Raw genomic sequence first — 115,343 nt, 5'->3', positions numbered from 1 at the left:
CGTTTCTCCGGCTGGCAACCAAAGCGAGGTCGGGCTGTTTGGCCGCGAAGGCATGTCACCGGCCTCTGCCCTGCTGGACAGTGATCGTAATCCCTGCCGGGTGATCATGCAGGTCGCAGGCACTGGGTTGCGCGTGGAAACAAGCCGATTGGTTGGCCTGATGGATAGAAGGCCGCCTCTGCGCCGCATGCTGCTTCGATGGGCCTATGTGGTCAATATGCAAATGGCTTTCACTGCCCAGTCAAACGCCATTCACTCTATCGATAAGCGGTTGGCACGCTGGATCCTGATGTGTCACGACCGCCTGGATGAGGATGAATTATCGCTGACCCATGAATTTTTATCGATCATGCTGTCGGTACGGCGCTCGAGCGTCACCGCTTCCCTGCATGTGTTGGAAGGCGAAAGATTGATTTATGCGGAACGCAAGGCAATCCGTATTCGCGACAGAGCAGGTCTCGAAGCCTTTGCTGACGATGCCTATGGCTCCGTCGAACGAGAATATCAACGGCTACTGGGGCCAATGGGAGATCCGCCACCTGAGGTTTGATGGAGACAACATCGGCAAGATTGCGAACGCATGTATGTGTTAGCTGGAGACTGAAGCAGGCGAGATCCGCGCAAAGGGTCCGGCAGCGCTGCAAACCAGACCGTCTTCGGCGAACTGGATATCGGGCGTCGCTGCAAGCAGCGATGCGAGGGCTGATGTAACATAGCGCGTCCCATAGCCTTGGCGCGCTGGCGCACGAACGGGCGGCCCATTGCTCTCTTGCCAATGGAACTGGAAAGTCGGTTTCTCACCACTATCAACGGCCCAGCGAAGAGCGACACGTCCCTCCGGGACCGACAGGGCGCCATATTTGATTGCATTGGTGATCAATTCATGCAGGCAAAGCGCCAGCGTCGTTCCGGCTTCGCGTCTGACAAGCAGATCACTGCCATCGACGGCAATCCGCTCGGTGCCATAGGGCGAGACGATCAGATCAACCACAGCCGACAACGACACATCCTCACCCCCGGCCTCGAAAACTGCGGTATGGACATTGGACAGCGCAAGCAGCCGTCCATTGAAATCCTTCACCAGATCGTCAAGGCTTTCGGCACCACGCCGTGTCATGCGAAAGATCGATGTTACCGTGGCCAGGATATTCTTGACCCGGTGATTGAGCTCCGCCCGCAGTTCCCGCTCCCGTTCAATCGAATCGCGCACCTGCCGCTGGCGCAAGCGCACCAGCAGGTTGGACTGGATACCGCTGACCAGTTCGAGTGGTGCCACCGGCCGTGTGTAGAACAAAAGCCGCGCGCCCGGCCAGGCGGAAAGCAATTGGCTGCGGATGCGTATCAGGGGCGCGCCCCGCTCCAGCAGAACGATGATCGGCACTTCAGACCAATTCGGCTGCCGGCTGAGATGCTCGGTGGTCAGGGCGACAATCTGCGGCGTCAGAGCCTCATGCGAAACAATCACAATCCCCGGTGAAGCGTCCAGCAATTGGGCGAAGCCCTTGGCCTCCGTTACGGCCCGTACCTCGATCAGATGTTCGCGCAAAAGCGCGCCGACATAATCGGCATCCTTGCGAAAGGGTGCGCAGACCAGCACCCAATCCAGTTCCTCTTGAGCCAGTTCCTGTTGGGCAAGTTCCTCCTGGGGCAATGGTACTGTCATTTCTGATCAGGAAGCGGGTTATAGGAAACGACACTGACACTACCGCTTTCGATCAGCAGTTCCCGGACATCCAGATCATGCGGACCATGGCGCTTTTTGACCACGGTGATGCTGCGCCGCAGCCGCCCCTCATGCTCCATGATTCTTAAGAGAAGCACCGTATCGCCGAGGAAACTGACATCGACGTCAATGCCGACATTCTGGCCCAAAAGCCCGTGCTGCGCGACGATCAGCATGGTCAGAACACCGGATCTCGCTAGGTATTTCAGCAGGGACTGGATATCCCGCACCGCCTTTTCCCGATGCGGCAGTGAATTCAGATAGCCCGTCAGGCTGTCGATGACCACGACACGCACCTTGTTCTGCACGACGGCATCCTGAACGATCTGGCCGAACTCGCCAGGCGAAACTTCATTCGGGTTGAAATCGCGCAGGATCAGTTTGCCATCCTTGTGGAACTGCCGCAATTGCATGCCAAGGCCTTCAGATCGGCGGAAAAACGTTTCCAACCGCTCCTCGAACAGGAAGAGAGCGACGCTTTCGCCGCGCTCCAGGGCTGCCGTTGCATAGAGCGACGACATGGTGGATTTGCCCGTACCGGCCTGGCCGATGACAAGTGTGGTGGTTCCCGCTTCCTGGCCACCGCCAAACATGTCATCCAACTCGCTCACGCCGGATTTGATTAATTGCGGCTTGGTGGTTTCTGTCGCCGTGCTGGGCATGATGCGCGGAAACACGACAACGCCTGCGCCTTCGCGGATCGCCATGTCATGATAACCATCGGCAATCGGCACGCCGCGCATTTTCGACACCTCGACCCGGCGCCGCACACCGCCATATTCCTCCAGTGACTTGTCAAACCGGATGACACCATGGGCCAGACCTTCGACCTCCTCGCCGCTGCGGTCGAGACCGGGTGACTGAGTATCGAGAAGCAGCGCCACGACTTTTCGTTTCGACAGAAAAGACTTGAAGCCGATCAATTCCCGGCGGAAACGCGGGGAGTCGCCGGTGATCAACCGAATTTCCAGCAGCGAATCATAAACCAGACGCTGCGGCTTATGCTCATCGATAGCAGCCTCTATCGCCTTGCGGGTTTCATCGAGCCGCAGGTCGGCGGTCATGAAAATGCTCTGCTCGTCGGCCTCGTCGATACTGCCTGTGGTCGACAGTTCCTCCACATGAATACCATCCAGCGTCCAGCCATGGGAAACCGCAATAGAGCGCAATTCGGCAGCACTTTGGGACAGCGTCACATAAAGACAGCTCTCGCCCGCGTCCACACCGGCCCGCAGGAACTGTATGGCTGCGGTGGTTTTACCCGATCCGGGAGCGCCTTGAAGCATGAACAGGTTCGGTAAGGGCAATCCGCCGCGAAGAATTTCGTCCAGTCCTGCGATGCCGGTACTGGCAATCGCAGCGTTTTTGCGTGGTGGCATATCTGTCTTCCATGACCATGCAGGCAAATGCATCGTTCAAAAGAGGGGGAATAATATCTCGATGCCGCATAGTTCCATTAACCCGGGACGATTGCGGGAATTCTACGGCAGATTTTTTAGCTTTAAGTCAATGTCCACCCTGATCCAAACCCGCCCTCAATGAGCGATGCGGGAACTTTATATTTGTCTTGTGCAAAATTTCAATAAAATCCGCAAAATCGGCCAATGAGGGGAATCATATCCAGGCGGCCGCCTTCCCCGCTTGGGCGATCATTCAGGACGAACCACTTCTCAGGCGACCGCGGGCCGCAGTTCAAGCCTGCAAACCGGCGAGTGTCTGCGACTTACCCAGAGCATCGGATTGCGTTGTCTGTGACCTCAACGGCATCGAACCTGACTGGACCACGGCGAAGGAAAGATGGAAGCGAAGACCATCGGGCCGGAAATCGCTGCTGATCCTGGGAGACAGGCTGCGAGGGAAAGCACTGCGGATCAGCCGCGACCCAAATCCCTCGACACTGGCCCCTTTGTGACCAGAGGCTTGGAGATCAGACCCTTGAAGAGTGGGATCAACAACCGGCGGGCCGTCTTCTTCCTGCCATTGCAGCTCGATCCGATCCTGCTCTTGCCGCCATTCTACCTTGACACGTCCATCCCGTTCGCGAAGAGACCCGTATTTCACGGCATTTGTGGCAAGTTCGTGGGCGATCAGCGATAGCGCGACAGCAGCCTCCGGCGGCAAGGTGCAGGGTGACCCCTGGAGAGTAATCCGCCTGTCGCCCTCGCTATCGAAAGGCTGAAGCGCCCGCTCGAGCACATCGCGCAAGCCGGCACTTTTCCAGTCTTCCGACAAAAGAATATCGTAGGCTCCCGCAAGGGCTGCGACGCGCCGGGCAAAAACGCCATTTTCCTGCGAGCGATCCTTGAATGTCTGCCGTGCGATGGCCTGGATCATCGCCATCGTGTTCTTGACACGGTGCGCCAACTCTCTTGCCACAAGCTTGCGGTTTTCCTCGGCACGCGCTGCCTCACATCGGCGCGCCTCCAATTCGTCCAGCAGGCTATCGACCGTAGCGCCCACCTGTCCCAGTTCACTGGAGGGCCCTGTCATCCCGGTTCTGGCCGCGAGATCGCCTTGGCGCCATCGCTGAAGAACGGCAACGATGTGATTGATCGGGCCGAGGATAAACCGATTTCCGATAAAAAAGGCGGCAAGGAGAGCCAGACCAGCACCCACCGCGATCATCGCCAGTCCCAAGAGAGAAGCCCGATCAATCGGCGCGAAAGCCTGGTCCGCCGAAAAACCGGCGCTGACATAGAATGGATTGTCGGGTGAAACGGGAACATAACCCATAATCCGACGTATGCCATCCTGCCCCACCCGTTCCGTCGTGCCGGGCTGTTGGGCTTGAACCAGTGTGTTATATGGCGGCGGAATCGGGGTACCAAGGAATTTTTCAGGCCCCGGGTTGCGGGCAAGCACGGTTCCGTTGCGGTCGGCAATCGTGATCCACCCGCCGGGCGGAAGGCCGCGCTGAACGATACGCTGCTCCAACCATTCCAGATGCACCGCCGTGGCGATCACGCCAACTGTCTCCGATCCCTGCTTGATGGCCAGCGCCATTGGCACGATTGGTGCGTTCGAGATCCGGCTGACCGTATAATCGCCAACCGATAAAGCATCGGAATGAAGGGCTTGCCGAACATAGTCGCGATCACTGAAGTCGCTGCCGACCTCCCAGTCCATATTGTCGCAAACCAGCTTTCCGTTTCGATCCAGAACCATGATATTGCGGACCTGGGTCACCCTGGCGGCGACCGATTTCAGGACGTCGGTACAGGCTTGTTTATCCTGTCCGGCCACAGCAGGAACAACTGCGGTGGCAATCAGCAGCGCCTTGACACCCTCCACGACGCTGTTCACCTCGGACGCCGCCTGTCGGGCGGTTTCGAATACCTGACGATGAACTTCGGCATAGCGTTCGGCACGCGCACTCACTTCGTTGTAAACCAGCATTCCCAATGCCGGTGACAACGCCGTCAAGACCACAGCGACCAGTCTCTTTTTCACGCCACCCCTCCCCACCCGTAAGAGATCAAGACGCTTTTCAGCCCCTGTTTCGCACCAAGACCCATATGCACAAAGGCCTGGCGAAACTGCACAACCGTCGCCCTCCAAGACACGACCGCGCCAAGCATCCCATGGAATGCACAGAACCCGCCGCCCCGAGTCTATACTTGCTGCATGGCTTTCTCCTTGAGCCTTTCAGCCCAAGGAATCATGCAGCAGTTTATCGGGTATTCCTGCAGCGACAATAGAGGGTCAATGCATTTCCGTCACACTGCCAAGAGAGCGCGGTCCATATCATCGCCACTACCGCAAAACGACAGTCGGTCAGGTTCAATCTGAACCTGACCGACGAAAGCTTTTCTTGGTTTTGCTTGTCTTTTCGGGGAACCCGGACTTCAATTCACCCGACAACAGTTAGAGAATAGGCTTGCCACCTGTGACTGCGATGGTGGCGCCGGAAACATAGCTCGAAAGGGGGTCTGCCAGCATCACATAGGCCGTTGCAAGTTCAGCCGGTTGGCCCGGTCGTTTCATCGGCACTTGTTCACCAAAGCTTGAGACCCGTTCCGGCGGCATGGTCGAAGGGATAAGAGGTGTCCAAATCGGGCCGGGCGCGACGGTATTGGCGCGGATGCCTTTTTCCGCCAGAAGCTGGGCGAGGCCCGCCGTGAAATTCTGGATGGCACCCTTGGTCGTCGCATAGGCCAGCAACGTGGGACTGGGTGTGTCGGCGTTGATCGAGGCGGTATTGATAATCGAAGCACCGGGCTTCATATGCTTGACGGCTGCTTTGGTCAGATAGAACATCGCGTGGATATTGACCCGGAACGTTAATTCCCATTCCTCATCGCTGATATCCTCGATCCTCTCAAAGGTCTTTTGGTGGGCGGCGTTGTTGACGAGGATATCAATCCCACCAAGCTCGGCAACCGCCTTATCTATGATGAGGCGGCAATGGTCGGCTTTTTGCAAATCGCCCGCCACCAGCACGGCCTTTCGACCTGCCTCCTCCACAAGACGCTTGGTTTCCTCGGCATCCTCGTGTTCGCTGAGATAAGAGATCAGCACATCAGCACCCTCTCGGGCATAGGCCAGGGCCACAGCCCGCCCGATGCCGCTATCCGCGCCTGTTATCACCGCCTTCTTGCCAGCAAGCCGCCCCGAACCCTTATAGGTGGTTTCGCCGTGATCTGGCACGGGATCCATGTCGCGGGTCAGCCCCGGAATAGACTGCTGTTGCTTGGGAAACGGTGGCGTCGGTTTATCGGTCATCAGCTTACCTCTCATTTCAAAACATCATTGCTGGATAGTTGAGTGCGCGGATCAAAACCGCGCTCTCAAAAGCTCACACCTTGCAAACAAAGCGCACGCACCAGCGTTCCGAATTTTAATATTTCGTGACCTGAATAAACGAGATGGGTATTGGCTGCGGAGGATAGCCGGCGCCAAATTTCCGAAGGCGACCACCATCGCTTACTCATGCATTTGACGCATGGGTGGCGTGAGACCTTGTCTCTGTTAGGACAGTGAGAGAACGCCTATATTCCAAACATCGAAACGACGCCGGAACCGAACCAAGGTTGCTGACGTCAGACAGTCCTCAGAAAGGGCATTATCATGAACGTAGCACGCTCCCTGAACAACTGGCGCAAGTATCGTCAGACCGTTTCCGAACTTGGCCGCATGACCAGCCGCGAGTTGCAGGACCTCGGCATTAAACGCAGCGACATCCGTCGCGTTGCCAGGGCTTCCGTTGCCGGTTGATCGATATCCACATTGCTGCCTGAACGACGCCCGCCGATGACGCGGGCGTTTTTGCGTCTGGGGAAATGATATACGCAGATCCGACCAATCTGGATCTCAAGTCATTGCAAAATACCCATGCATTTAGCGCATATCTGCACTGCAACAAAATGACTATGAATTGGGCATTTATCGGGTATTATCTATCTCAACGAAGCGATGCATCCTCCTCCCGCAAAGCTTCGTATCTCGGACGACCCACTCCTCCTCCCTAGGGGCGTCCGATGGAACGGTGGCACTCCTCCTCCCAGCCGCTGTTCACTCTTTTAAAAAGCCTGCCGCACCTCCTCCCGCGGCAGGCTTTTTTGCTTGTTTACTTCCATTCAATTTTGTTAGTTCGATTGACTGAGAGCGCCAATTGCTCAATTGGCATGTCGCTTCGTCTCAGCCCTCTGATGATCTCACCCGTTGACCGCCATCCACAACAGATGGCGCGCTCCGCCGCGTTTACCGTTGGCGCGCACCTGGACTTCTTCGGTGACGAACCCCGCCTCCCGCAACCTGCGGGTAAAGGCGGCATCCGGGGCAGAAGACCAGACAGCCAGCACGCCTTTTGGCCGCAAGGCAGCTTTTGCGGCGCGCAGTCCAGCTGCATTGTAGAGACTGTCATTGGAGGCCCGGGTCAATCCGTCCGGACCGTTGTCGACATCAAGCAGAATGGCGTCATAGGCGGCGTGCTTTGAGCGGATCAGCACGCCGACATCGCCGATATGAATATCGACTCGCGGATCATCGAGACTGCCCTTGTGAACCTCCGCCATCGGCCCACGCGCCCAGGCAACCACAGCCGGCACCAGTTCTGCCACGGTAACGCGGGCATCAACTTGCAACACGCCAAGGGCGGCACGCAGGGTAAACCCCATGCCAAGCCCGCCGATCAGCAGGCTAGGCTTATCGCAGGCCCCTATTTTCTCGCAGGCAAGCGTTGCCAGCGCCTCTTCCGAACCACTCAATCGGCTGTTCATCAGCTCGTTGGCGCCCAACATGATCGAAAATTCCTGGCCTCGCTGTTTCAGGCGCAGATCTCCGCCGCCATCCGGAATGGCTGCACTGTCAAGCTGTATCCAGGGAAGCATAAGGCGTCTCTTTATCCGTAAAAGCCGCGCCATAGCATAGACACGCCCGCCAACCAAGGCGCAAAGCCGTTGCTTCCTATCCTGCCTATCGGTTCACACCACCGTTTACCCGGTTTCCCGCCTCGTCGAACAGATAGCAGCGTTTCGAGTCGATATGGATCGTCACCTTCTCGCCCTTGCGGATCGCCTGCTGGTCTTCCATCACCATGGCAATCGACTGGCCGTCCTGCATGGACAGATAAAGAATGGTCTGCCCGCCCAGATGCTCGACCAGATCGACATGCGCCTCACCAAGCGTAATCTCAGCCGGACGTAAGCTGAGATGTTCGGGCCGGACCCCGACGCTGACCTTTTGCCCGACCTTTGCGCCGGGGCTTGTCCGAGCCAGATCGACCGGCTTGCCATTCAGCTCAACAGCGGTTCTGTCTCCGGCTTCCATCAGCCGGGTCTCGATAAAATTCATCCTCGGCGAACCGATGAAGCCCGCGACGAATTTGTTTTTCGGATTGTTATAGAGATCAAGCGGCGCGCCAACCTGTTCGATATAGCCGCCCTTCAGCACCACGATCGTATCGGCCATGGTCATGGCTTCGACCTGGTCATGGGTCACATAGATCATGGTATTGCCCAGGCTCTGGTGGAGCTTGGCGATCTCGACACGCATCTGCACCCGCAATTCGGCATCGAGGTTGGACAAGGGCTCGTCGAACAGGAAGATATTCGGCTCGCGCACAATGGCACGCCCGATGGCGACGCGTTGGCGCTGTCCACCGGACAAAGCCTTGGGCTTTCGCCCCAGCAGCGGCTGGATCTGCAAGATATCGGCGGCCCGCTGGACGCGCGGCTCAATATCCTTCTTCTTCATGCCCGACGTTTCCAAACCAAAGGCCAGGTTTTTATAAACCGTCATATGCGGATAGAGCGCATAGGACTGAAAGACCATGGCAATGCCACGCTTGGCCGCTGGTACTTCGTTCATCCTTTGCCCGTCCAGCAGCAGAGTGCCACCGGAAATCGGCTCAAGCCCAGCGATCATCCGCAACAGTGTGGATTTTCCGCAGCCGGACGGACCGACAAACACCACGAATTCTCCCGGCGTGATCTCAAGATCCACACCGTGGATGACTTCAAGCGCACCATACCGCTTGAAAACCTTTTGCAGGGTGACGCTTGTCGCCATCAGTTCTGCCTCCAGCTGTCGTAATAGGCATTGTCGCTACCAACAGGAAAATGCACCTCCTGCTTATGTTTGGCGCTCCAATAGCAAGCGGTGAGGAATTCCAGCGAACGGCGGGCATCTTCTGTGGTGACCGGCGTCGGCGTGTCATTGATAAGGCAGGCATGGAAAGCCTGCATCTGGCCGGAAAACAGCTGAGCCATTGGAACCCACCCCTCAAGCAGTGCGTCGATCTTCTGCCCGACGTCAGGATTTGCCGGAATGATCCGCCAGGGATCGCCACCGGGATGGTAAGGCTCATGGCTGCTCTCGAAGGTCACATGTTCAAAGCACAGCTTCAGCCGCGAGGTTTCTTCAGCCGAACCCAGCGTGGCCGACACGGTTGCCAAAGCACCGCTGGTCATTTCCAGGCTGAGGCTGACGCAATCCTCCACTTCAATCGGATTGACGCGGGTGGCGACGCGGGCATAGAGCGAGGCGACCGGTCCTAGCAGATAGCTCAGCATGTCGTTGATATGGATAGCATGGGTCATCAGCACGCCACCCAGTTCCGTCGCCCATTTGCCCCGCCACGGCACGGCATAATAGTCCGACAGCCGTGTCCAGTGGGTTTCGGACGTGGCAATATAGGCTTTACCCGCCAGACCCGCCTCGATGATCCGGCGCGCCTTGTGGACGCCGTCACCATAACGGTACTGGAAAATCGGCATCAACCGACCTTTGGCGGTCTTCTCATGGGTCATCAACCGGTCAATCTCCGCAAGCGAACCGACAAGCGGCTTTTCGCAGATCACATGCTTGCCCGCATCGAGCGCCTTAAAGATCAGGTCGTAGTGGGTGGAGGGCGGCGTGCAGATATCGACAATGTCGATGGACGGATCGTTCAGCACGGCGTCGAAATCGTCGGTTCGGCCTGCAATGGAAAATTCCTCGCCAAATTGGGCCAGACGGGCAGGATCGAGATCGCAGATCGTCGCGACCCGGAACAGATCCGTGTTCGGCATATAGCCCTCGCGGATATGACGAGCGCCGATGCCAAGGCCAATGACGGCAACGTTGAAGATCTTAGACATTGCCAGCGCCCTTCTGCTTTGCCGCATCCGCGAAAGCCTGGGCTTTCAGCGCCAGTTCCATGGCCTTGAAGCAATGCTCCTGCCCCATGGCGGTTTCGGTGCGATCCCGGATATCGGCCAGCAATTGCCGGCCATAGGGCCGTTCGGTTTTGCTGCAATCGATATAGCGCGTGCCGGTTTTGTCGGTCAGGAACAGATGGTCGGCACCGGGGCGGCCCTCGATATCGAGATATTTCCGAAGCTCGATCGTCCCTTCCGTGCCAACGATGAACAACCGCCCGTCCCCCCAGGTCGGCAAGCCATCAGGGGTGAACCAATCCACCCTGATATAGCCGGTGGCCTTGCCGGTGGTCAGGTGAATATCGCCGTAATCCTCAAGGCCGGGGGTGTCGGGATTGGCGCGGTTGGCGGTGCTGGCCGACAGGATCTGCGCATCCTTGGCACCAGTGAAAAACAGGAATTGTTCGCATTGATGCGAGGCGATGTCGATGAGCACGCCTCCATAATGCGCCCGGTCAAAAAACCAGCCGGGCCGGTGTGGTTTGCGCAACCGATGCGGACCAAGGCCGGTCGTGTGGATGACCTCGCCGATCATTCCGGCCTTGACCAGATTGCCTGCCTCCACTGTGCACGCCGTCTCGAAATGTTCGGAATAGAGGATGGAAACGATCTGCTTCGTTTCCGCCTGGACCTTTCGCACCGCCTCCAATTGCTCAAACGTGGTCATGCCCGGCTTATCCAGCATAACATCCTTGCCGTGACGCATGGCAGCAATCGCAATCTCGGCGCGGTTGGCCGGAATGGCCGCCGACAGGATCAAGGCAATCGATGGATCTTCGAGGATCTGTCTGCGGTCGGCAACGCGCCGCGCCTGTGGGTAGCGGGCGGCGAAGGCCTGGGCCAACACGTCTTCTTCTGCAAAAAACGACGAAAACTCCGCTCCGGCGTCCAGCATGAAAGCGATCTGGCCGAAAATATGATCGTGATTGATGCCGATAACGGCAAAATGCAAGGCACTCATGCGATAGGCTCCTATAAGGACAAATATTTCAACGCTTCAGTCCGGCGGTGGCGATGCCGTCGATCAGCAGGCGTTGGCAAAACAGAAAAATCAGGAAAATCGGCACCAGCGAGAGGCTGGACATCGCAAACAGCCCGCTCCAGTCGGAACTGCCGGTCGAGTCCACGAAAGACCGCAACCCAAGCTGCACCGTGTAGGTATTGATGTCGCTCAGGTAGATCAGCGGACCGAAGAAATCGTCCCAACTCCAGATGAAGGAGAAGATCGCCGCCGTTGCCAGTACCGGCAGAGAGAGCGGCATCATGATCCGCCAATAGATCCGCCAGGGGCTGCACCCGTCCATCATCGCCGCCTCGTCCAGTTCGCGCGGAATGCCACGGAAGAACTGCACCATCAGGAAGATGAAAAACGCATCGACCGCCAGAAACTTCGGCACGACGAGCGGCAGAATGGTCTTCACCCATCCCAGTTCGAGAAACAGGATATATTGAGGGATGAGCGTGACGTGATAGGGCAGCATCAGCGTCCCCAGCATCAGCGCAAACCAGATATTGCGGCCCCGAAACTCCAGACGGGCAAAGGCATAGGCAGCCAGCGAGCATGAAAACAGATTGCCCACCACCGTCAGCACGGCAATGACCAGAGAATTCCAGAAATAGGTGCCGAAACTGACCTGGGTGCTGAGCCAGCCCCGCATATAGGCACTGAAATCCACTTTCGAAGGAATCAGTGAGGCCTGACCGAAGATCTCGCTCTGGTCCTTGATCGAGCCGGACAGCATCCACAGCAGCGGATAGAGCATCACCAGCGAGGCTGCCGCCAGAACGATATGCAGAATAAGGGACACCGGCCAGCGCCGTTTTTCCTGCGCATGGATGTCCGGGGAGGAAGCAAGTGCTGCATCAGTCATCGTAATGCACCCAATAGCGCGAGGACAGGAAGGAAAAGGCCGTGAACAGCGCGATGATGATCACCAGAATCCAGGCCAGCGCCGCCGCATAGCCCATCCGGAAATAGCCGAAGGCTTCCTGATAAAGGTAGAGCGTATAAAACAGCGTCGAATCGATTGGACCGCCCGTACCAGAGGAGATCACATAGGCTGGCGTAAAGGCCTTGAACGCATCGATGGTCTGCACCACCGCGTTGAAGAAAATCACCGGCGTCAGCAAAGGCAGGGTGATCTTGAAGAACATCCGCACTTTGGAAGCCCCATCCAGGCTGGCCGCCTCATACATATCGACCGGGATCTGCCGAAGGCCTGCCAGAAAGATGATCATCGGCGAGCCGAATTGCCAGACCGCCAGAATAACCAGCGTATAAAGGGAGTAATCGGGATTGGAGATCCAGCTTGGCCCTTCGATGCCGAAGGTATTCCAAAGCAGCACGTTGATCGCCCCGTCGCCATCGAACAATTGCCGCCAGACCACTGCGATGGCAACGCTGGAGCCCAGAAGCGATGGCAGGTAGAAGACCGCCCGATAAAGCGGCAGGCCGCGAATGCCCTTGTTGAGCAGCAGCGCGACCAGCAGGGCGAAGGTCAGCTTCAACGGCACCGACAAAATCACATAAACCAGCGTCACGCGCATGGAAGACATGAATTTTTCATCAGCCGTGGCGATGCGGATGTAATTGTCCAGGCCGACGACATTGGGCGATTGCAGCAGATTATAATCGGTCAGCGACAGCCAGAAGGAAAACAGCGCCGGGCCGAGCGTGAGCACGAAAAAGCCGATGAACCAGGGCAGAAGAAACAGATAGCCTGGCGCGTTGCGCGCCAGACTGGCCCTGAACGGTGACGGTGTCGAGATAGGCTGCATCACTGGCGCGGCACCAGAGGTGCCGGCCATTCCATCGCGAGTGGTGTTCACGGTTTCAACCCCGTTTCAGATTGGCAGCCGCCTGATCGACGAATTTCGCCGCGCCGTCTTCCGGCGAAAGACGCCCAAAGCCGACTTCTTCGCCGATCTTCTTGATCAGCATCTGGTTTTCGCCCGCACCGTTCGGCGGTGGTGGCGGAAGCGGACCGACATGCGGCGTCAGCCGGGCGATATAGTCAAGAATTTCCTTGGACTGGTCGTTCAGCGTCGGTTCCAGCGCCTCGCGCATGGTCGTCGATGCCGGAATACCGCGCTCGATCCCGAGCGCCAGCGCCGCATCCTTGTCCTCGACCAGGAAATTGACGAAATCGACAGCAGCGTCCTTGTTGGCGGATGCGGCGGAGACCGAAATCAGCATAGAAGGCTTCAGATAATGCCCAGGCTTGCCACCCTTGGTTTCGGGATAACTCATCAGCGTCAATGGATCCTTGTTGACGGCCTGGAAGGCGATGAACTGATTTGAATTGACGAAGCCAACGGCCGCCTTGTTCAATGTCACCATATTGTTTTCGACATTGAGTTGGTCGAGTGCCTGGATATCGGCGGGCACGCAGGCCTTGATCTTACGCATCCAGGCCCAGAATTTGAACCATTCCGTTATATCGGCCTGGTCGAAACTGATGGTACCATCCGCCGTATAAAGCGCTTTGCCGCGCTGACGCAGCCAGCATTCCAGATTGCTTTCGCCGACGCTGCCGTCCTGCGTTCCATAAAAGCCCCGGCGCTTTTTGGCAGAAGACACCTTGGCGCAGGCCTCACCGAATTCTTCCCAGCTCATGCCTTCATGAGGCATGTCAACGCCGGTTTCCTGCCAAGCCGCCTTATTGACGAGTGCGGTGACAGAATTAACGCCGAGATTGACACCATAGAGCTTGCCGCCAACCTTGCCGGCATCGATATTGGCGGCACCGAAATCATCGATTTTCAGCGATTTTCCCATATAGGGCGTCAGATCAAGCAGCGTACCGCGCCGCGCATATTCGAAAATATAGCGGTAATCCATCTGGATCAGGTCGGGCGCATTGCCGCCTGCCGTCTGGGTGGCCAGACGTGTCCAGTAATTGTCCCAGCCGAAAGACTCGCCATCGATGGCTGTGCCGCTGTTCTTAGCCTTATAGGCCTCAATGACCTTGAAGGTCCGGTCGTTGCGCTCCTTGGAGCCCCACCACAAAAATCGTAGGTTGGTGGCCGCCCTTGCGCCAACCGCACCCATGCAAATCAGCGGCATTGCCAGACCCATGCTGGCGAGCACGGTTCGTCTGCTGAATTTCGTCATCATTCTGGTCTCCTCCCCAGTATCCAGATGAATTCAAATCACTTGCGTCACAGCCCAAACCTCCCTCCCGAGGTCATTTGGCAGTTCCGACAAGGAAATGAAAAAATTTTCACAACCTCTACTTATAGACGTTCTCTAAGCTGCCGATATCTCCCGAAACACCGGCATTTGCTCTTCAAATTGTCGATGTTTCCACCGCCTGTCAAGCCGTGAAAATTTCATACTGACAAACAATCTCAGCATGACAATGGCAAATGATATGCTAGCATAGCAGTTAAGTCGGGCCGAAGGAAATGATTTTGCATCATCACCAAAAGAGCAGAGGCCAACAGAGACGCGGGAGCCCGTGGAGGGGTTTTTACGAGCCATGGTCCACGGCACTTCCATGCAAAAACCAACTCCGGACCAAGCCCGGCACCCTGATTGAATCTGGAACAACCACATAGCCCATGGAGGAGGTTTGTGGGCGTCCTGTCCGCCGGATACGGCGTGATAGCGCCTGCAGGACACCACGGCTGTAGCCAAGGAGGATGGCATGCAAGTCATACGCAAGAGACGCTTTGCCCTGGTCGGCGCCGGCCACCGGGGAACGACCATGTGGGGGCGCGATATTGTCGAGCGATGGGGCGATCAGGTCGAACTGGTGGCAATCTGCGACCTGAACGGACTGCGCGCCGAACAGTCGCAAGCCCATATCGGCTCCTCAGTGCCGATCTACCTGGATTTCGACCAGATGCTGGCCATTGAAAAGCCGGATCTAGTGATAGTCTGTACCCGTGACAGCACCCATGACGAGTTGATCGTCAAGGCCATGGAAGCTGGCGCCGACGTGATCAGCGAAAAGCCGATGACCACGACCGCCGCCAAGATCAAGCGCATTCTGCACGCCGAAAAGCGCACGGGGCGGCGGCTGGATGTCTCCTTCAACTATCGTTTCGCGCCGACCGCTGCGCGTATCAAGGAATTGCTGAATTCGGGCGTCATCGGCGATGTCACCTCTGTCGATTTCCATTGGTATCTCAACACCAGCCACGGCGCCGACTATTTCCGCCGCTGGCATGCCTATACGGAGAATTCCGGCAGCCTGTTCGTCCACAAGGCCACCCACCATTTCGATCTCCTGAACTGGTATCTCGATTCGGACCCGGATCTGGTATCCGCCTTTGCCGATCTGAAGCATTACGGACGCAACGGGCCGTTTCGCGGCGAGCGCTGTCGCACCTGTCCCCATGCACAGCAATGTGACCATTATTTCGATATGCGGAAGGAACCCTTGCTCGAAGCGCTTTACGAAGCGCCCTCCAAGGAAGACGGCTATGTGCGCGATGCCTGCGTCTACCGGGAGGATATCGACATTCCCGACACCATGGTCACCAATATCCGCTACCAGAACGGTGTCCATGTCTCCTATTCGCTGAATACCTATATGCCGATTGAGGGGCACCATATTGCCTTCAATGGCCACAAGGGGCGTATCGAGCTTCGCCAGTATGAAAAACAGCCCTGGACAGAGCCGCCAGCCGATGAAATCGTGCTGATGCGCAATTTCGGCGAGGTCGAGCGCATCTGGGTGCCGCACTCCTCCGGCGGCCATTACGGCGGCGACGACCGGCTGCGCAATATGTTGCTGAAGCCCGGCATGAACGACGAATTGCGCCAGCGGGCCGGAGCAAGAGCGGGCGCCATGTCGGTTCTCTGCGGGATTGCCGCGCTGGAAAGCAGCCGAAGTGGTAAGCCCGTCACTGTTGCCGATGTCTGGGGTGAGGATGAAGGGATCGGCCTTCTGGAGCAACTGGCTTAAAATCGATAGGACAAAGGCACCGCAAACGTCGGGCCAGCAGAACAACATCGGATACAGACGCCGCCATGAAAACCATACGAAAGCTCGATAGCCTGCTCGCCCGGTTGGCAGACCTTATCTTCCAGCCACTCGGCGTTTCGGTGCCACTAAGGTTTCGGGCGGCGCACTATGACGAGCGTGCAAGTGCGCTGAGCGAAAGCCGCGAACATTGGGTGGCGGTGACGCCGGACCATATCTGGGGTGAGCCGGATGGCTACTACTGGTTCGGCGGCGAAGCCACCCTGCCACAAGGCATGGACGGGCAGCGGATCGTTGGGCGCATCGAGGCCGCCTTTGGCAATGTCATGGGCCGCAGCGATCCACAATGCCTGGTACGGATTGATGGAACGATCACCCAAGGCGGGGATGCCAACCACCGCGAATTCCTGCTGACACCCTCTGCCCATGCTGGCCAGAGCTTCGACATCCTGATCGAAGCGGGGACCATTGAGGATCGACGGCAACTCGGCTTTGCCGTCAGCCTGCATCGCCATGATCTGGAGGTGGAAGACGCTTATTACGACATGCGCGTGCCGCTGGACGTGGCCCGCCTGCTGGCAGAAGACGATCCGCGCCGCCATTTCATATTGCGCACCCTGGACAGCGCCATCAACGCCGTTGATTTTCGAAAGGGCAATGAGAACAGGTTCAAGGCCTCGCTTGCCGAGGCACGAGCCATCACGGCGGCCATCTACAATGCCGCTGATTTCGAGGAAAAGCCGGTGGTGGTGGCAACCGGCCATACCCATATCGATGTGGCCTGGCTCTGGCGGGTGCGGGAAACCCGGCAGAAGATGGCGCGATCCATGGCGACTGCGCTTGCCCTGATGGAGGAATTTCCCGATTACCGCTTCATGTATAATCAATGCGTGCTGCTGGATTATCTGGCTGATGACTATCCGCAACTGTTCGAGCGCATCCGCACCCATGTGACGACCGGGCGATTTGAAATTGAAGGCGCGCTGTGGCTGGAGCCGGATGTCAACATTGCCGGTGGCGAGGCGCTAGTGCGCCATATCCTCTATGGCGTCGCCTATCATCGCAAAACCTTTGGCGTCGAGCCGCGCATGGTCTGGTTGCCGGACACATTCGGCTATTCGGCGGCGCTACCGCAATTGATGCGCAAATCCGGCCTCGACAGTTTCGTCACCCATAAACTGTCGTGGAACGACACCAACCGAATGCCTGACGACAAGCTGTTCTGGCAGGGCATCGACGGCAGCAAGGTGGTCGCCTATTTCCTGACGACGCAGCCCTATGATTCCAAGCTGATCAACACCACCTATTGCCCCAATCTGAAGCCGACCCATGTGATGGGTACCTGGAAACGCCACGGCCAGCAGCGGCTGGGCAAGGAACTGTTCCTGGTCTATGGCCATGGCGATGGCGGCGGCGGCCCAACCCGGGAAATGCTTCATAATATCCGCCGGATGGAACGCGGCATACCCGGTTGCCCGAAGGTGGAACACGGGCAGATGCGGCCCTTCTTTGAACGGCTGATCGCGGAGATGCAGGCCCATCCCGAAGACTATCCGACCTGGGTTGGCGAGCTTTACCTGGAGTTTCATCGCGGCACGCTGACCTCCGTCGCCAAGAACAAGCGCTTTAACCGCAAAGCCGAAATTGCGCTTCGGGAATTGGAGACGCTGGCGGTGATGGCGGAGCGGCAGGCTGGTCATGCCTATCCCACACAGCGATTGCGCGACCTGTGGGACATTATCATGCTCAACCAGTTCCACGATATCCTGCCGGGATCATCCATTGGCGCGGTCTATGAAGACAGTGATCAGGATTACGCCCGGCTATTTACCGAGGCTGAAAGCCTGCGCGCCGAACTCCTGGCGCTGTTGCCAACCCATGGCGGCGATGCCGTGTTGAATGTGACCGGTCGCCATCGCGCCGGTCTGGCGCAGACCCATGAACTTCATGCCTCGGGCCAGACCCTGGTTTTGGCGGATGGATCGAAAACCCACGCCGTCCGGCTGGAAAACGTGCCGCCGCTGTCCTTGTCCGCCGCCCTGCCCTGCGGCCCGACACCGCCCTGTGCTGTGGACGTAGAACCATTTCGGCTTACCAACCGCTTTCTGGATGTAGTTTTCGACCCCAAAGGTCGCATCCTGTCACTGCATGACAAGGTGCGAGACCGCCATGTCTTCAAGCCCGGCCAAACGGCCAATCGCCTCCAGGCCTTCCGGGACATGCCTGCGGAATATGACGCCTGGGATATCGATAGCGATTTCGAAGACCAGAGTTTCGAGATCGATGATCTCGTTAGCGCCGAGATTGTTGAAACCGGGCCTTTGCGCGCCGCAATCCGGTTCGAATGGCGCTACGAGACCTCGCGGATCGTTCAGGTCGTTTCGCTGGAAGCCGACAGCAGGAAGCTGGAATTCGATACAGTCATCGACTGGCACGAGCACAATACGCTGGTCAAAACCGGCTTCCCGATGGCGCTGAACACCGCGTCAATTGATGCGGAAATCCAGTTCGGTCATGTCCGCCGTGCCACGCACCGCAACACCTCCTGGGACCGCGCCCGGTTCGAATGCTCCATGCAACGCTGGATCGATATCAGCGAACCGGATTTCGGCATCGCCTTCCTCAACGATTGCAAATATGGCTATGACGCAAAGGGCAGCGATATTCGCCTGACCCTGTTGCGCTCACCGACCTATCCCTGGCCGGATGCCGATCAGGGCGAGCATCGCCTGCGCTACGCCTTGCTGCTGCATGATGGCGACAAGGCCGTGGTGCATGATGCCGCCGAGGATTTCAACATGCCGTTGCAGATCGTCGTGACTGGAAAAGCTAATGTTGTCTCAGGAGATCAAGCGCCGCCACTGCTGTCGATAGGAACAGATGGCATTACGCTGGAAGCGGTGAAGCAGGCAGAGGCAGGGGATGGCTATATCGTCCGCCTCTGGGAAACCACCGGAAGCCAGCGTCACGCGCGGATTAAACTCGGCAACGGGATCACCCATGCCGCCCTTGTCGATCTGCTTGAAGAAAATCCGGTGGCGGTAGACATCAACGAAGAAGGGCTGGATCTTGCCTTCCAGCCCTTCGAAATTCTGACGCTGAAGCTCTACAGATAGGTTGCTACTTCAAACTCTAAAACAAGCCCTCAACGCTGGCTGGGGTAGCGGGCTTCGTACCAGGACTTGAACAGCGCATACTGATTTTCCAGATGGGCGCGCTGCGAGGCACTCAAAGCGTCGGTCTCGTTGAAATGCAGCGTATATTCGGTCTCGCCGTTCAGGACCATCAGATATTTATAGTGCAGCACCAGGTCCGGGCCTTCGTCATAGGTCGAAAGCACCATCAGCGCCTCTTCCAATTCCTTGGCTTCGCGGCGGGCTCGCGGGTCGCCCGTGGCCGCCTCTTTGCAGAGGGCCATCAGGTGCAAAACCTCTTTTGGCAGCGCATTACCGATCCCAGTAATCGCACCAGCCGCGCCGCAATTGACAAAGCCATGATAGACGCCGGTATCGACGCCGACCATCAGGATCAGGCCGTCATCGCCGGAGGTGATGTTTTCGGCCGCATAGGTCATATCGCCCTTGCCACCGAATTCCTTGAAACCAATCAGATTGGAAAAGCGGGCACGCAGCTGGAAGAACAGGTCGGCGCGCGTCGCAAAGCCGTAATAGGGGCTGTTATAGATCACCGAGGGCAAATCCTTGCCCGCTTCCAAAACAGCGGAAAAATGGTCACGCTGGGCGGCAATCGAGGAGCCGCGCGACAGAACCCGCGGGATCACCATCAAGCCGCTGGCTCCAACTTTGGCCGCATGGGCCGCGTGGCTCACGGCTGAGCGGGTGTTGATCGCACCGGTTCCGACCACGGTCGGTACACCGGCTTCAACCAGCCGGCGCACACCTTCCTGGCGCTCTTCATCGGTGAGCAACGGCCAATCACCCATTGATCCACAATAGACCACGCCCGACATGCCGAGACCAACAAGCTCTTTGCCCTTGCGCACCAGCCCATCGAAATCAGGTGTCCGGTCCGCTTTGCAAGGCGTCATCAAAGCGGGAATGCATCCCTTGAAAACCAGTGGGCTCATCGAATTCTCCAAGATTGACCGCAGGCAAAAGGCGCGGTTCACAGTCGATGAAAGCCATCTACCACCTCTACAATCTCTTGTCGACAAATAAAATACAAGACGCTGAACCCGCAAAAACTCTCGACCTTAATAGGCACTCCCTAATAGGCACTTGGGCTCAAAGCTTGATATTTATGCTCTGGCGTCCGTCTGCGGTGATATAGGAGCGGATCTGGCGCACGATCTGGTCGGCATGGGCGGTGGCCAGTGCATCGGAGCGCTCTGCATCGCGCTCGATGATCGCCTGGATCATATCTTCATGCTCGGTGACATACTGCCTCGGCAGCACATCGTTGAAGGACGAATAATAGAGCCGGAGAATCCGGCGACCCTCATCCAGCAACCGCGTGAACAGATCCTCGTAGTAGCGATTTTTGCCCGCCTTCGCGATAGCGACGTGAAAATCCCGATTGCTGGCGATCATCGCAAGCACATCGCGCCTTTCGACCGCCTGCGCGAAAACCTCCTGGAACCGGCGGATCTGCTCGATATGGTCTGGCGTATGATTAAGCGCGGCAAGCCGTGTCGTCACCCGGTACATCAACGTCAGTGCATCGAAAAATTCCGAAAGGCCCAGAAAGTCGATGGAAGAGACGATTGTGGCACGATTGGTCAGCGTGGTGATCAGGCCTTCAGCGGCAAGCCGCACCAAGGCCTCGCGGATCGGCGTGCGCGACAGGGAAAAGCGGTCGGACAGTTGTTGCTCATCGACAGGGCTGCCGGGCGCCAGCGTCAGCTCAATGATCTCATTGCGCAAGGTCTCATAGACTGTCGAGACTCCATAGCCACGCCTGTGGGTTGGTTTTTCCGTTTCGACCGTTTTATTGTCCAAGAGCCTGTTCCCGATTGCTGATTCATTCCAATCTATCATTTTCGCCGAAAAAAGCCCGAATTGCATTTGTCCCACTTGATTAGACGACCTGGCATCCAACTTTCTGGAAGAATGGAACGTTTCATCGTCTCGAAATTGCCAAGCTTGGCACTAAGATGCGTCAATATATTCGGTGCCTTAACATCGATGAGTTGGGCATTGGACGAGGTGTCACAGGGGGAGACGGCATCAAGGGAAGCCGGTGACGGATAAACGGGGGCTTGCAGCCATCAGGCTGCGGATTTTTCACGGATGGAAATGTCAACCGATAGGAGAAGCGCGTGACGATCAAGACGGTTGTCTGGGGTGAGAATATTCATGAGCACCTCAATGAAGTGGTGGGAAATCTTTATCCGGAAGGCATGCATACAGCCATCGCCAAGGCTTTGAACCGGAACAGCGACATCGAGGCCACGACCGCAACCTTGCAGGAGCCCGAGCATGGCCTGAGCGCCGAGCGCCTGGAGCAGACCGATGTGTTGATCTGGTGGGGCCACAAGGATCACGGCAGCGTCCGCGACGAGATCGTCGAGCGGGTTGTCGCCCGCGTCCATGAAGGCATGGGCCTGATCGTCCTGCATTCCGGCCATTTTGCCAAGCCGTTCAAACGGCTGATGGGCACGCCTTGCGCCTTGAAATGGCGTGAGGCCGGCGAGCGCGAACGCGTCTGGACCGTCAATCCGGGCCATCCGATCGCGGCTGGCATACCCGAACAGTTCGTGCTGGAAAACGAGGAAATGTACGGCGAGTTCTTTTCCGTGCCGGAGCCACTGGAAACCGTGTTCATCTCCTGGTTTTCCGGCGGAGAGATTTTTCGCTCCGGTCTGACCTGGCGGCGCGGCGCTGGCAACATTTTCTACTTCCGTCCCGGCCACGAAACCTACCCGACCTACCATAACGAAACGATACAACAGGTGATCTGCAACGCTGTGAAATGGGCGTATAATCCACGCCCGGCGCTGAAATCCATTCATGATGCCCCGAATGTGCCGGTCGATCAGGCGCTCGAGCCGATAGAGGAACGGGGTCCGAAATTGCATAAGGCCGGGGAGGCCGGATATCGATGAACAAACCCGTCCGTATTCTCATTCTCGGCACCGGCGGCATGGCGAACCGTCATGCCATCGAGTTCGCCACCAATAGCGATGCGCAACTGGTCGGCGCTGTCGATGTCGATATCGCCAAGGTGCGTGGCTTTGCGCTGCGCCATGATATTGCCAATACATTCACTTCGCTGGACGACGCGCTTGCGTGGGGTGAGTTCGATGCCGTCGCCAATGTCACACCTGACCGGGTGCATTATCCGACAACACTTCAATTGATCGCGGCGGGCAAGCATGTGTTCTGCGAAAAGCCGCTGGCGGAAAGCTTTGAAAAAGCCGACGAGATGGCCCGCAAGGCCAATGCCGCCGGGTTGGTCAACATGGTCAACCTGACCTATCGCAATGTCGCGCCAGTGCAAAAGGCCCGGCAGATCGTCCAGGCCGGAGAAATCGGCAAGGTCCGCCACATCGAGGCCTCCTATCTGCAAAGTTGGCTGGTGTCCAAAGCCTGGGGTGACTGGGCGACCGAGGACCAATGGCTCTGGCGGCTATCCACCAAGCATGGCTCCAACGGCGTATTGGGCGATGTCGGCATTCATATTCTCGATTTTGCCGGCTACGGCGCGGCAACCGATGTCGAGCATATTTTCGCCCGGTTGAAGACATTCGAGAAAGCGCCAGGCAACCGGATTGGCGATTACGATCTCGATGCCAATGACAGTTTCACCATGACGGCGGAATTCAGCAATGGCGCCATCGGCGTCGTGCATGCCTCGCGCTGGGCGACCGGCCACCTCAACGAATTGCGCCTGCGCATGCATGGCGACAAGGGCGCATTGGAGGTGACACACACGCCGACCGGCAATACATTGCGGGCCTGCATGGGCGACGATGTGGAAAAGGGCATCTGGACGGAACTGGATGCAGGCACCGTTGCCACCAATTACCAACGCTTCGTCACTGCGGTTCAGGAGGGAAAGACCCGGGAACCCGACTTCCGCCACGCCGCGGACCTGCAAAAAGTGCTGGATCTGGCCATGGTGACCGAGTTGGAGCGGCGCGAGCATTCCGTTCGCCGTCCCGATGCTGCACCGTCGCTGGCTGCGGTATCATCGGGTTGAACAGCGTGACGGCCTTGCTTTTGTGACGACGTCACACCTGTCATCACGTCCAGCCTGCTGAGTAAGGCTGGACGGAATTAAAATTGGCTCTTATACGAAAGATCATTGAATGATCTTTCGTATTCCGTTTGCGAATATCTGAAGGCAAGGATCTGGTCCCCATCTTCAATGCCTTCGTGTTACAAACTGCCATGTTAACGAGAGATGCCCGTAAATAAATGAATTTCTGCGTTTACCAAGATACTGGAGCGGAGATACAGGGCTATATTGTCCCTGACGGCTTTTCCACGAAACCCAGCATTCGCGTCCGGCTGAACGGCGAGGACAGGGAAACCGAGATCTTGCCGTGCGTTTACGTGGATGGCGCTCGCGCTCAAGGCGCTCGATTCTCTGTCGCAGTTTACTGTTTTCGATCCCGGACAGGACGACACCAGTTACCCCAAGCTGATTGCGGCAACGCTGGGCGTGCCGGAGAATGTGGTGCAGATGAAGCCGCCCGTGGATACCATCCATCAACTGGCAGACGTGCTGAGAAAAATCAGCCGCGTTCAGCATCTTCTGGAAGTCGATCAACTGCTTTACCACTTCATCCAGAGAGCGTGTAACGATGCAACAGCCGCTTGAGCAGATGAACCCTGACTATCGCTCCCATAAAATCTTCGCTGTCGCCCCGATGATTGACTGGACGGATACCTTCTGCCGGCGGTTTCACCGTTTGCTGACCCGCCATGCGCTGCTCTATACGGAAATGATCGTCGCCGATGCCATTCTGCATGGCAAGCGGGATCGTCTGCTGGCTTTTGACGCCAGTGAGCACCCGCTGGCACTGCAACTTGGTGGCTCCGATCCGCATAAGCTGGCGGAAGCCGTGCGGATAGCCAATGACTGGGGCTATGACGAAATCAACCTGAATGTTGGCTGTCCATCGGACAGGGTCCAGGCCGGAACCTTCGGTGCCTGTCTGATGCGTGAACCGCAAACCGTCGAGGCCTGCATCCAGGCGATGAAAGCGGTTTCCACTGTTCCCGTCACCGTCAAATGCCGGATCGGCGTCGACGACCAGGAACCGGGTGACATTCTGCCGGATTTCATCAAACGGATGATCGGCGCTGGTGCGGATGCCCTATGGATTCATGCACGCAAGGCCTGGCTACAGGGCCTCAGCCCCAAGGAAAACCGTGACATTCCGCCGCTGGATTATTCGCTGGTTCACCTGATGAAACAGGAGAACCCGGATCTATTTCTTGGGATTAATGGCGGTATTACCGATCTGGATCAGGCCAGCGCGCATTTGCAGGTGATGGATGGCGTTATGGTTGGCCGGGCCGCCTATAACAATGCCACGATGCTGACCGAAGTCGACGCACGCATTTATGGCGCACCCGTTCAGGCTCAAAACATGGACGCCGTTCGCGATACGATGATGGACTATGCCGCCCGTCACATCGCCGAAGGCGGACGTCTTGTGCATCTAACACGCCATATGGTCGGGCTGTTTCAGGGTTATGCCGGGGCTCGGCGCTTTCGCCAGATCCTTTCGGCAGACGCCCCCAAACCGGGGGCTGGCCCTGATGTCATCGCGGCAGCCTTTGCTGCGGTGGATATCGATGCCGGTCCTGTGCGGGCCGCCTGAAGTCTCATCTCAGATTTTTTGCGCGCTCATTCATTGAAGGAATGAAAACCAGACGCAGTAAACGCAAAACGGCGCTCCTTACGGAACGCCGTTCAAAATCATCCGCCGTGAAGGACGGAGGCGAAACAATCACGCAGCGCGGATGTTTACAGCCTTCGGGCCCTTGCCCATGCGGTCAGCTTCGGTGTCGAAGGTGACTTCCTGGCCATCACGAAGCGTCTGGATGCCAGCAGCCTGGAGAGCGGAAATATGAACGAAAACGTCCTTCGCGCCGCCTTCCGGGGTGATGAAGCCGAAGCCCTTGTCCTGATTGAAGAATTTTACGGTGCCCTTGATGGCCATGGGAGAAGTCCTTATCCCTTGAGTTTTTAGTTTCGCCACGCCCGGCGGCGGCCGGACGAAGCATGCATCGTCCCTTCGCGAAGAGACAGGTCGGTAAGTCGCGATAACGGGGAAAAGACGTCTACCAGCGGAGGTTAAGCCCCCAGAGCCGCACAACCCAGAAGATTAGGCGCGGAGATACAATCAGTCCAGTCTCCGGGATCATAAATACCCGAACGCGGAATTATCTACAGGAAAGCGGCCAAAGCGGCAAGCATTTATGCGTTTTTTCTGCTTAAATACGCTCGGGAATAGCGGTTTCCATCGGGTCATAATTGGGCTCGATAGCTCAGCCCCTCAATATCTAGGGGCATTCATTCACAATCAGATCCAGGCTCATTCCTCCATGTTTCCGAAGGCAGTCGGTGTCGTTGGTTGAGTCTGCCTTTTCGAGAAAAACGGCGACCCGTTTTGCCTTACCCACCTCTAGCTCCCCTCCCTCGTTTTGGGTCTTTCCTCCCGGACGGCGTCGACGATCCGATTGAAAAGGGCGCACCTGGTGAGATCCTCGCAGGCGACCGAGAGTTTCGGTTGCCAGTTCGGATAGCTGCTGCTGGTTCCCGGAATATTGGTCGGGTTTTCCTCGTCAGTGAGATCGGCAAGCCGGATAGAGACCAGCATGGAGGTTGTTTTCGCCATAAACCGATGGGCGGCCACCGCACGCTCATGGATATCCGGCTGTTCGACGCCATGTTCTTGCAATGCGATTCCGGCCGATTTGAAGGCCAGCAGCAGGTCAGCACGTTCCTTAATGCGGTCGGCCTGCTCTTGGCGTCTTGATGCTTCCGGTACCATTCCATGTGCCGCGCGGGCTTCGATATCGGCACCGCGCCACCATCCGGCCAGCGTCTGGTGGTCGTGGGTCGAGACGCAGGCAAGCGCCATGGCCGGATATTTATCCGGCGCGATAAAGCCGCGATTGTCTCTTTCATAAGACAGGATGCGATAGGACAGGAGATTGGCATCCGCCATCTGCTGGCGTAACCCTGACGGCACCAGACCGAGATCTTCACCAATGACCAGGCATCGATTGCGCACGGAGGCTTCGGCAATCACGCCCTGGATCTCGCGGGCGGGATAATCGACATAGGCCCCCTCCTCCGGCCCCCTATCGGCTGGCACCAGGAACAGCCTTTGAATGGCGGCGGCATGATCGATACGCACTGCACCCGCATAGCGCATCGCCACATCAATCATCTGACGATAGGGCGACCGGCGAGAAAAGGCGATCAAGGCCGGCTGCAAGGCGGCAAGCCGCCAATCCTGGCCATTCACCGCCCAGGGATCGGGCGGGCTGCCAATGCTGGCGCCGCGCAGATAGATCTCCGGTTCGCTCCAGGTCGCCGAGCCATCCAACGCTTCGCCAACCGCGAGATCGAGGTAAAGGCCGATCCTCAGTCCTGCTTTGTACGCTTGGGCCGCAACCGTCTCAAGCTGTCGGTGCGCGACCCATTGAAGCCACACATGAAAGGCGATCTCCTCGGCATTCTCTATACGGAAGGCACGAACGGTGGGATGATCGATATCCTGATACTCCGCAGGCCAGGACATCCAGCCCGCTCCATGACCACTTTCGCTCATGAACCGGGATAAAGCCTCAAACAGAGCATGATTTTGCAGACCATCACCGCTTTCATCGCAGAAACGTCTGAAATCGGCTCTGTCCTGATCGTCATTTCGCTCCAACTGTCTTGAACCGTCCCAGATCCGCCGCAGAACCTCAAGCTTCACACCAGCGACCGCTTTGTAATCGACGAGTTTAGATCGCCGTAACGCATCGAGCGTCTCTCTACCGCTCATGCCTGGGTGATAACCCGGCACCAGATCGACAGCGATATAAAGCGGGTTGAGAAAGCGGCGGTTGGATGGCTCATAAGGACTGCACCGGGCAGGGTCCGCCAGAAAAGGCGCGTGTAGCGGGTTAAGCCCGATAAAATCGGCCCCGTGATCGGCGGCAAGCATCACCATGCTCTGCAAATCGGCAAAATCGCCGATCCCCCAATTGCGCACTGATCGCAGTTCATACAGTTGCAGACTGATGCCCCAGACGCGATCCTGTACAAGATAGTCGGGCAGATAGCAGCAACCAGGCTCACCCGCTTCCACATTGAGAGCAGCCAATAGCCGGTGTTTTGTCGCGTCTGAGATCGGAACTTCCGCCTGTTCTATTCCCGGTCTGGCGAGGTTGATCCCATGTCTCTTGGCAAGTCTGTTGATCATTGACGTCATGATTGGGTCCATCCTGAGCGATCGACGCCATCTGCGGCAGAAGCCGTGCCGCAGATGGCGTTGCGATGTGTGCAGCCTCACCACCAACCCATCCTCAGGGTAACGGTTCCATCCACCAGCAACGATTGTCAGTGCCGGAGCAGCAAAACGTTTCAACCAACGCCTGCAAAGGACTCCCCCCCGCCCTTCGCCTGCATTCTCAACGGCATATGTTTTATTGAATGGAACCACCTGCCGCGTGAGGTGTTTGGCCTTGGTAAACAAATTATGCGGGTGGACGATGACGCAATCACATTCTGCCGAACAACAAGACACCGCCCGGGGAGACACTGTCCGGCAATCGTTTTTATCCAGCGCACCGAAGATTTATTATGTGCATCCGCTACTGCTGAAAGGCATAGCGGATTGGAACACTCTGTTTGAGCATGTCCGAGGACTCGGCTTCGATACAATACTCAGTGCGCCGCCATTTTCGCGTGCATCGGGTGCGAGCCTATTCATATCCAAATCCTTCGACACTTTCGATCCCGCCTTGGACCTCCCAGGCAGCGGCGATGACCGCCTGCGGGAGTTGACCGAGGCCGCCAGGGCGCATGGCCTGGACTTTATGCTGGATCTGGTGATTGACCGGATTGCGACGGAAACGCCGCCTGGACAGATTGCCGATCCAAGGATTTCTCCCTTTCATTCCGGTAGCCGCCCTGTCGATTTTACCAATAACGATGAAGCAACTCATCTGCTGGGTGAATGGCGCGCGCGCATTGCGCGGTTTACTGCTGCTGGCGTGGCCGGTTTCCGCTGTATCGGCATTGATTCCGCGCCTTCGTCCTTCTGGCGAGACCTGATCTCCGTCGGCCCATCGGCCCGCTTCTTCGCCTGGACACCCGGCACGAGTTTCGAGGCGCGGCGCGCCTTGCAAGGCACAGGTTTTACGGGCTGTTTCTCATCCTTTGCCTGGTGGAATCTGGACGAGCCATGGTTTGCTGAGGAATACGCGCTGCAACGCGCCCTCGGCATCCAGATCGCTTTTCCCGAAGCCCCTTTTGCCCGGCGGATTGCCCATGGCACGGAAAGCCGTGAGATCATCGAGCGAAAGGCGATCCGCGCCTTGCATCTTGCCGCCGCCTTCGGTCCTTTGATGGTGCCGATGGGGTTCGAATTCGGGGTTAGCACACCGCTCGACCCCATGCATGGCGATGGCCAGGGTATCAGGGGCCTGAAAGACCAGGGCAGTTTCGATCTGTCCGCCAGCATTCGCGCCCTCAATGATCAAGCCGGACAACGGCTGGTTTTTCTCGGAAAACCCTTGCGGATCGTCGCCAAAGCGGGTTCTCCAGCCTGCGCTCTGGTCCAATCCGACCGGGAAGACCTTCGGTCGTCGCAGCGCATTCGGATCGTCACCTTCAATCGGGATCTGCGCACATCAGCGACCCTGCCGCTCCATGCGCTGCACGAGCTCGCCTCCGGCTTTCTGCCACTGACGCTCGACCAGGGACAAGCGCCGTCCGCGATCTTGGAGACAGGAAAAATCGGCCCGGGCGGGCTCTGCCTGCTCTCTGGCCAGCGGGCCGATGCCATCGTGTTCGAGCCTGAAACGACGGCAGGCGATGCCGCCGCCGCACCGCGTCTGGCGATTGAAAATATCCAGCCTTCCGTGGATGAAGGACGTTTCCCCATCAAGCGCATTGTCGGCGACCGGATCACGGTCGAGGCCGATATTTTTGGGGATGGTCATGATCCGCTGTCTGCCGCCGTGCTCTGGCGGCCCTGCGATAGGGATGACTGGACCGAAGTCCGCATGGAACTGATCGAAAACGACCGGTGGCGGGGTGAATTTTCGTTGTCACGGCTCGGACGGCATGAATTTGTCGTCGAGGCTTGGCGCAATCCATTTGCTATTTTTCACTACGAGCTTTCCAAGAAGCATGAGGCAAGGCTAGATCTGAAGCTGGAATTGCAGGAGGGCATCGCCCTTGTGCGAAAGGCTTTGGCAAGGGCCGATGGCCAACTGGCTTCAGAACTCGAACAACTAATCGCTCGCCTTGAACAGAACCCGGAACCGCAACGGGCCGATCTGTTGCTGCATGCCGATACGTTTGCACTGATGGACCGCGCCGATGCCAGACCTTTCCGGTTGCGCTCGCAGCCGCTTCCTGTCGATGCTGAACGGCTGGAGGCGGGTTTTGCCAGCTGGTACCAGCTTTTCCCCCGCTCACAAAGCGGCGACCCGGATCGTCACGGCACATTCGCCGATGTCATCAAGCGCTTGCCGGCCATTCGTGCCATGGGTTTCGACGTGGTCTATTTCCCGCCGATCCATCCCATCGGCACGACCAACCGCAAGGGCCGCAACAATAGCCTGAAGGCAGGGCCGAACGATCCCGGCAGCCCCTATGCCATCGGCTCCCCCGATGGCGGCCATGACGCCATTCATCCACAGCTCGGCACATTCGAGGATTTCAGAACTCTAGTCGCTGCGGCCCGCGATGAGGGGTTGGAGATCGCGCTTGATCTCGCCATCCAGGCCTCACCCGATCACCCATGGCTGACCCAGCATCCCGGCTGGTTCGACTGGCGCCCTGATGGCACGATCCGTTATGCGGAAAATCCACCGAAGAAATACGAGGATATCGTCAACGTCGATTTCTACGCCAATGACGCTGTTCCCGCGCTTTGGCAGGCCTTGCGCGACATTGTCGATATGTGGGTCGGCGAAGGCGTCAAACTGTTTCGCGTCGATAATCCGCACACCAAGCCGTTTCCGTTCTGGGAGTGGCTGATCGGCGATATCCGCGCCCGCCACCCGGAAGTGGTCTTCCTCTCGGAAGCCTTTACCAAGCCAAAGGTAATGTACAGGCTGGCCAAGATCGGCTTTTCGCAATCCTATACCTATTTTACCTGGCGCAATCTGCGCTGGGAGCTTGAGCAATATATGCTCGAACTCACGACGCAAGCGCCGAAGGAATTCTTCAGGCCGCATTTCTTCGTCAACACCCATGATATCAACCCGGATTTTCTGCAAAACGCGCCGCGCTCGGCCTATCTGATCCGGGCTGGTCTGGCTGCGACGCTTTCCGGGCTTTGGGGCGTCTATAACGGCTTTGAACTGTGCGAAGGCCGCCCGGATGCCAAGCGCAAGGAATATGCCGACAGCGAAAAATACGAGATTACCGCCTGGGACTGGGACCGGCCCGGCAATATCATTGCCGAGATTACCATGCTGAACCGCATTCGTAGCGAAAACGCGGCGCTTCATTCCCATCTCGGCCTGACGCTGCTGCCCTCTTCCAACGACCAGGTGATGTTTTTCGAAAAGGCCAGTCCGGGCCGCGAAAACGTTCTGCTCGTGGCAGTCAGCCTCGACACGCACAATGACCAGACCAGCACAGTCGAGCTGCCTTTGTGGCGCTGGGGCCTGCCTGATAGCGGCAGTCTCGCGCTTGAGGATCTGGTGACACTGAGAAAATTCACGTGGACAGGCAAATGGCAGACGGCCGGTTTTAACCCGCATGTCCTGCCGTTCAGCATTTACCGCGTCAGGTGAGGAGATTTCCGATGGAACAGCAACAGCAGCAGGCCGAGACGGATCCGCTTTGGTATAAGGATGCAATTATCTATCAATTGCACATCAAGTCCTTTTACGATGGCAATGGCGATGGGATCGGCGACTTCAAGGGCTTGACGGAAAAGCTCGACCATATCGCCTCGCTTGGCATTACCGCCATCTGGATACTGCCGTTCTTTCCCTCGCCGCGGCGCGATGACGGCTACGACATCGCCGATTACGGCAATGTCAGCCCGGACTATGGCACGATGGACGATTTCCGCGCCTTTGTGGACGCCGCCCATGCCCGCGACATGCGCGTCATCATCGAATTGGTGATCAACCATACGTCCGACCAGCATCCGTGGTTTGAGCGAGCCCGGAATGCGCCCGCCGGTTCGCCGGAACGGGATTTCTATGTCTGGTCGGAGACCGACCAGAAGTTTCCGGAAACCCGGATCATCTTTCTCGACACCGAAAAATCCAACTGGACCTGGGACCCGGTGGCTGGCGCCTATTACTGGCACCGTTTCTATTCCCACCAGCCGGATCTGAATTTCGACAATCCGGCTGTGCTGGACGAGTTGATCACGGTCATGCGGTTCTGGCTCGATACCGGCATTGATGCCTTCCGGCTCGACGCCATTCCCTATCTGGTTGAGCGCGAAGGCACCAACAACGAAAACCTGCCGGAAACCCATGCGATCCTGAAGAAGATCCGGGCGGCAATGGACGAAGGCCATCCGGGGAAGATGCTGCTGGCCGAGGCCAATCAATGGCCTGAAGATACCCAGGAATATTTCGGCGAGGGCGACGAATGCCATATGGCCTTCCACTTCCCGCTGATGCCGCGCATGTATATGGCGATTGCCAAGGAAGATCGCTTTCCGATCACCGATATCATGCGCCAGACACCTGAGATCCCCGATAATTGCCAATGGGCGATTTTCTTGCGCAATCACGACGAACTGACACTGGAAATGGTCACCGACGCCGAGCGGGATTATCTGTGGAACACCTATGCCGCTGACCGCCGGGCGCGAATCAACCTCGGCATTCGCCGCCGGTTGGCGCCGCTGATGGAACGCGACCGCCGCCGCATCGAGCTGATGAACGCGCTGCTTCTGTCGATGCGCGGCACGCCGGTGATCTATTACGGCGACGAGATCGGCATGGGCGACAATATCTATCTCGGCGACCGCGACGGGGTGCGCACGCCGATGCAATGGTCGCCTGATCGCAATGGTGGCTTTTCCCGTGCCGACCCGGCCCGTCTGGTGCTGCCACCGCTGATGGACCCTCTCTATGGCTATGAGGCGGTCAATGTCGAGGCCCAGTCGGCTGACGCCCATTCGCTGCTGAACTGGAGCCGCCATATGCTGGCGCTTCGGCGCAAATTTACCGCGTTCGGACGCGGTACCTTGCGGTTCCTGTCGCCAGCCAACCGCAAGATCATCGCCTATCTGCGCGAATATGAGGGCGAAGTGCTGCTGTGCGTCGCCAATCTGTCGCGCCTGCCGCAGGCGGTCGAGCTGGATCTGGCCGAATTCGAAAAGCGCATTCCCATCGAACTGACCGGCATGTCTGCCTTTCCCCCCATCGGCCAGCTGACTTATCTGCTGACCCTGCCACCCTATGGTTTCTTCTGGTTCAAGCTGTCAGGCGAGACGGACGCGGATGGGCCAACCTGGCGCACCGAGCCGCCGGAGCAATTGCCGGATTTCGTCACCATCGTCATGCGGCGCGAGCTTGCCCAATTGCTGGACGAGCCTAATATCCAAGACACGATTTCGCGAGAAATCCTGCCTTCCTATCTTGCCAAGCGCCGTTGGTTTGCCTCCAAGGGCGAAAGGGTGAAACGCGCCTCGCTGATTTCGACCATTCCGATGCCCTTCGGTAATGACCTGCTGCTGGGCGAGTTGGAAACCGAACTGGAAGATCGTGTTGAACGGTATTTTCTACCGTTCGCCATCGCCTGGGACGATGAAAATCCCCATGCGCTTGCCCAGCAACTGGCCTTTGCAAGAGTGCGCAAAGGACGGCGGGTTGGCTTCCTGACGGATGGCTTTGCCATGCAAAGCATGGCACGGGGCGTCATTAAGGCGTTGTGCGAACGCTCCAGCATTTCCAGCAAGAGCAGTGGCTCCATCGATTTCATCGGCACCGAGCAACTCGACAGCATGGATCTGTCCGAGGACATGCAGGTCAAGTGGCTCTCGGCTGAACAATCCAACAGCTCGTTGATCATTGGCGACATGGCGATGATCAAGCTCATCCGTCACATCCATCAGGGCATCCACCCGGAAGTGGAAATGACCCGCCACCTGACGCGGCTTGCCTATGCCAACACGGCTCCGCTGCTGGGAGAGGTCGTCAGGGTTTCACCTGATGACGAGCGCTCAACATTGATCATCATTCAGGGCGCCATCCGCAATCAAGGCGATGCCTGGACCTGGATGCTCGACACCCTCAGGCAGACGCTCGAACAAAGCATGGTTGCCGGTCAGGATGACGATGTCGAGCAAGAGCGGTTCAACCCGCTGTTCAATCAAGCAGCCGTCATTGGCAAACGGCTTGGCGAATTGCATGTGGCGCTGGCCAGGCCGACAGACGACCCGGCTTTTGCGCCGGTCGCAATGAATGATGAGGATGCGTCCGTTTGGGCGCGCTCAGTGATGGCTCGTGTTGCCGACTGCCTGGACAGAGTGTCTGAGATCGATCATGGCAGCGACAGTGATGGTCTCGACAGTGAATCCATCCGGGTTAGCACCATGCTGGCGGACCGCCGGGAGCAGATCTTGAGCGCGGTTAGTACGCTGGCCAGTGGTGCCAAGGACACGCTGATGATCCGCAACCACGGCGATTTCCATCTGGGCCAGATCCTGGTTGCCGAAGACGATGTCTATATCATCGATTTCGAAGGTGAACCGGCCCGCCCGCTCGCCGAACGGCGGGCAAAGACCAATCCGCTACGCGACGTGGCCGGACTGATCCGGTCGCTGAGCTATCTCTCTGCTTCCGCCGATACGGGCCGCGAGATCGTCGTCCAGGGCGACAGTGCAGCACGAGCCGTGCTGATCGAGGCGTTTCGCAGGAAGGCCGAGACGCGTTTCCTCGACAGCTATTTCACGGCAGTGGACGGAGAACCATCACTGGCCATGGCCCCCGAACAACGCCGTGGAATCCTCGACCTGTTCCTGCTGGAAAAGGCCGCTTATGAAATCGGCTATGAAGCCAGCAACCGGCCAAGCTGGATCGCCATTCCACTTGCTGGTTTTGCCGATATTGCTGAACGGCTGACGGAGACTTCCCTATGACGATTGCCACGAGCGACTTGCTATCCGGCGTCGATGCCCAGGCGGTTCAAGCCCTGATCGACGGCAGGCACGGCGATCCCTTTTCCATTCTGGGACCGCATCGGGCAGATGGGGAAACAGTGGTCCGGGCGATTTTTCCGGGTGCACTCGGCGTGGAATTGCTCGATAGAAACAGCAACGCCCCGGTGGGTCGGCTGAACCTGGTGCATCCGGGTGGCTTGTTTGCGGGAGAGCTTCGCTCCTCTTCGCGATACCGGTTTCAGATTGAATGGCCTGATGCGGTGCAAATTGCCGAAGATCCCTATGCCTTCGGCCTGCTGCTGGGCGATATGGACCTGCATCTGATCGCCGAGGCCACTCATTACGATCTCGCCCGCACGCTGGGGGCCAACCCGAGAGAGATGGATGGGGTGGCAGGGGTGGGCTTCGCCGTCTGGGCGCCAACCGCACAGCGCGTCTCGGTGGTTGGCGATTTCAATTCCTGGGATGGGCGACGCAACCCGATGCGCCTGCGCCAAGCCGGTGGAATCTGGGAATTGTTCATTCCGGGCCTCAGCCCCGGCGAGCGCTACAAATATGAATTGATCGATGCGCAAGGCAATGTGCTGCCGCAAAAGGCCGATCCTGTCGCCAAGGCCAGTGAAGCAGCACCGGGAACGGCCTCCATCGTCGCGTCAAACACGCCTTTTGCCTGGACGGACCAGGCCTGGATGACACGGCAGAACGCCGATGCCGCCGCTCGTGAGCCGATCTCGATCTATGAAGTGCATCTCGGCTCGTGGCTGAGGATCGCCGAAGATGGCAATCGCTGGCTCGACTGGGTGGAGCTGAGCCAGAGGCTGGTACCCTACGTCAAATCGATGAATTTCACCCATATTGAACTATTGCCGATCACCGAACATCCATTTGGCGGCTCCTGGGGTTATCAGCCGCTCGGCCTGTTTTCGCCCACCGGGCGCTATGGCACGCCTGAGGATTTGGCCTATTTCATCGACCGCTGCCACGCCAGCGGTGTCGGCGTCCTTCTCGATTGGGTGCCAGCCCATTTTCCAACTGATGTCTGGGGCCTGGCGCGCTTCGATGGTAGCGCGCTGTATGAACACGAAGATCCGCGCGAGGGCTTTCATCGGGATTGGAACACGCTGATCTACAATCTCGGCCGCAAGGAGGTGAAGGGCTTTCTGATCGCCAGCGCTTTTGAGTGGCTGGAGCATTTCCATATCGACGGGCTGCGGGTCGATGCCGTCGCCTCGATGCTCTACCGCGACTATAGCCGCAATGACGGCGAATGGATTCCCAACCAATTCGGCGGACGGGAGAACCTCGAATCCGTCGAATTCTTCAAGCATTTGAACAGCGTCGTTCACAGCCGCTGCCCGCATGCGCTGATGATTGCCGAGGAATCAACCGCCTGGCCGGGCGTGACCAAATCCCCGGAAGACGGCGGCCTGGGCTTCGATTTCAAATGGAACATGGGCTGGATGCATGACAGCCTATCCTACATCGAAGAAGATCCGGTCTATCGCAAATATCATCACGGCACGATGACCTTCAGCATGGTCTATCAATATTCCGAGCGGTTCGTGCTGCCGCTTTCCCATGATGAAGTCGTGCATGGCAAAGGCTCGTTGCTGGGTAAAATGCCCGGTGACCACTGGCAGAAACTTGCCAATCTCAGGGCATACTATGGTTTCATGTGGGCGCATCCTGGCAAAAAACTGGTATTCATGGGCTGCGAGATCGGCCAGGACATCGAGTGGAATCACGATCAATCGATCTCCTGGGATTTGATGGACCGACCGGGTCATGCTGGTATCCAGACTCTGGTCGCCAAGCTGAACGGACTGTATCAGCAGGAAAAGGCCCTGCAATTCAGCGATCTCGACCCTGCCGGTTTTGAATGGGCGATTGCCGACGATGCCGAAAACTCCGTCATCGCCATGCTGCGCTATGATGAAAACCATGAGAGCTGCATTCTGGCGATCTCGAATTTCACCCCGATGTTGCGTCATGATTATCGCGTCGGCGTACCAAGGCAGGGGCACTGGTTGGAAATCCTCAACAGCGATGCCAGTGAATTTGGAGGATCGGGGCAAGGCAAGGGTGACGTTTCAGCCGAGCAGATCCCGGCGCATGGCAGGGAGTTTTCGATAAACCTCGCCTTGCCACCTCTCGCCACACTCTATCTGAAATGGGTGGCCTAGAGCATCGGACCGAAAAGTGGGAACCGGTTTTCGGATAAATCCGATGCGCAAACAAAAACTGAGAGCATCGGACCGGTGCTCTCATGATATCAATGCTGGTCGTGGCGGCATTGGTCGTGATCGGCAAGAACCTCAATCACTCGGCATTCGGCAATCGTGCCATGCGAACAGCCGGTAATCATCCGCTCAAGCTCGGTTTTCAACGCCTTGAGCCGGTCGATCCGCTCCTCGACATCGGCAAGCCGTCGCCGTGCAATCGAATCAGCCGGTGAGCAGGACTGACCGGGCTTATCCTGAAGATCGAGCAGGGTGCGAATGGCATCGACCTCGAAGCCAAGCTCACGCGCATGGCGGATAAAGGTCAGCCGCTGCAAATGGGCAGCGCTGTAAAGCCTGCGGTTTCCATCGGTACGCGGCGGCTGCGGCACAAGGCCGACCTGTTCGTAATACCGGATCGTCGCGACCTTGACGCCACTGATCCGCGCCGCCTCGCCAATTGCAATATTCATCGATTTAGCCCTTGCTCCTCTAGTCACTAGAGAATGTAGGATCGGTTCGACACAATGACAAGGACGAACCGATGGCAACCGAACAGACCACCCGCTTCCGCGTCGAGGGCATGGATTGCGCCTCCTGCGCGGCAAAGATCGACACCGCAGCACGCCGTGTGGCCGGTATTACCGATGTCCGGGTGTCGGTGACAGCACAGACCATGGCGGTTGTCCACGACGGCAATGCAGATCTGGTCACGCTTGCCGATAAGGTGACCGGTCTTGGCTACAAGACCACCCGCCTCGCCGCGTCCGTTCCACAACACGATCAGCAGCACGACCATGCACATGGCCCGACCTGCACGGGCCATCATGATGGCGAGGCGCATCATCATCACGATGAGCATAATCATGAGACGCATAACCATGAGGGGCACGACCACGCCGCTCATAGCGACGGTCTGCACAGCCATCAGCATGATGACGGACCCACGACAGGCCCTTGGTGGCGCACGCAAAAAGCCCGGCTGGTCGCAACGAGCGGCGCTGCACTCGTTCTTGCCATGCTCATCGGCCATGTCGTCCCCTCCCTCTCCTTCTGGGCGTTTCTGGCGGCAATCGCCATCGGTATTGTGCCGATTGCCCGCCGTGCGGTGATGGCCGCGCTGGCCGGGACGCCGTTCTCCATCGAAATGCTGATGACCATCGCCTCCATCGGCGCCATCATCATCGGCGCGACCGAGGAAGCAGCCACGGTCGTCTTCCTGTTTCTGGTCGGTGAACTGCTCGAAGGCTTTGCGGCTGGGCGGGCGCGGGCCAGTATTCAAGGCCTGACCAAGCTGGTTCCCGATACGGCGCGGATCGAGCGGAATGGCCGCATTGAAGACGTGGCTGCCGCCAGCCTGACACTCGGCACCATCGTCATCGTGCGGCCCGGCGACCGGGTTCCTGCCGATGGCGAGATTATCGATGGTACCAGCGCGATCAATGAAGCCCCTGTCACCGGAGAGAGCCTGCCGAAAACCAAGGGTGCCGGGGAAGGCGTTTTTGCCGGAACGGTGAATGGCGAAGGAACACTCCGGGTCAAGGTGACGGCCACCGCTGCCGACAACACCATTGCTCGCGTTGTCCGTCTGGTCGAGGAAGCCCAGGAAAGCAAAGCACCGACCGAGCGCTTTATCGACCGCTTTTCGCGCTATTATACACCCGCTGTAACGCTATTGGCCGCGCTGGTGGCAATCCTGCCGCCGCTGTTGTGGGATGGGGACTGGAGCCTGTGGCTCTACAAAGGCCTGGCAATCCTACTGATCGGCTGCCCTTGCGCGCTGGTGATCTCGACACCCGCCGCCATTGCCGCCGGTCTTTCCGCCGGTGCGCGTCGCGGCCTGCTGATGAAGGGCGGCGCGGTTCTCGAAAATGTCGGGCGGATCACCGCCATCGCGCTCGACAAGACGGGAACGCTGACAGAGGGTAAGCCGAAAGTGACTGATATCATCGCGTTTGGCGGCGCAGTCGAAGAGACGGTGCTGGCCGATGCTGCTGCCCTTGAAATGGGGTCGAGCCATCCGCTGGCCCGGGCGATTATCGAGGCCGCCACCGACCGCACCATTTCCGTACCAACGGCAACCGAGACCGGCGCTATGGCTGGCAAGGGCGTGCGCGGCACGGTGGGCGGCATCAGCCTCTTCCTCGGATCGGCCAGTGCCGCCGCCGAACTGGCCCCGGTTTCCGCCGAGATCGTCACCCGGATCGAAAAACTGAGTGCGGAAGGGAAATCCGTCTCCCTGCTGGTGAAGAACGGGTCAGTCACGGGGCTGATCGCACTGCGCGACGAACCGCGCCCGGATGCCCGCCAGGGGTTGGACGCGCTGAAGGCTGCCGGTATTCGCCCTGTCATGCTGACCGGCGACAATGCCGCCACGGCCCGGGCCATCGCCACGCTGCTCGACATCGAGCCGCGTGCCGATCTGCTGCCGCAGGACAAACAGGCCATCGTGCGCGACATGCAGGCGAAAGGCGAACGGGTCGCCAAGGTCGGAGATGGCATCAACGACGCCCCGGCTCTCGCCGCCGCCGATATCGGCATCGCCATGGGCGGCGGAACGGATGTGGCATTGGAAACCGCCGATGCGGCTATTCTGCATGGAAGGGTCATGGACCTAGCCGACATGGTCATGCTGTCGCGGCAGGTGATGGGAAACATCCGCCAGAACATCACCATTGCCATCGGGCTGAAAGCCGTGTTCCTGGTGACAACGATCATCGGCATTACCGGTCTCTGGCCGGCAATCCTCGCAGACACTGGTGCCACCGTTCTCGTCACCGCAAACGCCATGCGCCTGTTGCGCTGGCGCGGTAGCGCGAAGGCCGCCTGACTGAAAACAACAAATATCGGTCTGCTAGATCAATGCCCCAACAGGTCAATAATCTGTCGGGGCATTGATGTAATCAACTGGTGATATCAGGCAGATCATTTTCTCTTGGTGCGCCAGCTTTCGGCATAGGTCTCGCGGGCCTGGCGCGCGTAAGGTGTCGGAGAGATCCGCACGCGTATTTTCGCCTGCTTGTGGGGGCGCTCGGTGGAGGTCTTGCCGCTGCCGCCATCCGGCTCACCCCAGATCAGCGTCAGCACGTCGCCTTCCTTGACATTGGCATCGACAATGCCGAGCGACAGGATGCAGCGCTCATTGTAGGAATAACCGCCAAACATTGACAGGCCCACCGTCTTGCCCTCGTCGTTGACGATCATGTCGGCGCTGGTTGAGGCGTAGTTCAGCACGGGGAAATCGATCCACTTGTAGCTGTCTTCACCCGGACGGAAAGCAGAGGCGATCACCTCGACCACATCCTCGGCATTCCATTCAAAGGTAACTTTCTTACGATTGGTCTGGCCCTTGAATTTTTCAAGCGCTGCCTTGCCGATGAAATCGTCCTTCTTCCAGCCGATGTAGAAATCATAGCCAAGCTCGAACGGATTGACGTAATAATCCTCGATATTGCTGGAAACGAAGCTACCGCCAATCGGACCATTGGCTTCATAGCTGTCGGCACCCAGCCACTGGCGATAGTCAGCGAGCATGCCATCGCCGGTATAGATGCCGGGAAGCGGCGAGGGAATCCATCCGCTCTCCAGCGTGTTCGTGGAATAGGCGCGGCTGCCGCAGCGCACCAGATCGACATTGGCATCCTTTGCCGCTTCGAGAATGCAGGACAGGATGTAATTCTTGTCCTCGTAAGGCCCCCAGATTTCCAGACCCGGCGCGCCGGACATCCCATGGCGAAGCGCTTGCACCTTTTTGGAGCCGACATTAATCCAATCGACATGGAAAAACTTGATCTCCGGAACTGGCCCGCCATTGATCTTCTCGAAGATCTTCGGAGCTTCCGGCCCCTGGATCTGGTAGCGATAATGGGTGCGCAACACGCGCTCGCCTTCCGGGCGAGACGGTGAACGCGGATCGTGCTTGAGGCGGACGTTCCATTTGCCATAGGCGGCGCAGAACATCAGCCAGTTCGATGTCGGGGCGCGGCCCACAAGAATGAACTTGTCCTGCCGTTCGCGGAAGATGATGTGATCGCCGATCACATGGCCGTTCGGCGTCACCGGAACGAAGTGCTTGGCGCGGTTGAGATCGAAATTCGCAAACGAGTTGATGCCGTGATGGCTGAGAAATTTCTCCGCATCCGGTCCTTCGACGATCAATTCGTCCATGTGGTGGGATTGATCGAACAGCACGGCGGAATTGCGCCAAGCCACTTGTTCGGAGCGCCAATTGCTGAATTCAGGCGTCACAACCGGGTATACATACATTCCGACCGGCGAATTGCGCAGCCGTCCGACAATGTCGGGATTATCCTGCAAAATATCGTGGAGACTGCTCGCTGCCATCGTTTCCTCCCAAGGCGGTGTTCAGTGTGTATACATTGATGCCAGCCCTTGAGCAGAATGCAAGCCCGTTTCTGAAGCTTTTTTGTGGCCATGAACAAGGCCACAGAAATCATGGAGAAAATTCAACGATGGATCAGCCCCATGCCGGGAATCTTGTTGATCAGCTCCGGGTCCTCCTTGAAAATATAGTCGAGGTTTCGCCGCGCCGTTCTGGCATGTTCACGCGCCATGGCTTCAGCGCGGGCCCCTTCGCGTGCAGCAATTGCCTCCACTAGGGCGCGATGCTGCTCCTGCGCTGAGCGCAGGGATCGGCGAAACGCCGCAATATCCAACCTGTTGGGCAGGAAGGCGGAAGGCGAGGCAAAAGGCAAAGCACTTGCCCGTTCGACCTCGCGGCGCATCACTTCGCTTCCGCAAAGGGCTGCCAGTTGGCGATGGAATATCTCATTGAGATCCGCATAGGCATCAAATTCCACGTCATCGACATAGGGACCAAAGCATTGATCCAGTTTGTATATTGTCCCCCATATCTCAGAAAGTGCCTCCGCGTTGGCCCCACGCTCTGCGGCCAGCCTTGCCGCTGTCCCCTCGAGAACACCGCGCAATTCAATTGCATCGATAACATCATCATAGCCAAACCGGCGCACTGTGAACCCGCCACTCGGCAAGCGATCAAGCAGACCTTCCTCAGCCAGCCGTGACAAGGCCTCGCGCACCGGCGTGCGGGAAATGTCGAGTTCCGCCGCCAGCGACACCTCGAACAACCGCGTTCCGCCAGCGAGATGTCCGCTGATGATTTTCTCGCGCAATTCGATCACAGCGCGGCGGCCATGGGTGGCGGCGTCCCCCTGCTTTGCCGAGGCCTTATTGTCCTTCTGCATGCCGATAAAGCCCCTCCCCAATCGCATCACCTGCCCTGTCCCAGCATGCCCCAACGGCAAGCAGCAGGCGCAATTTTCCTAATATAATGTATACATGGCAACGCCGCAATCATCCTGTCAGGATCACTCTGCGCTGAGCAGACCTAAACAGCCGGACGGTGTTCCACATTGGCGCCTGACTTGGTGCGCGCGCCCCAGCGCGCCGCCAGGCGGGCAAAGATCAGGTAGATGATCGGCGTGGTGTAAAGGGTCAGCGCCTGCGAGACGATAAGGCCACCGATGATCGTCACGCCGAGCGGTCGATGAAGATCGGCACCGGGTCCGGTCGCCAGCACCAGCGGCAGTGCGCCCATGAAGGCGGCAAGCGTCGTCATCATGATCGGGCGAAACCGCCGCAGGCAGGCTTCGTGAATGGCATCCTCGGGCGACATCCCATGCTGGCGTTCGGCTTCGAGCGCGAAATCCACCAGCATGATCCCGTTTTTCTTGACGATGCCGATCAACAGAATAATGCCGATAAAGGCGACGATAGTCAGTTCCGTGCCGCTGATCCAAAGCGCCAGCAACGCGCCCAACCCGGCAGAAGGCAGCGTGGAAATGATCGTCAGGGGATGAATGAGGCTCTCATAGAGAATGCCGAGCACGATGTAGACAGCCAGCAGAGCGGCGAGAATGAGCAGCGGTTGGCCACCGGAGGAACTGGACGCATTGGCAGCATCACCGGCAAATTCGGCATGCAGAGTATCCGGCAGATGCATGCCGGCCACGGCGGCCTTGACCGCATCATTGGCCTCGGACAGCGTGGTATCCGGCCCGATATTATAGGAAATCGTTACCGCCGGAAATTGTCCCTGATGATTGACCCCGATGGGTGCCAATGTCCGCTCGATCCTAGCAAAAGCGCTGAGCGGCACCTGCGTATCGCCACTCCCAGGCACATAAATCTTCAACACATGTTCCGGGTCCTTGGCGAAATCCAGATAGGTTTCAAGGATGACACGGTATTGGTTGCGGTCTCCATAGACGATAGTCACCTGACGCTGGGCAAAGGCATTGTTGAGCGCCGCATCGACCGCCGTCATCTTGACGCCGAGACGCGACGCGGCAGTCCGGTCAACAACGACATTGGCCTGGAGTCCGCTGGGCTGACGGTCGCTGTTGACATCGGTCAGCAAGGGTTCCTGTCGCAGCCGGGCGAGAATGCGCGGCGCCCAGGCCACAAGTTCATCGTAATCGGCATCCCAAAGCGTGAATTGAAATTCCGAATCCGATGTCCGCGCGCCGACCCGGATATCGCTTGGCGAAAAGAACGAGGTATCGAGGCCAGGAATGACGGCAACCGCACGGCGCAGCCGCTCGATCACCACGTCCGTTGCCTCTCTTTCTTCAGGCGCTTTCAACGCGATCAACATCTGGCCGCGATTGGCTGTTCCGAGAAATCCGCCGCCAACGGAGGCACCGATGCTCTGCACCGCCGGATCGCGCTCGACGATAGCCAAGGCGCGCTTTTGCAGCGCCAGCATGGCCGGATAGGATATGTCGCTGGCAGCCTGGCTATTGCCCATCACGAAGCCGGTATCGTCGCGCGGCATAAAGCCCTTTGGCACCTTGGCGTAGAGAAAACCGGTCAGCACGATGCAGGCGATGGTGATGACCACCGCAAGGACACGGTGATGCAGGACGCCCTTCAGCGTGCGGTCGTAAAAGGCAACGGTCCGCTCTAGGCTGTGTTCTATGGCTCGGTCGAAACGACCCTGCCGAGCGTCGAGATCCCGCGCCTTGATCCGGTGGCCGCAGATCATCGGCGTCAGGGTCAGGGAAACCACGGTGGAAACGGCGATGGTGAAGGCAAGCGTCAGGGAAAAGGTCAGGAAGAACTTGCCGACAATGCCGCCCATGAAAAACAAGGGAATGAAGGCGGCCATCAGTGAAATGCTGATAGCAATCACCGTAAAACCGATCTGCCGGGCGCCCGCGTGAGCTGCCTCAAGTGGCTTCATGCCTTTTTCAATATTGGCGTAAATCGTCTCAATCATCACAATCGCATCGTCCACCACGAAGCCGCTGGCCACCGCCAGCGCCATCAGCGACAGATTGTCGATGGACAGTCCCGTCAGCCACATCGCGGCAAACGCGCCAGCAAACGATAGTGGCACGGTCAAACCTGCGGCCAGCGTCGGCACCAACCGGCGCAGGAAGACGAAGACCACAGCCATGACCAGCGCCACCGTCGCCAGCAGGGTAAACTGCATATCCTCAACGCTGGCATGAATGGTCTTGGTGCGGTCGTTGAGAATATCGACTTCGATACCAGCAGGAATGAGCTGCTTCACTTCAGGAATGAGCGCCTTCACCGCATCGACCGTAGACATCACATTGGCATCTGCTGCCTTGGTAATGTTGAGGAGAACGGCGGGCTTGCCATTGAACCAGGCATCGGAACGCCGGTTGCGCACGCCGGGTTCCACGGTGGCAATATCGGCCAGCCGGACGGCAATGCCGTCGGCGGCATGAATGACAAGCTGGCCGTAATCTTCAGGTGTTACCAATTGCGCATTGACCGACAGCGCATAAAAAGCCTGGCTTCCATCGATGGCACCAATCGGAGCAAGCGCATTGCCGTTGACGATGGCGGTTCGCACGTCATCCGCCGAAAGCCCGATGGCCGCCAGCCGATCCGGGTTGAGCCGGACGCGAACGGCGGGCTGGTCGGCACCGCTGACCGAGACGTCACCAACCCCTTCCACCTGCGAAATCCGCTGCACGACAACACTGTCGGCGGCATCGTATATGGCACTGGCGGGAATGGTATCGGAGGTCAAAGCCAGCGTCAGGATTGGCGATGCGGCAGGATTGGCCTTGCGCATGGACGGAAGCGACGGCAGGTCACTCGGCAAATCGCCGACGGCCGCATTGATGGCCGCCTGCACATCCTGGGCGGCACTATCGACATTGCGGGAAAGATCGAATTGTAAAAAGATATTGGTCGTGCCGAGCCCGCTGGTCGAAGTCATTTCGGTGACACCGGCAATCGCACCGAGATGACGCTCCAGCGGTGCTGCAACGCTGGAGGCCATGCTTTCTGGATCGGCACCGGGGCGGCTGGCTGTCACCCTTATGGTCGGAAGATCGACGGCGGGCAAGCTTGCGACCGGCAGGAACCGGTAGGCGACCAGCCCAAGCATCATCAGGCCGATGGCCAGCAGGGTGGTGCCGACCGGGCGGCTGATAAACAAGCTTGAGATATTCATACCGGCCCTCCGACATCGGACGCGGCACGTTTTCCCTGCATTCTGGCGCGCACTCCATCCAGCGCCAGATAGATGACCGGCGTGGTATAGAGCGTCAGCAACTGGCTAAGCAGCAGGCCGCCGATGATCGAAATGCCGAGCGGGATGCGCAGTTCCGCGCCGGTTCCCTGGGCAAGCGCCAGCGGCAACGCGCCGAACAGGGCAGCCAGCGTGGTCATCATGATGGGCCGAAAGCGCATGACGGCGGCCTTGATAATGGCATCGCGGGCGCTAAGCCCCTCCTTACGCTCCGCGTCCAGTGCGAAATCGATCATCATGATCGCATTTTTCTTGACGATCCCCATCAGCAGAACGATGCCGATCAAGGCGATAATCGATAAGTCTTGGCCAAACAGCATCAGCGCCACCAGCGCCCCGACACCCGCCGAAGGCAGCGTGGACAGAATAGTGATCGGATGGATGGTGCTTTCATACAGCAGACCCAGCACGATATAAATGGTGATGATCGCTGCCAGAATCAGCCAGGGCTCTCCCGCCAGCGAGCGGTCGAATTCCTCGGTATCGCCGCTATAATGCCGCTGGATCGAGGCTGGCATGCCGATGTCACGTTCGGCGGTCTTGATGGCGTCAATCGCCTCGCTCAGCGATGCGTTTCTGGCCAGATCGAAGCTGATGGTGACGGCGGGGAATTGATCGTCGCGGCTGATCACCAGCGGTGCCGTGGTAAACTTGACCGACGCAACCGCATTCAGCCGCACGATGGCACCGCTCGTGCCTTTGACATAGAGCTGTTCCAGGGATTTCGGATCGCCCTGAAACCGCTGGGCGGCTTCCAGAATGACCCGGTACTGGTTCGCCTGCCCGTAGATGGTGCTGATCTGGCGCTGACCGAAGGCATCGTAGAGCGTATCGTTGATCGCCTGCATGGAAACGCCAAGGCGGGCTGCGGTCTCACGATTGACGGTGATCGCCAGCCGCCCGCCGCCCATTTCCACTTCGGATGTCACATCGATCAGCAGCGGGTTCTGCTGTAGCCGCCGGGCCAGCCGGTCGGCCCAATCGGCGACGGTCGCGGTATTGTTGCCCGTAAGCGTATATTGATAGGGTGCTCGGCTGGCCCGCGTGCTGATGGAAATATCACGAATGCTCTGGAATGTCGGATGGATGCCGGGAATATCGGCCACAGACGCCCGCAGCCGGTCGATCAAATCCGTCGCCGAGATATCTCGCTGATCGAGTGGTTTCAGCACGATACTGTAGCTTGCCGTGTTCAGTGTCAGGTTGGAGGCACTGGTGCCGATCACCGCGATGACGCTTTCCACCGCCGGATCGGCACGCAGCCGGTTGCCGACAAGGGCCTGGGTCTGTTTCATCGCATCGAAAGAACTGGTCGGCTCGGTTTCCACGACGGCGGAAATCAGCCCGGTGTCCTGCACCGGAAGGAAACCCTTGGGGATGGTGACGTAAAGCAGGCCGGTGATCACAAGCGTGATCCCCGTCAGCACCAGCATCAGCCAGCCGCGATTGACAGCCCAGACGACGCTGCGGCGGTAGCCTTCGTTCATCCAGTCCATGCCGCGGTCCACCATGCCGAGCACGCCGGAATTGCGCTCCTTCGGCGCCCGCAGAATGCGCGCGCACATCATTGGTGTCAGCGTCAGCGAAATCACCGCCGACACCACGACGGCGATGGTCAGTGTCAGGGCAAATTCACGAAACATCCGCCCGACAATGCCGGTCATGAACAGCAGCGGGATAAACACCGCGATCAGCGAGGCCGTCAGCGAAATGATGGTGAAGCCGATTTCGCCCGCCCCCTTCAGGGCGGCCTGCATCGGATGTTCGCCCTCCTCGATGTGACGGGCGATATTTTCGATCATCACGATGGCATCGTCCACCACGAAGCCGGTGCCGATGGTCAGCGCCATCAGCGACAGGTTGTCGAGGCTGAAACCGGCAAAATACATAATGCCGAAGGTGGCGATCAGAGACAGCGGCAGGGCGACGGCGGCGATGATCGTCGCGGTCAGCGTGCGCAGAAACAGAAACACCACGAGAATGACCAGGCCGACGCTGAGCGCCAGCGTCCATTGCACATCGTGAATGGAGGCGCGGATGGTATCTGTCCTGTCGTTGACGATGTCGAGTGAGACCCCGGCGGGAAGCGCCTGTTTCAGGCGCGGCAGCTGTTTTCGGACATCCTCGACAGTCTGGATAACATTGGCCCCTGGCTGGCGCATGATATCGACAATGACTGCCGGATGCCCCTGATACCAGGCACCGACGCGGCTGTTTTCCAGCCCTTCAACGACATCGGCGACATCGCGCAGCCGCACAGGCGCGCTATTGCTGTAGGTGACGATGGTGTCGCGGTAGATTTCCGGGTCCTTGATCTGGTCATTGGCCGAGAGCGTGAAGGATTGGGAGGTGCCATCCACTGCCCCTTTGGCACCGGAAACATTGGCATTGGTAATCGCGGTGCGCAGATCCTCCAGCGACAGTCCATAAGAGGCAAGCCGGGTCAGATCGGCCTGGATGCGGATGGCGGGCCGCACGCCACCCTGGACGCGCACATCGCCGACGCCGGAAACCTCACTCAGCCGCTGCGCCATGATCGTATCGGCAAAATCGCTCAGATCACGAATGGGATAGCTATCGGAATGCAGCGCAAGCGTGATGGTCGGCGTATCCGCCGGGTTCACTTTCGCATAGGTCGGCGGATAAGGCAGGGTTTTCGGCAGGCTGCCGCTGGCCGAATTGATCGCCGCCTGCACGTCCTGCGCAGCACCATCGATATCGCGGTCCAGGTTGAATTGCAGCGTCACCTGGCTGATGCCGAAGGCGCTGGAAGAGGTCATCGAGGCCAGCGCCGGGATCTGCCCCAATGGCCTTTCCAGCGGCGCTGTCACCAGGGCCGCCATGGTCTCGGGGTCAGCGCCCGGCAATTGGGTGGTGACGCGGATCGTCGGAAAATCCACCTGCGGCAATGGGGCTACGGGCAGCGAGGCATACCCCAGCAATCCCCCCAGCAGGATGGCGATCCCCAGCAGCGAGGTGGCGACGGGCCGTGCGATGAAGGGCGTCGAAATACTCATTTCGCTGCGTCAGCCGGTGGGGTTGCGGGTGCGCCGGTGCCGTTTTGGTCTCCTGCGGTGGGTGCCGGTTTGCCGTCCGGTCCAGCCGGAGGTTTTTCAGCGCCCTCTTTCCGCGAGGCGGGGTCATGGGCGTTTGGCCGGGCTTGGCCATTGTTGCGGTTACCGCCATGGCGTTGACGCGGCTTGTTATCATCCAGCGGCACAGCCATGTTGGCAGGATCGGCCTCCTGCGGCGTCGAAACCCGCACCGGTGCACCGTCCTGTAGCCGAGCGAACCCTGTCGTCACGACAGTCTCACCGGCACTGACCCCTTTGGCAATCACCGCCGTCTGGTCGTCCTGCATCTCGACCGTCACCGCCTGGATCTTCACCGTCTGGTCCGGCTGGACAATATAGGCGTAGGTTCCCGCAGGACCGCGCTGGATGGCCGAGGACGGAACCGTCAGCACATCTTTCTTGGTCTCAACGAGAAGCCGGGCATTGACGAAAGCGCCGGGCCATAGCCGCAGATCATCGTTGGGAAATTCAGCCCGCAAGCGGACTGTGCCGGTGGTGGTATCGACCTGATTGTCGACCACCGTCAGCGTACCGTTGGCAACGACCGTCTTGCCGTCGTCTCCGAGGGCATCGACCGAAAGAGCACCCTTGGCGTTGGCGGTATTGACCCGGGCCAGATCCTGCTGGGGAATGGAAAACAGGATGGTGATCGGCTTGATCTGCGACAGGGTGACGATGCCGGTCGTATCACCGGTCGAGACGATATTGCCGACATCGACATTGCGAATGCCGGTGCGTCCATCCATCGGCGCCTTGATAACGGTGTAATCCAGCTGAGCCTGAGCCGCCTCGATGGCTGCCTGGTCGGATTGGACCTGCGCCTTGTATTGCGCCACCAGCGCCACCTGGTTGTCCAATTGCTGCTGGGTGGTAGCGGAATTGCCGATCAGCCGTTGCAAGCGTTCCATTTCCAGTATGGCATAGGTCAGTTGGGCCGAGTCCTGGGCCTTCTTGCCAATCGCTTCATCTAGCTGCGCCTTGTAAAGCGCGTCGTCCAGCGTGGCGATCAGGTCGCCTTTCTTCAGGTCCTGCCCCTCCTGAAAGCCGATTTTCGTGATCCGCCCGCTGACCTGCGGCTGGATAACAACAGTGTTCAACGGCTTGACGCTGCCGACGCCGGTTACATAGACGGGTACGTCGGCCTGGACGACAGGAGCCGCAACGACGGGAATGGCGAGATCCCGGCCCCGCTGCCGGTCGTTTTGCGGTTTGCCCAACCAGCCTCCGGTAACCGCAGCAAATTGCGGTTGGCGGGCAGCATAAACCAATCCGGCCCCGACAACCACGAGGCCGACCAGGACGATCTTCGTCATTCTCTTCATAGGCATCGCTCACGCATTGTTCATGGCCCGTCAGGGATGGTCCGAAGGGGATGGCCTACCCTGACGCAATCCTGCCTTCCCCACAGAAGAACAGGCCCGGCTTCATAGCACTCGCTCATCAAACTGTCCTACAGGATAAAGACAAGCCAATCACATCTTTGAAAAGGCCGGGTTATCAGGGACCTCATTGCAAATTTTGTGAAGGCGGCAACGGGGTGGAAACGTCAAAGCCCGGAAGAGACTTCCGGGCTTTGGACATGCTACAAATTTCGGGCAATCAGGCGGCAATCGCCCAATCGCCACAATTGCTGTGGGCAAACATCCGTTCAAGATTGAGAAAACAGATCATGGTGGCGCCCTGAACAATGATGCCATCGGAAAAATCCGTTCCGCTGCTGGTGGCTTGCGGCACGGGTTGCAGGCTGTTAGCGGGAACCGTCAAGATGTCTGACACGGCATCGACAAGCAGGCCGACGACCGCGCTGTCCACTTCCGCAACGATGATGGCGCTGCGCTCATTGGCCACCATGCCCTGCATTCCCAATTTGACCGCGAGATCGACGATGGGAATGACCGTGCCGCGCAGGTTGATCACCCCGATGACCTCAGCAGGGGCATGCGGCAAGGATGTGGCCGGTGCCCAACCGCGAATTTCGCGGATGGACGTGGTCTTGACGCAGAACTCCTGTCCATGCAGCCTGAAGGCCAGGATTTCAAGCGCATCCGCCTGGCTGGTCGAGGCCGTCCGCATCAAAATTCCTCCCAGCTATCGGCCTTGGCCGCTGTCTGGAGACCCATGGCGCGGGCCACCTGCCCCACCATTCGCCGGGCCGGAGACGCAACCGGGCGGTGCTGTTCATGCGCAGCAGCCGGCTTTTTGGATGTCCAGCCAGCAGCCGAAGTGGCAGGCATGGTCTGGGAGCCGTCGAGATGGAATTGCGAAATCAATTGACGCAACCGGCCCGCTTCCGATGCCAGCGAAGAGCTGGCTGCCGTCGATTGCTCGACCATGGCGGCATTCTGCTGGGTCACCTGGTCCATCTGGTTGACGGCAGTGTTGACTTCGGCAAGACCGACCGATTGTTCGCGTGACGACAGGGCAATGGCGTCAAGCTGGCTGTTGATGGTGACGACATGAGCTTCGATCGCCTTCAAGGCATCGCCAGTCGCACGCACCAGTGTCACACCATTGCTGACTTCGCCGGCGGAATTACGGATCAACTCCTTGATTTCCTTGGCGGCACCGGCAGAGCGTTGCGCCAGTTCACGCACTTCCTGGGCGACGACCGCAAAGCCTTTGCCCGCTTCCCCGGCACGTGCTGCTTCCACGCCAGCATTCAAAGCGAGAAGGTTGGTCTGGAAGGCAATCTCGTCGATCACGCCGATGATGTTAGAGATCTGGTTGGACGATTGCTCAATCCGCTGCATGGCATCGACAGCATTGGAGACGACAATGCCGGATTCGCGGGCCGACTGGTTGGCCTCAATCGCCACATGGCGGGCTTCTTCGGCGCGCTTGGACGAGTTGGCGACATTGGTGGTGATCTGGTCAAGCGCGGCAGCGGTTTCCTCCAGCGATGCGGCCTGCTGTTCGGTGCGCTTCGACAGATCTTCGGCAGCCTGGCTGATTTCCCGCGAACCGCTGTCGATAGAGCTGGTGGCATTGGCGACCGCACCCAGCGTATCGGACAATTGTGCAACGGCGGCATTGAAGTCGTTGCGAAGCGCTTCGAACTCGGTGGCGAACGGCTGGCTCAAACGGAAGCCGAGATCGCCATTCGACAGTCGTTTCAGGCCGTCGGCCAGGCCGGATGTGGCCTCTGCCATGTCTTCCGCACGCTTGCGGTCCATTTCCGCAACACGAGCCCGTTCTGCTTCGCTGGAATTGCGAACGCTTTCTGCTTCCCGCTCCAGTTCCCGTGCACGCAGGCCATTGTCCTTGAACACTTGCACGGCCTTGGCCATCCCGCCGACTTCGTCACGACGTTCGGTTCCCGCAACATCCGTCGAAAGATCACCACCGGCCAAGGTTTCCATGGTTGCAGCCACCTTACGGATCGGTATGACAAGCCAAGCGCGGATTGCGAAAAAGCCGATGGTCAGGACGATTGCCAGACCGGCTACGATGCTGGCCACCGTGACCATAGCGGCATGGCCTGAGCTCACGGATAATGCATCGCTTTTCTGATCGGTGGAATTGTTCAAATCATCCACCAATTGCACGTTTTTTGGCGTAATAACGCGAAACGCCGCCTGGCATTCATTGATAAAGGCGGCTTGCGCGAGCGCCACGCCCTCTGGCGAATTGCTGGCATTGCCAAGAGCAATGGTATTGGCACAGGTATTGTCGATGATGCGCAGACTTTCCGTCTTGGCATCGGCAACATCACGGCGCTGGGGAACCGCGGCAATGGCAATGTCAATGAATTTTACGAAAGCGGCCCGCGAAGACTGAAGGTCCTGTTGAGAAGCGGCTTTCTCTTTGTCGGAGCGAGCGATCGTCAGTTCCGCGATTGACGAGCGTGCCCCCTGCAAGGCCCGGTTGGCGCGCGATATCGCTGTCGCAGCGGCAGTATCCTGAGCTATGAGGTCGCTATAGGATGTGTCGATATCCATAATGCGCATTCCAGCATAGCCCGCAACGCCCAGTGCAAACATACCGAACAGCGCCATTATCGTTAAGAATTTACCAATGATTGGCAGGTTTTTCATCGCAAAAAATCCAGTTTTGTTTCGTTTCTGGCGCGATAATTCGCCATGGCCGATCTGGTTCCTGCGCAGCTACGCCTATACTTAATGATTTATGTATAAAATTGAAACATATCCGATATCGAAATATTGTACTCCATTATTTATACTCGCCGATCGGGAAAAACATGGATTTTGTTTTTTTCGAAAAAATAAAAAACCACAAATAATATGTATTATTTCCGCCATTTTTGTAAAATTTACAGAACAAATAAAAAAGCATAATATTTCAAAAATATAGATCAAACAATCAAGTCAACTTCGATGCGATGGAACTGCGCTCGATAAGCTCCGTCGTCAGGATGACATGCCGAGCTGGATGATTGGCGCCTTTTATTCTCTCCATCAAATGGGCAGCTACGGTTTTTCCCATATGATAGACCGGCTGGCGAATAACGGTGATCGGCGGAGAGGTCACAGCAGTCCAGTCGGCATCATGAAAGGCGATCAGCGAAAGATCCTGCGGGATCGACAAGCCGAGATGCCGGGCAACCTTAAAGACTTCCAGGGCAATAAGACTATCCGATGCGATGATGGCACTTGGCCGGTGCACCGATTGCAGCAGATCCAGCGCCAGCGCCTCACATTTTTCTCGGCCATTCGCCCCGAGACGAACGGCATCAAACGACGCCGGCAGGCCTGCGGCAGTGCAAACAGCAATAAAACCTTCAACACGATGCCGGACCGATGCCGTATGAAGATCGTCGAGACTTTTCATCCTGTGATCTGCGGTATCGCAGGCGGTGATATAAGCGATCTCACGGTGGCCATTGCGAATGAGGATTTCCGTTGCCTGTTGGGCTGCCTCACGGTCATCCGTTGTCACCGTGTCAACATCCAAGGCCGGAAGGGCGCGGTCAAGCAGCACGAGGGGACAGCCGGATTGCTGGATCTCCCGCAAGTGCTCGAAATCCAGCGTGCTCGCTGCCGAGATAATCAACCCATCGACCCGTTTTGCCAACAACGCCGTGACAGCAGCCTTCTCCGCCGCAACATCCTCGCCGGAATTGGTGAGGATGACAGTATAGCCTGCCATGCGGGCCACGTCGGCAATACCGCGCACGGCGGAGCTGAAAAACGGATTTTCAATATCTCCCACCACAACACCGATGGTGCCGGAGCGGCCCGTTGTCATGCTGCGGGCCAGTTCATTGGGCCGATAGTCCAATGTGGCCGCTGTCTCCAGAACCAGCGTCCGGACCTTATCGCTGACGGTCCCATAGCCGCCCAATACGCGCGCGGCTGTGGCCTTGGAAACGCCTGCGGCTTTGGCCACATCGGCAACGGTGGCGGATGATTTCCTGATCGGCGACTGTTCCATGATATTAGCTCTATAAGGGATATTGACGGACGGTCAATGCGAATATAACAATTGTCAAAACGAAAGAGACCGGTCTCTTTAACATAGAGACCGGTCTCATTTCCAATAATAAAAAACGGCATGCGACAAGCATTTGCCGGATGGGTGGTTGCCGCCATTCATCCGGGTGGGAGACCGTGCGCCTGTTCAAAGGGCAGCGCGGCGAAGAAAAACAATCACCAGAGCGGAGAACAACGACAATGAACATAACCAGAGCAATTTCACAAAAGGCACGCAGCGCCGTCATCGCGGCAGCACTCGCCTGTGCCGGATTGATGGCGCAGCAGGCCGTTGCAGCCGACAATCCTTATGGGTTGATTGATCCCAAGGTCATCAGTGTCGGCACCATGGGCGATTCAAAGCCCTATACATTCATAACCTCCAATGGCCAGTTCACCGGCTTCGATATTGAACTCTTTCTCAATGTTGCCGAGCGCATGGGCTTCAAGAAAGATCAGGTTGTCTTTACCGGTCAGGAATTTTCGGCGCTGATGCCGTCTGTGGCCAATGGTCGTTTCGATGTGGCCGTCGCTGCTATTGGCACGACAGACGCACGCAAGAAAACCGTCGACTTCTCCGATGGTTATCTGGCCGGTTATCTCTCGGTGCTGACCCCGGATGCGAAGATTACCGATGCCGCTGGCCTGAAGGGCAAGCGCCTGGGCGTGGTTCAGGGCACGTTGCAGGAGATCTACGCAACCAAGAACTTCAAGGACACCGATCTCGTCAAATTTCCCGACAACAACTCCGCCGTCTCAGCCCTGAACAATGGCACGGTCGATGCCCATTTCCTCGATTATGAGGCCGCCAAGGACTACACGGATCGTTTCAAAGCGCTGAAAATTGCCGTCAATATTCCAAGCTTCGATGCGCCTGCGGGTTTTGTGATCCGCAAGGGCAATGACGGACTGCGCGAGGCCTTCAACAAGGGCCTGCACGCCGCCATGCAGGATGGCACCTGGAAGAAGCTGTACGAAAAATGGTTCCCCGGCTCGCCGATGCCTGCCGACTATCTTCCCAAGCCCTGATTGCGGCTTCACCCGGTTGGCCATGAGCGCCAACCGGGTGGCTTTCGGGCAAATGATCATAACTGGGAAGGGTTTTTGAATGGAATGGCTTGAAACACTGCGGCGCAGTTTTCTCGACTGGGATGCGATGGCCGAAGTCTTGCCTGCCATGATCACGGTTGGCTTGAAGAATACGCTTATCCTCGCCTTCGCCTCTACTGTGATTGGCGTAGTGATTGGCATGATCCTCGCCATTATGGGTATTTCGCGCTCGCCGTGGCTGCGCATTCCGGCACGGCTCTATACGGATATCTTTCGCGGGCTGCCCGCGATTGTGACGATTTTGCTGATTGGACAGGGTTTTGCCCGCATCGCCCGTGAAATCTGGGGACCATCACCTTATCCCCTTGGCATTCTGGCGTTGAGCCTGATTGCCGGGGCCTATATTGGCGAAATTTTCCGCTCCGGCATTCAAAGCGTTGACCGCGGTCAGTTGGAAGCCTGCCGGGCTTTGAGCATGAGCTATGGTCAAGGCATGCGGCTGATTATTGTGCCGCAAGGCGTGCGCCGGGTGTTGCCAGCGCTGGTCAATCAGTTCATCGGCAATGTGAAGGATTCCAGCCTTGTGTATTTTCTCGGCCTTTTGGCATCCGAGCGTGAGATTTTCCGCGTTGGGCAGGATCAGGCTGTGGTTACCGGCAATCTCTCGCCGCTGTTGCTGGCGGGCATGTTCTATCTTGTCATTACCGTACCGCTGACCCATCTGGTCAACACCATCGATACCCGGCTGCGCCTTGGTAAAAAGCCCACGAGTGAGGCGATCAGTGGTCTTGCCGAAGTGAGCGAGTTGGCGAAGGCTGTGGATGGTGCGAATGCGCCGACGAAGGAAATCACCTTCACCGGCGGCAGTCTGGATGTGCGCGGACTGACCATGGCCTATGGCACGCTGGATGTGTTGAAGGGCGTTGATCTCACAGTTAAACCCGGCACGGTCACCTGCATTATTGGCCCATCCGGCTCTGGCAAATCGACGCTGCTGCGTTGCCTCAACCGGTTGGTGGAACCAAAGGGCGGCGATGTCCTGCTTGACGGTAGTAGCATTCTCGCAATGAAGCCCGAAAAACTGCGCCGCAAGGTCGGCATGGTGTTTCAGCATTTCAACCTGTTTCCCGATCACTCGGCGCTGGACAATGTCATGCTGTCGCTGACCAAGATCAAAGGCATGTCGCGGCAGGAAGCCGAACGGATCGCGCTGGCAAGATTGCGCGATGTCGGGCTGGAAAGCCGCAAACATCATCGTCCCGGTGGTTTGTCTGGCGGCCAACAACAGCGCGTGGCCATTGCCCGGGCGCTGGCGATGGAGCCGGAAGTCATCCTGTTTGACGAAGTCACCTCGGCGCTTGATCCTGAATTGGTCAAAGGTGTTTTGAACCTGATGGCTGATCTGGGCGAACGGGGCATGACCATGGTGGTCGTGACCCACGAAATGGGCTTTGCCCGCCGCGTCGCCGATCAGGTGATTTTCATGGACGAGGGCAAGGTTGTGGAAGCAGGCTCACCCGAAGCCATTTTTGACCATCCCCAAAGTGCGCGATTGAAGCACTTTTTGGCGGAGGTTTTGTGAGTGATAAATAGAAGGCAGAAACAGCTATGAAAAAGCTCAGATGGGGCGTGCTGGGAGCCGCCAATATTGCCCTCAAGGCCGTTATTCCGGCTATTCAGGCGGGCGAAACGGGCGTTGTTGCGGCAATTGCGTCGCGCTCACTGGCGAAAGCTGAGAGCGTAGCGGCTGATCTTGGCATTGCCAAAGCCTATGGCAACTATGAGGAATTGCTCCGCGATCCCGATATTGATGCCATCTACAACCCGCTGCCCAATCACCTGCATATGCCGATGACGCTGGAAGCCATCCGCCACGGCAAGCCGGTGCTGTGTGAAAAGCCAATTGCGCTGACGGCAGACGAAGCCGAGATGATTGCGTCAGCCTCTAACTCATCCGGCGTGCTGGTGGCCGAGGCATTTATGGTGCGTCATCATCCGCAATGGCTGAAGGTGCGCGATTTGGTGAAGGCCGGGCGGATTGGCGAAGTGCGCGCCATCCAGACCATCTTCTCCTATTATCTCGATGACCCCGCCAATGTGCGCAACCAGAAAGATATTGGCGGCGGCGGGCTTTACGATGTCGGCTGCTATGCGATCAACACCGCCCGTTTTGTGTTTGATGGGGAGCCGGAGCGGGTCATTGGCCTGTTTGATCAGGATGAAACATTCCAGACAGACAGAATGATGAGTGGCCTGGCGGAATTTTCAGCGGGTCGCCACCTCACGTTTACCTGCGCCACTCAAGTTTCCTTGTGCCAGAAGGTCACTGTGCTGGGCACCAAAGGCCGCATCGAGATTGCCATTCCCTTCAATGCCCCAGTGGATGCGCCCACCACTGTCACCATTGATGATGGCCGCGACCTGACGGGCGGCGGGTACGAGGTGATCGAGATCAGCGCCGCCAATCAATATGGCCTGCAATGCGATGCCTTTGCCCGCGCAGTTCTGGCGGGTGAGCCTTTGTTATCAGGACTGGGCGATGCGGTGGCCAATATGAAGGTCATCGATGCGTTTTTCCGCTCAAACAAAAGCAACGGCTGGGAAAAGCCCTGAACCAATTTTAAATTCTAAAGACTGAGAGAAAACCCATGTCTAAAAATAGTGTATCAAGCGTTGTCATTATCGGTGGCGGCATTTTTGGAACATCCACGGCGGTGCAATTAGTGCGTCGCGGTGTGAGCGTCACGCTGATCAATGACGGCCCTGTTGCCAATGGGGCGTCCGGGCGGTCCTTGTCCTGGCTCAATTCCTCGCGGATGCGCTCAGAGCCTTACCACCGCCTGCGCATGGCGGGCATTGATCGTTACCGCACACTGGCTGAGCGTTTTCCGGGTGCTGAATGGCTGTCCTTCAAAGGCGGACTGACCTGGGATGCCGATGACGCCAGCAATGAGATTGATGCCGCCTATGACCATGAGGTCAAGCTCGCCTATGATGCCGTTCATCTCGCCGCAGACGAGGTCAAGGCTGTGACGCCAGGCGTCGATGCGGGCGCGGTCACACCACAGGGTGCTATTTTCAACGCGGCAGAAGGCTGGGTAGATTTGCCAGCCCTGATCAAAATTCTCATCGATGAATTTAAGGAGCGCGGCGGCACGCTGGTGACCGATGCCGGAGCGGCCAGCGTGATGATTGAGAACGGTCGCGCCGTTGGGGCCCATACCGCCAACGATGCGGTTTTCCCTGCCGATGCAGTCCTGGTCGCGACCGGACCCTCCGTTCCCAAAATGGCCGCTGATGCGGGCCAGAAAATTGACGACGGCACGCCAATTTCCCTACTGGTCACCACCAAGCCTCTCGACCTTCCCTTGAAAGCCGTGCTCAACACACCCCGTATTGCCATTCGCCCCGGCCCGAACAACACGTTTGCACTGGATTCTGCGTGGTCCGAAGAAGAAGTCGGCACTTTGGCGGATGGCAGCTATCAGGTGAAGCAGGAAACCCTGGACGGGTTGTTGGCGGAAGCCTCCCAGGTGCTGGAAGGCAATCCAAAGTTGGAACTTGCGAGCTATGGCGTCGGCCGTAAGCCCATTCCCGGCGACGGTGAACCGGTCCTTGGCGAACTGGCGGCCATTCCAGGCTACTTCGTTGCCTTCAGCCACAGCGGCGCAACACTGGGCCTGATTGTCGGCGAACTTCTCGCCTATGAAATCGCCAGTGGCGAACGCCACCCGATGCTGGAAAGCTTCCGGCCCGAACGCTTTGCCTGAACCAGATAACCAGATGCACCGCCGCCGGGTAAGCCGGCGGCGTTTTTTGGGCTTAGGATCTCAGCGCGTCACATATTTGCGCCAGGGATGCGCCTCCTTGAAGCCAAGCACCTCGCGGGCCTTTCGGTTGGAAATTGGCGCTTCATTCTCCTCCATCTCGCGCAGCACCGGCGTGTCGGGGCAATATTTGGCAAGAAATTCTCGGGTCGGCAGATCGGCGGTGATCGTATCGTTGACGGCATTGAACACCTGGAAGCCGAGGCCGTCCTTTTCGATGCACAAATGGACGATTTCGCCGAGATCGCGGGCGTCGATATAGCTCCAGGCATTGCGCTTGCGCGACATGGGATGATCGAGATAGCCAGGGAAATTGGCATAGTCATGCGGTTCGATCACATTGCCGATCCGCAGCGCATAGATATCGGCCTTGTAGCGCATGGCAAAAGCCCGGGCGGTCTTTTCATTGACCACCTTGGACAGGCCGTAGCTGTCCATCGGGTCGCTGTCATAGTCTTCTTCCAGCGGAAAACTATGGAAATCCTTGTCGCCTTCGGCAAAACAGACGCCATAGGTGGTTTCGCTCGATGCGATGATCACCTTGCGCACGCCAAGCTTCATGGCCGCCTCGATGACATTATAAGTACCGACGACATTGGCCGAAAAGGTGCAATTATCAGGCTCGATCATCACCCGGGGAATGGCGGCGAAATGCACGACGGCATCGGGTGCGGAAGGTGGGGCGCCGTGATCGTATCCATCAAAACCGAAATGCGTGGTCAGCGCGTTGAACACCTGGCCGCTATCGGTGATATCGGTGATCAGCGTATTGACGCCGGGGCAGTCGAGCGGCTTCAGATCAAGGTTGAGGATCGAATATCCCTTGGCTTGCAGATGCGGAACGGCATGGCGCCCCGCCTTGCCAGTGCCGCCCGTAAAGACGATACGCTTGTTCATTGTCTCTCTCCCTTATTTTCGCAGTCGGATGTGTCCCACGCTGATGTGTCCACACCGCGACCTTCCGGCGTTTTCACTGCCCAAATTTACGCGCTTGTCGCCGATGCGGCCACGCAGGCTAGACGAACCGTAGAGACCAATTGGTCGGCCCCATAGGGCTTGGTAAGCACACGGGCGTCCGCTTCGTCACGCACAGAAGACGCATCGCCCGTGGCAAAAACAATCCCCGACGCTGGCCGGAGCTGCCTTGTTCTTGCGGCAAGATCCCGCCCCGACATGCCGGGAAGGTTGACATCCGTTACCAGCACGTCGATTGCCAGGGTTTCAAGCGCGGCCATTGCCTGTTCTGCGCTGCCGACATCGATCACCACGAAACCGGCATCCTGAAGAATTTCCGCCGTATCCATCCGGATCAGCGCGTCATCCTCAACCAGAAGAACCGTCAGTGGCTTGGTGATGTCAGGTGCAGCCACAGCCGGTTTCGGATCGGCGATCCTGCCTGTTAAGCGTTGACGCTGATTGGCCAGAACATGCCGGAATTTCCGTGCCAATGCCTCTTTCGTATAGGGCTTGGACAAAAGCTCGACGCCCGCATCCAGCTTGCCGCCATGCACGATGGAATTCTCGGTATAACCTGACGTGAACAACACGGCGATATTGGGCAGGCGCTCGCGGGCCTTGCGGGCCAATTCCGGACTTTTCAACGTTCCCGGCATGATGACATCGGTAAACAGGATATCGATGGGGATGCCGCTTTCGATCACGTTCAACGCACTGGTGGCGTCCACTGCCTTCAATACCCGGTAGCCGAGATCCGCCAAGAGCGCCACGACCGTTTCTCGAACAGCCTCGTCATCCTCCACCACCAGCACGGTCTCGCTGCCGCCGGTGATCGGTCCGGTATCGACGGCGATTTCCACGTCTTCAGCCTGCATGGCGCGTGGCAGATAAAGCCGGATCGTCGTCCCCTGGCCAATCTCCGAATAGATTTTCACATGGCCGCCCGACTGTTTGACAAAGCCATAGACCATCGACAGGCCAAGGCCAGAGCCCTTGCCTTCTGCCTTGGTGGAGAAAAACGGTTCGAACACCTTATCGATGATCTCAGGCGCGATCCCTGACCCGGTATCGCTGACGGCCAGCATGACATATTGACCCGCGACGACCTCGTCATGGGTCATGGCGTAAGCATCGTCCAGATGCACATTGGCAAGCTCGATGGTCAGCATGCCGACCCCATCCATGGCATCGCGGGCATTGATGGCCAGATTGAGAAGGGCGTTTTCGATTTGTGCCGGATCGATGAACGTATTCCACAACTCCCCTGGAAACACCGTCTCCAGCTTGATTGCCTCACCAACGGCGCGCCGCAGCATGTCATCCATCGCCTGGATGAAGCGGCTGATATTGACCACCTTCGGCTCCAGCGCCTGACGCCGGCCAAAGGCCAGCAACTGGCTGGCAAGCTTGGAGCCGCGCGACACACCCGCCATTGCATTGGCAACCCTGACTTCAGCGCGCTCATTGCCCGCCACATCTTTCGACAACAGTTGAAGATTGCCGGAGATCACTTGCAATAGGTTGTTGAAATCATGAGCGACGCCGCCGGTCAGCTTGCCGACCGTTTCCATTTTCTGCGCCTGCGCCAGCTTGGCCTCGGCCTGGCGCCGTTCGCCAATTTCCGCAACGACACGGGCTTCCAGCGTCTCATTCAAGTGGCGCAATTGCTCTTCCGCCAATTCGCGGTAGCGCACCTGCCGCGCCAAAGTCTCGGCCTGCTGACGCAGGGTCGCTTCGGCAGCCCGCTGGTGGGTAATATCGGTATGAACGCCAACCCACTCAATGATTTCACCGGCATTGTCCAGAAGCGGCAGCGCCCGGATGGCAAACTGGCGCCAGACACCATCGGCTCGCCGAACACGGTGCTCGTGGATAAACATGGTTTTGCTGTCGACCGCAGCCCGCCAGGCGCCAATGGTGGCGGTAACATCATCAGGATGGACGGCATCGGACCACCCATAGCCATGGTATTCCGCCATGGACTGGCCGGTCAGCGCCGACCAGCCTGCCTGTTCGCCCTCCATTCGACCATCACGACCATTGGTCCACAACACCCCGTGAACGGCGTCCATCGCCGTGCGAAACCGGCGATTGCTGATGATCAGAGCTGCTTCGCGCCGCGCATGGTCCTGCATGTCGATGCACAAGATATGAACCCCGGGGATAGAACCATCCGCCTCGACATGCGGGATATAGCGGATTTCCAGCCGATGCTCCGCACCATTGCGGACAATGGTCGCTTCCGAGGTAAAGCTTTCACCCGCAAGGCCACGCTCGATTGAGGAGCGGCGGTTGGTATAGGACAAATCGCCAAGCAGTTCGCGCACATGACGCCCAACCACCCGCTCAGGCGCAATGCCGAACCAGTCTTGATAGGTGGAATTGACGAAACGATAGATGTGATCCCGGTCGACATAGGAAATCAGCATGGGTACGGCATCGGTAACCCGCCGCAACTCAGCCTCCCGCTCGGCCAGTTGCCTCTCTGCAGACAGACGAGCGCTGTTATCGACAATCGTACACATCACGCCACCGACCTTGGCATCGGCATCGTAAACCGGGGTATAGAAAAGATCGAGAAACAGCTTTTCCGGTCCCGATCGGCGGTTCAGCACAATCGGCTGATCCCGATGCACCACCGTTTCGCCCCTCAAACCGGCTTCCAGAATAGGACGGTTCCAATCCCAGACTTCAGGGAAAGCCTTAGCGACAGGCATGCCGAGCGCTATCGGATGGCGATCCGCGGCAATCACGCTATAGGCATCATTATAAATCATGATGTGGTCGTCTCCCCACATCAATACGGTTGCAACCGGCGAATTGACCACATTGGCGACCGTTGCGCGCAATTCCCCCGACCATTGGCCAACCGGGCCGAGGCTGGAGTTGCGCCAATCCCGACCCCGAATCAGATCGCCGCAATTGCCGCCGCCTTTTGGCCATTCCACGTCTTGCACGCCCATATCTTTCCTACCGGGCGAGACTGCGTTGCGCAGCCCGTCAAGAGCTGCGCACACCATGTCGTTTGCGTTGGCGTAATCGCCGGACGCAAGGCTGGCATGAATGAAACCCTCGAGTTCGGGGGTGAGCGAAACGTTACGCAGGGGGCGACTGATCATAGGATTTCGTGACATGCTAAACTACCTCTGTCAATCAATGTCGTCCCGCCTGTTCAGGCTTTTCTCACCTGTCGTAAAGGAGGAGGAAATTTCGCTGTCAGCCATGGTATTTTACCGCAAAATTCGCCTCGGTTTCAGGGAATTTTTGCCTTAGAATTTTCAGGCATTTTTTTGCTCTTCCCCAGCGTCCGACATCGCCTTATGTAGTCGTCAGACAACGTTGATAGCCCGGCACTCGTTGATAGAAAGCAAGCAAGATGATCGTTCCAGCCCGCTGCGGTATCGCATTTTGACCGCCCCCTTGCTTGCAACGCTCGGCTGGTCGGAGTTTTTTGCAGACCAGATCGCCCCGGATGAAACAGCCCTGACGCCCTGGCGTATTGCCTCCGTTCACCGCGCCCGCGTCGAAGCGATCCATACTGGCGGAAACGGTGATCTCGGACTGCCTCACCACTGCAATACCGCCGATTTCGCGGTGGGAGACTGGGTGCTTGCCAATCCTGCAACCGGGGAATTCGTCCGCAGGCTCGAGCGCAAGACCGTCTTGCAGCGGCGCACGGAAGGCCGAAGCGGCCAGCAGCTTGCCGCTGCCAATGTCGATACGCTGTTTATCGTCACGTCCTGCAATGCCGATTTCAATCCGGCCCGGCTGGAGCGTTATCTTGTCATGGCCAACCAGTCCGGCGCCAATCCGGTGCTGGTTCTGACCAAGGCCGATACGGTTGATGATGCTCAAAAATTCGTCGATGAGGCCGCAGGCCTGCAACGCGACCTGCCCGTGGTCACGGTCAATGCCCGCGCCCCGGATGCCGCAGCAGCGCTTGCGCCCTGGTGCGGCATAGGCCAGACAGTCGCCCTTGTCGGCTCGTCGGGGGTTGGAAAATCGACCCTTGTTAACACTTTAGCCGGTTTGGAGACGGGCCAGCCCCAGAAAACCGGCGATATCCGCGAGCACGATGCCAAGGGACGTCATACGACGACGGCGCGATCCCTGCATGCCATCAGCGGTGGTGGCTGGGTCATCGACACGCCGGGAATTCGCACGCTCTACGTCAGCGACGTGACGGATGGGCTCGATACATTGTTCAGCGAAATTACCGATCTTGCGCCGCAATGCCGGTTTCGTGACTGCACCCATGCGCACGAGCCCGGCTGTGCCGTGCAGGCGGCCATTGCCAAGGGCGAATTGGCACCGGAACGCCTGGAGCGCTGGCGTATCCTGCTGACGGAAAGCCGCAAGAGAACGCCGGTGACAACCGGACCACGTGGCAATAAAATCCCGCGCAAAGGAAAATAAGTCAATTCCGCGTGTCCGCGACGTGCGGAAATGCTCTATTGGCGCGCATAGGCGAATCTCTGCATTGAAGTTCGCGACATTCATCGCCATATAAAAACCATCCGGGCAAAATACCGACCATGACCGCCACACTGCCGGTCTCTAGGTCCACAGGCCCACATTCTCCCTCTTCAGAATGTCACAGATTTCAACCCACACTCTGGCGCTGCGCTGGAGCAAGCAAGATCGGACACCCATCATGGCTGAGAAGAAAACCAACGAAACGACCGCGCAACAGCCTTACGAGCCTATTTCCTTTGCCAAGAAGCACCGTATATCGGTCGAGGATGCCCGCACCATCATCGAAAAACACGGCGCCGACCGCAAGAATGCTGATAAGGAAGGCCGTCGCGTCAGCGTCTGATACCAGCCACGTGTTACCATGACACTGGCAATATGACACTGAAATTTGGCCTGACGACCTCAAACCCGCGATGTGGATTTGAGGTCGACGCCATCAACCGTGCTGGGTCTCCGGCGCCATCACCAGGCTTGGCGGGGCCTGCACGTTAGCTTCACCCCGTAGCCGCTTGCCGATATAATCCAGGGCGTTCTGCAAGCCATTCATGGTGTAGGGCTTTTCGATAGCGCCCACCGCGCCGACGAAATCCGGCGGTATCCGCCGAAGATTGCCGGTGACGAAAACATAGGGAATACCGCGCTCCGTCAGGTGCCGCCCTACCTCGATCCCGGTTGGGCCATCGAGAAGGTGAACGTCAACAAAGGCGAACTCCGGCTTTTCCCGGTCGATGATTTCAATGGCCTCGGCGCGGCTCATCGCCTGCCCCACGACAGTGTGGCCAGCTGCCTCCACTTCCGCCTCAAGTTCCAGCGCAAGCAGGGCCTCGTCTTCGACGATCATGATTTCCAATTTTATGCTCCAGATCAGCTATCGACCATCAGAGTGACCCGCACGATGGTCTGGCGGCCCTCAGTCTTGCGTTCAAGTTTGGCATCAACCTGGCGAATGCAGGTTTCCAGCATCAGGCGACCGAAGTCGTCATCCTCGCTATTGACCGGCACCGGATCAGCGGTATCGCGCACTTCAATAACGAAATGACCGTTCGGTCGGTTGACGGTCAGGTGAATCTCGCCGCCGCCATCGCTCAAGCCGCGGCGCACCGCATCCCCAATCAGCTCATTAACAATCAGCGCCAGCGGCGACGCTTTCACGGCAGGAACAAAGACCGGAGACAGGTCCATGGTGATATTGATGTCGCCCCGCTTCAGCGCGTTGACAATATCAATGACCAGTTCGCGGGCGAAATCCGCCACATCGAAGCGCCCGACATCGCTCGAGGTAAACAGCTTTCGCTGCACCGTGCTCAGCGCTTCAACGCGGTTAAGCACAGAGCGCAAGGTATGGCGTACCGTATCGTCCCGGGTCATCCGCGCCTGCAACTTGACGATGGAAGCAATCGTCAGGAGATTGTTCTTGACGCGGTGATCGACCTCATGAACGAGCGTGGTTTTCGCCTCCAGAGCATCGACAAGATCCTGCGTACGCTGGGCAACCGCTGCTTCCGCCTGCGACTTTGCCGACGCCAGTTGCACTTCCTTGCTTTTGACATCGGTAAAATCGAGTTGCGAGGCAAAGAAATAGATCACTTCGCCCTCGCGATCCCGCACCGGGCTGATGAACAATGCATTCCAGAACGTCGTGCCGTCCTTACGGTAGTTCAGAATATTGACCGATACGTCCCGCTCGGCCTCAATCGCCTTGCGGATCTGTGAGACAGCTTTCGGGTCGCTGTCAGGGCCCTGCAGGAAGCGGCAATTTCTGCCGATCAGATCGTCGGAAGCATAGCCCGTCAGCTCGCAAAAGGCATTATTGGCAAAGATGATCGGATTATCGGCCTGCCTGGGATCGGTAATGATCATCGGCATGCGGGTCGCCTTGAAGGCGGCAGCAAATGGATCTTCCGATGCATGCTCTGCCAGAAGTCTGCGCCCGGCGGCCTCGGCACCGCGTCTAGCTGAGCTGTCCGTCATAAAACTTCCTGTTATCGTTAGGAACGCGAAACGACACGAAATCCCATATGTTCCACCGGTCGAAAATAAATTTTACATCATGACGCAGCATAAAGCATCACAACAGGACCTGCGTTTCCAATCTTGCAAATGCTAGGAAATATGCCCAGATAAAGTCCCGATACGTAATGAATCGCCAGGACAACGGGCAAACGTCATGGAAAGTTTACCCTCTCCGCATATTCACCTCCTGCTTTGTCCCCGCGGATGGCACCACCAGGATGGCCCCCTCGGACGGCATGGACAAGAATTTCGCGACAAACAATGCGTCAAAGATGTGAGCGCATCTTCGACTTAAAGAATGCAACCCTCTTAGCAAATCCCGCCCGGTCCAGAATTTAAGCCGGCACGACAGAACAAGATCCATGCGCCAATCATTAAACGAAGACCAGGCCGAGCAGCGGGAGAGACGGCGCCTTGAGGCGCTGAGGGCCTATGACGTGCTTGACACGCCGCGCGAGAAGGATTTTGACGATATTGCCGCCCTTGCGTCGCGGATCTGTGCCACGCCAATCGCCGTCGTCAATCTGATCGATGACAGCAGGCAATTCTTCAAAGCGGAAGTGGGTCTTGGCGTGCGCGAGACACCGTTCGACAGTTCCTTCTGCGCCAAGGCTATTCTCGAAGACGATTTCCTGATGATACCGGATGCAAGTCAAGACAGCCGGTTCAATCGCAATCCGCTGGTCACCGGCGAACCCCATCTGCGGTTTTACGCAGGAGCCGTCCTGAAAACCGCGGATAATCTCCCGATCGGCACCGTCTGCGTGCTGGGTTTCGAACCCAAGCAACTGGATGAGCTTCAGCAGGACACGTTGAAGGTTCTTGCCCGACAGGTGATGGTGCAATTGGAATTACGCAAGGCGCTCAAGGAAAAGGCGCGGGAGGCGGAGGTACAGCGCCGGTTGAGCGAGCGCAGGCTGGCGCGCGTCACGGCCATGGAACAACAGGACGAGCGCTCGCGAAGCGCCCAGGCGGCCGGCCGGGTCGGCACGTTCGAATTGGATATCGCCACCAATACCATGACCGTTTCCAGCGAGTTCTGCCGGGTTTTTGGCATTCCAGTTCAGACGTCCTATCCGGCTTCGACGATTGAGGATCTGGTGCATGAGGACGATCGTGGCCTGCGTTCGAACCCGGTCACCCGGCGAGAAGGGTCTGCCAGCCCTGACGTCGATTATCGGATCATCCGCGCCGACGATGACGAATTGCGCTGGATTTCGCGGCGGGCACGCTTCGTTCACAACGAAAAAGGTGAGATCACCCGCATGGTCGGCGTGGTCTTCGACACCACCGATGCCAAGCTGAAAGAAGCGAAAAAAGCGGCTCTGTTAAAGCTGGGAGACGAACTTCGCGCTGCCAGCACTGTGGAAGAGATCACCCAAAGCGCCGCCGCCATCCTGTCGGACGGTCTCGGCGTTGCCCGCGCGGGCTACGCCGTAGTGGATCGGACGGACAATAGCTTTGCCATCGCCTTCGACTGGGCATCCCATGGCACGGTCTCACTGGCGGGACGCCATTCTCTGGAAAGGTTTTCAGAAACTGTCGAGCGCCTGTGCAAGGGAGAGACATTATCGATCCCCAACGTCGCCTCAAGCACATTGCTGACCACAGAAAAGGATGCCTATGCCTCCATCGGGGTTTCGTCGCTGATCAAGGTACCGATCCTCAAAGGCGGAAGCCTGGTCGGCATTCTTTTCGCCCATGACGACAAACCTCGGACATGGAGCCAGGATGAACTGGACTTTACGCGGGGCATTGCCGACAGAACCTATGCCGCCCTTGCCAAGGTTCAGGCCGAGGAAGAACAGGAACTTCTCAACCACGAATTGAGCCACCGGCTGAAAAATACGCTGGCCATGGTCCAGGCCATTGCCGGGCAGACATTGAAGGACGTTTCGGAAAAGGAAGCCGTCAACGCCTTCCTGGCCCGTCTGCATGCCCTGGGCGCCGCCCATGACGTTCTTCTGAGACAAAATTGGTCGGCGGCGAAAATGCGCGATGTGATCGAGAAAGTGCTGGCCTTGCATGCCGATGGCGACCGTATTTACGTGGATGGTCCCGATCTGGCGCTTGGTCCAAAGGCCGGTCTGTCGCTATCTTTGCTGCTGCACGAACTGGCGACCAATGCCCTCAAATACGGCGCGCTTTCCAATAATAGCGGTCGTGTCTCCATCAAATGGTGGATCGCCGACAACGACGCCATTCCGACCCTGTCGATGACATGGACGGAAAGCGGCGGGCCGACCGTGAGCGAACCGACCCGCAAAGGCTTCGGCTCACGCCTGATCCGCATGGGACTGGCTGGAACAGGCAATGCCCATAAGGATTATCGCCCGTCCGGCCTGACGGCAACCTTTCATGCGCCGCTGACCACGATCCAGGAAACCGGAAACGAGAGTGTTTCAGGCTCACATTGAACTGACACCGCTCCCGCTTTCGTTTGTCTTTTCAGCAAAAGCCGGGAAAGAATAACCCAGGCATTCTCTTCCCAAGCCGATGACTGCACCCAGTCCTGCCATCATCCATGCGGTTCGCCTGGATCATTGGCGCGAATATCGGCCAAGGCCTTGAGAGCGGATGTATTGCCGACATCTGATAGTGTCTGGAAGATCTGGCGCGCCTCGCCGACATAACCGAGCTTCTGATAGGCATAGCCCCGCAACAAAAGCAGATCCTGCGGTTCCGGCATCAGTCGGGCGCGCTGGTCGAGTGCAATCAGCGCCTCACGGGCTCGGCCAAGCTGGAACGCACCCACAGCCCGGTCGGCCAGGATCGCCAATTGCAACTCACGCGCCCGCTCCTTGCCAAGCGGCACGGACGCGGCAGCGGCAGCGGCTTTATCGGTCAATTTCAACCGCAGCAGCGCCAGGCTCTTACCATAGGCGGCATCCTGGCGAAGCGGCAGGTCGCCGCCACTGAATGCCCTGTCGAACGCTTCAACCGCCTCCATCGGACGCTTGAGATCCATCAGGCACCAGCCACGCATCAAGGCCTCCGGTGGCGACAATTGTCCGGCAGGAAGGGTCGAAGAGCAGCCAGCCCGCCTGGTGCGTGCTGCTCCGGTATCTTGCTGCAAGGCAACCATGGTCGTCGGCCTTGAGCGCGTCTGGCTGACAGCGCCGGAGGTGGAACTCCCCATCTCGGCAACAGCCGAGCGGTCGGCAGACCGCGCGACTTGTTTTACCGCAAGCCTGTCTTTGGAAGGCCTGACTTCGCCGACTGCGGCGATCCGGTCGGACTGGCCAGCCCATTTGGCCTTGATCTGTGCCACGCCGGTCTTGTCGCCCAGAGTGTCGAGCGATAGGGCCAGACCGTAGGCCGCAGGTTCGTAGGTGGCATCCCAGGACAAAACCAACCGAAACCAGTCCGCCGCCGTCGACATTTGTTGCAGCGCTCTCGCATACCAGCCGAACTGCTCGGCTGCTGCGGCATTGCGGGCTGCAATGACGACCGGCGCCATGCGAGACAGCACGCTATTGTCGATGACCTTCGGCGGGTCCTGCGACAGCAATGCGGCAACTGCCGAGAGATAGACAGCCCTCGCCTGCTGATCGGTGCCGTAAAAGCGGAACATGGTCTTTTCCGCCTCACCCGGTGTGCCAAGCGCCACCTGCGTCAGGGCCAATCCTTGAGCCGCCGAGGCATTTGGCTCTTTTGCGTAGGAACGCTCAAACCACTCCTTCGCGGTGGCCATGTCATTGCGGCGGTAATGATACCAGCCGAGCAGCAGGGCATCGCTGGCCTTGCCTTCGCGTTCGGCAGCCTTTTCCAACCGCTCCAGCTCAACGCCCTGCACGGCAATCCCGCCGTCCTGCCCGGCGCGCGCCACGATCTGGCGGGCGATATCGTCACGAATGCCGTCGAATTCCGGGTGCCCGTCAGCACTGGGCTGTTCAAGCTTCAACAAATCTTCGAGCAGAGTGGGCTGCAACAGAGTGCTTGCCTTCTGCATGGACGCCAGCCGCAATTGTGGGGTCCGGCAGGTTTTCAGCACATAGGCATAGACATCGCGCGCCCGTTCCGGCTTGCTCGTCCTGGCGAAAGCCTCGGCAACGCGCCACAGAACATCGACCTCCGTACAGGTCAGCAGTTCCGGCGCCCCGGAGGCCAGTGAAATAACACTATCATAACGCTTGTCATCGGATGCCTTGACCAGGCTTTGGCGGGCCTCGGCAAGCCTCAGGCTTCCCTGCAATTCCTCCGGTGGCATCCAACCGGGTTCACTCTGCTGGCGCCCGGCAATGGCCTTGCGCACCTCATCATAGCGACCGTCTGCATAGGTCTGCCAGAGAGACTGGACGAAGCTATCGACCCCGGTTGTGATGGCCATCGGATTTTCAGGCGGCTGCCAACCGGGATAAAGCATGCGCAGGCGAGAAATCTCAGCCTGTAACCGAACCGTATCCCCACGGGCCGCAAAATAACGCAACGCACTTTCATCAACAGATGGGCGGCTGGCATCAACCGATGGACGGCTGGTGTCTCCAGACCCTCCACCCTCGGTAGGATTTGCAGGAGCGGCAGACTGCTCTCCGGCGACAGGGGCAAGCGGCGAACTGGCTCGGCTGGGCTCGGACTGGCTGGGCGCACCTGCCTCTGCCAGCAATTGCACGGGCATGGTCCGGGGTGCGGGCAGACGCTCGGACTTTCCGGCCTGCACCTGCTCGCCAACCACCTCGCCCTCGCTGCCATCCTGGCCAGAGACCTGTGAATTTTTCGAAACACTCGCAATTTCCTCATGGCCCGGAAGAACCCCCACGGCACCCACGGCTCCGGCCGCAATCGCTATAAGCGCTATGAGTGATGTACGCATGAGAACTCCGTCCGCATTATCGGCCGAAATGCAAAGCCAATAAGATCTGACTTTTAACCGTTAGGGTAAAGAAATGGTTTATTTTGATTGGATCAGGAGGGAAGTCTTGCACTTTGAAAGGTTTTAAATTTCGTCAGTGCAATTTCTGGCGTAAGACGAGTCTATGATTCTAGACCGACCGATTCTAGCGGGACTGTTGCGGGGCACACTCTGCTCGCCCGCTCTTGTTCTTGTGGCCTTTTTGTCCGCCTGCGCCGGCAATCCGGTGCGGCTAAACGACGAAACACGGGCAGTTTCCGCCGATCAGGCCATGCTTTTACCACCACCGGGCGACTTTTCCATCGTCGGCGTCACGCAAAAGCGCTTCAGCAATGCGGTGCAGCAGGAAATTGCCCTCTCGACCAATTCGACGGTTCCGGGACAAAATGTCGTGCAGGTGCGGTTTTATGGAACGGAAAACCCCAATCGCTACGGCGATAATGCCCTCTCCTCGGCCTCATTGACCGACGCCCGGATCAATTCGGAAATGCGCGGCACCCTGCCGGGCCTCGCCATGACCCGAGCGCCTTACGTGGTGCAGAATGATTTTGGGCCGTTCGGCTATGCGGTGGGCCGCTCCAGCGGCAACGACCTCTGCCTTTATGCCTGGCAACAATTGCGCGCCCGGCAGGGCCACCGTGGCCCCTTCGTCGATGGCGGAACCGTTCAGATCCGCATGCGCCTGTGCGACAGACTGGCAAGCGAACAGCAGCTTCTATCGCTGATGTATGGCTTTACTCTTGCCGGCACCGTCGACAGCCCCGGCTGGAACCCTTACGGCGGCCCTCCCCCGCTCGACGCCCGCCTGGGCGGTAGCAGCGCACCGATCTATCCTCCGGCAACGCCCATTCTGCCGGTCCCGGCGACCTCGCCAGTCACTCCGGCTCAACATTCGACCGAGCGCCGTGCGCCGCCTCCGACCCAGACAAGCGCGTCTATATCGCAGACTACCGCTCCTGGTTCGCAGACATCCAATCCCCGGCCATTGCCAGCGGGTACGCAAGGCACGATCGTTCCGTCACCCGGCCAGATCGGCGCCTCTCATGCAACGGTGCCTTCGCCATCCCGATCGGGCGCTTCAAGCTCGTCCGCTCAGACCGCAAGACCTGGTTCTGTCGTGCCATCGCCCGCATGCATTGGCGCAAACTCGGCCCAATCTGGGGCGGTTCAGACTGGACAATGCCCATGAGCTTGGTGACCAGAAGCGAAAGATCCGCTGTATCGCCTTGGCCGCAACGCGTGCCCTTTGACCGGGATTTCGAGGATTAGACAATGGTGTTTTTGGTCCGCTTCCTGCTCTGGCTGATCTGCGCGGCGGCGATGCTGGCTCTGACATTCCTTCCGATCGACACCCGGACACAGCTGGTGACGACATTCATCATTCTCATCATCGTTTCGGTAATGAGAATGATGCGGATCGAAGGACGCGGCCGCATTGTTTTTCTGTCGCTCTCGACAGCCATTGTGCTGCGTTATGTCTATTGGCGGACCAGCAGTACCTTGCCGCCGGTGAACCAGCTTGAAAATTTCATCCCCGGCCTGCTTGTCTATCTGGCCGAGATGTACAGCGTCCTGATGCTGTTTCTCAGCCTGTTCGTGGTGTCCATGCCGCTGCCGCCGCGCAAGCCTTTTCGTACGCTTGCCCCTGAAGAACTGCCGATCGTCGACATTTTCGTGCCAAGCTATAACGAAGACGAAGCCTTGCTGGCCAATACGCTGGCTGCGGCCCGCAATCTCGATTATCCCACGGACAAATTCACCGTTTGGCTGCTGGACGACGGTTCGACGGAGCAGAAGCGTCAATCCACCGACCTGCTGGCAGCAAAATTCGCCGAACAACGTTATCATGCTCTTCAAGCGCTCTGTAGCCAGCTTGGCGTGCGCTATCTGACGCGTGAGCGCAATGAGCACGCCAAGGCTGGCAATCTCAACAATGGCCTCGATCATTCCACTGGAGAACTGATCGCCGTCTTCGACGCCGACCACGCACCGGCCCGCAGCTTTCTCAAGGAAACCGTTGGCTATTTCGGGGACGACCCGCGTCTTTTCCTGGTCCAGACGCCGCATTTCTTCATCAATCCGGACCCCGTCGAGCGCAACCTCAACACGTTCAACAAGATGCCAAGCGAGAACGAAATGTTCTACGGCATTATCCAGCGCGGTCTCGACAAATGGAACGCGGCATTTTTCTGCGGATCGGCCGCCGTGCTGCGCCGCGAAGCCCTGCTTGAAACCAAAGGCTTCAGCGGTCTTTCCATCACCGAGGATTGCGAAACGGCGCTTGAGCTCCATTCGCGCGGCTGGAACAGTGTTTTCGTCGATATGCCACTGATCGCCGGACTGCAACCGGCCACCTTTGCCAGCTTTATCGGCCAGCGCAGCCGCTGGGCTCAGGGCATGATGCAGATCATGCGGTTCCGTTTTCCGCCCCTCAAGCGCGGTCTGACCTTGCCGCAGCGGCTCTGCTACATGTCGTCGACGATGTTCTGGCTGTTTCCCTTTCCCCGGGCGATCTTCCTGATGGCACCGCTGTTCTACCTGTTTTTCGATCTCCAGATTTTTATGGGCTCAGGTGGCGAGTTCATGGCCTATACCCTGTCCTACATGCTCGTAAACCTGATGGTTCAGAACTACCTCTATGGTTCCTTCCGCTGGCCATGGATTTCGGAGCTTTACGAATATGTGCAATCGATCCATCTGCTGCCGGCCATTCTCTCGGTGATGTGGGACCCACGGCGACCGACCTTCAAGGTCACCGCCAAGGATGAAAGCGTGACGGAAAGCCGTCTGTCGGAAATCAGCCGGCCGTTTTTCCTGATCTTCTTCATCCTGCTGATCGCCTTTGCGGTGACAGTCTACAGGCTCTATAGCGATCCCTATCGGTTTGACGTGACACTGGTGGTCGGTGGCTGGAACCTGGTCAATCTGATCATGGCCGGATGCGCCCTGGGCGTCGTCTCGGAGCGGGGAGAGCGGCAGTCGTCGCGTCGTGTTCAGGTCAGCCGGCGCTGCGAGTTTTCCGTGGGTGGAAAAACCTATCCGGCCATGATCGACGATGTCTCGGTCAACGGTGCCAGCCTGCAAATTTTCACCCGCGACCGGGAAATCTTCAAGCGGGACATCCTGGGCGCGGTGACCTTTCAACCGCATGGCACAACGGAATGGGCCGAACTGCCTGTCAATATCCGTCACTTCCAGTTCAGTGGCGATATTGTCTCAATAGGCTGCCGCTATCTGCCGGAAACCGTGCGCCACCATGAATTCATCGCCGATCTGATCTTTGCCAATGCTCAGCAGTGGAGCCTGTTTCAACAGTCGCGGCGTCACAATCCTGGCCTTTTGGGTGGAGCCTGGATGTTCCTGCGCCTGTCCCTCACGCAGACACTGCGTGGCTTGCATTATCTGGTTCTGCTGCTGTTTTCGAAAGCCAGAAACGATGCAAAGCAGGAGGGTAAACAGTGAAAACAGCTTTTGCCCTGAGTTTGATGCTACTGACCGGTGCTGGAGCAGCCCTTGCACAGATGACACCTTTCGACATGAGCCCGGAACGCAACGGAATGCCCGGCTCGTCCGCACCGAGCCTGCCGACAAATAGGGCACCTGCCCCGGTTCCCGGCATGCTGATTCCCGGCACTCCCCTGTCCAACCGCCTGGCACAACAGCAAGGCGACAGCCTGTCACGCCGTTACCTGCTGACGACACCGATTCTCAAGCTGCAAGGCGAACTGGCCCGGCAGGCGATGTCGATTTATCTAACACCAGAACAAGCGTCTGCCGATGCAAAGCTGGTGCTGAGCTATAGCAACGCGCTGGTGGTTGCGCCGGAAGCCTCCAATCTTCTTATCACCATCAATGACACGCCGGTTCTAAACCTGCCGATCAGAGGCGGCCAATCTGCGCAGCAAAACACGATTTCCGTGCCGCGGGGCGTTCTTGTTCCGGGCTTCAACCGGATTGGTTTTGCGGCGGAGCAAAGGCACCGTACCGATTGCACCATCCAATCCACCTATGAATTGTGGACAGAAGTCGATGCGGCAAAAACCTATCTGACATTTGCGGACCCTAATGCCAACGGCATGAAACGTCTCGACGATGTGCGGGCACTCGGTGTCGATGAAAAAGGCCGCAGCCATTTCACCATCGTTTCACCGGATCTCGAACAACCATCCGCCACCCCCGCTTTGCTCCAGTTGGCCCAAGGCCTGTCACTGCTGAGCGGCGTGGCCAATGGCTCCTTCAGCTTCACGAAAACCATGCCCGCACGAGTGGCGCCCGGGGAGCTTGTGGTCGTGGCGGCAACCACATCGCAAATGGCGAACCTGATCGGCATCAACAATAGCGTAAACGCAGACGCCAGAAAGCTGAACGGCACAATGGCCGGCTTCATGGCGCTTCCGGACCGGCCAGGCGTATCAGTCCTCGCCTTCAGCGGCCCGGATTGGCGCGACATCAAGGCGATTGCCGATAACTTTGTCCAGTTCGCGCAAGACGGCGAGCGACAGATGTTGAAAACCTCAACCTGGCGCGGCATAGACACGCCCATTCTGGACAAGGCCAGTACGTTGTCCTTTGCCGCCCTCGGCCTTCCAGACCAGGAGTTTTCAGGTCGTCGTTTTTCCACGGATTTCACGGTGGGCATGCCGGCTGATTTCTACGCCAACCACTATGGCACCGCGACCATATTGCTGGATGCCGCCTATTCGAGCAAGGTCATGCCGGGTAGCCAGATCGTGGTGACGGTCAACGGTCATCTGGCGACCACCGTTCCGATCACGTCCAAGGGAGGCGCGGTTCTCCGGCACTATCCGATCCGCGTTACCCTGCGCCATTTTCATCCCGGCGTGAATGTCGTCGGGCTGGAAGCCGTAATGCTGACCCAGGAGGACAGCGTTTGCGCACCCGGCGAGACAGCAGACAAAACCGCGCGGTTTGCCTTGTTCGGCTCTTCGCAATTCGTCATGCCGCCAATCGCGCATCTGACCCAGGCCCCTGATCTGGCGGCAACGGCGGCTCTTGGCTTTCCCTTTGCGGCGGCAAAGACCCCGACAATGGTTGTTCTAGGCCGCAATGACGATGTAACGCTGGCCGCCGCCGCAACCTTGCTTGGCAAATTTGCCGCATCGGCCCGTAAAACCCTTTCCCTCGAAATGGCGTCATCGCCCCCGCGCTTTTCCGGTCGCAATGCGATTTTCATCGGAGTGGCACCGGACCTTCCACCCCAGGCACTAGCCAATGTGCAGATGAACACCAAGGGTGCCGGAGATGGCGATCTCAGCACCGACGTAAAGCTCAAATCCTGGCGCGACAAAATCGATTCCGGCACGGTGATGGAATTTTTTTCCAGCGTCGATACCTGGATGAAAGAAACCTTCGATCTCAATCTAGCGACCGTCAGCCTTTGGCCGAGCGCCGAGGCCGCCTATACATTGCCCCAGGCATCCAGCGCATTTCTGTCTCAATCCGTCGATGCCGACGGTGCCATCCTGACGACATTCAGTGCCGCTGATCGCGCATTGTTACAAACCGGCACCGTTGATATCGCCGATCTTAGCAATTGGACCGCGATTTCGGGCCGCGTCAGCGTTTACGACGCCAGGAAACAGGAGATCGTCGTCAATGAGCCGACCAGTGTCAGCCTGTTGTCGATGCAGCCCTTGAGCATCAGCAACATGCGGCTGGTCGCGGCAAACTGGCTCTCCGGCAATTTCGTGATCTATGCGGGCGGGCTCGTCCTGTGCGCGATCCTGCTGGGGCTTGCCACCAATGCGTTGATGGCGCTGCTGGGGCGCGGCCATGGCTCAGACAGGCGTTAAGCCTTTCTGGGATTGGTTGCAAAACTTTTCTCCGCATCGTTTTACTCAAACATCAGAACTGTCACTTCAAATCCACTTCACCTTGAGGAAGCATGGGGGAATCGGTGAGGATGTCGCAATGTCCTTGACCGGCGCTGTCTGACAGTCCAATAAAATGACCGGGCTGTAACTTGCCGCTGCTGTTCGACAGAGGCATTTCTGGACGGATGGTTTTGTCTCGCATCACAAATCCTATAATTGCTGGCTGTCTGTCATGTCTGCTGTTTTCTGCCTATAGCAGCCATGCCGCCGACACAACTGACAATACGGACAGCCGCTGGATAGTCACGCTCGGAGGCGCGGTCGAACTGGCGCCCAGCTATCCCGGTTCCAAGCAATATACGTTCGGGGTCATTCCCTCCTTCGATATCCGCCGGTTCGGAGAGCCTGAGGAAAACTCAGCACCTGATGACAATCTGGATTATACGGTACTCAGCGGACATGGGTTTGAAGTGGGGCCGGTCGTTGGCTTTCGTGACAGCCGCTCCTCCAAATCGACCAATCTCGACGGGCTGAAAAACGTCGAATTCGATATCGATGCCGGTGTCTTCGTCCAATACTGGATCAAGCCGGATGTCTGGCGCGTCCGCTCGGAAATCCGTCAGGCGCTGTCAAATGGCAGTGGATTGGTGGTCGATGTCGGCTCGGACTGGTTTCAGCCGCTTTCGGAAAAATGGCTGCTCTCTGCCGGGCCGAGAGCCACCTTTGGTGATACATCCTATATGAATAAATATTTCGGCGTCTCCGCCGCCGAGGCCAGCCGCAATGGCCGCATCAATGCTTTCGATGCGAGCGCCGGGATCAAATCCGTGGGCTTTACCGTCTCTGCTACCTATACGATTTCGCCTGACATGTCGGTGCAATTCTATAATCGTTTCGAGCGGCTGGTGGGCGATGCCGCCGATTCTCCTGTTACCTCTGAGCTCGGGACGAAAAACCAGAATATCATTGGAATTGCCTTCAACAAATCCTTCGACATTTCATTCTGACGTCCCAGACTTCGACGCCGTCGCAATGCACCAGGCGCCAGCCAGAATTGTCGCCGTGCCGATCAGCGTCAAAAGCTTGACCGGTTCGTCAAAGATGAACCAGGCCATTGCCATAATCAGCACATAGCTGACAGCGGACAATGGAAAAGCCTTGCTGAGCGGCAGATCGGCCAGCACCGACATCCAGACGATAAAACAGACGATTTCCGCGACAATGGCAGCAAGAAACCAGTGCGACAAGAAGACATGTTCGAAAAATGCCGATCCATGCGCGGTATCGGCTTGATCTGCGCCAAGTTTCAAAAACATCTGCTGGGCCGTATTGAGTAACGGCACGGCCAGCCATGACAGGCGAAGCAGTTTCATGCCTCCCCCTCACCCAGCTGAACTCCGCTCGCTTCATCTGCGGCGAAATAGGGCGCAACCATGCGCAATAGACGTTGAACGACGGGGTTACTGTGGCGGAAATACATTTCATTCGGCGTTAGCCTGCTGCCCAGCCGCACCTTGTTGGTATAATAGGCTTGGCCGCTTTGATAACGCGTCAATCCGTTCTTCAGGCAATAGCCGATATTCTCGAACCAACTGAGATAATAGAGATTGTAGGGGCGGCCTGCCGTTTCATCCATGCAGAAAAACTTGTCGATCAAGGTGTGGTCGTTATGGACCATCAGGTTGGCCGCTAGCAGCTCGTCTCCGACAAAATAGAGAGTGCAAAACGACCGACCGGGCATAGTCTTCAAAATGCCTTCGAAATAGGCCGGTGTCAGCTCTTCGAACTGCCATTCGCTGCGGGTCCGCGTCTCGTTATAAAGCTGCATGATGCGTGGCAGATGGTCGCCGAATTGCGTGTGATATTCGACCCTGACCTTTTCACGCGCCCTCAATTTGCGCCGCATGTCCTTGCGCGTTGACGATGACAGACGGGCGAAATAACTGTCCATGTCGTTGAAATCGATGGCAAGCCAGGCCGTCGGCATGCCTCCCAGCGGCGCATAGCCATGGCCCTTGATCACGCGGTCAATCCCGGCATCCACCGGCTGCGGAATATCCTTCAGCGCACCCAACACGCATTTGCGTGTCCGGGCGTAATCCTCAAAACCGCTCAACATGGCCTCAAACAGCATTTCATAACGGTCCGGCCTGACCGAGGGGTGAAAACCGAGATTGCCCGTCTCCGTGCAAGGCGAGCCCAGGCAGGCAAGTGGCAAGGTCAAGAACCTCGGGAAGATACGGCGCAGCCTGCCGATCACCGCCCGGACTCGGCCCGCCTCAAGCGTGGTGTCCAACGCATAGCGGGTGATGAAGGCTGGCATGGCCGCGACAAGATATCCGCCTTCATAGACCGTGGCGTAACACCATTCGAAACCTGATATACCAGCGGTTTCGACGGTCAGCAGGTAATCATAGGCTTCCGGCTCGCCCGGAAAACATTGGTCCCAATCGTCGCGGTCAATATCGGCGATGGAGGTTGCAATGCGAGCATCCAAGCGGCGCACCACATCAAGCATAACATGGTTTGACCTGACATCCTCTGGAACATTAGATTCCACTGCCCTACTTGCGGACATGTTATGCGCGGTCCGGTACATAATGAGCCTCGAAAAAATCCGCTGTCAGATCGGCGACGTGCCGATGCTGGCGGTCCATATGGATCATGTGATAGCTGTCCCGTAGCCAATGCAGCTCGCGCGGCCCGCCGAGATGGGACGAAATATATTGGGCATGGCTTGGACTGCTGACATCGTCCTCAAGCGAATGAACGATCAACGTCGGCGTCTGCATTGAAGGCAGCCGGGCTTTCAGCACCCGCCCGAGCTTGTCCATTTCCACCAGGCCCTTGCCGGGGAAGCTCTCCAGCACGCCGTCGCCATTCATGGCGGCAATCTTGTTGCGCAGCCGGTCGTCCTTGATGCCGAGCGAGCGAGTTTCGTGAAACCGCAGCCGGTCCAGGAACGGGATCTTCGCCAGCCAGCGGATATTGCGGGCCATGAAATTGTAATGGCGGGGAATGTCCCAGCCATCATAATGGAAGCAGGGCGAATAGATGGCCGCGGCCCGCAGGGTCAATGGCTGGCGGTCCGCCGCCATCAGCGCCAGCTTTCCACCGGCGCAGATACCGGCGGCAAAGGCTGCATCGACCCGGGAGGCCAGAACCTGACCGGCCTCCTCGACGCTCTCAAGCCAATCCTGCCAACGCGTCTTACGCAAGGCCGCTTCGTCCTTTCCATGGCCTGCCAGCAGCGGGGCATAGACCGAATATCCGCGCCGGTGCAATTGCCGGGCGACCAGCCGCATTTCCGCAGGTGCTCCTGTCAGACCGTGAACAAGAAGGATGCCACTGCCATTGCTGCCTTCCTGAAAAAACGACAGCGCATCGGTGCTCATCGCACGCCCTCGCCTGGCATGGTCTCTTTGGCCAGGTTCTCCTTGGCAATGAAGCCGAGCGCATGGCAGGTGCTGATCACATGGGTGCCAGCTTTTTCCTGCTCATCCTTGATCCGGTCATGCAGCAGCGGCAATTGCGTCCAGTGGGTTTTGGGTCGGTAATGATGTTCGGCGTGATAGCCGTTGCCGAACCACAGCCAATTGTAGAAGCTCTTGTAACTGCTGACACCCCAAGCAATCGGCTCATCCGGATCGCCGTGCAGATGCTCGTAATAACCGTTGAGCGACGACAGGCAATTGCCGAGATAATAGAACGGCACGAGGAATAGCGTCGCCTTCCAGTCATAGGCCAAGGCCGCCAGCGCGACGACGATGAAAGCGATCAGCTCGATCCGGCCCCACTTGGCTTCAAACGGTCGCTTTGCAGCGATGGCCCGATGGATTTCGCCCAGATCGTCCCGGAAGAAGCTCAGAAACGTGTAGGAAAACACATTTTCCGGCTCGCCGTTCTTGCCGTGCTTGTAGATCGACAGCAGATCGACGGTCTTGCCGCTCTCATCTGGCCGGTCGCTATTGCCGGAATGATGGCGCATATGGACCCAGTGATAATAGGTCTGAGAAAAGCCGATGGTGATCGATTCCAGCAGACTGAAGGCATAATTCATCCAGCGCGGTTTGAAATAGGGCGTGTGAATGAAGTTATGGGAAATGCTGTTGATGTTCCAGGAAATCGACAGTGCATAGATGCAGGCAAGCACGAAGGAGAGCCAGAGTGGCCTGCTCTCAAACCCGGCGATCAGATAGATATTGAAGGCCAGATGCAGCAATGCTGCTGCGACAGACACGCTATCCCATTTCGAATAGGCAAAGAGTTTCATAGTCCTGTTGCTCCGACACAGACCACACCGGCAGTCACAAGCGCGACCCCGACGGCATGGCGAAGGTTGATGGATTCCTTGAAGATCACCGCACCGGCAATCGTGATGGTGGCGTAGCTCATCGCCATGATTGGAAAGGCGATGGACAGCGAGACACTGGCCAGCACCCGGCTCCAGGCCAGCAGTTCGATGAGCCAGAAGCATATCCCGGCCCAGACAACGGGCCGCAGGACCATCTGTCTGGCATCGTCTGCGCCCGCCCCTTTTTTGAAGCAGATCTCCCGCCCTGTCTCCGTCAGGATACAGAACAGGATCAGCGCCAACATCGACAGATCGAGCCCCTGCTTCATCGCATCTGCTCCCCGAAGACATCCAGCAGCGCGAGGTTTGCGGCGCTGTTGATGGTGCAGATCTGCGGACTGGGACATGTATGGCGGGGTTGATCGATCAGGATCTCGCCCTTTTTCAACATCCGGGTCCAGAGAGTGCCGCTATAGTCGGGGCGGGAATAATCCCCCGTTACATCGGCGCCGATGATCCGATGGCGCTCACCGATCGCGCTGATGATCGACAGGACATAGGGCATCTGCATTTGCCCCTGGTCCCAATTGGTCACCGCATCGCCCTGAACCAGAACGTCCTTGTCCAGAGTGATGTAGACGCAGTCGGTCTGAATGCTGGCCAGCAACCGGTCGATGAAGTTCATCTCGCCGATCTCGGCGATGGTTTGCCAATAGAGGTCACGGGCATATTGCCTGTAGGATTGCCCGGAACCGTAACTGGCCTTCACCCGGCTTGGCGGATGCATATACGGATAAAGCTCCAGCCGCCCGCTGGCGAGCAGGTCGAGATTTGCACCTTTGCGCTCGGGCGTCTCCAGATCATTGCTACAGACGCCGATGGTGATGACTTTATCGACCTGCGGATTGGCAAGGGTGCGGTTCACCCAGGAGCCGCAATGCATGCCGCCATCGAAATGCACCCAGTCGGGATGATTGTCGATATGAATGACGGTCACCCGCTCGCTGCGGCTTTCCAGGGCCTGATCGATCAGCAGTGATGTGACATGGTGAAAATCGCCCGACCCCATGAAGCAGAGGCGCGGTTCGGCAGACCCCTGCCGTCCCACCTGCGTTAGCTTGCGCCAGAGCGTATCGAGCGCCGCTTGCCGGCCCCAGAGACGCACCGCCCTGCCGCATTGCTGTTCGTTGAGTTCACGCGCGCCTGCCATTTTGCAGGTGCGCATGAACTCAGGCTGCAACTCCAGCGCGTCATCGAGGTGAAGAAGCAGGAGTTGCACGGCTCTACCTCCGTGCAGCGCGGGTTAGCAGCTGATCGAGCAGGGTGAGAGCCAGATCGATTTCGCTGTTGCTGATCATCAGGTTGGGAGCCAGCGTGATGACATTCTTGTGGTAACCGCCCACATCGAGCACCAGACCATAGGTCTTGCCATCGACAACCAGATCGCCCTTCATGCCCTCGTCCGACATCCAGTCAAGCGTTGCCTTGTCGGGTGTAAAGCCGTCTTCCTTGCAGATTTCCATCCGCAGGGCGAGGCCGAGACCATCGACATCACCGACAATGGCATGACGCTTTTCGAGAACCTTCAAACCATCGAGGAAGCGGGCGCCTTTTTCCATGACGCTGGCACCGAAATCACCCTCGCCGACCATTTTCATGGTTTCGAGCGCAACGGCTGTGCCCATCGGATTGCTGGCGAAGGTCGAATGGGTCGAGCCGGGCGGGAAGATCGTCGGGTTGATCATTTCCTCGCGAGCCCAGATTCCGGACAGCGGATTGAGGCCGTTGGTAATGGCCTTACCGAACACCAGAACATCAGGTGACACGCCGAAATGTTCGATGGACCACAGCTTGCCGGTGCGGTAGACGCCCATCTGGATTTCATCGACGACCAGCAGGATGCCGTGGTCATCAAGCACTTTCTTCAAACCGGTGAAGAAATTCATCGGCGGAATGACGTAGCCGCCGGTACCCTGGATCGGCTCGACATAGAAAGCGGCATATTCGGACTTACCGGCTTTGGGGTCCCAGACACCGTTATATTCGCTTTCGAACAGGCGGGCGAATTTCTGGACGCAGACCTCACCATATTCCTCCTTCGACATGCCTTTCGGGCCGCGGAAGTGATAGGGAAACTCGATGAACTGGGCGCGGTCGCTGAAATGGCCGTAGCGGCGGCGATAGCGATAGCTCGAGGTGATCGCGCTCGCGCCCAGCGTGCGGCCATGATAGCCGCCCTCAAAGGCGAACATCAGGCTTTTGCCACCGGTGAAATTGCGCACCAGCTTCAGGGAATCCTCGACAGCCTGAGAGCCGCCGACATTGAAATGGACGCGGCCTTTATGGCCAAATTTCTGTTCCGCATCGCGGGCAATCAGCGCGGCCAATTCGACTTTTTCGCGGTGCAGATATTGGGAGGCCACCTGCGGAAGCTGGTCAAGCTGCCGATGGGCCGCATTGTTCAGCCGTTCGTTGCGATAGCCGAAATTGACGGCTGAGTACCACATTTGCAGGTCGAGAAACGGCGTCTCGCTGGCGTCGTAGACGAAGGAGCCTTCGCAGCCTTCGAAGAATTTCGGCTTATCTGTATAGTGGACGGTATCACCGTGAGAACAATAGAGGTTCTCGAGTCGTCTCAGCTCGTCTTCTGAAGGTGAGACGACAGGTGGTTCGGCAATCTTGAGCGTTGCACGCATAGTCTTGTTTTCCCTAAGCTATTTTTGATGCAGGAACAGTCGTCACAGCAGCACCAGCCCCAATCGCCAGGGACTTGGTCTTCAGGGTCTTGAGTGCGGCTGTGATATCGGTGAAATCGCGGTAGGCGATGAAGGGGATCCGGTTTTCCTGGCAATGGACCGCCAGCTTGGATTTGGCAAAGATCAGCTTGGCGGCATGGCTGGAAACGCAGAAATCAGAGCGGCCATCGCCAATGTAGATATGATCCGCATCGCCAGACCGGATGACATTGCATTTACAGACACCCGAACCGGTAAGGCAGCCAGTGCGGGCAAAGGGGTGGTCGAGGTCGAAGACCGTCGGGTTGCCGCAGGAGGGTTCCAGCATCCGGTTGGCGATCACCTGGATATCGGTGATGCCGTAATGGCTGAGAACGCGGCGAATGAAATAATCGACGCCATCGCTAACGATGGTCAGGTGGATATGGTTCTGGATGCAGAAGCGGCGGAATTCTGGAAAGCCTGCGTCGATTTCGACTTCGCCCAGAAACCGGTCGATCTCATGCCGATAGGCCTGAAGCAGCCGGATCTGAGCCCGCATGCATTCAGCGGAATTGATCTCTCCTGCTTCCCATTGCTGTTCGATATCGGTCCATTCGGGAAGAGCAAAACGCTCCAGCACCAGATCGGTGACGTCCTGTTTCGATATCGTGCCGTCAAAATCGCAGAAAGCTTGCATGGTGGTTCCTTCATTCTGTGAAGGAACCCTAGAACCGGGACCTGAAAGCTGGATTAGACGAAAATGAAGTGAAACTTAAAACTCGGATTTTTTGATAGCGACAGAGGTTTCGCTATGCCCACCTTAAAAGATTATACCATATAATCATTGACTTGCAGTTCCTGGGGGAGCGTAAACCTTAGGCCTCGGCCAAGTGCAAGCCGGGCACGAGAATGTCCATCCGTAATCCGTAGCCCCAGTCCGGGACGCCAAGGTCGATGTCGACGGACAAGCGTGCCGCAATGCCGGCAGCAATGGCAAGGCCAAGGCCTGTGCCTCCCTGCTCGGTCGTTGGCAGCCTATAGAATTGCTGGAAAACCATGTCGCGATGTTCGACCGGAATACCCGGGCCGCTGTCGCTGATCGACACCCGCCAACGGGGACCTTTCGAGACGATGGCAACTTGGATCGTACCGCCATCCGGCGAGTATTTGATGGCATTGTCGATGACATTATCGATCATCATCCGCAACAAGGTGCTGTCGGTGGCGACCAATGCCTCTTCGTCGCCGGAAAGCTCGACCTGCAAACGTCTGTTGTTGAAGATCGGGCCGAAATCCGCCAGTACCTTGGCAACGAGATCGAAGAGATTGGTGTCCTCCAGGTTCAAGGGCTGGTGGCTGACACGGGCCAGATTGAGCATCTGCTCGATCAGATGCATCGCCCGCTCGTTGCTAGCGGTCAGATCCTTCATCAGCGCCTGCCGCTCCTCCTCCGAATCCGACCGCTCGATCAATTGCAGCAGCAGTTTTATGCCAGCCTGCGGCGTGCGCAATTGATGGGCGGCGAGATCGGCAAAGCGGCGCTCAAGCGTCAGGGATATGCGCAGCTTTTCCATGAACTGATTGAGCGAGCCGACCAGCGGAATGAGGTCGCGCGGCAAACCATCGGTGGAAATTGCCGACAGATCGTCCGGCGTCCGTGACCTGATCTGCCGGACAAGCACCCGGATATGGTTGAGGCCATTATGAATGACGAACCACACAACAATGGCGATGGCCGGAATGAGAAACATCAGAGGAAAGGATAGGTTCAAGATGATGTTGGCAACCAAACCGTCACGCAACGCCATTTTTTCAGCAACTTCAATTGTCACCGGAGAATCGGGGATCGGCAGCGAATAGACACGCCAAGCTTCGTTGTTGATCTGGAAGTTGGAAAAGCCGCGCTTGAATTCCGGCACCGATTCAGGAAAGGAATTGCTGCTGACCATGACCAGATGGCCATTTTTCCAGGCCCGAAACGCATGGGCGTCGGCGTAATCATCCGCATCTTCGTTCAGGGACAATTGGTCGTCCATGTTGAAATCCAGATCAGGGATCTGGACGATCGGCTTGTCCGAATTCTTGGCGAGCGGATGGTTGAGCAGGACCCAAAGCGTGTTGGCGTCGTTGATCAACTCCGCATCATAGATATTTTCGATCTCGCGGTCAGCGCTTCGATACGCAAATGCACCGACAAGCGCAATTGTTATGATCAGTGTCGGCAGAATTCTCAGGAACAGTCTTTGACTGAGTGTCACGTGTCACCGCTCGACCATATAGCCGACGCCTCTGATGGATTTGATGAAATCAGCGCCCAATTTTTTGCGCAGACTGTAGATCGTCACTTCTATCGTATTGCTCTCCACCATCGCCGAAATATCGTAAAGAGCGTATTCGATATCGCTTTTGGTGACGTAGCGCCCAGCGCGCTCCATCAAAAGCTTGAGCAAATGAAACTCCTTGCCTGCCACATGCAGGGGCGTGCCATTCTGGCGGGCGATCATCGCGGAAGGGTCAAGCTCGACATTGCCGCAACGGATCAACGTCTCGGTGCGCCCTTCATACCGGCGGGCAAGCGCTCGAACACGGGCCAGAAGCTCGTCCAGATCGAAAGGCTTCACCAGATAATCGTCAGCTCCTTCATCCAGTCCCTCAACCCGCGAGCGGATACTGTCAAGCGCCGTCAGCAGCAGGACCGGAACCTTGTTACCGCTGGCGCGCAAAGTTCGAACCACCTCGAAACCACTGGCTTTCGGAAGGTTCACATCCAGAATAACAACAGCATAGTCATTATCCTGAATGGCCAGCAGCCCGGATTCGCCATCCCGCATCAGATCCACGCCATAGGCATGTTTCTCAAAGGCCTTCTTCAGGGAAGAGCCCAGAATGACATCATCTTCGACCACCAGAATCCGCAATGCCGATACTCTCACCTATGCTTTGCCTGGCACAGAAACGTCCAAAAGTCCGCGCCAGGCCAATCGCGCATTCTACTGCACAGTTTGCGCCGCAAATCGAGTCACATTTGCGCAAGGACCTTGGATCGGCGCTGGGTCATTACCTTTCGGGAGCCCCTTCAGCGAACCCCCACCAGATCCAGTTCTGCGGCGCGATGACAGCGCACGGCATTGTCGCTGCCAGCTAACGCTTCCAGCTGCGGCTCAACCTGACGGCAGATGTCGGTCGCATAGGGACAGCGGGGGTGAAAGACGCAGCCTGACGGCGGCTTGGCGGCATTGGGAATTTCACCCTTGAGGATGATCCGCTTCTTGGCGGCGTTGGCGCGGGGATCTGGCTGCGGCACAGACGACAGCAAGGCCTCGGTATAGGGATGGCGCGGCTTGTCGAACAGGCTTGCCGTATCGGCAATTTCCACCAGCCTGCCCAGATACATCACACCAACGCGGTTGGCGATATGCTCGACCATCGACAGGTCATGGGTGATGAACAGATAGGTCAGGCCGAACTGTTCTTGCAAATCCTGCATCAGGTTGACGACCTGGGCAGCGACCGAAACATCCAACGCCGAAACCGCTTCGTCGGCGGCGATGAAACTGGGATTGACGGCAAGCGCCCGGGCAATGCCGATGCGCTGGCGCTGACCACCGGAAAAAGCATGCGGGTAACGGCTCATGAATTCGGGACGAAGGCCGACGAGCTTCAGCAGTTCCGCCACCCGGTCCTCGATTTCGGACCTCGCCACCTTCTTGTTGATCAGCGGCTCACCGATAATTTCCAGCAGCCGCAGGCGCGGATTGAGCGATGAATACGGGTCCTGAAAGATCATCTGGACTTCATCGCGCAATTCGCGCATCTCGGCATTGCCCGCCTTGGCGATGTCGATCAATGATCCATTGCGGCGGCGGAATGTTACCCGGCCCTCGGTGACCGGAAAAGCCCGCAGCAGCAGCCGAACGACGGTGGATTTGCCCGAACCGCTTTCGCCAACCAGTCCCAGGGTCTCGCCTTTGCGCAATTGAAAACTGACATTCTCCACCGCACGCACGGCACCGGTCTGGCGTCCGAGAAAGCCGGAATGGATCGGAAAATGTTTCTTCAGATCGGCGACATCCATCAGGAGGTCCGGTGCCATGGATAGCTCTGTCATTGGGCGGCCCTCCCTGCTTGCGTCGCTTCCGCGACAACATGACAACGGGCCATGCGTTCATCATCGATCCGGGTGACGGGTGGGTAGATGCGCCGACAGTCGCCGTCTCTGGCAAGCCCGCATCGGGGGTGAAACACGCAGCCATCAGGCAGGTTGAAGGGATCAGGAATCATGCCGGGAATGGTGTTCAGCCGGTGCTGTTTCGCCGCCCCAAGCCGTGGGATGGAATTGAGCAATGCCCGCGTATAGGGATGTTTCGGATCGTAGAAAATATCCTCGGTCCGCCCGGTTTCCACGACATTGCCGAGATACATCACCGAGACCCGGTCAGCGATATCGGCGACCACGCCGAAATTATGGGTGATGAAGATGATCGACATGCCAAGCTCGGCTCTCAACTCCTTCAGAAGATCAAGGATCTGCGCCTCGGTGGTCACGTCCAGCGCCGTTGTCGGCTCGTCGGCAATCAACACCTGCGGCCGACAGGCGAGCGCAATGGCGATCATGGCGCGCTGGCGCATGCCGCCAGAAAGCTGGTGCGGATAGCTGCGCATCATCTCATCGATACGCGGCAGCCGGACCATGTCGAGCACTTCCTTGGCGCGTTTTTCGGCATCCGCCTTGCTGCCTTGGCTATGCAGCAGGATCGGCGTCATCACCTGATGGCCAATGGTATGGACCGGCGACAGTGCCGTCATCGGCTCCTGAAAGATCATACCAATCCGGCCACCGCGCAGGGCGCGCATGTCACGGCCATTACGATCCAGCCTGGCAATGTCGGTCGTCTTGCCGGGAACCCCATTGAACAGGATCTGGCCATCGGAAATCTTGCCAACCTTGGGCAGCAATTGCATGATTGCCCGCACCGTAATGGATTTTCCAGAACCACTTTCCCCAACGATGCCAAGCACTTCGCCCGGCATCAGTTTCAGGTTGACGCCATCGACGGCCCTGACCACCCCTTCTCGGACATGAAAGTGAACCTTGAGATTATCGATCTCGATAACAGGCTTTACGCTCTCTGGGGGCATGACGTCACTCATTTGCTGTAGGGATCGGCTGCATCGCGCAGGCCGTCGCCGAGAAAATTGAAGGCAAGGACGACGATGACGATGGCCGCCCCCGGCGCTAACAGCCAAGGCGCCTGCGAGATTGTGCGCAGGTTTTGCGCCTCTTGCAGCAGCACACCCCAGCTCACCACCGGCGGACGCAGGCCAAGACCAAGAAAGCTCAATGCCGTCTCCCCAAGGATCATGTCCGGCACGGAAAGCGTCAGTGCCGCGATGATATAGCTGGTCATCGACGGCAGCATGTGTCGGGTAATGATCCTCGATTCCGAGGTGCCGCAAAACCGGGCGGCCAGCACGAAATCCTCGTTTTTCACCGACAGGAAACGGCCCCGAACGGTGCGGGCTACATAGGTCCAGCCAATCAGCGACAACAGCAGCGTCACGAGGAAATAGACAAACAGCGGATCCCAGGTGATCGGCAGGGCGGCGGCAAGCCCCATCCACAGCGGGATGGTGGGAATACAGCGCAGGAATTCCATGCCGCGCTGGACGATATTATCGGTGATCCCGCCGAAATAGCCGGAAATTGATCCCAATGTCAGGCCGAGAACGAAGCTGACGGCAACGCCGATCAGACCGACCGACAGCGAAATGCGCCCACCATAGATCAACCGCGACAGCACATCGCGTCCCAGCGTATCGGTGCCGAGCAGGTTGATCTTGTCCTGCCCTTCAGCACCAAACAGACGCAGGTTCCCCTCGATCAAGCCCCAGAACCGATAGGTCTGTCCCTGGACGAAAAATCGGATCGGCACGATCTTGGTCGTATCCGGCTTGTACATCGGCCTCAAGGTTACGGGATCGCGGGTGCGGGTCGTCGCATAGACGAAGGGGCCGTGGAAATTCCCCTCCTCGTCAAACAGATGCAGTGCCTGGGGCGGCAGCAATGTCGTACGGGCATTGCCCTGGAATGCATCATAGGGTGCCGTGAATTCGGCTAGTCCGGTGACCAGATAGGCCAGGATGAGGATAATCCCCGAAACCATCGCCACCTTATGGCGCTTGAACCGCCACCACATCAATTGCCGGGGGCTGGCCTGATAGAGTTTTTCCGCACGCCCGGCTTCGGGCCGGGCCTCATCCATGTCGTTGAGCGTTACATTGGTCATGGTCTGCTCCTATCGGTAGCGGATGCGCGGATCGGAGACCGCCAGCAGGATATCGGACACGATGGTACCGAGGATCGTGAAGACGCCGAGAATGAGGATGAAGCTTCCCGACAGATACATGTCCTGGCTTTGCAGCGCGCGCAGCAGCAGCGGTCCGGTGGTCGGCAGGTTCAGGACCACGGATGTGATGACATCCCCGGAAATCAGCGCTGGCAGCGCCCAGCCAATGGTCGAAATGAACGGGTTGAGCGCCACCCGCACCGGATAGCGCCAAATGACGCTCCATTCCGTCAGGCCTTGGGCCATTGCGGTTTCGACATAGGGCTTGTTCAGCTCATCCAGCATATTGGCGCGCACGATGCGGATCAGGCCAGCCGCACCGCTGGTCGAAAGCACCAGCAGCGGAATCCACAGATGGCCGAGCATGTCGGCGACCTTGGCAAGGCTCCAGGGCGCATCCTGCATCTGCGGAGAAAACAACCCGCCGACATTCATGCCCATCCAGGAATAGGCCAGCCACATCAGGATCAGGGCAGAGAGAAACTCCGGGAACCCACGGCCGAGAAAGCCAAAAACGGTGAAAAAATAGTCGAGGAACGAATATTGCCGCGCGGCGGCATAGACCCCAATCGGGATGGCAATCACCCAGGTGAGCAATAGCGATGAAAAGGAGATTGCCAGGGTCAGCGCCAACCGACCCCAGATCAGGTTGGAGACTGGCTGATTGTAGGTCAAGGAGGTGCCGAAATCACCGTGCAGAACGATATTACCGATCCACTGCGAATATTGCTCATACATGGGACGATCCAGGCCGAGCTGATGGCGCAACCGCTCCTCGGTACCTTCAGGCGGGGTATCGCCATTCGCCCGCATTTCCGCGACAAGGGCTGTGGCGTAATCGCCTGGAGGCAGCTGGATGACCGTGAAGGCGGCGATGGACACCAGAAACAGCATGGGAATGGCCCAGGCAAACCGGTTCAAGATATAGGATGTCATCACGTTCTCCCGACCATTCCGACGAAGCGTCATTGAAAATGACGCTTCGTATTCCTTTTGCCGACATCTCAAGCCGACGATGGATTTGAGATATCTGCACTCCCTTGCACGCGAGGATGCATGGGCATCTTCACGCCCTGATATTGCCTTGTACGGTCGCGTCCTCGCACACAAGGAAATTTGCGGCGGCCCGCAAAGGTGCCAGGCCGCCGTCACCGATCATTTTTTGAAGAACAGCTGCGCCGGAATGGCATTGCCTTCATTGCGCAGGGCTTCTTCGTTGGTCATCACATCGGGAAAATTGCCGATCTTGTTGTTGACGACGAAGGGCGTGACAGACTCGCCTACAAGACCGATCATCCAGACATTGTCCTTCATGACGTTGATCATGTCCTTCATGTGCTGGTTGGCTTCATCCACGGTCTTCGAGCTTGACGCGGCGGTCCAGGCGTCAAACAGCTTGCGGATCGGGTGATCCTTCGGCGGTTCAGTGCCGCTCTTGCCAGCGGAATTATACCATTCGAAATAAGCGTTGGCATAGGATTCGCGACCAAGCAGCAGGGTCGGATCGGCCTGCGGCATCAGCAACCGGTCGGCATAGGCGGTGATGATATCGAAATTGCCGGATTTGATATGCTGAAGGCTGGCGGTTTCATCGACCGAACGGATCAGCCCTTCAATGCCGATCTGCTGCCAACCCTGACGGATCACCTCAACCATTTCAGGCGGAATATTCTCGTCAATTGTCTCAATCACCAGGCTGAGGCGCTTGCCATCCGGCCCGGTGCGGAACCCGTCGGCACCCTTCTTCAGACCGATTTCGTCCAGCAGCGCATTGGCACGATCAATATCGAGACCTGTCCACTTGGTCTCGAATTCGGGGTCGTAATAGGGTGATCCCTTGGCCGGCGCGGCAGCTCTTGGTATCGCCAGGCCGGAAAACACTGTTTCGTTGATGGCTTCGCGGTCAATCGAGATGCTCAACGCTTCACGGAAGCGAATATCGTCGAACAGCTTGCGCTTAACCTCGTTGGTATCGTTGATATTGGGGATGATCGCCAGGTTTTCGCCGCTCTTCCAAGGATGAACGGTGTAATTGCCAGCCTGTTCGTTTTCCTTAAGCAGCGGATAATCGCGCGCTTCAACGAAACGCGACTGGAAATCGATCTGCCCCTGAACGATCATCAGGTTGACCGCCTGATGATCCTGGAAGAGCTTGGCTTCGATCCGGTCTATATAGGGAAGCTGGTTCCCGGCCTTGTCAGTTGCCCAGTAATAGGGATTACGCTCGAAAACGATGGTGCTGGCCGGTGGCGGCGTCACGACCTTCCAGGCGGTCACGACAGGCAGATCCGGGTTCAACCACCAGGCCTGGATCACGCCCTTCAGATCCCAGAGCGCCCGCCAATTGGGAACACCCTTGGCCTTGACGATGGCATCCAGCTCTGCCGCCGTGCTGTATTTCGGCAGGAATTTCTTCAGATAATGGGCTGGCTGGATAAAGCTCGGCTTGTCGAGACCCGGCCATCCCGTCGATTGAACCGCCAGAACATAAGGAAACAGCGCATAAGGCTGGGCAAAGCTGACCTTGAACGTATGCGCATCGACAATGTCGAGCTTCATCGGCTTGCCGCCGGAAAACAGGAAGCCGGGAGGGCTGGGGTTCAGATCGGCATTGAGGAATAGATCCTCATACCAGAATTTCACATCTTCCGTGGTCACCGGCACGCCATCGGACCATTTCATGCCATCGAGCAGCGTGAAGGTAAATTCGGTTGAATCGGCATTGGCCGACCAGCTTTCAACGAAACGCTGTACCAGATCGACCTTGCCGTCGGACGATTGCTGTAACTTCAAGGCGCGCTCTTCGATCAGCTTGGTGGACCCCATGCGGTCACCGATGCCGCTATAGGCGCGCCGGAGCGTGCCGCCATAGGTGCCAATCTCGTTATAGACAGGAATGATGGCAGGCTTCTTGGGAAGGCGCTGTTCGACCGGCGGGAGCTTACCCGCATCGACCTGGCTCTTCAGCATCGGCGCCTCGCCGAACGCATAGGCATTGCTCAGCGACAGCATGACGCCAAAACCACCGCCAACCCATTTCAAAACGCTTTTCTGCATCGAATTTTCCTCCTGATGGCCACCGGTGAACGCAAGTGATGGTTCACACAATTGCGCGGGCCGGCTTCACCTTGCTGTTCCCTTGCAGGTGAGACGGCGGATGATGGGAAATACAGCGCCGTGCGGTCACCACATCCACAAAATCGCTGTAGCAACTTATTATCCCTGCATAATCTGCTGCCCGGCCGCCCCGAAAACCGATGCAATCATGCAGTCTGTCATCGTCTTTCCTGGCCACCTCCGCCAGGCAAAACCGGATCCGCAAATGCCTTGGAACTTCTTAATTGGTTCGTTGACATGACGAACGAAATAGGATTTGCAGTTATGTGTCAAGCGAATTCGTGGAGAAGGATAAAAGCCCGCCAAACAGCGCGATTGCCTGGGTTGGGCCTGACGTTTGTCACTCCTTTACCTGCGATTCCGCAATGTCCCGCCTCTTGGCGAGAGAGACTTGACAGGGCAAATACCAGTCCATAATAGTTCGTCAACACACCGAACAAAACAGGAAATGCAATTGTGCCCAGCTCGGCGAAGCATTTGCTAAACACCGAAAGCTCCCGCGAAAACGCTAGGGGGCGTGGCCGAGTCTCTAGTCGTAGCCTCGGCAATGGGTGGGTTATCGGCATCGATCTCGGCGGCACAAAGATTCTGGCCGGTATCGCCCGCACCCACGAGCAGATCGTAGCCACACGTGAAGAACCCACACTGCACGGCGAAGGTGCACCCGTTCTCGCGCAAATGGCAAGACTGATTACCGCTCTCCTTTCGGATGCCGGTGCTGTGGCGCAAGAGTTGGACAATGTGGTGATCGGCGTTCCAAGCGCTGTCGATCCTCAAACCGGCCTTTCCTCTCTCTCTCCCAATCTGGCTCTGCCGGTTGACCGGCCCCTCGCGGACCTGATGTCGCGCTTCGTTTCCTGCCCGGTGACTGTGGAAAATGATGTCAATCTCGCCGCCTATGGCGAAGCATGGGCAGGTGCCGGTCAAGGGCTTGGCTCACTGGTGTTCGTTTCGTTCGGAACCGGCGTTGGCATGGGTATCGTGCTGGACGGAGAGCCATGGCGCGGGGCGGCTGGCCGGGCTGGCGAAATTGCTTATCTGCCTGTCGGCCCAGCGCCCCATGAGACAGCACCCTTGTCGGAAAACGGACTTTACGAGGATGGCGTTGGCACGAACGGTATCCGCCAAAGATTCACCACAGAGGGCGAGACCGTTGCCGATCTGTTTTCGCTGGCACGATCAGGCAATGAACAGGCCCGGTCTGCCATCGATAGCGTCGCAAAACAGGCATCGATCGGCATTGCCGCCGTCCATGCGCTGCTGGACCCGGCAGTCACGGTGATTGGCGGCGGCATCGGCTCCCAACCAGAATTCTTCAGCCTTTTACAGGCCCATCTGCAACCCTTGCTGCCGTTCGAAAGCCCTTTGAAACAAAGCAGGCTCGGCGTGCAGGCGGGGATGATTGGCGCCGTGGCACTGGCCTTGAAAAATCGCATCCCGCATGCGGAAAAATCCGATACGAAAAACCTATAGCGTGACAGGGGAGAGACATGGAAAAAGCCAAGGCAACTGCGCGGACAGACGGATTGGTGGAAAGCGAATTGCCCTTGCAACTCGCATTCATGGCGCCCCGCTTGCAAGGTGATTTTCTGCCGGAAGGACGGCTTGAGCTGTCACTATGGGGTTGCGGCCGGATCGCAAACATCACCCTTCACGCTTGGACCGGCCCCTTCGTCTATGGGCCGAACCAGATGACCGGCAAAGACCATGGCCTCTATGTCGCCCAATCCGCCCCGGTCCTGATGCTAACCGGCAGCCAGTTGAAATCCACACGCCCGGCACGACGATGCGCCTGGTGGGGAACACTGACCAAGCCGGAAAAAGTAACGCGCAGCGGGGCAAGGCGGATTATCCGCACACCATGGGGTGTGGCCATGGTTGAAGACAAAGGCGACGGCGTGATCGTCATTGCCGCAGGTGCCAGCGACACGGAAGCCGAACGGGGCATGGCTCTGCCTGTCGAGACGATCATTGCCGAGAGCAAGGCCCATGTGACGCGCTGCGACCTGCTGCCCCAAGCCCCACCGCTGATGCGCAGCATGGCAATCCAGAGCGCCCATGCCTCGCTCTCCAGCATTCGCCGTGCCGAAGACGGTTCCTTTCTGGGGCTTGCCGCAGGCCAGGCCTATAGCGCCCCGACCCGCACCTATTACCGCGACGGCTACTGGACCTTGCAGGCCCTGCTGCATCTCGAACCGGAGGCCGTCCGGGGCCAGATCGACCTGCTAGCAACCGGCATCCAGCCCGATGGTGAAAGCCCGAGCGGCGTCATTCTGACCGGCCCGAAACAGGGCGAGGAATGGGAGAAATTCCGCACCACCTCCGACGACTATAAGATGGAGCATCTGCGGCGCACCGACTGGTGGAGTGATCATTTCGACAGTCCGCTGTTTTTCATCCTAACGATTGGCGATTATATCCGCACCACCGGCGACACAACCGTCCTTACCCGTCACTGGAAAACCATCGAAGCGATTTTCCGCCGCTATCAGGGCTTCGACACAGCCGGAAACGGCTTGCCCATCAAGCCACGGCATGACCGAGATTGGGCCGACAACGTCTACCGCCATGGCTATGTCGCCTATGATCTCGGGCTCTGGATCGGCGCGCTGGATGCAATCGCAGAATTCGGCGCCCATCAGGACGAGGCTTTGGCCAAAGAGGCAAAGCAGACGGCAATCACCGCCCGCGCATCGCTGGATGAAGCGCTTCTCACCCCCCATGGCTGGTATGCCGATTACGGCCTGAAAAGCGATTTCGTCGAAGATCATCTGACACTCGACAGCCTGACGCTGCTGCGGTTCGATGCCGTGTCAGGTGAACGCGCCAGAACCGTGCTTGGCCATGTCGCGGCCCTGCTGGAAACCCGCAACAATGCCCGCCAGCCCTATGGCGACTGGGGTGTGATGTGCGCCTGGCCGCCGTTCAAACGACCCGCCGATACCCGCGCAAAATCCGCCTTTGCCTATCGCTATCACAACGGCTCCGACTGGCCCTATCTTTCCGGCCTCTATGCTGAGCAGCGATTGAAATACGGCATGGATGGCTGGGATTATCCGATGCTGCGCTGGTGGCAGACAAGCCTTGAAAACGGCTGGATCGGCTCGGTCGAATATTTCTCACCGCCCTTTGGGCGCGGCTCGTTGCTCCAGGGCTGGACCGGCATGCACGCCGCCGCCATCCTGCAATACAGACCGCAGGTTGAAGCGGCGATTGCCAATGGCCACGCCGCCTAAGACGAGGAACTGTTAAAACCCGTTCCCGGGCTTATGGGTCTCCTGTCCTATTCTCCCAAGACAGTTCTGAAATGCAGCATACATGTCGTCACGATAATATGCCTGCATCTATACGTTGACATCAAGTCGCATACTAACATATCACTATCATCGGGAGCCCTTTTCGAGGGTGGAAATCTGGGAGGATATGTTGGTGACGATCAATAGAAGAACATTCATAGGCACGGCTGCTGGTGTTGCCGGACTAAGCCTGTTGCCGCGTCTTGGCATGGCCGCCCCCAAGCAACCGGCCAGTCCTGTCACCATCACCGTCGCTGATGTGGCCGGCAACCTGGCACTGACCCAGGGCATGTTCGAGAAATATGCTGCGGCAAAACCGCAATGGGTGTCGCGTTTTGCCTTCACAAAGGCCCCGGCCCCGGAATTGCCATCAAAGCTTAAGGCGCAACAGGCCGCGGGCAAGGTCGATATCGACCTGGTACTAACCGGCACGGATGCGCTGGCCGCTGGTCTTTCGCAAGGACTTTGGGTTGATCTGTCCGCCCATAAGGCAGACCTGCCGGATCTTGAGAAAATCCTGCTACCGCAGGCCTTCAAGATGCAGGCGCTGGCCCAAAACCAGGGCGTCGTCGTTACCTATTATCCGTCTGGGCCGTTGATCGAATATATGCCTGACAGGGTCAAGCAGGTGCCGGGCACTGCCGAGGAACTGCTGGCCTGGACCAAGGCCAATCCAAAGCGCTTCATGTATGCGCGCCCCGCCAATTCCGGCCCGGGCCGGACATTCCTGATGGGTCTTCCCTACCTGCTGGGTGATAAAGACCCCAAAGATCCCGTCAATGGCTGGGCCAAGACCTGGGATTACCTGAAGGCAATCGGCGAAAACGTCGAATATTACGGCACCGGCACCACGCAGGTGATGAAGGAGCTTGGCGAAGGCACCCGCGACATTGTCGTCACCACCACCGGCTGGGATATCAATCCCCGCGTGCTCGGCATCGTGCCGGAAGAGGCCAAGGTGGCAACCCTCAAAGGCTTCCATTGGGTCACCGACGCCCATTATGCTGTTATTCCAAAGGGTGTTTCGGAAGAAAAGCTCGCGGTCTTGCTGGATGTCATCAACTTCATTCTTCAGCCCCAACAACAGGCGATTGCCTTTGACGATGGCTATTTCTATCCCGGCCCGGCGGTCAAGGATGTGACGATTGCCATGGCGCCCCAGAAGAGCCAGGACGCCATCGCCGAATTTGGCCGCAAGGAATATGACGGCTGGATCGCCAACAACCCGCTGGAAGTGCCACTCGATCCATCAAAGATCGTCGATGCTTTCCGCATTTGGGACGAAAAGATCGGCGCAGCCAAGGGCTGAGCCTTTGCCCCGCCGGGCTTAGCGCGGCGGGGCCTATACGCAATGTTTCAAATATTTTTCCCTCGGATCTCCGGGTCTGGGAGAGCTTGCCTATGATTTTTCCGCAGACAGGAGAGCAACGTGGTCGCGCCAGCCCCATTATCGACACCGGGTACACAGCCCAAACAAGGCGCGCGTCTTGAGCTTGTCGGCCTTCGCCGTGCCTTCGGGGCCTATAAAGCGCTTGACGGTATTGATCTGGCCATTGAGCCGGGCGAATTCATCGCGTTGCTCGGCCCTTCCGGCTGTGGAAAATCCACGGCGCTGAACTGTATCGCCGGACTTTTGCCGCTGACGGGTGGCGAAATCAGGGTCGGCGGCCAGCGAATCGATCAATTGGAACCGGAAAAGCGCGGCTTCGGCATGGTTTTCCAGAGCTATGCCCTGTTTCCGCACATGACCGTGCGGCGCAATGTCGGCTTCGGCCTCGCCATGCAAGGCATCAAAGGCACGGAAGCCGACCGTCGTATCGAAGCAGCCCTTGAGTTGGTGCGACTCGGTTCGCAGGCGGATAAATTGCCGGGACAACTCTCCGGCGGCCAGCAGCAGCGTGTCGCCATTGCCCGCGCCATCGTCATCCGCCCGCCGGTGGTGTTGATGGACGAACCGCTTTCCAACCTGGATGCCAAGCTGCGGCTGGAAATGCGCGCCGATATCCGCGCCATTCACGACCAGATCGGCTCGACGACCATCTATGTCACCCATGACCAAGACGAGGCGCTGTCGATGGCCGATCGGATCGTGGTGATGAGCCAGGGCCATATCCGCCAGATCGGCACGCCGGAAGATCTTTACATGCGCCCGAACCATGTCGATGTCGCCGATTTCATGGGCTTTCGCACCCGGATTGCCGGGCGAATCACAGCCGTATCCGGCGATGAGGCCCAGATCGAAGCGGCGGGCGCAACCACTGTCGGCACGCCCCGCCAACCTGTTCAGGTCGGCGATGCGGCTGTGCTGAGCGTCAGGCCGGAGGATATGATCGCCGTCCAGGATGGCAGCGGCATTCCGGTGACGGTCAAATCCATGGAATATCGCGGCAGAGCCTATTTTGGTGCCGCAGAAGCCAGCGACGGCGCAGAGGTTCATTTTCGCTCGGATATACTGCTGCCACGCGGCACTACCACCAGTGTTCGTCCGGCAGAAGGCCGCGCCCTGATCTTTAAGGGTGATGCATGAGCCAGTCTTCGCTTCGTGTCTCGCTTGCAGCCAGGGGAATAGACGGCACGACGCTGCTGGTCCTGCCGGGCCTGCTGGTCATCCTCGCTCTGTTCATCTATCCGTTCATCTTCGGCGTAATCGACTCGCTGACACCAGCAGAGGGCGCCTGGTACGCCAATTACGTCACCTTCTTCACCGATCCGTTTCAATATAAGACTATTTCCGCAACGCTCTGGCTGGCGTTGCCGGTCACGGTGGTCAATCTGGCTTTAGCCTTGCCGATTGCCTTCCGGGTGCGGCTGATGACGCGCCAGCGTTTTCTGACCACCATTCTCGTGCTGCCGGTTACGCTCGGCACCGTCTTCATTGCTGATGGTCTGTTGACCTTTCTCGGACCCCAGGGCTGGTTCAACCGCAGCCTGATCCTGATCGGCATTCTCGATACGCCGATCAAGCTCACCAATAATTACTGGGGCGTGTTCGCATCGCTGCTGATTTCGGGCTTTCCTTTCGCCTTCCTGCTGACGCTGTCCTACGTCACCGGCATTGATCCGGCCATCGAACAGGCGGCGGCAACGTTGGGGGCCAATGCCCGCAAGCGCTTTATGAACGTATTTCTGCCGCTGCTGGTGCCTGGCCTTGCTGTTACCTTCTGCCTGTCCTTCGTGCAGGCCTTTGCGGTCTTTCCCTCGGCTGTGTTGCTCGGTGCGCCAGCCGGGCCGACGCGGGTGATTTCGATTGCCGCCTATCAGGCCGCCTTCGAGCAATATAACCACTCGCTGGGCTCGGCCATCGCCATCATCATGGGCATTATCGAACTGGCAATCGTCGCGGCCATTCTGGCATTGCGCTCCCTCTTCTATCGCGGCCCCGTCGCCGGAACGAAAGGCTAGATCATGATCCGCGATCAGGGCATCGGCTCAAAACTCTGGCGTATGGCGGTCTGGGCGCTCGCCGGGCTGTTCATTCTCAACCTCGTGGCGGTGATTGCCTCCGTCGTGGTCAATTCCTTTGCCCGGCGCTGGCTTGGTACATGGCTGCCGACCGGCTGGACGACACGATGGTATTCCGACGCCTGGAGCGAGTTTCAGCTATCCAGCGTCGTTGCCGTCACCTTCCAGATCACCTTCACCGTGGTGATCATTTCCGGCCTGCTCGGGGTTATGACCGCCTATGCGCTGGCCCGGCGGGATTTTCCCGGCAAAAAACTTGTGATCCTCACCTTCCTGCTGCCGCTTCTGGTACCGCCGCTCACCTATGGCATTCCGCTGGCCACGGTTCTCTACCAGGTCGGCCTTGGCGGTACCTTCTGGGGCGTGGTGCTGATCAATCTCGTGCCGTCCCTGCCCTTCGTCATCCTTGTCATGATCCCCTTTATCGAGCAGATCGATCCGCGCATCGAGGCCGCTGCCAAGGTCTTTGGTGCCGGAACCTGGAGCCTGTTCACCCGCATCCTGCTACCGCTACTGTTGCCGGGCATGCTGGCCGCCCTGCTGCTGGTGCTGGTGCGCACCATCGCCATGTTCGAACTAACCTTCCTGATTGCCGGGCCGACGACACAAACGCTGGTCGTGTCGCTCTACTATGCGGTCTTCGCGTCCGGGGTGCGGGCATCGCAATCCATCGATGCCATGGCCGTGGTCTATATGGTCACCACCCTGTTCTGGCTGGTCATCGCCCTGCAATTCGTCAGCCCCACCCAGATTGTCGCCAGGGCAAAACAGCAACCGGCGGCGTGAACCGATAAACAGCACCGCGCTCTATGGAAAGCGCGGTGCAGTCAATTATACCAAGTCTCGAAGATGCTGACGCATCCTCGACTTGAAGGGGTTTTGAATATCTCAAATGTATTAGAGACTTGAGATATTCAAAAGTGGAATACAAAGAGTGATTTTCAATGACTCTTTGTATTAGCCTGTCACCGATCAGACGAAAAATCTTCACGCCAGCGTCATGGAAGCGTAGTCGAGCCATCATAAATGCCCGCTAGAACCCCCTCAATTTCCGGGGGTAAAGCGGAATTGTTTTCCTGAAAACGAGGCATTTGCGATGAAAAACTACGCTTTGAAAACCGTGCTGGCTGGCCTATTGGCTGCCACGACGCTGGGGGCAGCACCGGCTATGGCCGAAAAGGTCAAGTTCGAGTTCTGGCATGGCCTGAGCGGCGACCTTGGCGAGCGCGTCCAGGACGCCTGCCGCAAGTTCAACGACAGTCAGGCCAATTTCGAAATCGTCTGCACCTCTCAGAACGATTACGACACCACCCTGCAAAATACCATTGCCGCCTACCGCGCCAAGAAGCAGCCCGCCATCGCCCAGATCTACGATGCGGGCACGCTGGACCTGATGCTCTCAAAGGCCTTTATTCCCGCCAAGAAACTGATGGCCGACAATGGCTATAAGATCGACTGGAACAATTATTTCGGCGGCATCGCCAATTACTACGCCACGGCGGGCGGCGAATTGCAGTCTTTCCCATTCAACTCTTCGACCGCGATGTTCTATTACAATGTAAGCGCGTTTGAAAAAGCTGGCATTACCTTCAAGCCGGATACCTGGGAACATGTCGAGGAAGCAGCGCGCAAGCTGAAGGCCGCTGGCTATGAGTGCCCGCTGGGCTTCAATTTCGATCCATGGCCAATGCTGGAACAGTTTTCCGCCATCCACAACCAGCCAATCGCCACAAAAGCCAATGGCTATCAGGGTCTCGATGCCGAACTGGTGTTCAACAAGACCAAATTCGTGGATCATGTAAAATTCTTCAAGAAGATGCAGGATGAGAAGCTGTTCGTGGTCAAGACCAAGCAACTCGGCATGGATGTCGTTCCGGCCTTCACCTCGCAGACTTGCCAGATGATCCAGTCGTCGATTGCCGACCACGGCACCGTCGGCAAGACACTGCCCGCTGACGTCAAATGGGATGTCGCCATGCTGCCGGTCTGGAAGGGTACGGAGCGCCAGAATTCGCTGGTGGGCGGTGCTTCGCTCTGGGTTCTCGCCGGTCGTCCGGAAGCGGAATACAAGGGGGCAGCTGCCTTCCTTAACTTCCTCGCCCAGCCGGACATGGTGCAATGGTGGTCAACGGTGACTGGCTATATTCCCGTCACCAAAACCGGCTTCGATGCGATGAAAGCCAATGGTTTCTACGATAAGGCACCTTACAAGGGCCGTGAACTGGCCATTGCCAGCCTGACCTATACGCCGACATCCGACACCAGCCGTGGCATCCGCCTGGGCAGCTTCACCCAGATCCGCAAGGAAGTCTCGACCTCGTTTGAGGCGATCTTCATGCAGAATGCCGATGTACAGACCCAGTTGGACCAGACGGTCGAGCGTGGCAACGCCATCCTGCGCCGCTTTGAAAAGACCTATGCCGGTCAAAAGCTGAACTAAGCCTCGGCGCTCATTACTCCCGGAAGTCTGCCTTAACGGCAGGCTTCCTCCTTCATTCCAGCATATTGGTCACGACATGGAACAACGCGCCGTTTTCAAGAACTGGTGGCTGCCTATCCTGTTTGCGCTGCCGCAGATCATTCTGATCATCCTGTTCTTCTACTGGCCGGTGGCTGCTGTGGTGAACTGGGCCTTCACCCTCGAACCGCCGTTTGGTGGTGCTGCGGAATTCGTCGGCTTTGCCAATTTCAAGGATGCGCTGACCGATCCCTTCTACTGGAATTCGGTTTATGTCAGCTTGATCTTCGCGACAGTCGGGCCGTTCTTCGCCATTCTCATCGGCCTTGTGCTGGCGCTTGCGGTAGACCGGCAATTGCCCGGCACCGGTTTCTTCCGGTTCTTCTACATCCTGCCCTTCGCCATTGCCGGACCGGCTGCGGGTATCGCCTTCCGCTTCATCCTCGCACCCGATCGCGGGCTGGCGGCCATGGTCAATTCCTTTTCTCCAGATCTCTGGAACCCGGCCAAATACGGCAGCCATGCGCTGGCGCTTGTTATCATCGTCTTCATCTGGAAATGGTCAGGCTATACATTCATCTTCCTGCTGGCAGGCCTGCAATCGGTGCCACGCGCCCTCAGTGAAGCCGCCGCCATGGATGGCGCCGGTCCCTTGCGCCGCGCCTTCGATGTGCAGGTGCCACTGCTTGCCCCAACCCTGTTTTTTCTGCTCGTCACCATGATGACGGAAGGCTTTGTTGGCGCTGACACATTCGGCATCGTCCACTCGATGACGGGTGGCGGGCCGAACCATGGCACCGAAGTCATGGTCTACAGGATCGTCGATGAGGCGTTCAAGGGTCTCAACTATTCCGGCGCATCAGCCCAAAGCATCATTCTGATCGGGCTGATCATGATCTGCACTTTCATCCAGTTCCGCTTCATTGAGAAGCGCGTGCATTACAAGTGAGGCCGGAATGATCCAGCGCACACCAATTGCCAACGCCGTCACCTATCTCATCATGGTCCTGGGCCTCCTACTGCTGATCGGACCATTCATCGTGGTGATCGCTGGCGCCAGCCAGACGATGCCGCAGGTCAATGCCGTTCCCTTCAGCTTCCTGCCGCAGGGCGAGTTCCTGACCAATGCCAGCCAGGCATGGTCGCGGGCTGATCTCGGTACGGCGATGACCAACAGCCTGATCATGGCGGCCCTGGTGACACTGGGAAAAGTCGCGCTATCGGCCATGACCGCCTTTGCCATCGTGTTTTTCCGCACGCCGCTAAAGCATGTCTTCTTCTGGGGCGTGTTCATCACCCTGATGCTGCCGCTCGAAGTCCGGGTGGTGCCGACCTATGCGGTGGCAGCCGATCTGTTCCAGCCGGTCAAATCCATCCTGTCCACGCTGTTTGGCATCGACATCAAGATCGAGTGGAACCTGCTCAACACCTATGCGGGCCTGACCCTGCCGCTGATCGCCACGGCAACCGGCACCTTTCTCTACCGGCAGTTTTTCATGACGCTGCCCAATGAATTGGCCGAGGCGGCGCGCATGGACGGCTCGGGGCCGATCCGCTTCTTCTTTGAAATGTTGCTGCCGCTCTCGCGCACCAACATGCTGGCGCTGACCACCATCATGTTCGTCTACGGCTGGAACCAGTATCTCTGGCCGCTGCTGATGGTGACCGATCCGAACTACAAGACGGTGATGATGTCGCTGCGCTCACTGCTGCCGTCTGACAACGGCATCCCCGATTGGAACGTCACCCTCGCGGGTTCTCTGATGATCATGGCCCCGCCGCTGATCGTGGTTGCCGTGCTGCAACGCTGGTTCGTGCGCGGCCTGGTCTCCACGGAAAAGTGACGCTGAAAAGCGCCTGCAAGAACAATAAGGTTCAAAGACAATGGCTGATATCGACATCCGCGCGGTGCGCAAGAGCTACGGCAAGACACCAACCCTGCATGGCATCGACTTGCTGTTTGGCTCAGGTGAATTCGTGGTCATCCTCGGTCCCTCCGGCTGCGGCAAGTCCACGCTGCTGCGGATGATCGCCGGGCTGGAAGACATTACCTCGGGTGAAATCGCCATTGATGGCCGTGTCGTCAACACATTGGAGCCACGCGAGCGTGGTTGCGCCATGGTGTTCCAGAATTACGCGCTCTACCCGCATATGTCAGTGGCTGGCAATATCGGCTACGCGTTGAAAGTGGCGGGCGTCCCCAAAGCCGAGCGTGACCGGCGCATTACTGAGACCGCAAAAATCGTCGGCTTGCAGGATTATCTGGACCGTCGGCCCGCCGCTCTTTCCGGTGGCCAGCGCCAGCGTGTCGCCATGGCCCGCGCCATCATCCGCGAGCCAAAGGTCTTTCTGTTCGACGAACCACTGTCCAATCTCGATGCCAAGCTGCGCGTCACCATGCGCGCCGAAATCCGCAAACTGCACCAGCGCCTGTCAGCGACATCGGTTTTCGTGACCCATGACCAGGTGGAAGCGATGACACTTGCCGACCGGCTGGTGGTGATGAACCGTGGCCATGTGGAACAGGTCGGCAGACCGCTCGACATCTATCATCGCCCGGCCACCACGTTCGTTGCCTCTTTCATCGGCTCCCCGGCCATGAACCTGTTTGACGCCCGCGTCGAAGTGGAAACCTCCACCATTCGCCTCGGTGGTGCATCGGTCGAAATCGATCCAGTCGTCGCCCATACCCTGAGAGGACGAGATGTGATCGTCGGTATTCGCCCGGAACAATGCCGGCTTGCCAGCCACGGCCAGGGTGTCCCGGCACTCATCGAATTCGTCGAAGAACTGGGTGTTGGCCGCGTCGTCCATTGCGAACTGGCTGGCCATCCCTTTGCCATTGCCGTCCCCGAAGAAGCGCAGGTCACGGCTGGCGACACGATCGGGCTGTTGCTGCCGCAGCAGCAATTGCACTTCTTTGACAGCGAGAGCCAGAAGCGGATCGACTTTTCTCCCATGACGGGCGCGGCAAACAGCCCCGCCAACAGCCAAATACCATCGCATCAACCCACTGGAGTTCTTTCATGACCGACACCATTTCCGCCATCGGCTTTTGCAATCGCACCGGCAAGGGCGATCTGACGACACTGGACGTCTCACTACGCGAAATCGCCGATTCCGGTGCGACTGCCTGCGAAATCGGCATTTATGGCGAAGAAATCATCTCCGGTGGCCGTATCATCGAAGATCGCACCCAGCGCGTCACTGACATTGTCAGCCAATACAGCTTCAAGAAATTGTCCTTGCATGGCCAGGTCAGTTCCAATTTCATGGACCGAGAGCATCTGCATCTGCAAAAGAACGTGGTTCGCGCCATGCTGGAACTGTGTGACCGCCTGGGTGCCGGTATCCTCGTTCACCATTCCGGTGCAGCCCAGCCGGTAGAAGGTGTTGACGGCGCGGATCTCGACAAGATGGAGCGCGAGGCCCTGTTGGAAATGGCCGATGTCGCCAAGGGTTATGGCGTGCGCATCGCGCTTGAAAACATCTTCACCACCGAGACTGGTCAATATCGCCAGACGCCAAGCCAAGTGGCCGAAACGGTCAAGGCCATCAGCCATGACCATGTCGTCGCCCTAATCGATTTCTCCCATGCCTATATCGAATCCACCTTCAAGGGCCTGGATTTCCGTGAGCAATTGCGCGCCATGGCACCGGTAACCGGCCATCTCCACGTTCATGACAGCTTTGGCCTGCCTTATACGATGAAGGAATTCTTCCATAATGCGGAAGCAACTGCGCTCGGCATTGGCGACCTGCATCTGCCGCTCGGCTGGGGCGACATCGCCTGGGATGAGATCTTCGCCGAACTCACCTTCCTGCCCGACACCATGCTGATCATGGAAATCGGCGCCGAACGCTTCCTCGACCAGCAGCCCCGCTGCCTGGACCGCGCCCGCGAACTGGCCAATCTGGTGAACCTGCGCTGATCTGGCTCCGTGCTTGATCAGACAATAACCAACGGTAGCGCCGCTCTTCTGGGTGGCGCTATCCTCTCAATCCGGCACCGCGAGCCGATCCCAGATCCGCACCAGATCGGCGACGGATTTGGCATTGAGTTTACGCATCAACTGGGCGCGGCGAACCTTGACGGTGATTTCACTGACACCGAGATCCCCGGCAATCTGTTTGTTGAGACGCCCCTGGACAACGAGTTCCATCACTTCCCGCTCGCCCGGCGTCAGCGTTTGCCATAACTCCATCAAGCCAGAGGACAGATGATCCTGCCTTCGCTGTGCGCGATCATTTTCTATGCCCTGCTGAATAGCGTCGAGCAGATCCTGATCCCGAAATGGTTTGGTCAGGAACTCGATGGCACCGTTTTTCATCGCCTTGACCGACATGGGGATATCGCCGTGACCGGTGATGAAAATCACCGGCAGCCGTATACCCAGTTTCGCCATCTGCTGGTGAAACTCAAGACCGCTCTGGCCCGGCATCCGCACATCGAGCACCAGGCAACCGGGAGCATCAGCAAGCGGCATCGCCATGAATTCCTGGGTGGATCCATAGGCGCAAACAGCAAGGCCGACGGAGGCCAGCAGATCCTCCAATGCGGCGCGCACCGAGGCGTCATCATCGATCACATAAACGACCGGCTCATGTTCATCTTGGTGAGGCGGGTTAGTCATCATGCCTTACTCTCTTCGCTTAAGGGCAGACTGAATTGCACGACAGTCCCCATGCGATGCGCGGACGTCACGGAAATACGCCCACCATGCGCCTCAATGATCGAACGGCTGATGGCAAGGCCGATGCCCATGCCGCTTTCCTTTGTGGTCCAGAACGCTTCAAACAGATGATCCAGCGTCGATTGCTTCATGCCGGGACCTGAATCGGCGACAGCAAGCACGATCCTGTCATCGCAATCGAGAAAGGTCGAGACCAAAAGTTCGCGTTTGAAACTGGGAACGGCGGCCATGGCTTCAATGGCATTGAGCAGGAGATTACCGATCACCTGCTGGATCTGGATACGGTCGGCCAGCACCGGGGGCAGGTCTTCCGCAAGGGCCATCTCCAGGGCGATGCTGTTGCGCTCAAGTTCATGTTCGGCCAGGCCGATGGCCTCAGTCGTCGCCGCATTGAGATCGAAACTCTCCCGTTGCGGCGGTTCGCTCCTGGCCAGCCGCCGTACCCGCACAATCACATCGCTGGCGCGTTTCACGTCGCTGGCGATCCGCTCCGCTGCCTGGCGGGCGCGATCCAGATTGGGTGGCGTATGATCGAGCCAGCGGCGGCAGGCATCGGCACTGGTGGCGACGGCGGCCAGCGGCTGATTGACCTCGTGGGCAATCGAGGCCGTCAGTTCCCCCAGCCTCGTCAACCGCGCCATGCGGGAAAACTGCGCCTGTGCATCGTAAATAGCGGCCTGGGCGGCAACGATTTTCAAGGCGAGATAGGTCGTCACCCCAATAGCACACGTGCTGATGCCGCAATTCAGCAGCCCGGATTCGAACGATCCGCGCCGGGTCAGGAACAGGCTGAGTACCGTCAAGCAAATGCAGACCATGGCCAGGGCGACGACGCCGCGCATCGACAGGAAGCCGATGGCGATCAGAATGACCGCGATATAGAACACCGCAAAAGCGATCTCGAAATTGGTGATCGTATCGGCTGAGAAGATACAGACCAGCAGAAACAGGATGAACACGGCTCTCAGCTTCGGCCGGTTCTGGTGCTGAGAAAACAGAATGTGTTTCATCCTTCGGTGGCCATGGCTGTTTCTTTGCGCAAAAGGCCGAGGCCCTCTCGCAAAACATCGAGGGCCAGATCGGCCCAAACCAAATTACGCAGGAAAGCGCCGCAGCGACAGTCCCGCAGGGCCGAATATACAAAAGTATATTCTCCCTATGCCTAAGCCATGCCTGCCTTTCCTTAAGCGCGGTGGCGTCAGATGTCCGGTCATTCTATAGGATTATCAGGCGCTTCGGGGATCTGCGGATCAAACCCTCAAGCCTGAAATTGCCTACCCCTAAAATTGCCGTGTCATCCCTCCCTATGACGCTTCGCGAAATAGAGGCCCGTCCCATGATCCATCCCAAATTCGCTCCGCTTGCCATCCGCCGCTCCCACCTTCCGAACCATTGGGACCTGATGGCGCTGCTGTTGATTATCGGCGTCATCGTGCTGTTTGCCTATGGTGAGCGGGTGACGACGGTTCCGCTGTCGGTGCTCGATGCCGCTCCGCTGTCGCTCGATCCCACCAATCTGCCGATCTATGCGCTGCGCACCATTCTGCGCATGTTGGCAGCCATCGTGTTTTCGCTGATCTTCACCCTGATCTACGCCTCGGTTGCCGCCAAGAGCAGGCGTGCTGAAATGGTGATGATCCCGATCCTCGATATCCTGCAATCGGTGCCGATTCTCGGCTTTCTGACCTTTACCGTCACCTTCTTCCTCAATCTTTTTCCCGGACGGGTAATCGGTGCGGAACTGGCCGCGGTGTTTGCGATTTTCACCAGCCAGGCCTGGAACATGACCTTCAGCCTCTATCAGTCGATGCGCAGCCAGCCGAAAGATCTCGACGAGGCAACCCGCAGCTTCCAGCTGAGTGGCTGGCAGCGATTCTGGCGGCTTGACGTGCCTTTCGCCATGCCCGGCCTGGTGTGGAACACCATGATGTCGATGTCCGGCGGCTGGTTCTTCGTCGTCGCCTCTGAAGCCATCACTGTCGGCAACACCACGATCACCCTGCCGGGGATCGGTTCCTACGTGGCTTTGGCTATCAAGCAACAGGATATCCTCGCGGTGTTCTATGCCGTCATCGCCATGCTCGCCGTCATTCTTCTCTATGACCAGTTGATGTTCCGGCCGCTGGTAGCCTGGGCCGACAAGTTCCGCTTCGAGACCACCGCCTCGGGCGTGGCTCCCAGTTCATGGATGCTGGACTTGTTGCGCAAGGCCCGCGTTACCCGACTGCTGCTCGCGCCTCTGAGCTGGGTGGCCCGCCAACTCTGGACATTGCGCCTCCCCAAACTGCGGAGCACCGGTTCAAAAACTGCCAGCCCTGCGACCTCGAGGGTCATCGACTGGATCTGGATCGGCATCATTGCGGGCATGGCCGCATGGGCTGCCTATATCAGCTTCGATTATCTGCGGGCCAGCATCGGCTGGTCGGAAATCCCAACCGTTATCCTCTATGGCTCCATCACCTTGTTGCGCGTCATTGTGCTGATGGCCATCGCAACCGTGGTCTGGGTGCCGGTCGGGGTGTGGATCGGCCTGCGTCCGAAGCTCTCGGAAAAAGTCCAGCCGCTGGCGCAGTTTCTGGCTGCCTTTCCAGCCAATATCGCCTTTCCGGTGTTCGTGGTGGTGATCGTGCATTTCGGGCTCAATGCCGATATCTGGCTGAGCCCGCTGATGATCCTCGGGACCCAATGGTATATCCTGTTCAACGTGATCGCCGGTGCCAGTGCCTTTCCAAGCGATCTCAAGGAAGCGGCTCGCAGTTTCCACATCACCGGATGGCGCTGGTGGTTCAAGGTCATCCTGCCCGGCATTTTCCCTTACTACATCACCGGCGCCATCACGGCTTCGGGCGGCTCCTGGAATGCCAGCATCGTTGCGGAAGTGGCAAGCTGGGGCGATACCCAACTGACCACGCCGGGCCTTGGCTCCTACATCGCCAATGCGACAACGGCAGGCGATTTCCCACGGGTCGTGCTCGGCATCATCGTCATGTGTACTTTTGTGACGCTGTTCAACCGGCTGGTCTGGCGTCCGCTCTATGCCTATGGCGAAAGCCGCCTGCGCCTGGGCTGATCAAAACCCCATCAAACGGGGTGCCTTGGCACCCCAAACACCACAGACATGATGTCATCCGACAAAAGGATTGTTCCCATGCTTGATCTTATCACCAAGTCCCCGCTGATCGATATCGCCCAGGTCTCCCGCTCCTTTCCCAAGGCCAGCGGCAACGATGTTGTCGTGCTCGAAAATGTCGATCTCACCATCAAGGAAGGCGAAATCGTCGGCCTGCTCGGCCGCTCCGGCTCCGGCAAATCGACGCTGCTGCGCATCATTGCCGGCTTGCTATCGCCCTCTTCGGGCAGCGCCCGCTATCGCGGCACCGAAATCGATGGACCACCTCCCGGTATCTCGATGATCTTTCAGTCCTTTGCCCTGTTTCCCTGGCTGACCGTGCTTCAGAATGTCGAACTCGGCCTGGAAGCCAAAGGCGTAGACCGTACCGAGCGGCGCTCGCTTGCCTTGGCGGCCATCGACTTGATCGGCCTCGACGGGTTTGAAAACGCCTATCCGAAAGAGCTGTCCGGCGGTATGCGCCAGCGCGTCGGCTTTGCCCGCGCCCTGGTGGTCCATCCTGATCTGCTGTTGATGGACGAGCCTTTTTCCGCCCTCGACGTGCTGACCGCCGAAACCCTGCGCACCGACATGATCGATCTGTGGATCGAGGGCCGCCTGCCAATCAAATCCGTGCTGATCGTCACCCACAACATCGAGGAAGCGGTGCTGATGTGCGACCGCATCCTGGTGTTTTCCTCCAATCCGGGCCGGGTGGCGCGCGAATTAAAGGTCGATCTGCCGCATCCGCGCAACCGGCTTGACCCGGTGTTCCGCCAGCTGGTGGACAGCATCTACGCGCTGATGACGGCGCGCGCCGAACCGCGCCTGCCCGCCATGGATGGCATTCCCGGAACCGGTATGGGCATGGTACTGGAGCCGGTTTCGACCAATATCCTGTCGGGCCTGATCGAGGCGCTCGCAGGCGCACCCTATCATGGCCGCGCCGATCTCCCCGTTCTGGCCGGTCAGCTGCAATTGGAGGCAGACGAGCTGTTTCACCTTGGCGAAGCGCTCCAGCTTTTGCGCTTTGCCCATTTAAGCGAAGGCGATCTGGTGCTGACCGAGGCCGGAACCCGCTTCGCCCATCTGGAAACCGATGCCCGCAAAAAACTGTTTGCCGAGCATCTGGTCAGCTATGTGCCTCTGATGGGCCTGATCCGCCGGGTTCTGGATGAGCGCCCAAGCCACACCGCACCGGCAGCGCGGTTCCGCAACGAATTGGAGGATTACATGAGCGAATCCTACGCCGACGATACGTTGAAGACCATCGTCTCCTGGGCGCGTTATGCCGAACTGTTCGCCTATGACGAACGCACCGAAATGTTCAGCCTGGAAAACCCGGAATAGGCTGAACAGGCACGATTAGAAATGCTGCGCCCGTGTCTTTTATAACGGCGGGCGCAGCAGATTGGCATACGACGAAACTAACCATCAGGGAAAATCGCCACGGCACGGCACCAGCCAGCCGAGCCGCCCTTGATCTTGACAGGCAGGCAGGAAACGGTGAAGCCGGAGCCCGGCAATTCCTCCAGCCGTGTCAGTTTTTCCATATGCAGAAAAATGCCTTCGCGGGCGGCTTTATGGCCTTCCCAGATCAATCCAGCATCCCTGGTTTCCGCAAACCGTTTCGCCGTGACCGGAAAAGGCGCATCCCAGGACCAGGCGTCGGTGCCCGCGATATGGACGCCTTGCGCCATCAGCCAATGGGTGGCCTCGCGTCCGATGCCACAGCCACGGCCCAGATAATCCGGTCGCCCATAGGCGGCACCGGCAGCGGTATTGACCAGCACCACATCGAAAGGCTGGAGTGTATGACCGGCCACTGCCAAGGCTGACTGTAGATCGGCTGCCGTTGCGATTGAGCCATCCGGCAGATGGCGTAGATCCAGTTTCACGCCGGGACGGATGCACCAATCGAGCGGCACTTCATCAATGGTCCAGGCGCGCTCGCCGTTATTCATCGTAGAAGCGAAATGCCAGGGCGCATCCAGATGCGTACCGGCATGGGCGGTCAGATTCAGCTGTTCTATGGCCCAGCCTTCCCCACCGGGGACATCGGCCATGTCGAGGCCGGGGAAGAAGCGCAAAACTTCCTCGGAGCCTTCTGCGTGGTTTGTGTAGGTGATTTTGGGACCAAGGCCCGGCGGATCGGCGGGAACATCATTTTCGATAGCAACGGACAGATCGATAATCTTCATCATGACTCTCCTGAAATTGCGGCTTTGGCAAGCGCGTCGAGATCGGCGTCGGCCTTGAATCCCGTCGCGAAGGCCGTGGCCGTATCAAGCGGCGGCATGGCACCAAACAGGCGGCGAAGCGTGTCGTCCTCGCCCCATTCGACCAATGCGGTTTTGCCCACGGAGCGGGCGACCGCCGTGGCCACCTCGCCAGTCGTTGCAAACAGCACTGGCGGCTGGACAAGGGTTACGGCGCTATCCTTCAGCCCTGCGGCATGCAACAGCATGTCCACCGCCGCCTGCCGTGAGACCCACCAACAGGCGCTGCTGGCCGGAACCGGACAGGCATAGGCTTCCCCAGCAGCAATCCGATGGAAAAGCAGGCTCATAAACGCCGAACCATGTCCGCTGTCGGTCGCAGGTCGTGCGACAATGCCGGGAAACCGCAGGCTGATGGCTGAAAGCGCACCGCGCCGCGTCAGGTCAGACAACAGGATTTCGGTCATCAGCTTGTGGGCGCCATAGGTCAGCTGCGGTGCGGCAGGTGTCTGCGCCGTGACGGTTGCCGCTCCAAGCGCACCATAGACCGCGATGGAAGAGGCAAAAACCAGCCTCGCACCGGGACGCCGAAGGGCTACGCCTTGCGCCAAAGCAATCGGCGCAAGCAGGTTTGCAGCATGTCCCAGCGCCTGTTCCCGCTCGGCAAGTCCTCCGGGAAGACTGGCCAGGTGGAAGACCAGATCGAAACCGGGTTCCAGCAATCTATCCAGAAAGCCGGGATCGCCGAGATCACCGACCAAGGCCTCGATCCCGTCAGGGACAGGTTGAGCAAAGGCCCGGTCTGTGACAACGATCCGCTTTGCCTGGTGAACAGCAAATGGAAGCCGCGCCACGAGCCCGCGACCCAAAAAACCATCCGCTCCGGTGACGAGAATGCGCATCAGGCCTTCACCACCGCCTGATCAATCACCCCGAAAGGCGTGCTCCCATCCGGCAGCCGGGCTTCCATCCGCACCTGGTCACCCCAGGTCAGAAAAGGTGTCCGCGCCTTACCTTCATCGAGAAGCTCGATCACCCGGATTTCGGAAATGCAGGATGAACCGGCGGCACGGTCTGCATTGGACACCGTCCCGGAACCCAGAATGGTTCCAGCCGACAAACGTCGGCTGCGGGCGCAATGAGCGATCAATTCACCGAAGGAGAAATGCATTTCGCTTCCATGGGCATCCCCAACCCGTCGTCCGTTGATCTCCACATGCAACGACAGGCCAACTCGACCGTTGGACCAATGCGGCCCGATCTCGTCCGGCGTGACGGCGATCGGTGCAAAGGCCGTCGATGGCTTGGCCTGGAGAAACCCGAAACCCGCCCGCATTTCGCGCGGCCCAAGCGCGCGCAGCGACCAGTCGTTGATCTGCACCAGCAGACGGACGTGATCGATGGCATTTTCCGGTGTCACGCCCATCGGCACATCGGCAAGAATAACGCCGAACTCGCCTTCCATATCGATCAGCAGCGCGTCGTCAAGAAACTCCACGCCTGCCAGCGGACCGCGAAAATCATCGCTTGCCCCCTGATAGATCAAGGGTACCGTCTCAAAATCCGGGTTGATCGGATTGTCGAAAGCTTTATCCATCAACCGGCCATGGTTGAGGAAGGCGGAGGCATCCAGCCATTGTGGCGCCCGCGGCAAGGGCGCCAGACACCGTTCCGGCTGGAAGCTGGTGGCAAAAGGTTCATTCCCTGCATTGAGCCGCTCATAGAGTTCGAGAAGACGGGGAGCTAAGGCATCCCAGTCCTCCAGAGCGGCGAGCAAGGACACAGCGATGCCGGTTGCCGGAACGGCCCGTTTCAGATCACGCGAAACGATCCAGAGTTGGCCGTCGCGGCTTCCATCGTGATAGGTTGCAAACTTCATGATGACCTCGTTCCTGCTGTTATTGGTGGCACCCGGCGATCATCGTCCGGCAAGGCTGGCTGCGATGGCGGGATCGTAGACCCCTGCGATCAGGATGAAGAGCATCCGGCACGTCTTGCCGGAGCGATTGGCCCAGGCATGATTGGTGCCACGCTGGATAACGACGGAACCCTGCTTCAAAAGCACCTCGCCATCATCAAGCACTAGGGTCATCTCGCCTTCAATGACAATGCCGTAATCAACCGATTCCGTGCGATGCATCAGCGGATGCGGGGAATGCTCCTCCACTGTGGAAGCCGCTTTGTCGCCCAATTGCTCGAAGGCAACGTTCATTCGCTCCGCACCGGTTTGCAAAAAATCCTCGGTATCCGGCGGGATATCGACGAAACGGATGCGCGTGCCGCCTGCTGGAGGGGGAAGGATAAGGGGACCGAGGGTTGGATCGGCCCCATTGTCGATCCGCACAGGGCTTTCGCCGGTCTCCCACACTTCGTGAAACATGGTGCCGGGAATGGCATTGATTTCAACCACCTTGGGCAAAGGTCCGACTTCGCTGAGGATGGAGCGACCATCGCTCGCATGGCCGGTGACGATACGGGTAATGTCAGGAAATTGTGTCATGCTGTTTTCGCCTTGGTAAAGAAGCCAATAGAGACCGCGCCGACCGCCACAGCCGTCACACCCAGCGCCGCAAAGCCAAAATTTTCGCCCAATGCGCCACCGACAATAGGGCCAAGTGCGGCACCCACCATCAACATCGCCGGGGTCGCTGCAACGGCACGTCCGGTCGGATCGAGTTTTGCGAGACGACCGAACGCAAAGTTATGGGTGAAGATCTGCACTGAGACGAACAGAGAGGCCGCAACCGCCCAGAGAGGGAAAACG

88 protein-coding genes (2 of these 88 only partly in view) are annotated in these 115,343 nt (G+C 58.1%); 36 read left to right on the top strand and 52 right to left on the bottom strand.

Annotation, left to right across the window (positions count from 1 at the left end; all coding sequences use genetic code 11):
- Nucleotides 1–550, top strand: partial view of a Crp/Fnr family transcriptional regulator gene (locus ASB66_RS03410; RefSeq protein WP_060717596.1) — the 3' portion only. Its footprint begins 167 nt before the window's first position; 550 of the gene's 717 nt are visible here — the last part of the coding sequence; its start codon lies off the left edge, out of view; the stop codon is at nucleotides 548–550.
- Between the two features lie 39 nt (nucleotides 551–589).
- Here ASB66_RS03410 and ASB66_RS03405 read toward each other — a convergent pair whose 3' ends face one another.
- The 4 genes from ASB66_RS03405 to ASB66_RS03390 form a co-directional block, all read right to left on the bottom strand.
- Nucleotides 590–1,663, bottom strand: a complete 1,074-nt coding sequence (locus ASB66_RS03405) for a sensor histidine kinase (protein WP_060717415.1) — start codon at nucleotides 1,661–1,663, stop codon at nucleotides 590–592.
- Nucleotides 1,660–3,102, bottom strand: a complete 1,443-nt coding sequence (locus ASB66_RS03400) for a DUF7125 family protein (RefSeq protein WP_060717414.1) — start codon at nucleotides 3,100–3,102, stop codon at nucleotides 1,660–1,662. The genes ASB66_RS03405 and ASB66_RS03400 overlap by 4 nt, the downstream gene beginning before the upstream one ends.
- Before the next feature lie 313 nt (nucleotides 3,103–3,415).
- Entirely contained in the window at nucleotides 3,416–5,173 is a 1,758-nt protein-coding gene (locus tag ASB66_RS03395; protein ID WP_060717413.1) for a sensor histidine kinase, read from the bottom strand.
- Nucleotides 5,174–5,587: 414 nt separating this feature from the next.
- A complete protein-coding gene (locus tag ASB66_RS03390; protein ID WP_060717412.1) occupies nucleotides 5,588–6,445 on the bottom strand; it encodes an SDR family oxidoreductase in 858 nt (285 codons plus the stop codon).
- Between the two features lie 345 nt (nucleotides 6,446–6,790).
- Between ASB66_RS03390 and ASB66_RS03385 the strand changes: the two genes are divergently transcribed.
- On the top strand, nucleotides 6,791–6,937 hold the full coding sequence (locus tag ASB66_RS03385; RefSeq protein WP_081088976.1) for a DUF1127 domain-containing protein: 147 nt from the start codon (nucleotides 6,791–6,793) through the stop codon (nucleotides 6,935–6,937).
- A gap of 440 nt (nucleotides 6,938–7,377) precedes the next feature.
- Here ASB66_RS03385 and ASB66_RS03380 read toward each other — a convergent pair whose 3' ends face one another.
- From ASB66_RS03380 to ASB66_RS03350, 7 genes are all read right to left on the bottom strand, one after another.
- Entirely contained in the window at nucleotides 7,378–8,052 is a 675-nt protein-coding gene (locus ASB66_RS03380; protein WP_060717411.1) for a spermine/spermidine synthase domain-containing protein, read from the bottom strand.
- An 85-nt stretch (nucleotides 8,053–8,137) separates the two neighbouring features.
- Entirely contained in the window at nucleotides 8,138–9,232 is a 1,095-nt protein-coding gene (locus tag ASB66_RS03375; RefSeq protein WP_060717410.1) for an ABC transporter ATP-binding protein, read from the bottom strand.
- Nucleotides 9,232–10,302 carry a Gfo/Idh/MocA family protein gene (locus ASB66_RS03370; protein ID WP_060717409.1) on the bottom strand — a complete coding sequence of 357 codons (1,071 nt, stop codon included), beginning with the start codon at nucleotides 10,300–10,302 and terminating at the stop codon, nucleotides 9,232–9,234. The genes ASB66_RS03375 and ASB66_RS03370 overlap by 1 nt, the downstream gene beginning before the upstream one ends.
- Nucleotides 10,295–11,323: a Gfo/Idh/MocA family protein gene (locus ASB66_RS03365; protein WP_060717408.1), complete on the bottom strand. Its 1,029-nt coding sequence runs from the start codon at nucleotides 11,321–11,323 to the stop codon at nucleotides 10,295–10,297. Before ASB66_RS03365 ends, ASB66_RS03370 begins: the two co-directional genes overlap by 8 nt.
- A 28-nt stretch (nucleotides 11,324–11,351) precedes the next feature.
- Nucleotides 11,352–12,233, bottom strand: a complete 882-nt coding sequence (locus tag ASB66_RS03360; RefSeq protein WP_060717407.1) for a carbohydrate ABC transporter permease — start codon at nucleotides 12,231–12,233, stop codon at nucleotides 11,352–11,354.
- On the bottom strand, nucleotides 12,226–13,140 hold the full coding sequence (locus tag ASB66_RS03355) for a carbohydrate ABC transporter permease (RefSeq protein ID WP_060717595.1): 915 nt from the start codon (nucleotides 13,138–13,140) through the stop codon (nucleotides 12,226–12,228). Before ASB66_RS03355 ends, ASB66_RS03360 begins: the two co-directional genes overlap by 8 nt.
- Nucleotides 13,141–13,195: 55 nt before the next feature.
- Complete coding sequence (locus ASB66_RS03350; RefSeq protein WP_060717406.1) at nucleotides 13,196–14,479, bottom strand: ABC transporter substrate-binding protein; 1,284 nt, start codon at nucleotides 14,477–14,479, stop codon at nucleotides 13,196–13,198.
- A 532-nt stretch (nucleotides 14,480–15,011) separates the two neighbouring features.
- On the opposite strand from ASB66_RS03350, the gene ASB66_RS03345 reads away from it, so the two are divergent.
- Together ASB66_RS03345 and ASB66_RS03340 are read left to right on the top strand one after the other, a co-directional pair.
- Nucleotides 15,012–16,277, top strand: a complete 1,266-nt coding sequence (locus ASB66_RS03345) for a Gfo/Idh/MocA family protein (RefSeq protein WP_060717405.1) — start codon at nucleotides 15,012–15,014, stop codon at nucleotides 16,275–16,277.
- 65 nt (nucleotides 16,278–16,342) lie between these two features.
- On the top strand, nucleotides 16,343–19,411 hold the full coding sequence (locus ASB66_RS03340) for an alpha-mannosidase (protein WP_060717404.1): 3,069 nt from the start codon (nucleotides 16,343–16,345) through the stop codon (nucleotides 19,409–19,411).
- Nucleotides 19,412–19,440: 29 nt separating this feature from the next.
- Here ASB66_RS03340 and ASB66_RS03335 read toward each other — a convergent pair whose 3' ends face one another.
- Together ASB66_RS03335 and ASB66_RS03330 are read right to left on the bottom strand one after the other, a co-directional pair.
- The gene (locus ASB66_RS03335; protein WP_060717403.1) at nucleotides 19,441–20,382 is read right to left on the bottom strand and encodes a dihydrodipicolinate synthase family protein; all 942 of its coding nucleotides are present in this window, start codon (nucleotides 20,380–20,382) and stop codon (nucleotides 19,441–19,443) included.
- Between the two features lie 157 nt (nucleotides 20,383–20,539).
- Complete coding sequence (locus ASB66_RS03330) at nucleotides 20,540–21,253, bottom strand: GntR family transcriptional regulator (RefSeq protein ID WP_060717594.1); 714 nt, start codon at nucleotides 21,251–21,253, stop codon at nucleotides 20,540–20,542.
- 320 nt (nucleotides 21,254–21,573) lie between these two features.
- Between ASB66_RS03330 and ASB66_RS03325 the strand changes: the two genes are divergently transcribed.
- The 4 genes from ASB66_RS03325 (at nucleotide 21,574) to dusA (ending at nucleotide 25,089) form a co-directional block, all read left to right on the top strand.
- A complete protein-coding gene (locus tag ASB66_RS03325; protein ID WP_060717402.1) occupies nucleotides 21,574–22,359 on the top strand; it encodes a ThuA domain-containing protein in 786 nt (261 codons plus the stop codon).
- A complete protein-coding gene (locus tag ASB66_RS03320) occupies nucleotides 22,356–23,456 on the top strand; it encodes a Gfo/Idh/MocA family protein (protein ID WP_060717401.1) in 1,101 nt (366 codons plus the stop codon). Before ASB66_RS03325 ends, ASB66_RS03320 begins: the two co-directional genes overlap by 4 nt.
- A gap of 360 nt (nucleotides 23,457–23,816) precedes the next feature.
- Entirely contained in the window at nucleotides 23,817–24,080 is a 264-nt protein-coding gene (locus tag ASB66_RS03315; RefSeq protein WP_060717400.1) for a hypothetical protein, read from the top strand.
- On the top strand, nucleotides 24,064–25,089 hold the full coding sequence (gene dusA / locus ASB66_RS03310) for a tRNA dihydrouridine(20/20a) synthase DusA (RefSeq protein ID WP_114386220.1): 1,026 nt from the start codon (nucleotides 24,064–24,066) through the stop codon (nucleotides 25,087–25,089). Before ASB66_RS03315 ends, dusA begins: the two co-directional genes overlap by 17 nt.
- Before the next feature lie 129 nt (nucleotides 25,090–25,218).
- On the opposite strand, the gene ASB66_RS03305 is transcribed toward dusA, so the two are convergent.
- Both ASB66_RS03305 and malQ read right to left on the bottom strand, forming a co-directional pair.
- On the bottom strand, nucleotides 25,219–25,431 hold the full coding sequence (locus ASB66_RS03305; RefSeq protein WP_012653910.1) for a cold-shock protein: 213 nt from the start codon (nucleotides 25,429–25,431) through the stop codon (nucleotides 25,219–25,221).
- 465 nt (nucleotides 25,432–25,896) lie between these two features.
- Nucleotides 25,897–27,699 (bottom strand): 4-alpha-glucanotransferase, encoded by a 1,803-nt coding sequence (gene malQ / locus ASB66_RS03300; RefSeq protein ID WP_234612835.1) that lies wholly within the window; start codon nucleotides 27,697–27,699, stop codon nucleotides 25,897–25,899.
- A gap of 280 nt (nucleotides 27,700–27,979) precedes the next feature.
- On the opposite strand from malQ, the gene ASB66_RS03295 reads away from it, so the two are divergent.
- The 3 genes from ASB66_RS03295 to glgB are packed head-to-tail and all read left to right on the top strand — an operon-like array spanning nucleotide 27,980 to nucleotide 36,764.
- Nucleotides 27,980–31,243 carry a maltotransferase domain-containing protein gene (locus tag ASB66_RS03295; RefSeq protein WP_060717398.1) on the top strand — a complete coding sequence of 1,088 codons (3,264 nt, stop codon included), beginning with the start codon at nucleotides 27,980–27,982 and terminating at the stop codon, nucleotides 31,241–31,243.
- A gap of 11 nt (nucleotides 31,244–31,254) precedes the next feature.
- Nucleotides 31,255–34,560: a maltose alpha-D-glucosyltransferase gene (gene treS / locus ASB66_RS03290; RefSeq protein WP_060717397.1), complete on the top strand. Its 3,306-nt coding sequence runs from the start codon at nucleotides 31,255–31,257 to the stop codon at nucleotides 34,558–34,560.
- A complete protein-coding gene (gene glgB / locus ASB66_RS03285) occupies nucleotides 34,557–36,764 on the top strand; it encodes a 1,4-alpha-glucan branching protein GlgB (protein ID WP_060717396.1) in 2,208 nt (735 codons plus the stop codon). Before treS ends, glgB begins: the two co-directional genes overlap by 4 nt.
- Nucleotides 36,765–36,853: 89 nt before the next feature.
- Here the strand turns inward: glgB and ASB66_RS03280 are convergent, their stop codons facing one another.
- The gene (locus ASB66_RS03280; protein WP_060717395.1) at nucleotides 36,854–37,273 is read right to left on the bottom strand and encodes a MerR family transcriptional regulator; all 420 of its coding nucleotides are present in this window, start codon (nucleotides 37,271–37,273) and stop codon (nucleotides 36,854–36,856) included.
- A 71-nt stretch (nucleotides 37,274–37,344) separates the two neighbouring features.
- Here ASB66_RS03280 and ASB66_RS03275 point away from each other — a divergent pair, with 71 nt between their 5' ends.
- Nucleotides 37,345–39,630, top strand: coding sequence for a heavy metal translocating P-type ATPase (locus tag ASB66_RS03275; RefSeq protein ID WP_114386218.1), 2,286 nt, complete (start codon nucleotides 37,345–37,347; stop codon nucleotides 39,628–39,630).
- A 95-nt stretch (nucleotides 39,631–39,725) separates the two neighbouring features.
- Here ASB66_RS03275 and ligM read toward each other — a convergent pair whose 3' ends face one another.
- The 8 genes from ligM to ASB66_RS03235 form a co-directional block, all read right to left on the bottom strand.
- Nucleotides 39,726–41,144, bottom strand: coding sequence for a vanillate/3-O-methylgallate O-demethylase (gene ligM / locus ASB66_RS03270; RefSeq protein ID WP_060717393.1), 1,419 nt, complete (start codon nucleotides 41,142–41,144; stop codon nucleotides 39,726–39,728).
- A 122-nt stretch (nucleotides 41,145–41,266) separates the two neighbouring features.
- Nucleotides 41,267–42,025, bottom strand: a complete 759-nt coding sequence (locus ASB66_RS03265) for a GntR family transcriptional regulator (protein WP_081088975.1) — start codon at nucleotides 42,023–42,025, stop codon at nucleotides 41,267–41,269.
- 143 nt (nucleotides 42,026–42,168) lie between these two features.
- Complete coding sequence (locus tag ASB66_RS03260) at nucleotides 42,169–45,276, bottom strand: efflux RND transporter permease subunit (RefSeq protein ID WP_114386216.1); 3,108 nt, start codon at nucleotides 45,274–45,276, stop codon at nucleotides 42,169–42,171.
- Complete coding sequence (locus ASB66_RS03255) at nucleotides 45,273–48,371, bottom strand: efflux RND transporter permease subunit (protein ID WP_060717391.1); 3,099 nt, start codon at nucleotides 48,369–48,371, stop codon at nucleotides 45,273–45,275. Before ASB66_RS03255 ends, ASB66_RS03260 begins: the two co-directional genes overlap by 4 nt.
- Nucleotides 48,368–49,741 (bottom strand): efflux RND transporter periplasmic adaptor subunit, encoded by a 1,374-nt coding sequence (locus ASB66_RS03250; RefSeq protein WP_234612837.1) that lies wholly within the window; start codon nucleotides 49,739–49,741, stop codon nucleotides 48,368–48,370. The genes ASB66_RS03255 and ASB66_RS03250 overlap by 4 nt, the downstream gene beginning before the upstream one ends.
- A 286-nt stretch (nucleotides 49,742–50,027) precedes the next feature.
- Nucleotides 50,028–50,501: a chemotaxis protein CheW gene (locus ASB66_RS03245; RefSeq protein ID WP_060717389.1), complete on the bottom strand. Its 474-nt coding sequence runs from the start codon at nucleotides 50,499–50,501 to the stop codon at nucleotides 50,028–50,030.
- On the bottom strand, nucleotides 50,501–52,462 hold the full coding sequence (locus ASB66_RS03240; RefSeq protein ID WP_060717388.1) for a methyl-accepting chemotaxis protein: 1,962 nt from the start codon (nucleotides 52,460–52,462) through the stop codon (nucleotides 50,501–50,503). The genes ASB66_RS03245 and ASB66_RS03240 overlap by 1 nt, the downstream gene beginning before the upstream one ends.
- Before the next feature lie 286 nt (nucleotides 52,463–52,748).
- Nucleotides 52,749–53,819 carry a LacI family DNA-binding transcriptional regulator gene (locus ASB66_RS03235; RefSeq protein WP_060717387.1) on the bottom strand — a complete coding sequence of 357 codons (1,071 nt, stop codon included), beginning with the start codon at nucleotides 53,817–53,819 and terminating at the stop codon, nucleotides 52,749–52,751.
- A 314-nt stretch (nucleotides 53,820–54,133) separates the two neighbouring features.
- Here ASB66_RS03235 and ASB66_RS03230 point away from each other — a divergent pair, with 314 nt between their 5' ends.
- The 4 genes from ASB66_RS03230 (at nucleotide 54,134) to ASB66_RS03215 (ending at nucleotide 58,677) form a co-directional block, all read left to right on the top strand.
- Entirely contained in the window at nucleotides 54,134–54,886 is a 753-nt protein-coding gene (locus tag ASB66_RS03230; protein WP_234612941.1) for an ABC transporter substrate-binding protein, read from the top strand.
- A gap of 79 nt (nucleotides 54,887–54,965) precedes the next feature.
- Complete coding sequence (locus tag ASB66_RS26980; RefSeq protein ID WP_060717385.1) at nucleotides 54,966–56,489, top strand: amino acid ABC transporter permease/ATP-binding protein; 1,524 nt, start codon at nucleotides 54,966–54,968, stop codon at nucleotides 56,487–56,489.
- Nucleotides 56,490–56,515: 26 nt separating this feature from the next.
- Nucleotides 56,516–57,520: a Gfo/Idh/MocA family protein gene (locus tag ASB66_RS03220; RefSeq protein WP_060717384.1), complete on the top strand. Its 1,005-nt coding sequence runs from the start codon at nucleotides 56,516–56,518 to the stop codon at nucleotides 57,518–57,520.
- Between the two features lie 35 nt (nucleotides 57,521–57,555).
- Nucleotides 57,556–58,677, top strand: coding sequence for an NAD(P)/FAD-dependent oxidoreductase (locus ASB66_RS03215; RefSeq protein ID WP_060717383.1), 1,122 nt, complete (start codon nucleotides 57,556–57,558; stop codon nucleotides 58,675–58,677).
- Between the two features lie 60 nt (nucleotides 58,678–58,737).
- Here ASB66_RS03215 and ASB66_RS03210 read toward each other — a convergent pair whose 3' ends face one another.
- Nucleotides 58,738–59,631, bottom strand: a complete 894-nt coding sequence (locus ASB66_RS03210; RefSeq protein WP_060717382.1) for an NAD-dependent epimerase/dehydratase family protein — start codon at nucleotides 59,629–59,631, stop codon at nucleotides 58,738–58,740.
- Nucleotides 59,632–59,717: 86 nt separating this feature from the next.
- Complete coding sequence (locus ASB66_RS03205) at nucleotides 59,718–62,654, bottom strand: PAS domain-containing protein (protein ID WP_060717591.1); 2,937 nt, start codon at nucleotides 62,652–62,654, stop codon at nucleotides 59,718–59,720.
- A 445-nt stretch (nucleotides 62,655–63,099) separates the two neighbouring features.
- Here ASB66_RS03205 and rsgA point away from each other — a divergent pair, with 445 nt between their 5' ends.
- Together rsgA and ASB66_RS26420 are read left to right on the top strand one after the other, a co-directional pair.
- Nucleotides 63,100–64,107, top strand: coding sequence for a ribosome small subunit-dependent GTPase A (rsgA, locus tag ASB66_RS03200; RefSeq protein ID WP_234612857.1), 1,008 nt, complete (start codon nucleotides 63,100–63,102; stop codon nucleotides 64,105–64,107).
- Between the two features lie 238 nt (nucleotides 64,108–64,345).
- Complete coding sequence (locus tag ASB66_RS26420; RefSeq protein WP_171431094.1) at nucleotides 64,346–64,510, top strand: hypothetical protein; 165 nt, start codon at nucleotides 64,346–64,348, stop codon at nucleotides 64,508–64,510.
- A gap of 93 nt (nucleotides 64,511–64,603) precedes the next feature.
- Here ASB66_RS26420 and ASB66_RS03195 read toward each other — a convergent pair whose 3' ends face one another.
- Both ASB66_RS03195 and ASB66_RS03190 read right to left on the bottom strand, forming a co-directional pair.
- A complete protein-coding gene (locus ASB66_RS03195; RefSeq protein ID WP_060717381.1) occupies nucleotides 64,604–65,017 on the bottom strand; it encodes a response regulator in 414 nt (137 codons plus the stop codon).
- Between the two features lie 14 nt (nucleotides 65,018–65,031).
- Nucleotides 65,032–66,138, bottom strand: coding sequence for a PAS domain-containing protein (locus ASB66_RS03190; RefSeq protein ID WP_060717380.1), 1,107 nt, complete (start codon nucleotides 66,136–66,138; stop codon nucleotides 65,032–65,034).
- Between the two features lie 404 nt (nucleotides 66,139–66,542).
- Between ASB66_RS03190 and ASB66_RS03185 the strand changes: the two genes are divergently transcribed.
- Entirely contained in the window at nucleotides 66,543–68,597 is a 2,055-nt protein-coding gene (locus ASB66_RS03185; RefSeq protein ID WP_060717379.1) for an HWE histidine kinase domain-containing protein, read from the top strand.
- Between the two features lie 101 nt (nucleotides 68,598–68,698).
- On the opposite strand, the gene ASB66_RS03180 is transcribed toward ASB66_RS03185, so the two are convergent.
- The gene (locus ASB66_RS03180) at nucleotides 68,699–70,993 is read right to left on the bottom strand and encodes a tetratricopeptide repeat protein (RefSeq protein WP_060717378.1); all 2,295 of its coding nucleotides are present in this window, start codon (nucleotides 70,991–70,993) and stop codon (nucleotides 68,699–68,701) included.
- A 163-nt stretch (nucleotides 70,994–71,156) separates the two neighbouring features.
- Here ASB66_RS03180 and bcsN point away from each other — a divergent pair, with 163 nt between their 5' ends.
- The 3 genes from bcsN (at nucleotide 71,157) to ASB66_RS03165 (ending at nucleotide 76,845) form a co-directional block, all read left to right on the top strand.
- Nucleotides 71,157–72,221, top strand: coding sequence for a cellulose biosynthesis protein BcsN (gene bcsN, locus ASB66_RS03175; protein ID WP_081088974.1), 1,065 nt, complete (start codon nucleotides 71,157–71,159; stop codon nucleotides 72,219–72,221).
- Between the two features lie 83 nt (nucleotides 72,222–72,304).
- On the top strand, nucleotides 72,305–74,494 hold the full coding sequence (gene bcsA, locus ASB66_RS03170) for a UDP-forming cellulose synthase catalytic subunit (protein WP_060717376.1): 2,190 nt from the start codon (nucleotides 72,305–72,307) through the stop codon (nucleotides 74,492–74,494).
- Nucleotides 74,491–76,845 carry a cellulose biosynthesis cyclic di-GMP-binding regulatory protein BcsB gene (locus tag ASB66_RS03165; protein WP_147274004.1) on the top strand — a complete coding sequence of 785 codons (2,355 nt, stop codon included), beginning with the start codon at nucleotides 74,491–74,493 and terminating at the stop codon, nucleotides 76,843–76,845. Before bcsA ends, ASB66_RS03165 begins: the two co-directional genes overlap by 4 nt.
- A 61-nt stretch (nucleotides 76,846–76,906) precedes the next feature.
- On the opposite strand, the gene ASB66_RS26415 is transcribed toward ASB66_RS03165, so the two are convergent.
- Entirely contained in the window at nucleotides 76,907–77,068 is a 162-nt protein-coding gene (locus ASB66_RS26415) for a hypothetical protein (RefSeq protein ID WP_156590007.1), read from the bottom strand.
- On the opposite strand from ASB66_RS26415, the gene ASB66_RS03160 reads away from it, so the two are divergent.
- On the top strand, nucleotides 77,052–77,873 hold the full coding sequence (locus ASB66_RS03160) for a MipA/OmpV family protein (protein WP_060717589.1): 822 nt from the start codon (nucleotides 77,052–77,054) through the stop codon (nucleotides 77,871–77,873). The genes ASB66_RS26415 and ASB66_RS03160 overlap by 17 nt on opposite strands.
- Here ASB66_RS03160 and ASB66_RS03155 read toward each other — a convergent pair.
- From ASB66_RS03155 to ASB66_RS03085, 15 genes are all read right to left on the bottom strand, one after another.
- Nucleotides 77,865–78,239, bottom strand: coding sequence for an EamA family transporter (locus tag ASB66_RS03155; RefSeq protein ID WP_060717374.1), 375 nt, complete (start codon nucleotides 78,237–78,239; stop codon nucleotides 77,865–77,867). The genes ASB66_RS03160 and ASB66_RS03155 overlap by 9 nt on opposite strands.
- A complete protein-coding gene (locus ASB66_RS03150; protein ID WP_060717373.1) occupies nucleotides 78,236–79,384 on the bottom strand; it encodes a GNAT family N-acetyltransferase in 1,149 nt (382 codons plus the stop codon). The genes ASB66_RS03155 and ASB66_RS03150 overlap by 4 nt, the downstream gene beginning before the upstream one ends.
- 61 nt (nucleotides 79,385–79,445) lie before the next feature.
- Nucleotides 79,446–80,261, bottom strand: a complete 816-nt coding sequence (locus ASB66_RS03145) for an alpha/beta hydrolase (RefSeq protein WP_060717372.1) — start codon at nucleotides 80,259–80,261, stop codon at nucleotides 79,446–79,448.
- A complete protein-coding gene (locus ASB66_RS03140; protein WP_060717371.1) occupies nucleotides 80,258–81,139 on the bottom strand; it encodes a fatty acid desaturase family protein in 882 nt (293 codons plus the stop codon). Before ASB66_RS03140 ends, ASB66_RS03145 begins: the two co-directional genes overlap by 4 nt.
- Nucleotides 81,136–81,489, bottom strand: a complete 354-nt coding sequence (locus tag ASB66_RS03135; RefSeq protein ID WP_060717370.1) for a DMT family transporter — start codon at nucleotides 81,487–81,489, stop codon at nucleotides 81,136–81,138. The genes ASB66_RS03140 and ASB66_RS03135 overlap by 4 nt, the downstream gene beginning before the upstream one ends.
- On the bottom strand, nucleotides 81,486–82,439 hold the full coding sequence (locus tag ASB66_RS03130; RefSeq protein ID WP_060717369.1) for an arginase family protein: 954 nt from the start codon (nucleotides 82,437–82,439) through the stop codon (nucleotides 81,486–81,488). The genes ASB66_RS03135 and ASB66_RS03130 overlap by 4 nt, the downstream gene beginning before the upstream one ends.
- A gap of 4 nt (nucleotides 82,440–82,443) precedes the next feature.
- Nucleotides 82,444–83,856: an aspartate aminotransferase family protein gene (locus ASB66_RS03125; RefSeq protein WP_060717368.1), complete on the bottom strand. Its 1,413-nt coding sequence runs from the start codon at nucleotides 83,854–83,856 to the stop codon at nucleotides 82,444–82,446.
- Between the two features lie 13 nt (nucleotides 83,857–83,869).
- A complete protein-coding gene (locus ASB66_RS03120; RefSeq protein WP_060717367.1) occupies nucleotides 83,870–84,574 on the bottom strand; it encodes an MtnX-like HAD-IB family phosphatase in 705 nt (234 codons plus the stop codon).
- Between the two features lie 178 nt (nucleotides 84,575–84,752).
- Nucleotides 84,753–86,135: a sensor histidine kinase gene (locus tag ASB66_RS03115; RefSeq protein WP_060717366.1), complete on the bottom strand. Its 1,383-nt coding sequence runs from the start codon at nucleotides 86,133–86,135 to the stop codon at nucleotides 84,753–84,755.
- 3 nt (nucleotides 86,136–86,138) lie between these two features.
- On the bottom strand, nucleotides 86,139–86,795 hold the full coding sequence (locus ASB66_RS03110; protein WP_012653871.1) for a response regulator transcription factor: 657 nt from the start codon (nucleotides 86,793–86,795) through the stop codon (nucleotides 86,139–86,141).
- Nucleotides 86,796–86,953: 158 nt separating this feature from the next.
- Nucleotides 86,954–87,985 (bottom strand): ABC transporter ATP-binding protein, encoded by a 1,032-nt coding sequence (locus ASB66_RS03105; RefSeq protein ID WP_060717365.1) that lies wholly within the window; start codon nucleotides 87,983–87,985, stop codon nucleotides 86,954–86,956.
- On the bottom strand, nucleotides 87,982–89,016 hold the full coding sequence (locus tag ASB66_RS03100; RefSeq protein ID WP_060717364.1) for an ABC transporter ATP-binding protein: 1,035 nt from the start codon (nucleotides 89,014–89,016) through the stop codon (nucleotides 87,982–87,984). Before ASB66_RS03100 ends, ASB66_RS03105 begins: the two co-directional genes overlap by 4 nt.
- A gap of 8 nt (nucleotides 89,017–89,024) precedes the next feature.
- On the bottom strand, nucleotides 89,025–90,164 hold the full coding sequence (locus ASB66_RS03095; protein ID WP_081088973.1) for an ABC transporter permease: 1,140 nt from the start codon (nucleotides 90,162–90,164) through the stop codon (nucleotides 89,025–89,027).
- A 9-nt stretch (nucleotides 90,165–90,173) separates the two neighbouring features.
- Nucleotides 90,174–91,160: an ABC transporter permease gene (locus ASB66_RS03090; RefSeq protein ID WP_060717363.1), complete on the bottom strand. Its 987-nt coding sequence runs from the start codon at nucleotides 91,158–91,160 to the stop codon at nucleotides 90,174–90,176.
- A 219-nt stretch (nucleotides 91,161–91,379) separates the two neighbouring features.
- Complete coding sequence (locus ASB66_RS03085; RefSeq protein WP_081088972.1) at nucleotides 91,380–93,281, bottom strand: ABC transporter substrate-binding protein; 1,902 nt, start codon at nucleotides 93,279–93,281, stop codon at nucleotides 91,380–91,382.
- Nucleotides 93,282–93,797: 516 nt separating this feature from the next.
- Between ASB66_RS03085 and ASB66_RS03080 the strand changes: the two genes are divergently transcribed.
- The 11 genes from ASB66_RS03080 (at nucleotide 93,798) to ASB66_RS03030 (ending at nucleotide 106,489) form a co-directional block, all read left to right on the top strand.
- Complete coding sequence (locus ASB66_RS03080) at nucleotides 93,798–94,814, top strand: ROK family protein (protein WP_234823912.1); 1,017 nt, start codon at nucleotides 93,798–93,800, stop codon at nucleotides 94,812–94,814.
- Nucleotides 94,815–94,831: 17 nt separating this feature from the next.
- Entirely contained in the window at nucleotides 94,832–96,577 is a 1,746-nt protein-coding gene (locus ASB66_RS03075) for an amylo-alpha-1,6-glucosidase (RefSeq protein WP_060717362.1), read from the top strand.
- Nucleotides 96,578–96,770: 193 nt separating this feature from the next.
- Nucleotides 96,771–97,946 carry an extracellular solute-binding protein gene (locus ASB66_RS03070; protein WP_060717585.1) on the top strand — a complete coding sequence of 392 codons (1,176 nt, stop codon included), beginning with the start codon at nucleotides 96,771–96,773 and terminating at the stop codon, nucleotides 97,944–97,946.
- A 120-nt stretch (nucleotides 97,947–98,066) separates the two neighbouring features.
- Complete coding sequence (locus ASB66_RS03065) at nucleotides 98,067–99,164, top strand: ABC transporter ATP-binding protein (protein ID WP_060717361.1); 1,098 nt, start codon at nucleotides 98,067–98,069, stop codon at nucleotides 99,162–99,164.
- Complete coding sequence (locus ASB66_RS03060; RefSeq protein ID WP_114386214.1) at nucleotides 99,161–100,039, top strand: ABC transporter permease; 879 nt, start codon at nucleotides 99,161–99,163, stop codon at nucleotides 100,037–100,039. The genes ASB66_RS03065 and ASB66_RS03060 overlap by 4 nt, the downstream gene beginning before the upstream one ends.
- A gap of 3 nt (nucleotides 100,040–100,042) precedes the next feature.
- On the top strand, nucleotides 100,043–100,885 hold the full coding sequence (locus ASB66_RS03055; protein ID WP_060717359.1) for an ABC transporter permease: 843 nt from the start codon (nucleotides 100,043–100,045) through the stop codon (nucleotides 100,883–100,885).
- Between the two features lie 310 nt (nucleotides 100,886–101,195).
- Complete coding sequence (locus tag ASB66_RS03050) at nucleotides 101,196–102,539, top strand: extracellular solute-binding protein (protein WP_060717358.1); 1,344 nt, start codon at nucleotides 101,196–101,198, stop codon at nucleotides 102,537–102,539.
- 76 nt (nucleotides 102,540–102,615) lie between these two features.
- Nucleotides 102,616–103,506, top strand: a complete 891-nt coding sequence (locus ASB66_RS03045) for a carbohydrate ABC transporter permease (RefSeq protein ID WP_060717357.1) — start codon at nucleotides 102,616–102,618, stop codon at nucleotides 103,504–103,506.
- Nucleotides 103,507–103,513: 7 nt separating this feature from the next.
- Nucleotides 103,514–104,401 (top strand): ABC transporter permease subunit, encoded by an 888-nt coding sequence (locus tag ASB66_RS03040; protein WP_060717356.1) that lies wholly within the window; start codon nucleotides 103,514–103,516, stop codon nucleotides 104,399–104,401.
- A 40-nt stretch (nucleotides 104,402–104,441) separates the two neighbouring features.
- On the top strand, nucleotides 104,442–105,587 hold the full coding sequence (locus ASB66_RS03035) for a sn-glycerol-3-phosphate import ATP-binding protein UgpC (protein WP_060717355.1): 1,146 nt from the start codon (nucleotides 104,442–104,444) through the stop codon (nucleotides 105,585–105,587).
- On the top strand, nucleotides 105,584–106,489 hold the full coding sequence (locus ASB66_RS03030; protein ID WP_060717354.1) for a sugar phosphate isomerase/epimerase family protein: 906 nt from the start codon (nucleotides 105,584–105,586) through the stop codon (nucleotides 106,487–106,489). Before ASB66_RS03035 ends, ASB66_RS03030 begins: the two co-directional genes overlap by 4 nt.
- Before the next feature lie 66 nt (nucleotides 106,490–106,555).
- On the opposite strand, the gene ASB66_RS03025 is transcribed toward ASB66_RS03030, so the two are convergent.
- Both ASB66_RS03025 and ASB66_RS03020 read right to left on the bottom strand, forming a co-directional pair.
- Complete coding sequence (locus ASB66_RS03025) at nucleotides 106,556–107,194, bottom strand: response regulator transcription factor (protein WP_114386212.1); 639 nt, start codon at nucleotides 107,192–107,194, stop codon at nucleotides 106,556–106,558.
- The gene (locus tag ASB66_RS03020) at nucleotides 107,191–108,261 is read right to left on the bottom strand and encodes a sensor histidine kinase (protein ID WP_114386210.1); all 1,071 of its coding nucleotides are present in this window, start codon (nucleotides 108,259–108,261) and stop codon (nucleotides 107,191–107,193) included. The genes ASB66_RS03025 and ASB66_RS03020 overlap by 4 nt, the downstream gene beginning before the upstream one ends.
- A gap of 326 nt (nucleotides 108,262–108,587) precedes the next feature.
- On the opposite strand from ASB66_RS03020, the gene ASB66_RS03015 reads away from it, so the two are divergent.
- Nucleotides 108,588–110,321 (top strand): ABC transporter permease, encoded by a 1,734-nt coding sequence (locus ASB66_RS03015; RefSeq protein ID WP_060717352.1) that lies wholly within the window; start codon nucleotides 108,588–108,590, stop codon nucleotides 110,319–110,321.
- Between the two features lie 78 nt (nucleotides 110,322–110,399).
- Nucleotides 110,400–111,710, top strand: coding sequence for an ABC transporter ATP-binding protein (locus ASB66_RS03010; RefSeq protein WP_060717583.1), 1,311 nt, complete (start codon nucleotides 110,400–110,402; stop codon nucleotides 111,708–111,710).
- A gap of 77 nt (nucleotides 111,711–111,787) precedes the next feature.
- Here ASB66_RS03010 and ASB66_RS03005 read toward each other — a convergent pair whose 3' ends face one another.
- The 5 genes in view from ASB66_RS03005 to ASB66_RS02985 are tightly spaced (at most 39 nt apart) and all read right to left on the bottom strand, a layout consistent with a single transcriptional unit that may run on beyond the window.
- Nucleotides 111,788–112,564, bottom strand: coding sequence for a cyclase family protein (locus tag ASB66_RS03005; RefSeq protein WP_060717351.1), 777 nt, complete (start codon nucleotides 112,562–112,564; stop codon nucleotides 111,788–111,790).
- Nucleotides 112,561–113,481 carry an NAD-dependent epimerase/dehydratase family protein gene (locus ASB66_RS03000; protein ID WP_060717350.1) on the bottom strand — a complete coding sequence of 307 codons (921 nt, stop codon included), beginning with the start codon at nucleotides 113,479–113,481 and terminating at the stop codon, nucleotides 112,561–112,563. Before ASB66_RS03000 ends, ASB66_RS03005 begins: the two co-directional genes overlap by 4 nt.
- On the bottom strand, nucleotides 113,481–114,458 hold the full coding sequence (locus ASB66_RS02995) for a fumarylacetoacetate hydrolase family protein (RefSeq protein WP_060717349.1): 978 nt from the start codon (nucleotides 114,456–114,458) through the stop codon (nucleotides 113,481–113,483). The genes ASB66_RS03000 and ASB66_RS02995 overlap by 1 nt, the downstream gene beginning before the upstream one ends.
- 39 nt (nucleotides 114,459–114,497) lie before the next feature.
- A complete protein-coding gene (locus ASB66_RS02990) occupies nucleotides 114,498–115,079 on the bottom strand; it encodes a cupin domain-containing protein (RefSeq protein WP_060717348.1) in 582 nt (193 codons plus the stop codon).
- Nucleotides 115,076–115,343, bottom strand: partial view of an MFS transporter gene (locus ASB66_RS02985; protein ID WP_060717347.1) — the 3' end only. The gene runs 851 nt beyond the window's last position; the window shows 268 of its 1,119 coding nt (coding positions 852–1,119); the start codon falls outside the window, past its right edge — the gene reads right to left on this strand; the stop codon is at nucleotides 115,076–115,078. The genes ASB66_RS02990 and ASB66_RS02985 overlap by 4 nt, the downstream gene beginning before the upstream one ends.

Origin of the sequence: Gillisella vitis (genome assembly GCF_001541345.2) — a bacterium.
GTDB classification, from domain to species: Bacteria; Pseudomonadota; Alphaproteobacteria; order Rhizobiales; family Rhizobiaceae; genus Allorhizobium; species Allorhizobium vitis.
The sequence above is the reverse complement of the archived record's forward strand: the minus strand, read 5'-3'. Positions and strand labels throughout refer to the sequence as shown.

Coding starts and splice junctions, on each gene's coding strand:
- ASB66_RS03405 (WP_060717415.1), bottom strand. CDS start 1,663: ATGACAGTACCATTGCCCCAGGAGGAACTTGCCCAACAGGAACTGGCT.
- ASB66_RS03400 (WP_060717414.1), bottom strand. CDS start 3,102: ATGCCACCACGCAAAAACGCTGCGATTGCCAGTACCGGCATCGCAGGA.
- ASB66_RS03390 (WP_060717412.1), bottom strand. CDS start 6,445: ATGACCGATAAACCGACGCCACCGTTTCCCAAGCAACAGCAGTCTATT.
- ASB66_RS03385 (WP_081088976.1), top strand. CDS start 6,791: ATGAACGTAGCACGCTCCCTGAACAACTGGCGCAAGTATCGTCAGACC.
- ASB66_RS03380 (WP_060717411.1), bottom strand. CDS start 8,052: ATGCTTCCCTGGATACAGCTTGACAGTGCAGCCATTCCGGATGGCGGC.
- ASB66_RS03375 (WP_060717410.1), bottom strand. CDS start 9,232: ATGGCGACAAGCGTCACCCTGCAAAAGGTTTTCAAGCGGTATGGTGCG.
- ASB66_RS03370 (WP_060717409.1), bottom strand. CDS start 10,302: ATGTCTAAGATCTTCAACGTTGCCGTCATTGGCCTTGGCATCGGCGCT.
- ASB66_RS03365 (WP_060717408.1), bottom strand. CDS start 11,323: ATGAGTGCCTTGCATTTTGCCGTTATCGGCATCAATCACGATCATATT.
- ASB66_RS03360 (WP_060717407.1), bottom strand. CDS start 12,233: ATGACTGATGCAGCACTTGCTTCCTCCCCGGACATCCATGCGCAGGAA.
- ASB66_RS03355 (WP_060717595.1), bottom strand. CDS start 13,140: ATGCAGCCTATCTCGACACCGTCACCGTTCAGGGCCAGTCTGGCGCGC.
- ASB66_RS03350 (WP_060717406.1), bottom strand. CDS start 14,479: ATGATGACGAAATTCAGCAGACGAACCGTGCTCGCCAGCATGGGTCTG.
- ASB66_RS03345 (WP_060717405.1), top strand. CDS start 15,012: ATGCAAGTCATACGCAAGAGACGCTTTGCCCTGGTCGGCGCCGGCCAC.
- ASB66_RS03340 (WP_060717404.1), top strand. CDS start 16,343: ATGAAAACCATACGAAAGCTCGATAGCCTGCTCGCCCGGTTGGCAGAC.
- ASB66_RS03335 (WP_060717403.1), bottom strand. CDS start 20,382: ATGAGCCCACTGGTTTTCAAGGGATGCATTCCCGCTTTGATGACGCCT.
- ASB66_RS03320 (WP_060717401.1), top strand. CDS start 22,356: ATGAACAAACCCGTCCGTATTCTCATTCTCGGCACCGGCGGCATGGCG.
- ASB66_RS03315 (WP_060717400.1), top strand. CDS start 23,817: ATGGCGCTCGCGCTCAAGGCGCTCGATTCTCTGTCGCAGTTTACTGTT.
- dusA (WP_114386220.1), top strand. CDS start 24,064: ATGCAACAGCCGCTTGAGCAGATGAACCCTGACTATCGCTCCCATAAA.
- ASB66_RS03305 (WP_012653910.1), bottom strand. CDS start 25,431: ATGGCCATCAAGGGCACCGTAAAATTCTTCAATCAGGACAAGGGCTTC.
- malQ (WP_234612835.1), bottom strand. CDS start 27,699: ATGACGTCAATGATCAACAGACTTGCCAAGAGACATGGGATCAACCTC.
- ASB66_RS03295 (WP_060717398.1), top strand. CDS start 27,980: ATGACGCAATCACATTCTGCCGAACAACAAGACACCGCCCGGGGAGAC.
- treS (WP_060717397.1), top strand. CDS start 31,255: ATGGAACAGCAACAGCAGCAGGCCGAGACGGATCCGCTTTGGTATAAG.
- glgB (WP_060717396.1), top strand. CDS start 34,557: ATGACGATTGCCACGAGCGACTTGCTATCCGGCGTCGATGCCCAGGCG.
- ASB66_RS03280 (WP_060717395.1), bottom strand. CDS start 37,273: ATGAATATTGCAATTGGCGAGGCGGCGCGGATCAGTGGCGTCAAGGTC.
- ASB66_RS03275 (WP_114386218.1), top strand. CDS start 37,345: ATGGCAACCGAACAGACCACCCGCTTCCGCGTCGAGGGCATGGATTGC.
- ligM (WP_060717393.1), bottom strand. CDS start 41,144: ATGGCAGCGAGCAGTCTCCACGATATTTTGCAGGATAATCCCGACATT.
- ASB66_RS03265 (WP_081088975.1), bottom strand. CDS start 42,025: ATGCAGAAGGACAATAAGGCCTCGGCAAAGCAGGGGGACGCCGCCACC.
- ASB66_RS03260 (WP_114386216.1), bottom strand. CDS start 45,276: ATGAATATCTCAAGCTTGTTTATCAGCCGCCCGGTCGGCACCACCCTG.
- ASB66_RS03255 (WP_060717391.1), bottom strand. CDS start 48,371: ATGAGTATTTCGACGCCCTTCATCGCACGGCCCGTCGCCACCTCGCTG.
- ASB66_RS03250 (WP_234612837.1), bottom strand. CDS start 49,741: ATGACGAAGATCGTCCTGGTCGGCCTCGTGGTTGTCGGGGCCGGATTG.
- ASB66_RS03245 (WP_060717389.1), bottom strand. CDS start 50,501: ATGCGGACGGCCTCGACCAGCCAGGCGGATGCGCTTGAAATCCTGGCC.
- ASB66_RS03240 (WP_060717388.1), bottom strand. CDS start 52,462: ATGAAAAACCTGCCAATCATTGGTAAATTCTTAACGATAATGGCGCTG.
- ASB66_RS03235 (WP_060717387.1), bottom strand. CDS start 53,819: ATGGAACAGTCGCCGATCAGGAAATCATCCGCCACCGTTGCCGATGTG.
- ASB66_RS03230 (WP_234612941.1), top strand. CDS start 54,134: ATGGCGCAGCAGGCCGTTGCAGCCGACAATCCTTATGGGTTGATTGAT.
- ASB66_RS26980 (WP_060717385.1), top strand. CDS start 54,966: ATGGAATGGCTTGAAACACTGCGGCGCAGTTTTCTCGACTGGGATGCG.
- ASB66_RS03220 (WP_060717384.1), top strand. CDS start 56,516: ATGAAAAAGCTCAGATGGGGCGTGCTGGGAGCCGCCAATATTGCCCTC.
- ASB66_RS03215 (WP_060717383.1), top strand. CDS start 57,556: ATGTCTAAAAATAGTGTATCAAGCGTTGTCATTATCGGTGGCGGCATT.
- ASB66_RS03210 (WP_060717382.1), bottom strand. CDS start 59,631: ATGAACAAGCGTATCGTCTTTACGGGCGGCACTGGCAAGGCGGGGCGC.
- ASB66_RS03205 (WP_060717591.1), bottom strand. CDS start 62,654: ATGGGCGTGCAAGACGTGGAATGGCCAAAAGGCGGCGGCAATTGCGGC.
- ASB66_RS26420 (WP_171431094.1), top strand. CDS start 64,346: ATGGCTGAGAAGAAAACCAACGAAACGACCGCGCAACAGCCTTACGAG.
- ASB66_RS03190 (WP_060717380.1), bottom strand. CDS start 66,138: ATGACGGACAGCTCAGCTAGACGCGGTGCCGAGGCCGCCGGGCGCAGA.
- ASB66_RS03185 (WP_060717379.1), top strand. CDS start 66,543: ATGCGCCAATCATTAAACGAAGACCAGGCCGAGCAGCGGGAGAGACGG.
- ASB66_RS03180 (WP_060717378.1), bottom strand. CDS start 70,993: ATGCGTACATCACTCATAGCGCTTATAGCGATTGCGGCCGGAGCCGTG.
- bcsN (WP_081088974.1), top strand. CDS start 71,157: ATGATTCTAGACCGACCGATTCTAGCGGGACTGTTGCGGGGCACACTC.
- bcsA (WP_060717376.1), top strand. CDS start 72,305: ATGGTGTTTTTGGTCCGCTTCCTGCTCTGGCTGATCTGCGCGGCGGCG.
- ASB66_RS03160 (WP_060717589.1), top strand. CDS start 77,052: ATGGTTTTGTCTCGCATCACAAATCCTATAATTGCTGGCTGTCTGTCA.
- ASB66_RS26415 (WP_156590007.1), bottom strand. CDS start 77,068: ATGCGAGACAAAACCATCCGTCCAGAAATGCCTCTGTCGAACAGCAGC.
- ASB66_RS03155 (WP_060717374.1), bottom strand. CDS start 78,239: ATGAAACTGCTTCGCCTGTCATGGCTGGCCGTGCCGTTACTCAATACG.
- ASB66_RS03150 (WP_060717373.1), bottom strand. CDS start 79,384: ATGCTTGATGTGGTGCGCCGCTTGGATGCTCGCATTGCAACCTCCATC.
- ASB66_RS03145 (WP_060717372.1), bottom strand. CDS start 80,261: ATGAGCACCGATGCGCTGTCGTTTTTTCAGGAAGGCAGCAATGGCAGT.
- ASB66_RS03140 (WP_060717371.1), bottom strand. CDS start 81,139: ATGAAACTCTTTGCCTATTCGAAATGGGATAGCGTGTCTGTCGCAGCA.
- ASB66_RS03135 (WP_060717370.1), bottom strand. CDS start 81,489: ATGAAGCAGGGGCTCGATCTGTCGATGTTGGCGCTGATCCTGTTCTGT.
- ASB66_RS03125 (WP_060717368.1), bottom strand. CDS start 83,856: ATGCGTGCAACGCTCAAGATTGCCGAACCACCTGTCGTCTCACCTTCA.
- ASB66_RS03120 (WP_060717367.1), bottom strand. CDS start 84,574: ATGCAAGCTTTCTGCGATTTTGACGGCACGATATCGAAACAGGACGTC.
- ASB66_RS03105 (WP_060717365.1), bottom strand. CDS start 87,985: ATGACAGAGCTATCCATGGCACCGGACCTCCTGATGGATGTCGCCGAT.
- ASB66_RS03100 (WP_060717364.1), bottom strand. CDS start 89,016: ATGCCCCCAGAGAGCGTAAAGCCTGTTATCGAGATCGATAATCTCAAG.
- ASB66_RS03095 (WP_081088973.1), bottom strand. CDS start 90,164: ATGACCAATGTAACGCTCAACGACATGGATGAGGCCCGGCCCGAAGCC.
- ASB66_RS03090 (WP_060717363.1), bottom strand. CDS start 91,160: ATGACATCCTATATCTTGAACCGGTTTGCCTGGGCCATTCCCATGCTG.
- ASB66_RS03085 (WP_081088972.1), bottom strand. CDS start 93,281: ATGCAGAAAAGCGTTTTGAAATGGGTTGGCGGTGGTTTTGGCGTCATG.
- ASB66_RS03075 (WP_060717362.1), top strand. CDS start 94,832: ATGGAAAAAGCCAAGGCAACTGCGCGGACAGACGGATTGGTGGAAAGC.
- ASB66_RS03060 (WP_114386214.1), top strand. CDS start 99,161: ATGAGCCAGTCTTCGCTTCGTGTCTCGCTTGCAGCCAGGGGAATAGAC.
- ASB66_RS03055 (WP_060717359.1), top strand. CDS start 100,043: ATGATCCGCGATCAGGGCATCGGCTCAAAACTCTGGCGTATGGCGGTC.
- ASB66_RS03050 (WP_060717358.1), top strand. CDS start 101,196: ATGAAAAACTACGCTTTGAAAACCGTGCTGGCTGGCCTATTGGCTGCC.
- ASB66_RS03045 (WP_060717357.1), top strand. CDS start 102,616: ATGGAACAACGCGCCGTTTTCAAGAACTGGTGGCTGCCTATCCTGTTT.
- ASB66_RS03040 (WP_060717356.1), top strand. CDS start 103,514: ATGATCCAGCGCACACCAATTGCCAACGCCGTCACCTATCTCATCATG.
- ASB66_RS03035 (WP_060717355.1), top strand. CDS start 104,442: ATGGCTGATATCGACATCCGCGCGGTGCGCAAGAGCTACGGCAAGACA.
- ASB66_RS03030 (WP_060717354.1), top strand. CDS start 105,584: ATGACCGACACCATTTCCGCCATCGGCTTTTGCAATCGCACCGGCAAG.
- ASB66_RS03025 (WP_114386212.1), bottom strand. CDS start 107,194: ATGATGACTAACCCGCCTCACCAAGATGAACATGAGCCGGTCGTTTAT.
- ASB66_RS03020 (WP_114386210.1), bottom strand. CDS start 108,261: ATGAAACACATTCTGTTTTCTCAGCACCAGAACCGGCCGAAGCTGAGA.
- ASB66_RS03015 (WP_060717352.1), top strand. CDS start 108,588: ATGATCCATCCCAAATTCGCTCCGCTTGCCATCCGCCGCTCCCACCTT.
- ASB66_RS03010 (WP_060717583.1), top strand. CDS start 110,400: ATGCTTGATCTTATCACCAAGTCCCCGCTGATCGATATCGCCCAGGTC.
- ASB66_RS03005 (WP_060717351.1), bottom strand. CDS start 112,564: ATGATGAAGATTATCGATCTGTCCGTTGCTATCGAAAATGATGTTCCC.
- ASB66_RS03000 (WP_060717350.1), bottom strand. CDS start 113,481: ATGCGCATTCTCGTCACCGGAGCGGATGGTTTTTTGGGTCGCGGGCTC.
- ASB66_RS02995 (WP_060717349.1), bottom strand. CDS start 114,458: ATGAAGTTTGCAACCTATCACGATGGAAGCCGCGACGGCCAACTCTGG.
- ASB66_RS02990 (WP_060717348.1), bottom strand. CDS start 115,079: ATGACACAATTTCCTGACATTACCCGTATCGTCACCGGCCATGCGAGC.